The organism is Listeria immobilis (assembly GCF_014322845.1).
Classification (GTDB): domain Bacteria; phylum Bacillota; class Bacilli; order Lactobacillales; family Listeriaceae; genus Listeria; species Listeria immobilis.
On the sequence record NZ_JAASUA010000003.1, the window covers coordinates 1 to 115,343 of the forward strand.

At 37.2% G+C, this 115,343-nt stretch carries 108 protein-coding genes, 1 other RNA gene, 4 pseudogenes and 1 other annotated feature (1 of these 114 running past the window's edge); of the genes and pseudogenes, 33 read left to right on the plus strand and 80 right to left on the minus strand.

The annotated features are described in order from the left end of the window. The first annotated feature begins 37 nt into the window (after positions 1-37). Both HCJ45_RS04800 and HCJ45_RS04805 read left to right on the plus strand, forming a co-directional pair. The gene (locus tag HCJ45_RS04800) at positions 38-2,038 is read left to right on the plus strand and encodes a tyrosine-type recombinase/integrase (RefSeq protein WP_246456476.1); all 2,001 of its coding nucleotides are present in this window, start codon (positions 38-40) and stop codon (positions 2,036-2,038) included. 9 nt (positions 2,039-2,047) lie between these two features. Further along, positions 2,048-2,416 (plus strand): DUF6262 family protein, encoded by a 369-nt coding sequence (locus tag HCJ45_RS04805; protein WP_014601542.1) that lies wholly within the window; start codon positions 2,048-2,050, stop codon positions 2,414-2,416. Positions 2,417-2,460: 44 nt separating this feature from the next. On the opposite strand, the gene HCJ45_RS04810 is transcribed toward HCJ45_RS04805, so the two are convergent. From HCJ45_RS04810 to HCJ45_RS15080, 16 genes are all read right to left on the minus strand, one after another. Then, positions 2,461-2,757: a DUF5960 family protein gene (locus HCJ45_RS04810; protein ID WP_003749797.1), complete on the minus strand. Its 297-nt coding sequence runs from the start codon at positions 2,755-2,757 to the stop codon at positions 2,461-2,463. Further along, positions 2,754-3,158, minus strand: a complete 405-nt coding sequence (locus HCJ45_RS04815) for a hypothetical protein (protein WP_003749799.1) — start codon at positions 3,156-3,158, stop codon at positions 2,754-2,756. Before HCJ45_RS04815 ends, HCJ45_RS04810 begins: the two co-directional genes overlap by 4 nt. Before the next feature lie 16 nt (positions 3,159-3,174). Beyond that, positions 3,175-3,777, minus strand: coding sequence for a hypothetical protein (locus HCJ45_RS04820; RefSeq protein ID WP_003749801.1), 603 nt, complete (start codon positions 3,775-3,777; stop codon positions 3,175-3,177). 33 nt (positions 3,778-3,810) lie between these two features. After that, positions 3,811-5,151, minus strand: a complete 1,341-nt coding sequence (locus tag HCJ45_RS04825) for a Y-family DNA polymerase (RefSeq protein ID WP_120176022.1) — start codon at positions 5,149-5,151, stop codon at positions 3,811-3,813. Positions 5,152-5,314: 163 nt separating this feature from the next. Further along, positions 5,315-5,722 carry an arsenate reductase (thioredoxin) gene (gene arsC / locus HCJ45_RS04830; RefSeq protein WP_187124211.1) on the minus strand — a complete coding sequence of 136 codons (408 nt, stop codon included), beginning with the start codon at positions 5,720-5,722 and terminating at the stop codon, positions 5,315-5,317. Continuing rightward, positions 5,719-6,804: an ACR3 family arsenite efflux transporter gene (gene arsB, locus HCJ45_RS04835; RefSeq protein ID WP_003749809.1), complete on the minus strand. Its 1,086-nt coding sequence runs from the start codon at positions 6,802-6,804 to the stop codon at positions 5,719-5,721. Before arsB ends, arsC begins: the two co-directional genes overlap by 4 nt. A gap of 65 nt (positions 6,805-6,869) precedes the next feature. After that, complete coding sequence (gene arsA / locus HCJ45_RS04840; protein WP_187124212.1) at positions 6,870-8,594, minus strand: arsenical pump-driving ATPase; 1,725 nt, start codon at positions 8,592-8,594, stop codon at positions 6,870-6,872. 45 nt (positions 8,595-8,639) lie between these two features. Next, positions 8,640-9,008 (minus strand): arsenite efflux transporter metallochaperone ArsD, encoded by a 369-nt coding sequence (gene arsD, locus HCJ45_RS04845; RefSeq protein WP_003749813.1) that lies wholly within the window; start codon positions 9,006-9,008, stop codon positions 8,640-8,642. Then, the gene (locus tag HCJ45_RS04850; RefSeq protein ID WP_003749815.1) at positions 8,983-9,330 is read right to left on the minus strand and encodes an ArsR/SmtB family transcription factor; all 348 of its coding nucleotides are present in this window, start codon (positions 9,328-9,330) and stop codon (positions 8,983-8,985) included. Before HCJ45_RS04850 ends, arsD begins: the two co-directional genes overlap by 26 nt. A gap of 187 nt (positions 9,331-9,517) precedes the next feature. Then, the gene (locus tag HCJ45_RS04855) at positions 9,518-10,330 is read right to left on the minus strand and encodes an alpha/beta fold hydrolase (protein WP_185348633.1); all 813 of its coding nucleotides are present in this window, start codon (positions 10,328-10,330) and stop codon (positions 9,518-9,520) included. Between the two features lie 36 nt (positions 10,331-10,366). Then, entirely contained in the window at positions 10,367-11,062 is a 696-nt protein-coding gene (locus HCJ45_RS04860) for a response regulator (protein WP_185348634.1), read from the minus strand. After that, positions 11,059-13,752 (minus strand): sensor histidine kinase, encoded by a 2,694-nt coding sequence (locus tag HCJ45_RS04865; RefSeq protein WP_187124213.1) that lies wholly within the window; start codon positions 13,750-13,752, stop codon positions 11,059-11,061. Before HCJ45_RS04865 ends, HCJ45_RS04860 begins: the two co-directional genes overlap by 4 nt. Positions 13,753-13,771: 19 nt before the next feature. Further along, on the minus strand, positions 13,772-14,344 hold the full coding sequence (locus HCJ45_RS04870) for a potassium-transporting ATPase subunit C (protein WP_187124214.1): 573 nt from the start codon (positions 14,342-14,344) through the stop codon (positions 13,772-13,774). 13 nt (positions 14,345-14,357) lie between these two features. Beyond that, positions 14,358-16,403, minus strand: a complete 2,046-nt coding sequence (kdpB, locus tag HCJ45_RS04875; protein ID WP_187124215.1) for a potassium-transporting ATPase subunit KdpB — start codon at positions 16,401-16,403, stop codon at positions 14,358-14,360. An 11-nt stretch (positions 16,404-16,414) separates the two neighbouring features. Further along, positions 16,415-18,100, minus strand: a complete 1,686-nt coding sequence (kdpA, locus tag HCJ45_RS04880; protein WP_185381348.1) for a potassium-transporting ATPase subunit KdpA — start codon at positions 18,098-18,100, stop codon at positions 16,415-16,417. Further along, positions 18,097-18,237 (minus strand): potassium-transporting ATPase subunit F, encoded by a 141-nt coding sequence (locus HCJ45_RS15080; protein ID WP_311769225.1) that lies wholly within the window; start codon positions 18,235-18,237, stop codon positions 18,097-18,099. The genes kdpA and HCJ45_RS15080 overlap by 4 nt, the downstream gene beginning before the upstream one ends. A 203-nt stretch (positions 18,238-18,440) precedes the next feature. Here HCJ45_RS15080 and HCJ45_RS04890 point away from each other — a divergent pair, with 203 nt between their 5' ends. The 3 genes from HCJ45_RS04890 to HCJ45_RS04900 all read left to right on the plus strand — a co-directional run bounded on the left by HCJ45_RS04890 (position 18,441) and on the right by HCJ45_RS04900 (position 20,528). Then, entirely contained in the window at positions 18,441-18,746 is a 306-nt protein-coding gene (locus tag HCJ45_RS04890; protein WP_011703328.1) for a PTS sugar transporter subunit IIB, read from the plus strand. 135 nt (positions 18,747-18,881) lie between these two features. Further along, positions 18,882-20,189, plus strand: coding sequence for a PTS sugar transporter subunit IIC (locus HCJ45_RS04895; protein WP_185348644.1), 1,308 nt, complete (start codon positions 18,882-18,884; stop codon positions 20,187-20,189). 36 nt (positions 20,190-20,225) lie between these two features. Next, positions 20,226-20,528 (plus strand): PTS sugar transporter subunit IIA, encoded by a 303-nt coding sequence (locus HCJ45_RS04900; RefSeq protein WP_003722042.1) that lies wholly within the window; start codon positions 20,226-20,228, stop codon positions 20,526-20,528. A gap of 327 nt (positions 20,529-20,855) precedes the next feature. On the opposite strand, the pseudogene HCJ45_RS04905 reads toward HCJ45_RS04900, so the two are convergent. After that, positions 20,856-21,041: pseudogene (locus HCJ45_RS04905) on the minus strand (DUF5626 family protein); the annotation flags it as partial. Positions 21,042-21,064: 23 nt separating this feature from the next. Beyond that, positions 21,065-21,631, minus strand: coding sequence for a TetR/AcrR family transcriptional regulator (locus tag HCJ45_RS04910; RefSeq protein ID WP_185381349.1), 567 nt, complete (start codon positions 21,629-21,631; stop codon positions 21,065-21,067). Between the two features lie 166 nt (positions 21,632-21,797). Between HCJ45_RS04910 and HCJ45_RS04915 the strand changes: the two genes are divergently transcribed. After that, complete coding sequence (locus HCJ45_RS04915) at positions 21,798-23,483, plus strand: 1,4-beta-N-acetylmuramoylhydrolase (RefSeq protein ID WP_187124216.1); 1,686 nt, start codon at positions 21,798-21,800, stop codon at positions 23,481-23,483. Positions 23,484-23,560: 77 nt separating this feature from the next. Here the strand turns inward: HCJ45_RS04915 and HCJ45_RS04920 are convergent, their stop codons facing one another. From HCJ45_RS04920 to HCJ45_RS04930, 3 genes are all read right to left on the minus strand, one after another. Next, positions 23,561-23,890, minus strand: a complete 330-nt coding sequence (locus HCJ45_RS04920; protein WP_185347696.1) for a cyclic-di-AMP receptor — start codon at positions 23,888-23,890, stop codon at positions 23,561-23,563. 107 nt (positions 23,891-23,997) lie between these two features. Then, positions 23,998-24,624, minus strand: coding sequence for a dTMP kinase (tmk, locus tag HCJ45_RS04925; protein WP_185347698.1), 627 nt, complete (start codon positions 24,622-24,624; stop codon positions 23,998-24,000). A gap of 53 nt (positions 24,625-24,677) precedes the next feature. Continuing rightward, positions 24,678-26,057, minus strand: coding sequence for an aminotransferase class I/II-fold pyridoxal phosphate-dependent enzyme (locus HCJ45_RS04930; RefSeq protein ID WP_185380363.1), 1,380 nt, complete (start codon positions 26,055-26,057; stop codon positions 24,678-24,680). Between the two features lie 184 nt (positions 26,058-26,241). On the opposite strand from HCJ45_RS04930, the gene dhaK reads away from it, so the two are divergent. The 4 genes from dhaK to HCJ45_RS04950 all read left to right on the plus strand — a co-directional run bounded on the left by dhaK (position 26,242) and on the right by HCJ45_RS04950 (position 29,240). Further along, positions 26,242-27,231 (plus strand): dihydroxyacetone kinase subunit DhaK, encoded by a 990-nt coding sequence (gene dhaK, locus HCJ45_RS04935; protein ID WP_185347702.1) that lies wholly within the window; start codon positions 26,242-26,244, stop codon positions 27,229-27,231. Between the two features lie 20 nt (positions 27,232-27,251). Beyond that, the gene (gene dhaL1 / locus HCJ45_RS04940) at positions 27,252-27,848 is read left to right on the plus strand and encodes a dihydroxyacetone kinase ADP-binding subunit DhaL1 (RefSeq protein ID WP_185347703.1); all 597 of its coding nucleotides are present in this window, start codon (positions 27,252-27,254) and stop codon (positions 27,846-27,848) included. Between the two features lie 3 nt (positions 27,849-27,851). Next, on the plus strand, positions 27,852-28,226 hold the full coding sequence (gene dhaM / locus HCJ45_RS04945) for a dihydroxyacetone kinase phosphoryl donor subunit DhaM (RefSeq protein ID WP_185380364.1): 375 nt from the start codon (positions 27,852-27,854) through the stop codon (positions 28,224-28,226). A 171-nt stretch (positions 28,227-28,397) separates the two neighbouring features. Next, positions 28,398-29,240 (plus strand): Cof-type HAD-IIB family hydrolase, encoded by an 843-nt coding sequence (locus HCJ45_RS04950; RefSeq protein ID WP_185347707.1) that lies wholly within the window; start codon positions 28,398-28,400, stop codon positions 29,238-29,240. Between the two features lie 106 nt (positions 29,241-29,346). Here HCJ45_RS04950 and HCJ45_RS04955 read toward each other — a convergent pair whose 3' ends face one another. Then, positions 29,347-30,135, minus strand: a complete 789-nt coding sequence (locus HCJ45_RS04955; protein ID WP_185347709.1) for a MurR/RpiR family transcriptional regulator — start codon at positions 30,133-30,135, stop codon at positions 29,347-29,349. A gap of 239 nt (positions 30,136-30,374) precedes the next feature. On the opposite strand from HCJ45_RS04955, the gene HCJ45_RS04960 reads away from it, so the two are divergent. The 4 genes from HCJ45_RS04960 (at position 30,375) to HCJ45_RS04975 (ending at position 35,562) form a co-directional block, all read left to right on the plus strand. Beyond that, positions 30,375-31,964 carry an alpha-glucoside-specific PTS transporter subunit IIBC gene (locus HCJ45_RS04960; protein ID WP_185347711.1) on the plus strand — a complete coding sequence of 530 codons (1,590 nt, stop codon included), beginning with the start codon at positions 30,375-30,377 and terminating at the stop codon, positions 31,962-31,964. Beyond that, the gene (locus HCJ45_RS04965) at positions 31,961-33,286 is read left to right on the plus strand and encodes a 6-phospho-alpha-glucosidase (protein WP_185380365.1); all 1,326 of its coding nucleotides are present in this window, start codon (positions 31,961-31,963) and stop codon (positions 33,284-33,286) included. Before HCJ45_RS04960 ends, HCJ45_RS04965 begins: the two co-directional genes overlap by 4 nt. A 587-nt stretch (positions 33,287-33,873) precedes the next feature. Continuing rightward, the gene (locus HCJ45_RS04970) at positions 33,874-34,365 is read left to right on the plus strand and encodes a PTS sugar transporter subunit IIA (protein WP_185347715.1); all 492 of its coding nucleotides are present in this window, start codon (positions 33,874-33,876) and stop codon (positions 34,363-34,365) included. A gap of 15 nt (positions 34,366-34,380) precedes the next feature. Beyond that, positions 34,381-35,562, plus strand: a complete 1,182-nt coding sequence (locus tag HCJ45_RS04975) for an MFS transporter (RefSeq protein WP_185347717.1) — start codon at positions 34,381-34,383, stop codon at positions 35,560-35,562. Between the two features lie 252 nt (positions 35,563-35,814). On the opposite strand, the gene HCJ45_RS04980 is transcribed toward HCJ45_RS04975, so the two are convergent. The 3 genes from HCJ45_RS04980 to HCJ45_RS04990 form a co-directional block, all read right to left on the minus strand. Next, positions 35,815-36,447: a cyclic nucleotide-binding domain-containing protein gene (locus HCJ45_RS04980; protein WP_246456478.1), complete on the minus strand. Its 633-nt coding sequence runs from the start codon at positions 36,445-36,447 to the stop codon at positions 35,815-35,817. A 122-nt stretch (positions 36,448-36,569) separates the two neighbouring features. After that, positions 36,570-42,578 carry a putative cellulose-binding protein LCP gene (lcp, locus tag HCJ45_RS04985; protein WP_187124217.1) on the minus strand — a complete coding sequence of 2,003 codons (6,009 nt, stop codon included), beginning with the start codon at positions 42,576-42,578 and terminating at the stop codon, positions 36,570-36,572. A gap of 589 nt (positions 42,579-43,167) precedes the next feature. Then, entirely contained in the window at positions 43,168-43,608 is a 441-nt protein-coding gene (locus tag HCJ45_RS04990) for an NUDIX hydrolase (protein ID WP_185380488.1), read from the minus strand. Positions 43,609-43,726: 118 nt separating this feature from the next. Here HCJ45_RS04990 and HCJ45_RS04995 point away from each other — a divergent pair, with 118 nt between their 5' ends. After that, positions 43,727-44,569, plus strand: a complete 843-nt coding sequence (locus HCJ45_RS04995; protein WP_185347721.1) for an aldo/keto reductase — start codon at positions 43,727-43,729, stop codon at positions 44,567-44,569. Between the two features lie 61 nt (positions 44,570-44,630). Here the strand turns inward: HCJ45_RS04995 and HCJ45_RS05000 are convergent, their stop codons facing one another. From HCJ45_RS05000 to HCJ45_RS05035, 8 genes are all read right to left on the minus strand, one after another. Continuing rightward, entirely contained in the window at positions 44,631-44,873 is a 243-nt protein-coding gene (locus HCJ45_RS05000) for a YaaL family protein (RefSeq protein ID WP_185347722.1), read from the minus strand. Positions 44,874-44,887: 14 nt separating this feature from the next. Beyond that, positions 44,888-45,484: a recombination mediator RecR gene (recR, locus tag HCJ45_RS05005; RefSeq protein ID WP_185347724.1), complete on the minus strand. Its 597-nt coding sequence runs from the start codon at positions 45,482-45,484 to the stop codon at positions 44,888-44,890. Positions 45,485-45,594: 110 nt separating this feature from the next. Then, complete coding sequence (locus HCJ45_RS05010) at positions 45,595-45,912, minus strand: YbaB/EbfC family nucleoid-associated protein (protein ID WP_185347726.1); 318 nt, start codon at positions 45,910-45,912, stop codon at positions 45,595-45,597. Positions 45,913-45,941: 29 nt separating this feature from the next. Further along, the gene (gene dnaX, locus HCJ45_RS05015) at positions 45,942-47,678 is read right to left on the minus strand and encodes a DNA polymerase III subunit gamma/tau (RefSeq protein WP_185380367.1); all 1,737 of its coding nucleotides are present in this window, start codon (positions 47,676-47,678) and stop codon (positions 45,942-45,944) included. A 280-nt stretch (positions 47,679-47,958) separates the two neighbouring features. Further along, on the minus strand, positions 47,959-48,423 hold the full coding sequence (locus tag HCJ45_RS05020) for a DUF3284 domain-containing protein (protein WP_185347730.1): 465 nt from the start codon (positions 48,421-48,423) through the stop codon (positions 47,959-47,961). Beyond that, entirely contained in the window at positions 48,420-48,623 is a 204-nt protein-coding gene (locus tag HCJ45_RS05025) for a DUF3188 domain-containing protein (protein ID WP_185347732.1), read from the minus strand. The genes HCJ45_RS05020 and HCJ45_RS05025 overlap by 4 nt, the downstream gene beginning before the upstream one ends. Before the next feature lies 1 nt (position 48,624). After that, positions 48,625-48,846: a hypothetical protein gene (locus HCJ45_RS05030; RefSeq protein ID WP_185380368.1), complete on the minus strand. Its 222-nt coding sequence runs from the start codon at positions 48,844-48,846 to the stop codon at positions 48,625-48,627. A 132-nt stretch (positions 48,847-48,978) separates the two neighbouring features. Continuing rightward, on the minus strand, positions 48,979-50,343 hold the full coding sequence (locus tag HCJ45_RS05035; RefSeq protein ID WP_185347736.1) for a PTS sugar transporter subunit IIC: 1,365 nt from the start codon (positions 50,341-50,343) through the stop codon (positions 48,979-48,981). Between the two features lie 444 nt (positions 50,344-50,787). On the opposite strand from HCJ45_RS05035, the gene HCJ45_RS05040 reads away from it, so the two are divergent. Continuing rightward, positions 50,788-50,952 (plus strand): hypothetical protein, encoded by a 165-nt coding sequence (locus HCJ45_RS05040; protein ID WP_185347842.1) that lies wholly within the window; start codon positions 50,788-50,790, stop codon positions 50,950-50,952. Between the two features lie 208 nt (positions 50,953-51,160). Here HCJ45_RS05040 and HCJ45_RS05045 read toward each other — a convergent pair whose 3' ends face one another. From HCJ45_RS05045 to tadA, 10 genes are all read right to left on the minus strand, one after another. Continuing rightward, positions 51,161-51,802, minus strand: coding sequence for a hypothetical protein (locus tag HCJ45_RS05045; protein ID WP_185347738.1), 642 nt, complete (start codon positions 51,800-51,802; stop codon positions 51,161-51,163). 140 nt (positions 51,803-51,942) lie between these two features. Beyond that, positions 51,943-52,209: signal recognition particle sRNA large type (gene ffs, locus HCJ45_RS05050), an RNA gene on the minus strand. 283 nt (positions 52,210-52,492) lie between these two features. Then, positions 52,493-54,007: a gluconokinase gene (locus HCJ45_RS05055; RefSeq protein ID WP_185380369.1), complete on the minus strand. Its 1,515-nt coding sequence runs from the start codon at positions 54,005-54,007 to the stop codon at positions 52,493-52,495. A gap of 231 nt (positions 54,008-54,238) precedes the next feature. Beyond that, complete coding sequence (locus tag HCJ45_RS05060; RefSeq protein WP_038408019.1) at positions 54,239-54,679, minus strand: ester cyclase; 441 nt, start codon at positions 54,677-54,679, stop codon at positions 54,239-54,241. Between the two features lie 263 nt (positions 54,680-54,942). Continuing rightward, positions 54,943-55,878 (minus strand): LPXTG cell wall anchor domain-containing protein, encoded by a 936-nt coding sequence (locus HCJ45_RS05065; RefSeq protein ID WP_185380370.1) that lies wholly within the window; start codon positions 55,876-55,878, stop codon positions 54,943-54,945. A gap of 142 nt (positions 55,879-56,020) precedes the next feature. Beyond that, entirely contained in the window at positions 56,021-57,760 is a 1,740-nt protein-coding gene (cydC, locus tag HCJ45_RS05070) for a thiol reductant ABC exporter subunit CydC (protein WP_185347744.1), read from the minus strand. Beyond that, complete coding sequence (gene cydD / locus HCJ45_RS05075) at positions 57,760-59,484, minus strand: thiol reductant ABC exporter subunit CydD (protein WP_185380371.1); 1,725 nt, start codon at positions 59,482-59,484, stop codon at positions 57,760-57,762. Before cydD ends, cydC begins: the two co-directional genes overlap by 1 nt. Continuing rightward, complete coding sequence (cydB, locus tag HCJ45_RS05080) at positions 59,484-60,497, minus strand: cytochrome d ubiquinol oxidase subunit II (RefSeq protein ID WP_185347748.1); 1,014 nt, start codon at positions 60,495-60,497, stop codon at positions 59,484-59,486. Before cydB ends, cydD begins: the two co-directional genes overlap by 1 nt. Further along, positions 60,484-61,890, minus strand: coding sequence for a cytochrome ubiquinol oxidase subunit I (locus HCJ45_RS05085; protein WP_185347750.1), 1,407 nt, complete (start codon positions 61,888-61,890; stop codon positions 60,484-60,486). Before HCJ45_RS05085 ends, cydB begins: the two co-directional genes overlap by 14 nt. A 379-nt stretch (positions 61,891-62,269) precedes the next feature. Then, positions 62,270-62,740, minus strand: a complete 471-nt coding sequence (gene tadA / locus HCJ45_RS05090; RefSeq protein WP_185347752.1) for a tRNA adenosine(34) deaminase TadA — start codon at positions 62,738-62,740, stop codon at positions 62,270-62,272. A 194-nt stretch (positions 62,741-62,934) separates the two neighbouring features. On the opposite strand from tadA, the gene mbcS reads away from it, so the two are divergent. Beyond that, positions 62,935-64,512, plus strand: coding sequence for an acyl-CoA synthetase MbcS (gene mbcS / locus HCJ45_RS05095; protein ID WP_185380372.1), 1,578 nt, complete (start codon positions 62,935-62,937; stop codon positions 64,510-64,512). 35 nt (positions 64,513-64,547) lie between these two features. On the opposite strand, the gene HCJ45_RS05100 is transcribed toward mbcS, so the two are convergent. The 9 genes from HCJ45_RS05100 to HCJ45_RS05135 all read right to left on the minus strand — a co-directional run bounded on the left by HCJ45_RS05100 (position 64,548) and on the right by HCJ45_RS05135 (position 71,600). After that, on the minus strand, positions 64,548-65,327 hold the full coding sequence (locus HCJ45_RS05100) for a hypothetical protein (RefSeq protein ID WP_185380373.1): 780 nt from the start codon (positions 65,325-65,327) through the stop codon (positions 64,548-64,550). Between the two features lie 129 nt (positions 65,328-65,456). Continuing rightward, complete coding sequence (locus HCJ45_RS05105) at positions 65,457-66,215, minus strand: hypothetical protein (protein ID WP_185380374.1); 759 nt, start codon at positions 66,213-66,215, stop codon at positions 65,457-65,459. Position 66,216: 1 nt separating this feature from the next. Next, positions 66,217-66,669: a hypothetical protein gene (locus tag HCJ45_RS14935; protein ID WP_246456480.1), complete on the minus strand. Its 453-nt coding sequence runs from the start codon at positions 66,667-66,669 to the stop codon at positions 66,217-66,219. A 167-nt stretch (positions 66,670-66,836) separates the two neighbouring features. After that, positions 66,837-67,040, minus strand: coding sequence for a hypothetical protein (locus HCJ45_RS14940; protein WP_246456483.1), 204 nt, complete (start codon positions 67,038-67,040; stop codon positions 66,837-66,839). Next, positions 67,037-67,849, minus strand: a complete 813-nt coding sequence (locus HCJ45_RS05115) for a hypothetical protein (RefSeq protein ID WP_185380375.1) — start codon at positions 67,847-67,849, stop codon at positions 67,037-67,039. Before HCJ45_RS05115 ends, HCJ45_RS14940 begins: the two co-directional genes overlap by 4 nt. A gap of 39 nt (positions 67,850-67,888) precedes the next feature. Beyond that, complete coding sequence (locus tag HCJ45_RS05120; protein WP_185347761.1) at positions 67,889-68,644, minus strand: G protein-coupled receptor family protein; 756 nt, start codon at positions 68,642-68,644, stop codon at positions 67,889-67,891. Positions 68,645-68,649: 5 nt separating this feature from the next. Beyond that, entirely contained in the window at positions 68,650-70,257 is a 1,608-nt protein-coding gene (locus HCJ45_RS05125) for a T7SS effector LXG polymorphic toxin (RefSeq protein ID WP_187124218.1), read from the minus strand. Between the two features lie 161 nt (positions 70,258-70,418). Beyond that, positions 70,419-70,610: a hypothetical protein gene (locus HCJ45_RS14945; RefSeq protein WP_246456485.1), complete on the minus strand. Its 192-nt coding sequence runs from the start codon at positions 70,608-70,610 to the stop codon at positions 70,419-70,421. Between the two features lie 270 nt (positions 70,611-70,880). Next, positions 70,881-71,600 (minus strand): glucosamine-6-phosphate deaminase, encoded by a 720-nt coding sequence (locus tag HCJ45_RS05135; RefSeq protein ID WP_185347767.1) that lies wholly within the window; start codon positions 71,598-71,600, stop codon positions 70,881-70,883. Between the two features lie 79 nt (positions 71,601-71,679). Here HCJ45_RS05135 and HCJ45_RS05140 point away from each other — a divergent pair, with 79 nt between their 5' ends. From HCJ45_RS05140 to HCJ45_RS05150, 3 genes are read left to right on the plus strand one after another with little or no spacing between them, the layout of a single operon-like run. Next, positions 71,680-72,414 (plus strand): MerR family transcriptional regulator, encoded by a 735-nt coding sequence (locus HCJ45_RS05140; protein ID WP_185380376.1) that lies wholly within the window; start codon positions 71,680-71,682, stop codon positions 72,412-72,414. A 52-nt stretch (positions 72,415-72,466) separates the two neighbouring features. Then, positions 72,467-72,913 carry a GNAT family N-acetyltransferase gene (locus tag HCJ45_RS05145; protein ID WP_185380377.1) on the plus strand — a complete coding sequence of 149 codons (447 nt, stop codon included), beginning with the start codon at positions 72,467-72,469 and terminating at the stop codon, positions 72,911-72,913. A gap of 23 nt (positions 72,914-72,936) precedes the next feature. Further along, entirely contained in the window at positions 72,937-73,572 is a 636-nt protein-coding gene (locus tag HCJ45_RS05150) for a hypothetical protein (protein WP_185380378.1), read from the plus strand. A gap of 180 nt (positions 73,573-73,752) precedes the next feature. Here HCJ45_RS05150 and HCJ45_RS05155 read toward each other — a convergent pair whose 3' ends face one another. From HCJ45_RS05155 to HCJ45_RS05165, 3 genes are read right to left on the minus strand one after another with little or no spacing between them, the layout of a single operon-like run. After that, positions 73,753-74,196, minus strand: coding sequence for a VOC family protein (locus tag HCJ45_RS05155; protein WP_185380379.1), 444 nt, complete (start codon positions 74,194-74,196; stop codon positions 73,753-73,755). A 60-nt stretch (positions 74,197-74,256) separates the two neighbouring features. Further along, a complete protein-coding gene (locus HCJ45_RS05160; protein ID WP_187124219.1) occupies positions 74,257-75,609 on the minus strand; it encodes an MATE family efflux transporter in 1,353 nt (450 codons plus the stop codon). Then, positions 75,606-76,055 carry a MarR family winged helix-turn-helix transcriptional regulator gene (locus tag HCJ45_RS05165; RefSeq protein ID WP_185380380.1) on the minus strand — a complete coding sequence of 150 codons (450 nt, stop codon included), beginning with the start codon at positions 76,053-76,055 and terminating at the stop codon, positions 75,606-75,608. Before HCJ45_RS05165 ends, HCJ45_RS05160 begins: the two co-directional genes overlap by 4 nt. Before the next feature lie 170 nt (positions 76,056-76,225). On the opposite strand from HCJ45_RS05165, the gene HCJ45_RS05170 reads away from it, so the two are divergent. The 3 genes from HCJ45_RS05170 to HCJ45_RS05180 all read left to right on the plus strand — a co-directional run bounded on the left by HCJ45_RS05170 (position 76,226) and on the right by HCJ45_RS05180 (position 78,343). Continuing rightward, positions 76,226-77,113, plus strand: a complete 888-nt coding sequence (locus tag HCJ45_RS05170; RefSeq protein ID WP_185347781.1) for a PucR family transcriptional regulator — start codon at positions 76,226-76,228, stop codon at positions 77,111-77,113. A gap of 79 nt (positions 77,114-77,192) precedes the next feature. Beyond that, the gene (locus HCJ45_RS05175; RefSeq protein WP_376698689.1) at positions 77,193-77,939 is read left to right on the plus strand and encodes an SDR family oxidoreductase; all 747 of its coding nucleotides are present in this window, start codon (positions 77,193-77,195) and stop codon (positions 77,937-77,939) included. A 23-nt stretch (positions 77,940-77,962) separates the two neighbouring features. Continuing rightward, complete coding sequence (locus HCJ45_RS05180; RefSeq protein WP_185380381.1) at positions 77,963-78,343, plus strand: MerR family transcriptional regulator; 381 nt, start codon at positions 77,963-77,965, stop codon at positions 78,341-78,343. A 52-nt stretch (positions 78,344-78,395) separates the two neighbouring features. Here HCJ45_RS05180 and HCJ45_RS05185 read toward each other — a convergent pair whose 3' ends face one another. The 10 genes from HCJ45_RS05185 to HCJ45_RS05230 all read right to left on the minus strand — a co-directional run bounded on the left by HCJ45_RS05185 (position 78,396) and on the right by HCJ45_RS05230 (position 86,076). Beyond that, the gene (locus HCJ45_RS05185; RefSeq protein WP_185380382.1) at positions 78,396-79,007 is read right to left on the minus strand and encodes an HAD family hydrolase; all 612 of its coding nucleotides are present in this window, start codon (positions 79,005-79,007) and stop codon (positions 78,396-78,398) included. Positions 79,008-79,023: 16 nt separating this feature from the next. Then, a complete protein-coding gene (locus tag HCJ45_RS05190) occupies positions 79,024-79,389 on the minus strand; it encodes an RpiR family transcriptional regulator (RefSeq protein ID WP_185347789.1) in 366 nt (121 codons plus the stop codon). Positions 79,390-79,473: 84 nt separating this feature from the next. Beyond that, the gene (locus HCJ45_RS05195; protein ID WP_185380383.1) at positions 79,474-80,430 is read right to left on the minus strand and encodes a LacI family DNA-binding transcriptional regulator; all 957 of its coding nucleotides are present in this window, start codon (positions 80,428-80,430) and stop codon (positions 79,474-79,476) included. 67 nt (positions 80,431-80,497) lie between these two features. Next, positions 80,498-81,832 carry a hemolysin family protein gene (locus HCJ45_RS05200; protein WP_185347793.1) on the minus strand — a complete coding sequence of 445 codons (1,335 nt, stop codon included), beginning with the start codon at positions 81,830-81,832 and terminating at the stop codon, positions 80,498-80,500. Positions 81,833-81,949: 117 nt separating this feature from the next. Next, positions 81,950-82,639, minus strand: coding sequence for an NAD-dependent protein deacylase (locus HCJ45_RS05205; protein ID WP_185380384.1), 690 nt, complete (start codon positions 82,637-82,639; stop codon positions 81,950-81,952). Between the two features lie 2 nt (positions 82,640-82,641). Next, positions 82,642-82,923 carry a helix-hairpin-helix domain-containing protein gene (locus tag HCJ45_RS05210; RefSeq protein ID WP_185380385.1) on the minus strand — a complete coding sequence of 94 codons (282 nt, stop codon included), beginning with the start codon at positions 82,921-82,923 and terminating at the stop codon, positions 82,642-82,644. Beyond that, positions 82,913-84,121 carry a multidrug efflux MFS transporter Lde gene (lde, locus tag HCJ45_RS05215; protein ID WP_185380386.1) on the minus strand — a complete coding sequence of 403 codons (1,209 nt, stop codon included), beginning with the start codon at positions 84,119-84,121 and terminating at the stop codon, positions 82,913-82,915. The genes HCJ45_RS05210 and lde overlap by 11 nt, the downstream gene beginning before the upstream one ends. A 115-nt stretch (positions 84,122-84,236) precedes the next feature. Continuing rightward, positions 84,237-84,584: an SH3 domain-containing protein gene (locus tag HCJ45_RS05220; protein WP_185347802.1), complete on the minus strand. Its 348-nt coding sequence runs from the start codon at positions 84,582-84,584 to the stop codon at positions 84,237-84,239. 18 nt (positions 84,585-84,602) lie between these two features. Further along, on the minus strand, positions 84,603-85,247 hold the full coding sequence (fsa, locus tag HCJ45_RS05225) for a fructose-6-phosphate aldolase (RefSeq protein ID WP_185347804.1): 645 nt from the start codon (positions 85,245-85,247) through the stop codon (positions 84,603-84,605). A 139-nt stretch (positions 85,248-85,386) separates the two neighbouring features. Beyond that, a complete protein-coding gene (locus tag HCJ45_RS05230) occupies positions 85,387-86,076 on the minus strand; it encodes a Crp/Fnr family transcriptional regulator (RefSeq protein WP_185380387.1) in 690 nt (229 codons plus the stop codon). A 322-nt stretch (positions 86,077-86,398) separates the two neighbouring features. Here HCJ45_RS05230 and HCJ45_RS05235 point away from each other — a divergent pair, with 322 nt between their 5' ends. After that, on the plus strand, positions 86,399-88,126 hold the full coding sequence (locus tag HCJ45_RS05235; RefSeq protein ID WP_185380388.1) for an ABC transporter ATP-binding protein: 1,728 nt from the start codon (positions 86,399-86,401) through the stop codon (positions 88,124-88,126). A gap of 58 nt (positions 88,127-88,184) precedes the next feature. On the opposite strand, the pseudogene HCJ45_RS05240 reads toward HCJ45_RS05235, so the two are convergent. The 3 genes and pseudogenes from HCJ45_RS05240 to HCJ45_RS05250 form a co-directional block, all read right to left on the minus strand. Beyond that, positions 88,185-88,407: pseudogene (locus tag HCJ45_RS05240) on the minus strand (TfoX/Sxy family DNA transformation protein). 9 nt (positions 88,408-88,416) lie between these two features. Beyond that, positions 88,417-89,703 carry a serine--tRNA ligase gene (serS, locus tag HCJ45_RS05245; RefSeq protein WP_185380389.1) on the minus strand — a complete coding sequence of 429 codons (1,287 nt, stop codon included), beginning with the start codon at positions 89,701-89,703 and terminating at the stop codon, positions 88,417-88,419. A 59-nt stretch (positions 89,704-89,762) separates the two neighbouring features. After that, positions 89,763-89,985 (minus strand) — a binding site (T-box leader). A 52-nt stretch (positions 89,986-90,037) separates the two neighbouring features. Next, positions 90,038-90,457, minus strand: coding sequence for a pyridoxamine 5'-phosphate oxidase family protein (locus tag HCJ45_RS05250; protein ID WP_185380390.1), 420 nt, complete (start codon positions 90,455-90,457; stop codon positions 90,038-90,040). 129 nt (positions 90,458-90,586) lie between these two features. On the opposite strand from HCJ45_RS05250, the gene HCJ45_RS05255 reads away from it, so the two are divergent. The 4 genes from HCJ45_RS05255 (at position 90,587) to HCJ45_RS05270 (ending at position 96,516) form a co-directional block, all read left to right on the plus strand. After that, a complete protein-coding gene (locus HCJ45_RS05255) occupies positions 90,587-91,159 on the plus strand; it encodes an anthranilate synthase component II (RefSeq protein ID WP_185347816.1) in 573 nt (190 codons plus the stop codon). After that, positions 91,156-92,862, plus strand: coding sequence for an aminodeoxychorismate synthase component I (pabB, locus tag HCJ45_RS05260; protein ID WP_185380391.1), 1,707 nt, complete (start codon positions 91,156-91,158; stop codon positions 92,860-92,862). The genes HCJ45_RS05255 and pabB overlap by 4 nt, the downstream gene beginning before the upstream one ends. A 160-nt stretch (positions 92,863-93,022) precedes the next feature. Then, positions 93,023-94,744, plus strand: coding sequence for an ABC transporter ATP-binding protein (locus HCJ45_RS05265; RefSeq protein ID WP_185380392.1), 1,722 nt, complete (start codon positions 93,023-93,025; stop codon positions 94,742-94,744). Continuing rightward, complete coding sequence (locus HCJ45_RS05270; protein WP_185380393.1) at positions 94,744-96,516, plus strand: ABC transporter ATP-binding protein; 1,773 nt, start codon at positions 94,744-94,746, stop codon at positions 96,514-96,516. Before HCJ45_RS05265 ends, HCJ45_RS05270 begins: the two co-directional genes overlap by 1 nt. A 200-nt stretch (positions 96,517-96,716) precedes the next feature. On the opposite strand, the gene pbpD1 is transcribed toward HCJ45_RS05270, so the two are convergent. From pbpD1 to abc-f, 7 genes are all read right to left on the minus strand, one after another. Continuing rightward, positions 96,717-98,054 (minus strand): D-alanyl-D-alanine carboxypeptidase PBPD1, encoded by a 1,338-nt coding sequence (pbpD1, locus tag HCJ45_RS05275; protein WP_185380394.1) that lies wholly within the window; start codon positions 98,052-98,054, stop codon positions 96,717-96,719. Between the two features lie 171 nt (positions 98,055-98,225). Beyond that, on the minus strand, positions 98,226-99,893 hold the full coding sequence (locus HCJ45_RS05280; RefSeq protein WP_185380395.1) for a CocE/NonD family hydrolase: 1,668 nt from the start codon (positions 99,891-99,893) through the stop codon (positions 98,226-98,228). A gap of 106 nt (positions 99,894-99,999) precedes the next feature. After that, positions 100,000-102,153 (minus strand): DNA topoisomerase III, encoded by a 2,154-nt coding sequence (locus HCJ45_RS05285; RefSeq protein WP_185380396.1) that lies wholly within the window; start codon positions 102,151-102,153, stop codon positions 100,000-100,002. A 46-nt stretch (positions 102,154-102,199) separates the two neighbouring features. Further along, entirely contained in the window at positions 102,200-103,975 is a 1,776-nt protein-coding gene (gene recQ, locus HCJ45_RS05290) for a DNA helicase RecQ (protein WP_185347830.1), read from the minus strand. 159 nt (positions 103,976-104,134) lie between these two features. Then, a complete protein-coding gene (guaB, locus tag HCJ45_RS05295) occupies positions 104,135-105,601 on the minus strand; it encodes an IMP dehydrogenase (RefSeq protein ID WP_185347832.1) in 1,467 nt (488 codons plus the stop codon). Positions 105,602-105,884: 283 nt separating this feature from the next. Further along, complete coding sequence (locus HCJ45_RS05300) at positions 105,885-106,415, minus strand: ADP-ribose-binding protein (RefSeq protein WP_185380489.1); 531 nt, start codon at positions 106,413-106,415, stop codon at positions 105,885-105,887. A 57-nt stretch (positions 106,416-106,472) separates the two neighbouring features. Next, entirely contained in the window at positions 106,473-108,083 is a 1,611-nt protein-coding gene (abc-f, locus tag HCJ45_RS05305; RefSeq protein WP_185380397.1) for a ribosomal protection-like ABC-F family protein, read from the minus strand. Positions 108,084-108,259: 176 nt separating this feature from the next. Here abc-f and HCJ45_RS14950 point away from each other — a divergent pair. The 4 genes and pseudogenes from HCJ45_RS14950 (at position 108,260) to HCJ45_RS05320 (ending at position 111,781) form a co-directional block, all read left to right on the plus strand. Next, positions 108,260-108,568, plus strand: a pseudogene (locus HCJ45_RS14950) (hypothetical protein). A gap of 27 nt (positions 108,569-108,595) precedes the next feature. After that, positions 108,596-110,050 (plus strand): glycoside hydrolase family 1 protein, encoded by a 1,455-nt coding sequence (locus tag HCJ45_RS05310; protein WP_185380398.1) that lies wholly within the window; start codon positions 108,596-108,598, stop codon positions 110,048-110,050. 49 nt (positions 110,051-110,099) lie between these two features. Further along, positions 110,100-110,402, plus strand: a complete 303-nt coding sequence (locus tag HCJ45_RS05315) for a PTS sugar transporter subunit IIB (protein WP_185380399.1) — start codon at positions 110,100-110,102, stop codon at positions 110,400-110,402. A gap of 26 nt (positions 110,403-110,428) precedes the next feature. Beyond that, complete coding sequence (locus HCJ45_RS05320) at positions 110,429-111,781, plus strand: PTS sugar transporter subunit IIC (protein ID WP_185380400.1); 1,353 nt, start codon at positions 110,429-110,431, stop codon at positions 111,779-111,781. Positions 111,782-111,949: 168 nt separating this feature from the next. Here the strand turns inward: HCJ45_RS05320 and HCJ45_RS14865 are convergent, their stop codons facing one another. The 5 genes and pseudogenes from HCJ45_RS14865 to HCJ45_RS14955 form a co-directional block, all read right to left on the minus strand. Next, the gene (locus HCJ45_RS14865) at positions 111,950-112,279 is read right to left on the minus strand and encodes a transposase (protein WP_185389847.1); all 330 of its coding nucleotides are present in this window, start codon (positions 112,277-112,279) and stop codon (positions 111,950-111,952) included. Positions 112,280-112,437: 158 nt separating this feature from the next. Further along, positions 112,438-112,722 (minus strand): transposase, encoded by a 285-nt coding sequence (locus HCJ45_RS05335; RefSeq protein ID WP_185380401.1) that lies wholly within the window; start codon positions 112,720-112,722, stop codon positions 112,438-112,440. Between the two features lie 80 nt (positions 112,723-112,802). Further along, positions 112,803-113,153 carry a dihydroorotate dehydrogenase (quinone) gene (locus tag HCJ45_RS05340; protein ID WP_185380402.1) on the minus strand — a complete coding sequence of 117 codons (351 nt, stop codon included), beginning with the start codon at positions 113,151-113,153 and terminating at the stop codon, positions 112,803-112,805. A 14-nt stretch (positions 113,154-113,167) separates the two neighbouring features. Continuing rightward, positions 113,168-114,427 (minus strand): annotated as a pseudogene (locus HCJ45_RS05345) (T7SS effector LXG polymorphic toxin); the annotation flags it as partial. Between the two features lie 12 nt (positions 114,428-114,439). Beyond that, the gene (locus tag HCJ45_RS14955) at positions 114,440-114,586 is read right to left on the minus strand and encodes a hypothetical protein (protein ID WP_246456493.1); all 147 of its coding nucleotides are present in this window, start codon (positions 114,584-114,586) and stop codon (positions 114,440-114,442) included. A gap of 685 nt (positions 114,587-115,271) precedes the next feature. Here HCJ45_RS14955 and HCJ45_RS15120 point away from each other — a divergent pair. Continuing rightward, positions 115,272-115,343, plus strand: partial view of an Ltp family lipoprotein gene (locus HCJ45_RS15120; protein ID WP_376698128.1) — the start only. It continues 732 nt past the right edge of the window; 72 of the gene's 804 nt are visible here — the first part of the coding sequence; it begins with the start codon at positions 115,272-115,274; the stop codon falls past the right edge of the window.

A 115,343-nucleotide genomic window follows, 5' to 3' on the forward strand; every position in this document is an offset into this window, starting at 1 on the left:
TACCAAGAATTGGCTAAAATAATTTTTTGGCCCCTTTTTGAATCATCCGATGGCCCCTTTTTCAGTTGCGTTTAACAAAGATGACTATCTTTTAGTAAATGATATTTGGAAACTTGATTTTTTTGTCAATATTCCGCAATTCCGTGAACGCCTAACGGAGTATAGAGAAAATCCGGTCAATCATATATTCATAATAACATTTAATTCGGTTCACCCTATCATAAATCTAGAGTTGAAATGTCTATACAAGTTGAAAATATTCAATGATGAGTGGACAGCTTACTCCAGCTTTCAAAAGCACACGCATCGTTATCGAGTTATTAATTTTATGCAATTGTTCTATCCTGAATCCAGCTCGTTAAAAGAACTAGATATTGATAAAGCTGAAGAACAATATATTGCCTGGTTACGTGAAACAGGAATTGAAGTAACGGAAGAAAAAAAATTTAGACATGGTCGTCCCGTAGAAATTAGAAAAGTTAGAACAGCAGCCTTCCTCAGATCAGCCTACAATTCAATCATGCACTACTTGGACGATCGTCCATTATGGGTAAGAGATGTATGGCGTTTAAAAGACTTCCAAGATAGCTTTGATTTTGAGTACCATAAATCAAGTCCGCAAGGATTTGTTCGCTTTGATAGCATTGAAAATAACGAGTTAAAACAAATGGCAAAAGATTATATAAAAGATCGGCTTTTAGGTAAACGGCACATGAGCTGGCATAGTGCGCAAGCATACTCTAGAATACTCAGCCGCTTTTTTAACATCATTTCACCGACAGGGACTGAAAAAAAGGCTATTCGTAATCTTGAAAGAAAAGATATACTAGCCTTTATTGAGTGGACGCGTTGTTATTATGCAGAGAATAATCGCAAAGGATTGGAGAATCACCTGAATCGTTGCATGGGAGTACTACAAAAATTCTTGGAAGAATTACAATTACTTGAACATAAAGAAGCACCTAGAAAATCGATCCGGCAACTAATTAATCCTGGTGATTTCCCTAAATATACTCAACACAGACAGGTTAATAGTATCCCTGATAGCGTCTTAGAGCAACTTTTCAGCAATCTAAATTATTTACATCCAGAGGTCATTCCAATTGTCTGGATTACGTTCAAAACAGGTCTGAGGATATCTGACGTTCTTACCTTAACAAATAAGTGTTTGATAACTGTCAACGAGAGTCCCTATCTGCAACTAGACATTTCAAAAACAAAAGTGCATAACCATCGGATACCAATTGATACCCGCATAGCTGACATTATCACCTTTTTAGCGAAGAGATGTGAGCTAGAAACAAATATGGACAATAATCCTAAGAGATACTTATTTCCACGTTTATCTGGAACTAGAAAAGGACGTCCTTTTACGCAAGGCTTTGTAAGAGAAGAATTGAATACTTTGGCAATTAAACAAAATATTGCTGGTGAAGATGGAGAAATTTATCATTTCCGAATGCATGAATTTCGTCATACCTACGCTGTTAAATTACTGAATAATGGAGCGGATATTTTAACAGTCCAAGAACTATTGGCCCACGCATCCCCAGAAATGACGATGGTCTATGCAAGGTATTCTGATGACAATAAAAGAAAAGAATTCGAAAAAGTTCTAGCAAGTGGCACATTCGAGTTTAGTCAAAATGGTTTATTGCAAAAAATAGAACCGGATCAGTTGAATAAAGAGAATCTTGATTCTCTTTGGCAGAATCACAAATTGAACGCTATCGATAATCCCTACGGGACTTGTATGGCTCGTTTAAATGGGAAGTGTCCGTTTATTAATGAACCACCTTGTTTAAGCTGTAATAATGGGAATCCATGTAAGGATTTAGCTATCGGTTTATCTGATTTAGATAATGAAAAATATCAGTTGCACATAAAGACCATGACAAAAACGATCGAACTTTTAAAGAGCAATGGGCGAATGGATCTAGTTGAAAAAAATGAGCATCTTCTAGAAAAATACACTGATATTGAACGCAAAATCACGCAAGGAAGTATTATCTATGGAAGATCAAACCGGACAGATTAGGAGAAAATTATGACCTTTGATCAAAGGAAACATCTGAAGATGTTACACAAGAAAAGACGTGCCGAAACTCTTGAAAAAGTTGAACAAGCTATTTACTATCTTGAAGCAACAAAGCAGCCTATTAATTTCTCGAGGATAGCAAAACAATCTGGTGTTGGGAAATCGACACTGTATTCAATTCCAGAAGTAAAAGATCGAATAATTATTTTCCGTGAGGTGTCTTTAGGAAAGAGTTATACGCAAAAAGTAAAAAAAGAGCAGGATACTAGTGTGATTCAATCCTTAAAGCGAAAGATTCAAACGCTAGAAACAGAGAACAAAGAACTGAAACTTAAAATCAAGCATATATACGGCCAAGTTTTTGAAAATACTGACTAAATCAATTTAAAAGGGTTGAACTCGCAGCATTGAAAAATGTGCTGTTACGAGTTCAACCCTTTCTTTTCCAAGTCCATTCCAAGGTATCGGTATATCCTTAAAAGATCGTTTCCTTCTACTGTTCTAAGTTGAAAGTAAAAAATATGGTCTTTACTGTCTACTGTCATATAGCTAGGTATCCTAAACCGGGTAATATTTCTCTTATTCATCAAATAGAGCAGTTCGTCTTGTAATGCAAAAAAAGGCACATCTATCAGAACGAAGTTCAAAAAGTCTTTTGTCAATTTTTCTGAGTTTTCAGTATGGTAGTCAAATTCAGCACCTTCCACATTCAACGTCATGAAAGATCACTCCACTTATTTGGATTGATCATACGAATATGATTGATTGAATTACTGGGAATAACTTGAATTCCAGTATCTGGATGTGAGACAAAAATACTTGTGTCCCTGAAACCTTCGACAACTCCGATAATATCTGCATAAGCATTTCCTTCAGTATTCAGCTCGCTAAGCTGAATTTCAACAACATCTCTGGTAGTATAAGAGGATTCTAGCATTTCTGAGATTTCCGTTTCGCTCATCTTCGGTTTCCTAGACCAAAATGTATTTCTTCCCTTTTTTTCAATATCCATTTCTGCGGTATGTTCACTTAAATAAAAGCCCATCCACTTTGCCATTCCTCGATCATCGTAGTCGCGAATAAGTGGATCAGGATGATAAGACATAAATGATTCTCCCATGTTTTAAACACCTCCACTAAACCTCTTCAGGAAACGGAGTTTCCAAAAAAGTTTCTACCATTTCCTGAATATCATTTTGTCTAAAAAAAGGAATTTCCAAATAACGAACGTTGTTTTTCCTACACCACTGCCGCTTGATTTCCATGTTTCTTAGGATATTTTGAAATCTCTTTGTACTGCAACCTCGTTTGAAGTAATGGTGTGTACCGTGATACTCAATGATGTGCCACTGATTGGATTTTTGGAAAGCTACATCAACACGTAGTGGTCTATTTTCAATAGTAGTAAGACCCTTGAACATCCTTTCACGGTCGTATTTAATCCCATAGTAATTCATTAGTTGGCAAATGAGTTGAATCTGCCAACTCGGTTGTTGGCTGGGAACCAACGGAAATGGTTTGTACAACATTTTTGCCTTTGGATGATAAGAAAGGTTAGCAATGAAGACTTTCTTTTTCCATCCATTGATAGTGATCGTGGCTTTCGTATGAAGGTGGATTTTTCCTAAGTAATCATAGGGTAAATACCAATCATACAGTTTTTTCTGAATCTCACCATTTCTCATAAATGAAATAGAAACAACATTGAAGTTCTCTTTAATAAAAAGTAGTTCATTCATAGGTTAGGTACTCTTTCTACAGTTTTATAGTGACTACAAGCCATCCAAACCACCGGCACCGCCAGCATGACCTCCCACCAAATTCGCTTGACTCAAGCTCCTAGCGTGTTCTAAAGTAGAACTTGCACGGACAATTGAGACAAAGCCATACTTTTCTCTGATCTGATCCATTATTTGATCCAGCTTCTCATTTTTAATCTGTTCTTCCGGTTCTTCGAACAGGTTTAGTTGGCTTCCTGCATGATAAAGCAGTCCTGAATAAGACACACCGATATTTCTAACTAGACAGCCGGTATAAAATTTATTGAATAAATACAATAGGTGTCCAGCTAACTTGTCAGTGTTATCAGTAGGGGTAATCTTTAGTTGCCGGCTAAATCCTTTCTCTAATTCGTCCTTAGAATAACCAATTGATAAATTGACCGTTGAAGTTTTAGCTTGTCTGCGGCGCAAACGAATAGCAACCTGTTCGGCCATTTCCCGAATCACCAAAGGCATTTCATCACCCTTGTAGTATCGTGGTAAAATTTGACTGTTTCCTAGATTTTCAGACTTGGGGACATAGCGTTCTTGGATTTTTGTCCGATCAATGCCATTGGCATGATGGTACAGCTGCAAACCGATTACCCCAAATTTTTCTTTTAATCGGTAAGGCGTAGCATGAGCCAAATCATAGATTGTGGAGACACCCATATTATACAGGTTTTGCTTCATACGGTGACCAATCCCCCAAAAGTCGCTAATCTCAGGCATAGCCCAAACCTTTGTTTCTACATCGGAATAGTTCCAAGAAGCCCGCATATTTACTGTGCTTTTAGCCTCGTTGTCCAGCGCCAGTTTAGCAAGTAAGGGATTACTGTTTGACATACCAACGGTAGAATAAATCCCAGTTTCTCTCAAGATATCTTTTTGGATCATTTGGCTGACAATATTTAGTTTTTCTTTCCTAGTTAAACTTTTGTCTGGTACAAAGTAGTTTAAACTGTGGGTTAGTTCAACAACCCCTTCATCGATGGAGTACCACATAATGTCTTCATCCGCTGCGTACTTGCGAACGATTTTTTGAATTTTTAGGTTTTCCACTATGTAATAACGCATTCTAGGAGGAGCTACGATAAGTTTTTTCATCATTGGATTTTCCTCTACCGTAGGTAGTTCCCAAGATCTTGTGACATTACTGATTCCAAACGCTTTCTTCGCCATCGGACTGCTGGCCAAAATTAAACCAGAAGTATTATCCGCCTGACTCATTACAACCAAAAGGTCCTTTAAGGGGTGGCGCCCCCGCGCTACCAGCTCACAGCTGGCGTAAAAAGATTTCATATCGATAAAGGCATAGTCACCAGTGGGTTCTAAATCATAGTTAAAGTTCATCATAATCACCTTATCAAACTAAGTATTTTCTCCAAAAAGAACACATGTTCGTTATTATAGTACCTTGATTTACTCCCCTAAGTCAAGAAAATCTCGTTATTCACACCACAAAAAAGATGCCAGCAGCTACGGACTAGTGCTAATGGCATCTTTTAAAGTGAAACTAATTTTTTATGGCTAGAACATTTCTTTTAATTAAGTCTCTAGTTTTTCTAAACTGCGCTAAAATCTCTTCCTCACTACCGGATGCTTTGGCAGGGTCCGATAAGTTCCAATGAAAATGTTCTTTCCCTTTGGGAATTACCGGACATTTATCTTTCGCATCCCCGCAAAGAGTGACGATTAGATCAGCTTTATTAAAATAGCTCATATCAAGCAAATCTGACGTTTGTTCAGAAATATCAATCCCGTCTTCAGCCATCACTTTTACGACTTTTGGATTCAGACCGTGCGTTTCTATTCCGGCACTTCTAATTTCAAATTGACTTTTTGGTAAGAGCTTATGCGCATACCCTTCAGCCATCTGACTTCTACAAGAGTTTCCTGTACAAAGAAAATAGATTTTTTTCATATATTTTCACCTCTAAGACGTGCTGTTTGTTCAGTATCATTAGGAAACCAATGTTTCGTATTATTGGCTATCTTAACCAATAAAAGCATAACTGGTACTTCTACTAGTACACCCACTACTGTGGCTAAAGTCGCTCCTGACTGGAGCCCAAATAATGAAATAGCTACCGCAACTGCTAATTCAAAGAAATTACTCGCACCGATCATTCCGGCAGGTGACGCAATAGAATGGGGGAGTTTCCACAATCTTGCCCAACCATAAGCAATTGAAAAGATAAGTAATGTCTGAATTGTTAAAGGGATCGCAATCAATAAAATGTGTAGCGGATTGGCTAATATTTTCTGCCCTTGAAAAGAAAAGATAATGATTAGTGTCAACAGTAATCCAATGATCGTTACGGAATCAAATTTCTTTAAAAAGACTGTTTCAAAGTAAGCTAAGCCTTTCCTTTTAATAATCAATGAGCGAGTAAGGAAGCCTAAGAATAAGGGAACTACTACGAAAAGAACAGTGGATAATAGCAAAGTTGCCATTGGAACGACTACATTATCAACACCTAGTAAAAAAGCGACAATTGGCGCAAACAAAATTAAGATAATTAGATCATTCACCGCTACTTGAACCAAAGTATAGGCAGCATCACCTTTGGTGAGGTGACTCCAAACAAAGACCATTGCGGTACATGGGGCGGCTCCTAGAATAACCGCTCCGGCAACATATTCTTTTGCCAAGTCTAACGGTATCCAACTTTTAAACACTACATAAAAGAAAAAAGCAGCAATCGCGTACATAGTGAATGGCTTTATCAGCCAATTAGTTACGCAAGTGACAATCAATCCTTTGGGCTTTTTTGACACGTTAACAATACTGCCAAAGTCGATTTTCAACATCATTGGGAAAATCATTAACCAAATTAAGATAGCTGTAGGAATAGAAACGTTGTAATATTCGAACTGGCTAAGTGTTGCGGGAATTACTGGTAAAAACTTTCCGATTGAAATTCCTAGTGCCATACATATGACTACCCACAAGGTTAGATACTTCTCAAAAACACCTAATCCTTGTTTCTCTGTGTTTTCCATTTGAACCCTCCATCATCAATATCAGCCAATACATAGATAGTTTTCTATGTATTGGCCAAAAAATTTTATACCCCAACAGGGCTAAAGTCTGGTTGCCATTCTTCAACAGCAAACTTGCCATTGGAAAGCTCCGCAACTTTTTCAATCCATTCTAATTCATTGAAAGAACGAGCTTTTAATACATCATTTTGTGTATCAGCTGCATACATGCTTTGGTTAACCAGCCACCAGGTATGGGAAATCTTTGCCCGATCCAAATCTTCATCTAAACGCATGGATTCATAAACCGGTGTTGTTTCAGGTAAAGTAACCATCAACACTTCCGTGTCATCAGAATTTTGAAGGCGCGGCAAAAGTTTTTGAATAGAGACTGGAACTTCACCAGAACTTCTTTCCACTTCCCGAGCATAGCTTTGAGTCGAATCCAACAACAGTAAAGTATGACCGGTCGGTGCCGTATCAATCACGACAATTTCATCATCAGACTTGTCAACAATTTCAGCAAAGGCACGGAATACTGCAATTTCCTGGGTACATGGAGAACGCAGATCTTCTTCAACGTAAGCTACATCATCGTCATTCATAGTAGCTCTTGCTTTGGACAAGACCTCTTCTTTATAATCAGCCAATTCTTTTTCTTCATCGATATGGCTAATAGAGATTGGTAAATCATCCGAAATGAACATGTTTAAATGATCCGCCGGATCAGTTGTCGCTAAATGGACTTTTTTGCCTTCCTGGGCCAACTTTTTAGCAATCTTGATCGCTACAGTTGTCTTACCAACGCCGCCTTTACCCATTGTAAAGATAATTTTCTTATTTGAACGGATAAATTCTTTTACAACTGTATCTAAATTCGGAAAATCCGTCACTTCTTTTTCTTGTTCTTCAAGTGCAGGCTGTTGATCACTTAATAGTATTTGAAGCTTATCAATACCAGTCACATTGTAAGGCCGTAGTGGGATATAGAAGGTATCAAAGTCTTTTAGTGGTTCTGGCATATTCTCTAGATCATGCGTCTGTTCTTGATAGATAAGTTGAGAAATTTCGTCATCATGGACTTCCAGCAACCCATTCACAACCAATTTTTGATTTTGAATCCCTAATTTTCTCAGCTCTTCTGAAGCACGCTCAGCTTCAATCAGTGGTGCTTTTTGTGGGCGAGTAACTAGAATTAAGGTTGTTTGTTCAGCGTCTGTTAACGTTTCTACTGCTTTTTCGTACATATCTTTTTTATCGCCTAGTCCTGATAACTGACCTAAGCAAGAAACACCGGTGGTATTTTCATCCAGATAATTATTCCAAGCAGAAGGCAGCTGTAGCATACGCAATGTGTGCCCCGTCGGTGCAGTATCAAAAATGACATAATCAAACTGATCGGCAACTTCAGGATCAGTCAAAAAATTGGCAAACTCATTGAAAGCCGCAATTTCTACTGTACAGGAACCAGATAGCTGCTCTTCCATGTTCGCTAATGCACTGTCTGGAAGTATTCCACGGTAAGGGCCAACGATACTTTCTTTATATTCTGCCGCAGCCGTAATCGGATCAAAGTTAGCTACTTGAAGATTGTCGATTCCTTCAATCGGTGTTGGCTTATTGGTTAAGGGTGTTTGGAAAACATCTTGTAAATTAGAAGCCGGATCGGTGCTTACCAGCATAACTTTTTTATTGTCTTGGGCCAACGAAGTGGCCGTAGCACAAGCAGTTGTTGTTTTACCCACACCGCCTTTTCCAGTAAAGAATAGATATTTGGTTAATCCCATTCGCTCGGGAAGGTATTGAATCATTTTTTGTTTCCTCCTTTTATAAATCATGGCTTAGGAAAAGGCTGTTTAGCAACAGCCTTCGCCTCCGCAGCATCCGCCAGAATTGTTGGCAGCTTGTGTGACAAATTGAACTTCTGCATATTTACCGAATTCTTCTAAGGTAGGATAAGCAGCTTCTTTTACAACTTCACCATCTAATAGAGTAACCGGTAAAATGTCGTTGCCTTTTTCTTGAAGTAATTTCAAGATGGTCGGGTGGTTAACAAAGGCATCTGGGTCACTTGTTAAGTTGTGACGTGATGCTTCAATAGAGTCTAATCCCTCAAACGTCTCGAAGACTGAGGTAACCATCAGTAATTCTTCATCAACAGATGGTCCGCAAACGCCAGTTGAACAACACATCGCCGGTTCAAATAGTTCCAATTTTTTCATCATTCTTTTCTCCTTTACAACTACAGTTTTTATTGTGGCAAACACATTCATCTTCATCAGAAAATAAATGCATCATTGAACCCATAAATTTATCTACAAAGCTTTCGGTTAATTGATAGTGGTGCCATTGACCTTCTTTAGTCACCAAGACAACACCTGCTTTTTCCAAAACCTTCATATGATGGGAAAGCGTTGGTTGAGTAAAGTCAAAGTGAGCTAAGATATCACACGCACATAAACTGCCACAAGACAGCATATCAATAATTTTTAATCGTTTAGGATCTGCCAGGGCTTTCAGCATGACCGACATTTCATCGTAATTCATTTGTTTTCCTCCTTACATAGAAGTTCATCTATGTATACAATATAGACGATCATCTATATACTGTCAATCGTTTCTGTCTTTTTTCATAGAATGGATATGTTCAGCCTACTGCAAAGCCTAGTATTATCGACTTTCTTCAAATTTGGTATTGATAAGTTCTGAAATGGTTGGTGGACATAAAGGATAGCTATTCAGGCTTTACCCGAAATAAAAATTCGCGCACCATCGTTGTAAAAATTTCTGGTTGTTCAATTTGTAAATTATGTCCAGCAAAATCAAGAATTGCGAAAGAAGCATGTGGATATTTTTCAAGCAAAGAAAGCCCATCCGCATATCCAACATGATCATCTTGCCGACCAAAGAAGAATAACGCCGGCACATCAAGGGAAATATTTGCATCTGGATCAAAGCTCAGCGAATAATTTGCTGCCAACTGGTCTAAAAATTCCCCGTCGGCGTTAATCATTCCAGCCATTACTTCTGCTAAAAAACGATTCCAATTTCTAGCAGTTAAAATAACCCCGCTTTTTGAAAAGTATGCCTGATCCTCCTTAGATAGCGACTGAACAAATGGCGTGTCCTGATACATCACTTTTTGTTCTGGAATAGTTCTTTTTTCCTTTTCTGGATAAATAACCGGACAAATAAGCAAGACGCCAAGTATTCTATCCGGCATTTTAGCAGCAATTCCACGGGACAAATAACCACCATAAGATTCTCCTGCAAGTAAAAATGACTCCCCTGGAATCACGGCTTCAATAAACTCCAACAAAAGTGAAAGTACCTCATCTGCGTTTTGAATAGAGTCGTAATTCTCGGTTTTTCCCATTCCTGGTAAGTCTAAGTAAATCCGTGAAAAAGGACTTTTCTCATCAAATACAGGCTCCATGCAACCAATCATCAATTGTGAATCAGGCGAAAAACCATGAATCATAATTATTGGAATACCCTCACCATATTTTTCATAATAAACGTCTACGCTACGGATTGTTTTATGCATATTTCTCCTCCTTGCGTTTTCTTTTATCATACCATATTATTCTTCTGCCATCCGGTAACCAACCCCCACTTCTGTCAAAATATAGGCTGGTTCGGCTGGGTTTTTTTCGATTTTACGACGGATATTACTCATATTCACTCGCAGTGCTTGATTTTCACTTGAATAAGGTCCCCAGATTTCCCGAATTATAAAGTCATGAGTAAGTACTTTTCCTGCATGACGCGCTAAGAGTAGTAGGATTTTATATTCAATCGGCGTAAAATGGATCTCCGTGTCATCCATTTTAACAAGGCGGCGACTATCATCAATAGAAAGGTTTTGAATGCGAATTATATGGTCGTTTAGCGATTCTTTATTACTAGATTGAATATGTCTAAGTGCAGTTCGAATTCGCGCCAATAGTTCAGATGTGCCAAATGGTTTAGTAATATAATCATCCGCGCCAAGGTCTAGCGCCGCCACTTTTTCCCGTTCATGATCACGAGCAGACACTACAATAATCGGAACTCTAGACCAGACACGAATAGCTCGAAGTACATCTAATCCCTCCATATCAGGTAAACCAAGGTCTAATAAAATAACATCTGGTGAATGACTCGCTGTCTGTTCAAGCGCTTCTTTTCCATTGACTGCTTTAATCACCGCATAGTCACTAGCAGTCAATACAGCAGAGATAAAATTGCTAATGCCTTCTTCATCCTCAACAATCAACACAAGTCGCTTACTGTTCATTTTCCCTCTCCTCCATCTAGTGGTAAAGTAAACCAGAATGTCGCTCCACCACCGAGTTCATTATTTTTAGCTTCTAGTGTGCCTTCATGCGCTCGAATAATTGACATACAAATTGATAAGCCAAGTCCAAGCCCGCGTGACATGTCCGAACGTTCACGAGCTTCGACTGCAAATGTATCAAACAATTCCGGCAAACGATTGGCATCTATACCTACACCATTATCTCGCACGCTAAAAATCGCTGTTTCTCTTGTTTTTACTACATCTACCCAAACTTCCGCTTTATCTCCTGCATGTCGTAGGGCATTTTCCATTAAGTTAATTAAAACTTGCTCAATCAGTGTGCCATCCATAGGTACCATTAGCAATTCATTAGGCACTTTTACGTGGATTATCCGATTGGAAAAACGTTTTTTAATTCTCCCAACCGCTTCACCGATAATTTCTTCTACAGCTTCTGGCTCTCGTTTTAAACTCACCAAACCTTCACTAATTCGAGTAACGGAAAGTAAATTTTCAACCATTCTAATTAGCCAACCAGCATCATCTTTAATGCCTCTGATTAAATTTTGTTGGGTTTCCTTGTCTAATTCTGCCTCTTTAGCAAGTAGCGCTGAACTAGCACCTATTATTCCAGTTAATGGTGTTCGTAAGTCGTGAGAAATCGCTCGAAGCAAATTACTTCTCATTTTTTCTTTGGCAGATTCAATAATGATTTGGCGTTGTTCTTCTGATAAATATTGCCGTTCTAGAGCAAGAGCTACTTGAGAACTAATCATCCGTAAGAAAATTCGGTTGTCTTGTGTGGGTGCTCCATCTTCTGCTGAACAAGAAATACCAATCACTCCAAGTACCTTTCCTTGCGACATTACAGGCATATAATAGCCAAATGCTCCCATCAGTGTATCTGTTCCTGCTCCTGCTCTTTTTTTATTTTTAAAAACCCAGTGGGCAACTGCTTCTTCATCTGAATTTAAGAGTTTGCTCGCATCTTCCTTGCCTTCTGCTTGGACAAAAATCCCTTTCTTACTTTTAGCTGGATCTGTTGAATAAAAAATAACTGATCGATTAAATAAATGCAAAATATATTCATTAGTTAAATCAATAATTCCCTTTAGATTTCGTGTTACCAAAAGGCGCTTATTGATTTCATACAGTACTTCCGTTCGACGTTCTCGTTCTGCGGCCAAACTTGCTTGCGTTTTTATTCGCACTGTTAAAGCACTTGTAATTAATGCAACTATCAGCATAATGCCGAATGTTACTGGATAACCAGCTTGAATTGTATTAAAAGTATAAAGTGGTGATGTGAAAAAGAAATTAAATAGCATCACACCAATAATTGAGCCTAGCACACCGTATACATAACCACTTGTCACTCGGGAAATAACTAATACAGATAAAATATATACCATAATAACATTCTGATCCCCGATGCCAAATTCACTTAGTCCAATACATATCGCTGTTGCTAGACTGAGTAGTAAAACCATTTTTGCCATATCATGCCAGGAAAGAAAATTTTTAAAGCGTATTTTCATTCGTCGTTTTTTTGTTTGTGGATTGCTAGAAGGAATAATATGCATATCTACGTTATCGAGATGTGTAATAAGTTGGTCTTCAAAATCATCTTCAAACAAAGAGCGCAGTCCCATACGACGTCGCGATTTACCAACTACAATATTCGTTACACCCGCCAGACGTGCGTATTCAGCCACAGTTTCCGCAATGTCATGACCTGCAAGCGTAACAATCTCAGCCCCAAGTCGTTCAGCCAGTTCCATTGTTTCACGGAGACACTTTTTCTCTTCTTTTGACATATAATCGTTTTCTTCGTTTTCGATATATAACGCTGTCCATGGCGCTCTAAAAGCTTCAGCAGTCCGAGCAGTCCAGCGAATAAGTTTAGCAGAAGAGGGAGACGTTCCAATACAAACTAACCATTTAGTACTTGCTCGTTTTTCTGGATAAATTCCCGTTTGATTATACTCATGGCTAATTCGGTCAGCCGCTTTCCGCATCGCGATTTCACGTAGTAATTTTAAATTTTCTCTTGTGAAAAAATTTTGCATTGCAGTTAAGGCTCGTTCTGGTTGATAAATTTTACCTTGTTCCAACCGTTTTAAAAGTTCATCTGGCTCAATATCAATTAATTTTACACGATCAGACTCATCAAAAACATAATCTGGAATGGTTTCACGGACTGCAACTTTCGTAATGCCTTCCACAATATCATTTAAGCTTTCGATGTGCTGTACGTTCACAGTAGTATATACATCAATACCTGCTTGGAGAAGCTCTTCCACATCCTGAAAACGTTTTTTATTGCGCACTCCTTCTGCATTAGTGTGCGCAAGTTCATCCACCAAAATTAGTTCTGGCTTTCGTTTCAACGCCTCGTCCAAATCAAATTCTTTTAGCGCAATATTTTTATGGTTAACCATTTTTGGCGGAATTACTGGGATTCCTTCTAACATTTTAATTGTTTCTTCTCTCGCATGCGGCTCAATATAACCAGCTACTACATCCACACCCGCAAGAAGCTGATCTTTTGCGTCATTTAGCATCGCATAAGTCTTCCCAACACCTGCCGCAAACCCAAAATATATTTTTAATTTCCCGGTGGAAGAATCTGTTTCTTCTTGTAAATTCACCAGGAGCGCATCCGGACTTGGACGATTCGTCTCCATATTTTTCGCCTCCAACTAATTACATTTTCAAACCGTCTAATGCTAAATTAACTTGTAGTACATTGACAGTTGGCTCACCCCAAAACCCTAATAATCGTTCACTCGTATGTTCCTCAATTATTTCTTTTACTTTTTTAGTTGAAATACCGCGAACTCTGGAAATCCGGTCCACTTGGTAGGCAGCAGCTTCTTTAGAAATATCTGGATCTACACCACTTCCAGAAACTGTTACAAGATCCATTGGAATAACACGATTGTTAGTTGGATCGAGTTTATGCCACCAAGCAATTCGCTGCTCTACTAATTTCTTTTGTTCCTCACCGGTTGGATTTTGATTTGTTGCTACACCATCATTCGGTGCCCGTCCAATCAAGTATTCCGGCTGCGAAAATGTTTGACCAATTTCCTTAGAACCATATTTCGCTGTTTGACCATTCGCTAACTTCTCTTCTATTATACTGCCATTTGCTTTATCATGGAAAGCCGCACCTGCAATAATCGTTACAACACCTGGATAAATGACGCCACACACCAATGTCAAAAGTAAAAAAGCAACAACGGCAGGCTTCCAAATTTGCATAAATATTTTCATACTTTCTCCCCTCCTATACAATTCCTAAAACAGTTAATAACATATCTATTAATTTAATCGCAATAAAAGGTGCAATCAAACCACCCAGCCCATAAATTAACATATTTCGGCTAAGCAATTTCCCAGCAGGCATTTCTCGATATTTTACTCCTTTTAAAGATAATGGAATTAAAACGATAATTATTAGCGCATTATATATAATCGCGGATAAAATCGCACTAGTTGGACTCGTTAAATTCATAAGATTAAGTGCATCAAGTTCTGGAAATATCCCGTAAAAAAGGACTGGTATTATCGCGAAATATTTTGCTAAATCGTTGGCAACACTAAACGTAGTCAGCGCTCCCCTAGTCATTAAAAGTTGTTTACCGATTCGAACGATATCAATTAACTTTGTTGGGCTAGAATCAAGATCCACCATATTTCCAGCTTCTTTTGCTGCTTGCGTTCCTGTATTCATAGCAACCGCCACATCTGCTTGTGCAAGAGCAGGCGCATCATTGGTTCCATCACCCGTCATCGCAACTAAATGACCTTCACGTTGATATTTACGAATTAGCTCTAATTTTGCTTCTGGAGTTGCTTCTGCGAGAAAGTCATCCACCCCTGCTTCGGCTGCAATTGCGGCTGCAGTCATTGGGTTATCTCCTGTAATCATAATTGTTTTAATACCCATTTTCCGCAAATCAAGAAAACGTTCTTTTACACCATTTTTTACAATATCTTTTAAATAAATGACGCCCAGTACTTTATTATTTCGAACAACAACCAGTGGAGTCCCGCCCGCACTAGCTATCTTGCTTACAATTTCATCACATTCTTTTGGATACGTTCCACCATTTGCTGTTACATAGGTACGTACTGCATCCGCCGCACCTTTTCGAATCGTATTTTCTTGGTAATCAATTCCGCTCATTCGTGTAGCAGCAGTAAATGGAACAAATTCTGCATGCATTTCAGCAAAATCTCGTCCGCGAATATCAAATCGTTCCTTCGCTAATACAACAATACTTCGCCCTTCCGCCGTTTCATCTGCAATAGACGAAAGCTGGGCTGCATCTGCTAATTCTTGTTCTGTTACATCTGTGACTGGCAAAAACTCACTGGCTTTTCGATTGCCAAGTGTAATAGTTCCTGTTTTATCTAATAAAAGGACATCTACATCACCTGCTGCTTCAATAGCTCGACCACTCATCGCAAGGACGTTTGCTTGGTTTAAACGACTCATACCAGCAATTCCGATTGATGAAAGTAATGCTCCAATTGTAGTTGGCGCTAAACAAACAAGTAATGCTATCACATTTGTAATTGAAATTGCTGATCCTGAACCTGCCTGCTTACTTGAAAAATCTGTAAAAGGTAATAAAGTGGCAGAAACCGCTAGAAAAATAATGGAAAGTGTCACCAGTAAAATTTGTAAGGCAATCTCATTTGGTGTCTTTTTCCGTGAAGCGCCTTCTACCATTGCAATCATTTTATCTAAGAAACTTTCTCCTGAAACAGCTGTTACTCGAATAACTAACCAATCTGAAACTAGCGTTGTTCCACCAGTAACAGCACTCCGGTCACCACCAGACTCACGAATTACTGGTGCAGATTCTCCAGTTATCGCACTTTCATCCACCGAAGCTGCTCCTTCAATAACTTCTCCATCCATTGGTATTTGCTCATTCGCTAGCACATATACAATATCGCCTTTTTTTAAATCATTTGAAGCTATTTCGATAACATCCGTTTTATCTTCTACTTTCTTTAATTTCCGAGCCAATACGTCTTTCCGCGCCATTTTCAGACTATCCGCTTGTGCCCGACCACGCCCTTCCGCAATCGCTTCTGCAAAATTCGCAAATAAAACTGTAAACCACAAAATTAATGCTATTGCTAATGTATAACCAGATTTTTCATCTGAAATCCCAAAAAAACCAAGGAAATAAAGCGCCGTTGCTAAAATAGCTCCTACATAAACAAGTAACATCACGGGATTTTTCACTTGCAACTTTGGAGATAATTTTTTCGCCGACTGAATTAGTGCGTCTTTCCAAATATCTTTTTCCATCATTTCTATTCACCTCATTTGAAAGTTGTAAAAAAGTCCGCAATTGGTCCAAGTGCAAGTGCCGGCAAGAAACTAAGCGCCCCAACTAACATAACTACACCAATTAAAAGACCAATAAACATCCCATTTTTTGTCGACAATGTCCCACTGCTAGCTGCAACCGGACTTTTCCCTGCCATATTTTGAGCTAAATAAAGCGCCGCAATTAATGGAATAAAACGGCTAAGAAGCATCATTATTGCACCAACTATATTTGTAAATGTCGTGTCTGCTGAAAAACCGCCAAAAGCACTACCATTATTATTTCCCATGGAAGTAAATGCATAGAGGACTTCAGAGAATCCATGCGCCCCACTAGCTGAAACAGAAGCTTGTACACTAGGCATCATCACTGCTACCGCTGTGCCAAATAAAGTTAACAGTGGTGGAACCAAAATAAGCAAACAAACCATTTTCATGTCAGATGGTTCAATTTTCTTTCCTAAATATTCTGGGGTTCGACCAACTAATAATCCAGCTATAAACACTGTCAAAATAATAAAAGCAATCATTCCATACAGCCCACTACCAACACCACCAAAAATGACTTCTCCAAGCTGCATAAAGAACATTGGAACTAAACCACCGAGCGGAGTCAAGCTATCATGCATCGCGTTCACGGAACCATTAGAAGCAGCCGTTGTGGAAGCAGCAAATAATGCAGAACTTCCAACACCAAATCGCACTTCCTTCCCTTCCATGTTTCCAGAAGTGGCAACACCTTGATAACTAGGACCAGCAAATTGTTCTGAAACAGTAATCGCTAGTAAGCCGAGAACAAAAACAATCAGCATGGCCGACATAATGGCTCTACCTTGTTTACTATCTTTTACAGCTCGACCAAACATCACAATTAGCGCCACTGGAATAAGTAATATCGAAAGCATTTCCAATAAATTAGTAAAGCTCGATGGGTTTTCAAATGGAAATGCCGAATTCGCACCAAAAAATCCACCACCGTTTGTTCCAAGCTGTTTAATCGCAATTTGGCTTGCTGCTGGTCCAAGTGGAATTAATTGTTTAGCACCATTTTCAAGCGTTTCTACTACAGAATAACCAGCAAATGATTGAACCACACCTTGTGATACTAAAACAAGCGCTAAAATAAGCGATAGCGGTAATAATATATAAAGCGTTACTCTAAATAAATCTTGCCAAAAATTACCTACCGTTTTCTCTTTCTTCCATATAAAGCCGCGAATAACTGCAAATAAAACGGCAATCCCTGTCGCTGCTGAAACAAAATTTTGTACAGTTAAACCAACAGACTGAGAGAAATAGGATAAAGCCGTTTCACCAGAATAAGCTTGCCAGTTCGTATTAGAAACAAAACTCGCCGCCGTATTAAACGCCAAACTAAAACTAAGCCCATCCATACCTTCAGGATTTAACGGCAAAAATCCTTGCAACATCAAAATGGCCATTATAAATAAAAATCCAATAGCACTAAAAGCAAGAACCGAAAGAGCATAACGTTTTGCAGACATCCCTGCACCATTAACTCCCATCAAGCGATAGCCTAGACGTTCTACTGGTTCAAGTACTTTTGATAAAAACACCTTTTGACCAATCATTACTTTATACATATAAATCCCAAGAGGTACCGCTAAAATTAGCAGTAAAACTAAGAAGAACACATCTTGCATTACTATATACTTCATAGATTTTCACCTCGAAATAACACATAAAATAAATATACCAACAGACCCAAACCAATTATTCCAGCGATAACTAGAACAATACCCATTTTTAGTTCACCCTCTCCAAGTACTCTTTTCAACCTTAATCCTAACAACATTTGTATAAAGACAGTGTTAAGATTCTAACCGCACGCATAAAGATTCCGTTAATAAATTAATGTGTGTAGAAATTACACACATTAAAATTCAATGTGTAAGCAATCTACGAAATGAAAACCCTTTTATAGCCCCATTTAAAGTTGGCACAGTACTTGCATATATACTAAGTGTTAAAAGAATTATTTGAAGGAGGAATTTAATCATGAAAACAATCATGCTAGTATGTTCAGCAGGTATGTCTACCAGCTTATTAGTTACTAAAATGGAAAAAGCAGCAGAAGAGAAAGGTCTAGAAGCAAAAATCTTTGCAGTGGCCGAAGCTGAAGCAGCTAACCATTTAGATGAAATTGATGTTTTATTACTTGGACCTCAAGTACGTTTCTTAGAAGGAAACATGAAGAAAAAATTGGAGCCAAAAGGTATTCCGTTAGCTGTTATTAACAGTGTTGACTATGGAATGATGAAAGGCGACAAAGTTTTAGATCAAGCATTAGATTTAATGAAGTAAAAAGAGGGTAATTACAGCTAACTAGCTGAGAATTATAAAAAAATGAAGAGGAATAGTATTAACGTCAAGATTTAGAATTTATGTGTTCATCTTAACCGACGTTATTACTTTTACCTCAAAAAAGGAGAATAAAAAATGAATGGTTTTATCGCATTTATGGAGAAATACTTCATTCCCTATGCAGCCAAAATTGGTGGGCAACGTCATTTAGTCGCAATTCGTGATGGTTTTATCACAACTATGCCTCTAATGATTCTAGGGTCTTTCGCCGTATTAATTAACAACTTCCCAATTCCAGCATACCAAAAATTCATGAATAACTTATTTGGTGAAGGAACTTGGCAAGCATTCGGTCAAAACGTTTGGAACGGTACTTTTGCTATCTTAGCATTACTCATCGCTTTCACTGTAGCTTACAACTTAGCTAAATCATATGACAAAGATGCTCTATCCTCTGGTGTAGTATCTGTTGCTTCTTTCTTCACTATTGGCGCAATCGCTCCTGGTGCAGACGGCGTACCAAATACTGGTGGCCTTGGATCAACTGGTCTTTTCTTAGCTTTAATTATCGCAATTCTTTCTACAGAAATTTTCACTCGCTTAAGTGGTAGCCCTAAACTAATTATCAATATGCCTGATGGGGTTCCGCCAGCAGTTTCTCGTTCATTTGCAGCTTTATTCCCTGCGATGATAACTGTATCAATCTTTGGTCTTATCACTGCGTTCTTCCAAGCAGCAGGTGTAAGTAACCTAGTTATTTCTTTCTACGAATTAGTACAGGAACCGTTCATGGGTCTTGCGAACTCCTTGCCAGCAGCACTTCTATTGGCATTCATTTCTGCATTCCTTTGGTTCTTCGGTTTGCACGGTGCGAACATTATCGACCCATTCATGCAAACAATTAACATTCCAGCTATCGAAGCTAACGTAAAAGCATTAGAAGCAGGAAAAGAACTACCTTATATCGTTAACAAACCTTTCTTTGACTCTTTCGTTAACTTAGGCGGAACTGGGGCAACTATCGGTTTAATCATTGCTATCTTTATTGTAGCTCGTAAACATAAAGCCTACATGACAGTTTCTAAATTGTCTGCAGCACCAGGACTTTTCAATATTAACGAACCAATGATGTTTGGTCTTCCAATCGTCTTGAATCCAATTATGTTCATTCCGTACATCTTGGCACCACTTGTACTTGTAACTGTAGCTTATATTGCAACAGCTATTGGTTGGGTACCAGCTTGTACTATCGTAACTCCTTGGACTACACCACCAATTATCGGTGGAGCACTTGCAACACAAAGTATCGCTGGTGGCGTACTTGCAGCTGTAAACTTAGGATTATCTATTCTAATCTTCCTTCCATTCGCGAAAATTGCTCAAATCCAAGAGCTACGTCGTGAAAAAGAAGCACTTGCTGCTGAAGGCGTTACTGCAGAATAATTTTTAAAAACCAAATCTTTAAGGACGTGTGTACAGATGGATTTAGAACAAACAATTATGAGCTTGATCGTGTTCGGTGGTAATGCCAAAAGTGACGCTATGTTAGCAATTGATTCCGCTAAAAAAGGCGATTTTGCTCAAGCAGACGAACAAATCGCCCAAGCCGAGCAAGCACTACTTGAAGCGCATCATTCTCAAACAAAACTTATACAAGGTGAAGCACGTGGCGAAAAAACAGAAGTATCCCTTCTACTCGTTCACGCACAAGATCACTTAATGAATGCAATTACTTTCAAAGATTTAGCGAAAGAAATTGTTGATCTGTATAAGAATAAATAAAACCAAAAAGACCAGCCGTCGTTATTCTGACAGCTGGTTTTTTATATTTTTGTGACAATAGCATTTAAGAGCATACTGAAACTACTGCACGAAAAGTTTAGCTCAAACAATGATGTATTTCCCATATTTATACAGTAAAATATCCCTTCAAATTAACTGAAAAGCAAAGCATCCACTCACACAGATGGTGATGGTTATTATATTCATTTTTTCGATAACCGAAATTTTTTATAAAGCTTAAATCCTACAAAAACAATACCAATAATTAAAATAATTTCTAATATAATTGGTATATAAGGCGCTATCCATCCCATAATTTTACCTCCTTTATTTAAAACTTGTTGTTAATTTCTTCCCACTCACTGAAGCTTTTAATGTAACATTCCAGTTAGTGAGCCTATTTTTACAATCAAATACATAACTAGCACTCGAACCAGAGCTGGTTTTTGAAAGTTTCGTTTTTTTCACATCAAGTCCTGGACTATAAAATTGATACCAAGGATTGTAAACACTTCTTTTATTTAACTTTTTGTAATCTATTTCAATAATTTCAATAGCACTTCTGCTAAGGCATCTGCCGTTGTTGTAATCGTTGGTGGGCGTTTGTATATATCATCGCGAACCTTTTCAACCATAATTAATAAAATAACACTATTTAAAATTAGTGAAATTGCATCTGCTTCTTGCGTAGAACTTTGATTTGGTAACATTTCTTTCACTTTTTCATTAACACGCTCATATAAATATTCTACAATCGACGGATCAATAAATTCCATATCTTTACTACCCATTTCACGAACAGAAATCACCATAAAATCACGATACTTTTCATAAATATCCGAGATAAATTGACTTGCTTGACGTAAAAATACTTTTTCACTTTCAAAATCTTTATCAAAAAATTGATTAATTTCTGCTTTCATACTCTCAAATTGGACTTCAAGTGTCATATGGATTAAGTTATCTTTATTCTTAAATTTTTTAAAAATAGTGGCTTCATTTATTCCAGCTGCTTCTGCTAGTTGCCTAGTTGTAGAGCCTTTAATGCCATGTTTGGCCATCATACAAAGCGTTGCATCCATGATGGTTTCATTTGTAATCATTCATATACCTCCGTTCAACTAAGTAAGCACTTGCTTATATTAAGTATAACAAAGACAAACCTTTTTGACAATTTAATTACAATTTGTATTACTATTACATGAAATCAAAGAAGTGTGCCATAATAAGCATAGAATATTCATTTAGAAGAAATGGAAGTGATTTATCATGCATAAAACTAGAAAAGAACGTATTCTTGAAGCCTTAAAAGATGAAAAGAAAAATAAAAAAAGCAAACAACTAAAAACTGGGGCAACAATCGCTGGTGTTACTGCAATCGCAACCTCTATCACTGTCCCTGGAATTGAAGTAATGGTTCATGCTGATGAAACAGCTCCTGCAGATACAGCATCCAATAATGCCAATGATCAAAAAGAAACAGAAACTACAGCAGAGGCAGAAATCCCTAAAATAGAAACAAATACACAGCCTAATTCTGAAACTACAACAGCTGCTAAGAAAGAAGAAACTGCTACTATTAGCAATCCTGATAATGTGACTAGTTCCTCTACCCCAGCAAATTATAGTTCAGTGCAAAAAACAGTTTTACGTTCTGGAGCAAGTGTGCAACAATTCATTCAATCTATTCAAGCGTCTTCTTCACAAATTGCCGCAAGTAACGATTTGTATGCCTCTGTAATGATTGCACAAGCTATTTTAGAAAGCGCCTATGGAACAAGTGAATTAGGTTCGGCGCCAAATTACAATTTATTTGGTATAAAAGGTGCTTATAATGGGCAATCTTATACTAAACAAACGCTAGAAGATGATGGTTCAGGTAATTACTACACGATTACTGCTAAATTCCGAAAATATCCATCCTACCATCAATCCTTAGAAGACTATGCGAGAGTTATTCATAACGGTCCTAGTTGGAACCCAAATTACTATTCTAAAGTATGGAAAAGTAATACAAATTCCTATAAAGATGCAACAAAAGCCTTAACTGGTACTTATGCTACTGATACAGCTTATGCAACTAAACTAAATAACCTTATTAGTACTTATAATCTAACACAATTTGATAAAGGTAGCTCTTCAACAAGCACCTCTAATACATCCAATAGCAACAGCTCAAATAGCGCCACATATACTGTTGTCAAAGGAGACTCACTTTGGAAGATTGCTAGTAAATATAAAGTGACTGTCGCTAATCTTAAATCATGGAATAACCTTAAATCAGACAATATTTATATCGGACAAAAATTAAAAGTTGGAGCTTCTTCCTCTTCAACTAACAAAAATACTTCTAAACCTAGTACCAGCACTAACAAACCTACCACAAGTACAAGTACAAACGCTAAAACTTACACTGTTAGCAAAGGGGATTCACTTTGGAAGATTGCTAGTAAATATAAAGTTTCTGTCGCTAATCTTAAATCATGGAATAACCTTAAATCCGATAATATTAAAATCGGACAAAAATTAAAAGTTGGAGCTTCTTCCTCTTCAACTAACAAAAATACTTCTAAACCTAGTACCAGCACTAACAAACCTACCACAAGTACAAGTACAAACGCTAAAACTTACACTGTTAGCAAAGGGGATTCACTTTGGAAGATTGCTAGTAAATATAAAGTGACTGTCGCTAATCTTAAATCATGGAATAACCTTAAATCCGATAATATTAAAATCGGACAAAAATTAAAAGTAAGCAAATCCAAGACTACTAACACTAGCAAACCTAGTACTAATAAACCAAGTAGTTCCGCAACCAAAACTCACACAGTCAAAAAAGGAGATTCCCTTTGGTCGGTATCAAGACAACATAAAACAACCGTAGATAAAATCAAATCGTGGAATAAATTAACGAGCAATACGATTTATGTTGGGCAGAAGTTAATAATAAAATAAAATTGTTTCACATGAAACAATTTATACCTACAAAAAAAGCCTACTCATTTTAAAATGAGTAGGCTTTTTGTAGGTTTCTAAAAATGATGGAAATTCTCCACAGGCATTACAAACACAGTCGCACCACCAACTTGAACTTCGATTGGATAAGGAACATAGGTATCTACTGTAACTCCGAGAGACGCAGATGGGGTCATCATTTGTTCGCGTGCTTTACAGTTTTCTTTAATAATTGCTAGGGCTTCTTCCACGCGCTCATCTTCTGTGCCGATAATAAATGTTGTATTCCCGGCTTTTAAAAACCCACCAGTAGTAGCTAGTTTTGTCGCACCGAATTTGCCTTTGGTAAGTGCATCAGACAGACGGTTGCTATCTTGGTCTTGAACAATCGCAAATATCAGTTTCATAGAAATCAACCCTTCCTAAAAATCTATCTTTTTTCCATTATATCAAATAAATCACATTTTAAAGAACAATATGCACCAAGGGATACACGTGCACCTCACACCAGATGTTAGTTTAATTTGCTTAAAATATCTGTTAAAATCACATCTGTAATTTCTTCAGGAGACTTTGTTGCATCCACACGCATAAAACGATCTGGAAACATCGCAATAATTTTTTCGTAACCTGCCTGCACTTTTTCATGATAAGTAATATCTTCTTTATCTAACCGATTGATTTCACGACCTTTATTCGCAGCGATTCTTGCTAAACCAACCTCAGCGGGGACATCTAAGTAATACGTGCGGTCAGGTATCGTATCTTCAATCGCATACAAATTCACTTGTAAAACTTGTTCCATATCCATGTCACGTCCAGCACCTTGATATGCAAGTGAACTATCCATAAAACGATCACATAGAACTGTTTTTCCTGCTTCTAAAGCTGGCCGAATTGTTTCAACTACATGTTGACGACGAGCTCCAGCAATAAGAAGCACTTCTGTTTTCGGGTCCATTTCCTCATTACCAATTCCTAAAACAATATTTCTTACTTTTTCTGAAATAGGACTGCCACCTGGTTCACGAGTTTTTATAAAATCAATGCCAGATTCTTCCATTTTTTTAGTAAGTAGTGTGCTTACAGTGGTTTTTCCAGAGCCATCAGGACCCTCAAGTGTAATAAAAATTGCTTTCATTTAGTTATTTCCTTTCCCTTTACGTGTCGCTTTCTGTTTGATTATAGCATAAATTAGCGAAAAACACGGATGTAATTCGTTGCTAATTTTTCGCCACCTTGGTAGTGGTGTTTTTGAAGATTAGTTAGTTCTGGAAGATGTTTTTCAGTTAGCCTTTCCCCGCGGATAATCGTTGGAATTCCAGGTGGATAAAGCGAGATAGTTTCAGCTGATATTAAGCCAATCGCATCATCTAATAATACAAAATCAGTTGGGTGATCATGCATTTTTTCATAGGCCAATGCTAGTTTTGACGTACCAGGCTCCCCTTCTTCATAAGGAAGTGTTGCTACAGCTTTTCTTTCTGGAGAATAAATTCGATTAATTGGTGTGAAATCCATTCCTTTTTTTATTAACGGCAAAATAAGTAATAGTTGTTTTTCGTCTGCAAGTTCTGGAAAATACGAGTTTGCTTCAAAAATTTCTTGAAGTTCATAGCCTGTATAGCCTGGTTTTCGGACGATTATTTTCAGTGGATCATCTGGTAAAATAAGCTCAAATTTATTTTTAGTCAGCCATTTCAACCATTTTGCCCGCATTTTCCAAAACGCCTCTATATCCGCATCTGAATAGGTTGCTACATACTTTCTAGCAGCATCAAGCGAAGCCATAATAAGGTATGACGGGCTACTTGACTGAAATACTTGCAAATAGTAATCTAGTTTGTCAAAAATCGGTAAATCATGCACAATATGCAAATAGGATCCCATCGTTAGTGCTGGCAATGTTTTATGTGCTGATTGAACCACAATATCCGCACCAAGATCTACCGCACTTTTTGGGAATTCAGAACTAGTTAAAAAATGGGCCCCATGCGCTTCGTCAACAAAAACTATCACACCAAATTGATGAGCAATTTGAATACATTTTTGCAAATTAAAAGTTGTTCCATAGTAACTTGGATAGGTGAAAATACATAATTTCACTTCCGGATGATTATGTAAGGCTTCCGTTACTAGCTCTGGTGTCACCCCATTCGAAGTGCCAATTTCCTGATGTAGTTGCGGTGTTAAAAAAATCGGTTCTCCTCCCGCCAGCTCAATTCCATGCAAAATCGACTTATGCGAATCACGCGGTATTAAAACCTTCTCCCCGCGTCGTAAAGTAGTCATAATAACGGCTAAACTTCCTCCGCTCGTACCATTTACAAGAAAACGGCTTTTTTTCACCCCATAACATTCAGCAAGTAACAGTTCTGCTTCTAAAATCACTTCTTCTGCGTGATGCAAATCATCCATTCCAGTGATTTCTGTCACATCCCATTTTAAACATTTCTGCCATACTTCTGGGGAGATAGCTCCTCCTTTGTGACCGGGTACGTGAAGGGATATTGGGCAAGACTGGGCATGCGCATCTAGCTGTTCTACTAAAGGCATTTTAGATTGGTTTTGCATGGCGAACGCTCCTTTTTAAATTCTCTCTATTATTGTACCATTTTGCCCGATTTATAACACTTTCTTGCAATTTTAAAGCGTTTTCATTTTAGAAGCGGTATAATAAAATTAACAACCACGTTTTGACTTTCTAGTAAAGGGAAATTGAGGTAATAAGAATATTTTAAAGGAGGTTTTTTGTCAGATGAAAAAAATTCTTAACGGTACAGATCAAGTAGTGGAGCAAATGGTAGAAGGTTTAGTTAAATCGCATACAGATATTGTTCACCGTGTGGAAGGCACTCGAGTCATCGCAAGAAATGATAAACGTAAAGGAAAAGTCGGCCTTGTAAGTGGTGGTGGCTCTGGACACGAACCGGCTCATGCTGGTTACGTTGGGCGCGGAATGCTATCTGCAGCAGTGTGCGGTGATGTGTTCACTTCTCCAACTCCTGATCAAATTTATGAAGGTATAAAAGCTGCTGATCAAGGTGCTGGTGTGCTTTTAATCGTAAAAAACTATACTGGTGATGTAATGAACTTCGAAATGGCCGCTGATTTAGCAGATGCTGATAATATTAAAGTAGCGCAAATTGTTGTGGATGATGATATTGCCGTGGAAGATAGTACATTTACTACCGGTCGCCGCGGAGTTGCTGGAACCGTTCTAGTGCATAAAATTATTGGTGCCGCAGCAGAAGCAGGTGCCTCTCTTGATGAACTAAAAGCACTCGGCGAAAAAGTGATTTCTTCTATCAAAACGCTTGGTGTTGCTCTATCTCCATGTACAGTTCCTGAAGTTGGACATCCCGGATTTGAGCTTGCTGGTGACGAAATAGAATTAGGAATTGGTATCCACGGAGAACCTGGTTTTACTCGAGAAAAAATTATGCCTTCCGCAAGTCTAGCAAAACAACTTTATGAACGAATTGCACGTGAAGGAAAATTCATCTCAGGTGATAAGGTTGTTGTGCTAGTTAATGGAATGGGCGCAACTCCATTAATGGAACAATATGTCTTCGCAAACGATGTCCATGAACTTTTGAAAAATGCTGGTATTAGTGTTGAAAAAACATTAGTCGGTGATTATATGACTTCCCTAGAAATGGCTGGACTATCTTTAACCATTTTGAAATTAGAAGATGAAAAATGGGTAGATATGCTAAAACTTCCTGTTGAAACTATTGCTTGGTAAAAAGATTTGGAGGAATGAAAATGACTTATGATAAGGATTGGGCGCTTCGTTGGTTAAATGATTTTGGGGAACGTGTGCAAGAAAATAAACAGTTACTAAGCGATCTTGACCAAGCGATTGGCGACGGAGATCATGGCATAAATATGGCACGTGGCCTAAGTGAACTCAAAAAAGCTTTTGCTGATAAAGAACCTAGTGATTTAAAAGATGTTTTTAAAACGGCTGGAATGACAATGGTTAGTAAAGTAGGTGGCGCATCAGGACCGCTTTATGGCACGGCATTTTTGAATATGAGTAAAGTGGTTGATTCCGATACAATTGATTCAGTTGGCTTAACGAAAGTCATTGAAGCTGGGTTAGAAGGTATTGAAAAACGAGGAAAATCGCATGCTGGTGAGAAAACGATGATTGATGTGTGGGAACCAGTTGTTCATGCACTTCATCAAGAAGATTTAACAGATGATGTAGTCGAAGCGGCGTTACAAAAAACCAAAGATTTAAAAGCAACTAAAGGACGAGCTAGCTACCTCGGCGAACGTTCAATTGGTCATTTAGATCCTGGCGCTTACTCTTCAGCTCTACTATTTCACGCAATGCTTCAAACGGAGGTGCACTGACTTATGAGCAAACCTTATGGCGTTGTAATTATTTCTCACTCTAAAGATGTTGCAAAAGGCGTACATGATATTATAAAAGAAATTGCGCCAGATGTTTCAATCACCTATGCTGGCGGAACGGAAGACGGACGAATTGGCACAAGTTTTGATGCGGTGAATGATGCTATCGAACAAAATAAAGCTGATAAAGTCTATACATTCTATGACCTTGGAAGTGCCAAAATGAACATAGAAACCGTTGAAGAGATTAGTGATAAAGAAATTATTCTTTTTAATGCGCCAATTCTTGAAGGTGCCTATGCAACTGCTGCCCAAATTCAAATGGATGAAAAATCAGAAGTAATCGCAGCAAATCTAAAAACGATTGAAGTTAAATAAAGGGATTGTGATTTATTTTTAATCAATAATCTGCATAACAAAGCAGCACCTATCTAGCTAATAAACCTGTTAGATAGATGCTGCTAATTAATGATGAAAATTTTAATATTTCCTAATGTTGAACCACACTCACTTTTAAATGATACAATAAAGAAAAAAAGGAGTTATCATATGACGATTGATGCAATTATTTTAGATATTGATGGTACACTTTTGAGTGATAATAAAGAAATTACTGCAGCTACAAAAAAAGCGCTTATTAGGACACAAGAAAATGGAATTAAGCTAATCCTCGCATCTGGAAGACCTACAACGGCAATGCAACAGTATGCAGAACAGTTAGAAATGGATAAATATCACGGTTTGATTGTTTCATATAACGGTGCCAAAGTAATAGATTGCCAAACCAATGAGGAACTATTCAGCCAAGCATTAACTGTTTCTGAAGGTAAAGCAGTGCTAGAGCATATCAAACAATTCGACGTAAAAGCAATGATTGATAAAGCTGACTATATGTATGTAAATAATGTTTTTAATTGCTTTGTTCCCTATCGTGGTGAAGAAATTAATATTATCGAATATGAATCTCGAAGTGGAAATTTCAAACTGTGTGAGAAAGATGACTTGGCCGCTTTCTTAGATTACCCAATAAGTAAAATATTGACGGCAGGAGATCCAGCATATTTACAAGAAAATTATCAAGCAATGATGGCCCCTTTCAAAGATACTTTAAATTGTGTTTTTACAGCAGATTTTTATTTTGAATTCACTGCACAAGGTATTGACAAGGCAAAGGCACTTCATACAGTTTTAGAACCAATGGGAATTAGTGCAGCGAACTTAATCGCATTTGGGGATGGCCATAACGATATAACAATGGTTCACTATGCTGGGAAAGGCGTTGCCATGCAAAATGCTGTTCCTGAATTGAAAGAAGCAGCAGATATGGTTACTTTGTCCAATAATGAAGATGGAATTGCCGATTTACTTAATAGCTTGGTTTTAAGTGAATAAAACGAAAAAAGAAATTCTTGCTGATGCTAAATCTTCAAGAATTTCTTTTTTATAGTTATTTGACAGTTTGCTTTTCTGTTCAGACTTTTGCAAATCCTTTTCCTATCTATAGAATACTTTGTGTAGTTTCTGTGCTTCCTAGTTGGTTTTTATATAAATTATATTTGACAAATAATAACTCCGCAACTAAATACAAGCTAGCAGTAGACTCAAAGCTATGTGTGCTCTTATTATCAAAATGAATACTAGTGTTTTTTATATAAATATTTTCTTTACTTAAGGTTGCCAACGTACTATTTTTTAATTTAGAAATTGAAATAACTGATACGTTCATCAATTTCAATTGTTTAGCAACTGAGACAACGTTTTTAGATTCCCCGTCAAGTGAAATCAAAATTACCAAGTCATCTGCTTTAACAATATTAAAAAACTCCTTATTCAATGTGATTGCATCAAAATCATAAAAACAATCTCCACTATGCAGGAAAAGGCGTTTCAACTGGCGAGCGACTGCCATTTGATAATCACCTGATCCAAAAATAAATACTCGCTTTGCTTGATAGATAAGACGGCAAATCGGTAAAAAATCTTTTTTGCTGATTTCTTCAATTGTCCTTATGTATCCTTCTGCAATAAGTTCCACGGAGTCATTCTCCATTTTTGTCCCTGTTTCAAGATCAAGTTTGATATGCACTTTTAACTCACTATAGCCATCAAAAGAAATTTTTTTGGCAAAACGAAGGATGGTTGTTCGTGAAACATTGCATTCTGAAGCCAATTCATTAATGCTCATAGAACTACATTTCTCCTTATTATCACGAATATATTGCCAGATATGAAGATCATTGTAGTTAAGTTTATCATAAAATGAGTTGACTAATTCTTCTAGTTTCATTTTTGCAATCCCTCTTCTCAGATAATTGGTAACATTTTCCTTCATTATTGTAGCACTAACAAACAGCTAGCTCAAGGTTCCTTTTTAGCAGGCTGTGAAATATCCCACTTTTTGTGAAATGTCCCAAATTGTGAAATCACGAGATAAATCTCTTCTACGTATTGTAAAGCGCTTTCACTCCATCTATACTTAAGTTTATTAAGACGTCTTATAAAAAAAAAAAGGGAGGTTTTACCTATATGATGAAAAAAGTGCAACGTTTCGGTGGGGCCATGCTCACGCCAGTACTTCTATTTTCCTTTGCCGGAGTTGTTGTTGGGTTCGCTATTTTATTCATGAATCAAGATATCATGGGCGACCTTGCTAGTCCAGATAGTCTATGGTACCAAATTTGGAACGTTATCGCAGAAGGTGCTTGGACTGTATTCCGGCAAATGCCTCTTCTCTTTGTTATCGGTTTGCCAATTGGACTTGCAAAAAAAGAAAGTGGGCGAGCTTGTTTAGAGGCTCTCGTTACCTACATAACCTTCAACTATTTTCTTTCTGCCATCTTAACAACCTGGGGAAGTTTCTTCGGAGTTGATATGACACAAGATATTGGTGGTACGAGTGGGCTTGCACAGATTGCGAGTATTAAAACGATTGATACTGGGATGTTTGGTGCATTAATTATCTCTGGAATAGTTGTCTATCTTCACAATCGCTATTTCGATACAGAACTACCTGAAGTACTAGGTGTTTTCCGAGGAACTTCATTTGTTGTAATCCTTGGTTTTATTGTTATGTTACCTATCGCTTTCTTATTTGCTTTTATTTGGCCACATTTCCAATCATTTATGCTTGGCCTACAAAGTTTCTTCATTTCATCAGGGAATATTGGCGTTTGGATTTACTCTTTCCTACAAGAAATCCTGATTCCAACTGGACTACATCACTTTATTTATGCACCATTTGCTTATGACAATGCAGTAGTTCCTGGGGGAATGGCTGCTTACTGGGCGACTCATCTGGGAGATTTCCAAACTTCTTCTCAATCACTGAAAGAAATGTATCCGGCTGGTGGATTTGCTTTGTCAGGTATGTCAAAAGTGTTTGGTTCAATAGGTATCGTTTTTGCTTTTTACAAAACAGCACGTCCAGAAAAAAGAAAAGCTGTCCTTGGTTTGATGATTCCTGTTGCTGCTACAGCTGTTTTTGCGGGTATTACTGAACCACTAGAATTCACCTTTCTTTTTGTTGCGCCGGTACTGTTTATCGTTCATGCTGTGCTAGCCGCAACTACTGCAACAGTCGCCTATGCATTTGGCGTCGTTGGAGACTTCGGTGGTGGTTTAATTAACTGGTTTGCTGTCAATTGGCTACCGCTTTGGAAATACCACTGGACAACCTATATAACACAAATTATTATCGGATTAATTTTCGCTTTTCTTTGGTACATTATCTTTGTTTTCATTATTAAAAAAATGGATTTAAAAACTCCTGGTCGTGAACCTGAGGATAGCGAAGTAAAATTCTACACCAAAGCAGACTATAAAGAGAAAAAAGAAAAAGGTACTAAAAAGGAAAGTCCTAACTTGAAAAAAGCTGGTCTGTTTTTAGGAGCACTAGGAGGCTCTGAAAATATCACTGATGTTACTAACTGTGCAACACGTCTACGCCTTACGTTGAAAGACCCTAACCTTATGGGACCAGATGCTCAGTTTTTACAAGCTGGTGCTCATGGAGTCGTTCGAAATGGTCAAGCAATTCAAATTATCGTGGGATTATCTGTCCCATCTGTTCGCTCAGAATTTGAAAATTTATTAAAAGAAGAGGATGAAGAATCATGAAAAAAAGTTCTATATTAATAGCTGGTGGAGGAAGTACTTATACAGCCGGAATCGTGGTCATGTTACTAGAAGCAAAAGAAACATTCCCAGTCCGACAAATTAAATTCTATGACAATGACAAAGAAAGACAGAAAAAAGTCGCTGAGGCCTGCGAAATTATTATTCGCGAACGCGCGCCAGAAGTTGCTTTTTCCTACACTACTGATCCAGAAGAAGCTTTTACTGATGTTGATTTTGTAATGGCGCAACTTCGTGTTGGTAAATACGCTTTACGTGAACAAGATGAAAAAATTCCTTTTAAACACGGTGTAGTTGGGCAAGAAACTTGTGGCCCTGGTGGAATTGCTTACGGACTTCGTTCTATCGGACCAATTATTGAACTTATTGATTATATGGAGCGCTATTCGCCAGATGCTTGGTTATTAAATTATTCTAACCCAGCAGCAATTGTTGCTGAAGGTACACGACGACTGCGTCCAAATTCAAAAGTTATCAACATTTGTGACATGCCAATTTGCTTAGAAGATATTATGGCTCGAGCAATTGGACTAAAAAATCGAAAAGAAATGGAAGTTCGCTATTTTGGACTTAATCATTTTGGCTGGTGGACAAGCATTCAAGATCATTCCGGTAATGACTTAATGCCACAAATCAAAGCACATGTAGCAAAACAAGGTTACACAGAAAACACTCCTGCTGGACAGCATAAAGAAGAGAGCTGGCTTGAGGCAATGCGAGCAGGTGAGCAATTACTAGAAATTGAGCCTGCCTTCCTCTCTAACACGTATTTGAAATACTACTTGATGGCAGATGAAACTGTTGCTCATGCAAATAAATCCTACACACGTGCCAATGAGATTATTGATGGTCGTGAAAAAGAAGTCTTTAGTGAATGTGCACGTATTGTAAAACAAAACACCGCTAAAGATACTACATTCCATTCCAATGAGCATGCTAATTTTATTGTTGATTTGGCAAGAGCGCTCACATTTAATACAAAAGAACGGATGCTACTAATTACAGAAAATAACGGCTCAATTGAAAACTTTGCTGCGGATGCAATGGTGGAAGTCCCATGTATTGTAGGAAAAAATGGCTTTGAACCACTCACAATGGGTAAAATCCCTACTTTCCAAAAAGGGCTAATGGAACAGCAAGTTGCTTCTGAAAAATTAGCTGTAGAAGGTTGGATTGAAGGTTCTTACCAAAAAGTTTGGCAATCCATCACGTTAAATAAAACCGTTCCTAGCGCTAAAGTAGCCAAAGAAATTCTCGATGATTTAATTGAAGTAAATAAACCATATTGGCCTGAATTAAAATAAGTTCAAATTTCAGAGCGAGTTGGTTACAAAACCAGCTCGCTTATCCTTGGAGGAAGATAAAAATGAGAAGCGCTTTTTTAACACTGTTTAGCTCTATTAAGAGAAATAACATCTCTGCTAGAGTTTTACAATTTACTGAAATACTTTTTTTTGTAGCTCCGATTCTTTTCTTATCGTATTTGTTACTAATTTCCTGGCAAACACATTTAGATATGCTCGAACCAATTAAACAAAACCCTGTCTATACGCTTTATTTTATTATGTTTCTTAGCTTCTTTTTTTGCGGATTTGTTATCCACTTTATTCGAAAGGATAGCCACATAAATAAAGAAAATCCGCTTTTGAAACTGGAACTTCTCCTATTGACAGGATCACAGTTGCTTGTTCTAAATCTTTTTGGCACAGCGCTCTTGGTCTGGTATATACAACGCGAATACGGGCAAAATATCTTTAAGATAACCTTGAGAAAACAATCAGTAAAATTTAAAAGTTGGTCGTTTATTATCACATGCTACATTCTAGTAGTGTCGCTACTCATTTTTGTTCTTCGTTTAATACTAAAAATAAATTAGAAAGGTCTGTGTGCAATGTTATTTAATTTCAAGAAAAAAAAGAAAACAGTATTATCACTTTCTGCACCTATTGATGGTACCTGTGTCGCTTTATCAGAAGTACCAGATGAAGTATTCTCAAGCAAAATGATGGGAGACGGGGTAGCTATTCAGCCCACTAGCAATAAATTATTTGCTCCAACAGATGGTAAGATAACTTTTATTGCTGAAACAAAACATGCGATTGGCTTCGTAACAACTGATGGCTATGAATTATTGATTCATGTTGGATTAGATACAGTGGAACTAAATGGAGAAGGATTTTCACTGGATGTTATTCCGGAACAAGAAGTCACAGCGGGCACACAATTGCTCTCTTTTGATTCTGCATTTTTAGAAAATTCCCAGTTAAACTTGATGACACCGATTATTCTACTGGAGAATAAAAACCTTGCCCTCACACCACTAGCAATTGGTGCGAAAGTGGTTGCTAATCAAACTGCAATCATCAGCTGTACGCAAATTTAAACAGGAGGTATCCCCGTGGAAGATGCCAAGAAAAGACGCAGATTTACGCTACTTTATTTATGCATGTATATGGCTTTTTCTTTTTCAATGACCCAGTTCACTCCGTTTCTTTCCAAAATTGGCTATGATGAAATGGAACGGGGGATCCTATTATCTTCTTATGCAATCACAACCATTTTGTTACAAATTGCCATTGGTTTTTTTGCTGATAAGTTTCAAACTATCAAGAAATTCATGTTTTTATTCATTATTATTTTTCTAGTTACCACATGCGTTTTTTACCTTACAGATACGCCGCTTTTAGGCATACACTTAACATTAATTGCCTTTAGCGGAGGCTTAATCAATACCTGTACGGGACTTACTGATACATGGGTATTAAAAAGTAGTTATTCTGTTCAGATGAGTTTTCCATATATCAAAGCTTTTGGATCCATTGGATGGGCAATTGGTAGTGTGCTCTTATCATTTTTATTATCCACAAATGGCTATTTTGGTCTTAGTATTGGAATTTTCTTGTTATCACTTTTGACACTTTTCTTTATTTTTCGTTTGAGCGATATCGAAAAAGAACCGTCATTAAATCATAAGAAACTTCAAGCAGCTGACTTCAAAGCACTCATTGCAGATAAAAATTATGATTTACTTATTTTAATATTATTTTTACTTTATAGCGTAATTATTGCCAACAATATCACTGTAATTGATAAAATGTTAACTCTTGGCGCTTCAGATATTCAAATTGGTTATAAGTGGTCAGTCCAATCCATTTTTGAGATTCCAGCTTACTTCTTCGGACAGAAAATCATGAAGCATTTCAGCAACTACACACTATTGCGTATAACCGCAATCACGCTGACTACGCAATTTGTCTTGTTTACTTTAGCGAGTAATGTGTGGGCAATTATCCTTATTAGTTGTCTTCAATTTTTAACGACTCCGATTTTGATGATTGCTTCAAAGCAGTTAATTTTGCAAAATTTTTCTGCAAAACTCCAATCGACTGCCCAATTATTTGCACTCAGTATTTTCACAGGTGTTTCTTCTCTCATCATTCCTGTGATTGCCGGTACACTAACAAAATATACTTCTGTTAATATGAGTTTACTACTCCTTTCAATTCTTCCAGTCATCGCTTTTTTATTATTACGTATTTATGAAAAGAAACAACGTGCAGAAAAGTTAGCCATCTGTTAAAAAGCTAATTCTCACTAGTTATTCCATTAAAAAACTTTTCTTACCAGATTTATTTCTGGAACTGACCTACGAATGTGGGACAAAATAAAAAGCACCTCCTGTTAAATTCATTTTACTCGAATTCAACAGGAGGTGCTTTTTAAATACTTTCCTATAATCTAGATACTAATTTTCTTTAAAATAATAAATTGAATTGGTTTAGTCATTTTATGTAGCTTGACTTAGACACAATCCATTAGTGTTCCCTGAGACTTAATTATATAACGTTTGATAATCCTCTAGTAATAACCAAGGTGTGGATTTTCTGTTAAGCACTCTATTAGAATTTCGCACTTTCAAAATCGAAGACACTGTGGAAACAGAACATTTTGCTAACTTTGCTAGTACATAAATTTTTAACCATCTTGGAAATTCAGGGTTTGTATGATAATTGAGCTGATATTTATCAATAAGCATTTTTAAAACCATATCCACTCGTTCTTTTGCATTACCTGCGCTTAATTGTATTTCCCACTCTAAATCTTTCTCTAAATCCTCTGCTATTTGCAAAAAGAAATTAGACAATAGTTTTTGATCTTCCAATTTAGCAAAAACCTCATGCACCGGAACCAAGCTATAGGTTGTATCTTCCAACCCATATATAGTAAGACTTCCTTGTGTAGTGTAGATAATTTCTTGCTCCCCAACAATTCGACAGCCATTATATTGACTTGTCATTCTTTCTTGTATTACCAAGCCACTCTCGATGATAAGCATTTGGCTTGAGTCCAAGATAAATTGATGCCTTTTCTTTAGTTCTTTTTTTATAGGATGGAAATTTTTTGTAATCCACGAATAAATTAGTAAATCTTGTTTAACAAATTGATGAAATTCCATAAAATCCATCTTAATATCACTTCTTCCTTTTTTCTTTAACAACTTTTAGAAAAGCATTATCTGCACTTAAAAAAAGATAGGGTATGTCGTTGTTACCCATACCCTACCTTTTTCTTCGTTCTACTATTTAATTATTGATGTCTTTTTCTTCTTCTTGTTGTTGCCCATAAAAGCACGCCAAGTCCTAGTAACGCAACACCAGCCCAAACTGTCCATAGGTTTGTTTGGTCACCAGTTTTTGGTAGTGGTTTTGCTTCTAGATATGTTGCTTTGTGGGAGTTTTGATCATTATTATTAATATTAATATTTGGATTGTCTGAACTTGCATCTTTCGCTTCTACACGAATGGTTGCTGTAACAGAAAGTAGTTCTTTACCAGCATCTGCTGTTCCTTCATTTGGATCATAAGTGTAAACAACTTTGTATGTCCCTACTTTATCTGTATTAACTGTACCGCTTGTTGTTACTTTAGAGAATGGAATAGCTTCTCCATCTCTATTTATTGCATTAATGAAGTTGTCTTTCGCACTCCATTTATCACCTTTTTGAATAACGCTGTCTTTAACAGTGATTTGTGCTTTGTTTTCTAGTACAGTCACATGTACAACTGTTTTTACACCGTCATAACTATAGCTGATTTCATAAGTTCCAGCAGTATTTGGATCTACTTTTCCAGTGACAGTTACATCTGCAAAGGCTACTTTATCACCTTTTTTGTTCACTGCACTATCGAAGTTATCTTTCGCACTCCATTTGTCACCTGCATAAATGGTACTATCATGTGCTTTCACGGTAGTTTGTCTTGGTTCTACAGTGACATTGATTGTTGTTGAAACGCCATCATAGCTATAAGTCACTTGATATACACCTGGCGTATTCACATCCACTTTGGAAGCACCTGTTACTTTAATATCTTTGAAATCAACTTTATTGCCAGCTTTATCTGTTGCACTATCAAAGTTGTCTTCTGCACTCCATTTATCACCTGCATAAATGACCGAATCATGAGCTATAACTGCTGTTGATGGGTCTTTTACAGTGACATTGATTGTTGTTGAAACGCCATCATAAGTGTAAGTTACTGGGTAAACGCCTGCTTTATCGGTATCTACAGTGCCACTCACATCTACATCAGCAAATGTTACTGTGTTGCCGTCCTTATCTAGTACGCTATCGAAGTTGTCCTCTGCACTCCAGCTATCATTAATATAAATAGCAGAGTCATGTGCATTAACAGCTGTTTGGATATCTTTTACTGTTACCGTGATCGTTTTAGATACTTTGCCATAAGTGTAAGTTACTTCATAAGCACCGGCTTTATTATTATCTACGGTTGGTTTTTCTGTAACAGTAACGTCATCAAATGTTACTGCATTACCATCTTTATCAAAAGCACTATCGAAATTATCTTTTGCTGTCCATGCATCTCCCACATAAATAGAAGAGTCATGCGCGCTGATACCTTCTTTGTTTTCTTTGACAGTAACGGTAACGACTGTAGATACTCCGTCATGTGTGTAAGTGACGTCGTATGTTCCAGCTTTAGTAGTATCAACTGTTCCTGAAACTGTGATATCTGCAAAGTCTATCGGGTTTCCATCTTTGTCTAAAGCACTATCAAAGTTGTCTTCTGCTGTCCATGTGTCCCCAGTATATATTGTTGAATCATGGGCATTGATGGCACTTTGTTTATCCTTGACTGTTACGTTAATTGTTTTAGAAACGCCATTATAAGAGTAAGTTACTGGGTATGTTCCGGCAACATTTGTGTCAACCGTTCCTGAAACTGTGACATCTGCAAATGTTACTGTTTCACCAGCTTTATTTAGCGCACTGTCAAAGTTGTCTTCTGCTGTCCATGTATCACCTACATAAATAGTAGAATCATGGGCATTAACTGCAGTTAAGTCAGCTGCAACAGTTACTTGAATGGTTACTTCGGTAGTTTTGCCATCTTTAGTTAACGTATATGTTAGTGGATATGTTCCGCCTGTATTTGGACCATTTTTAATAGCATCTAATTGTGTTTGATTTACTTCCACTAAACTTGTACGGTCTTCAGCGCTAGAGTTTACACCACTTTTCACTTCTTCAAACGCTGCAGTCTTACCTAGATCCATCGATTGTGTGTCTGTTAATGCAACGGAATCTTTGTAAGTCATATTGAAATCAGTAGCACCCATTGTATAACCATCTTTTTGTGTAACTGTTCCACCTGGTGCTGTTACATATACTGGTGCTGTGGAACTTTGTGTTGTTCCGAAAATGTCTTGAAGTGCAATTGTTAAATCAGTTGCCGCAATGGTTTTATCGCCAGCAGAAACGCCGACAACCGCTGCAGAACCATCACTTTGTGTTTGTACTGTAGCTACACTTGAATCAGCAACTGTCCATTTATATCCATCTGTGCTTGCTTGGATATTGTTGAAGAATTCTGGTTCGATTGTGTCTTCTGCCGCTTGTCCGCTTGTAGAAGCAACTTTTGGCAAGGTGATTTCTAAACTATTTCCTGCTTGTACTAATTTTTCATTTAAATTCACTTTTAAATCTTGATCTGGTGTGTAGTCATAGTATCCAGCATTGATATATTGGGATTCTGGGATAGTGGAATCAATTCCTTTAACCCAACCTTTATCAGCTCCACTAGCTACTACATCACTATCAATAGAACCATCGTTACCTTTACCATTTGGTGAATATTGATAACCTGCTTTGTCTGGGAATTTCACCGCATAAGTTCCATAACCAACGCCATCATTGTAATCAAATTTATATGAACCATTGGCATCCGTTTTGGTTGTCACATTGGCACCATTATATGTTGCTGGCTCATAACTAGAAGTAGCTTCATTCCATTTGTAAAGCTCTACAGTTTCGCCTGCAAGTGCTGTATCGCCTTGTGCACCTTCATAAATTCCATTAGCATCTTTATCATTAAATAATGTTCCTGATACTTCACCAATAACAAGTTCCGCACCTACTTTTGTTCCTGATAGAGAACCAGAGAAAGTATTGGTAACTACACGGTAGTAAGGGTTATAAACGTCCCGTTCACCGATTTTATTATCAGATGTAGCTGAGTCAAATGTTTCATCTACATTTAGTGGTACTTCGAATGTTTGTGTTTCGCCTGCATTAATTTGCGTTTTCACTTTGATGCGAACCATATTTACTTTACTGAAATCGGACACTGTATCCGTGTAAAGTCCTGCTGATTCATAGTCGTCCGCTGTTGCTGCCGTTGCATAACCAACTTCAAATTGTGCTTGTTGATCTGTAGTTAATGGTAATGCTCCACTCAATTTCATATCCCAATTGAAAGCTGCATCTTGCAATTGTGGTCCAAAATTCTGACCTGTTTTTGGAATTGGAATATAAAGTTCAAAAGTATTAGCTGCACTGCTGGCTGTATTTGTAATTTGAACCGTGTAATCTGCATCCGTTCCAGGAGTGAAGTAAGAAACTGTGCTGTCTTCTCCTTCTACATACGGATCTTTAGCCCCTTCTCCAGCTAGACTTAAGAATGTTTGAACTACTACAGTATCTTGTTTGGAAATATTTAGTGGACTAGCTTGAACAGAAAGTAATTTCTCATCTGTTACACCATTTTGGTTGATGTCTATACCCATATCATCGAAGCTGTTATAAGATACTGCAGAAGCAACATCTGGTCCGCCCCAAGCAATGACATCTTTTGCATCCATACTAATTGTGCTATCTATTGTAAGATCAAAGACTGTATCATAACTTAGATTTAAATATTGTTTTTTCGTTGGGTAGCCAACATATGCACCCACAGTTGCATTGGTTGTTTTCAATACATATACTTTGTTACCATTACTTGCTGTTTCTTGTTTGACAGTGAAATCAACATTATTTCCATCTTGGTCAGTAAGTTTAATCGTGGAAGGTTTAATCGTTGTACCGTCTATTTCTTGTAAATATACATCTGGGTTATTGAGTACAGTTGCTGTTCCAAATGGATAATCATTTAAGGATAATGTTGCTTTAGTACTTACAGTATCCCCAGCTTTTGCTGTTTGGATAGCTGTACCGTCTGTATTATAGAAAGTAGCTGTCCCATCTGCAGCAGAAGTAGTTGTATCAGGAACACTGTACGTGGATACGCCAGTGGATTTCGTTGTATCCTGATGACCAGTAGCCCAAACAGATCCTGTAAATTTAACTGAAGTAATACCTGGTTTAGCCTTACCATAAGAAGTTGTGGAGTTCCAGCGATAAATAGCAGAACCTTCTGAGCTAACATAACCTGGTGAGAAAGCACCTACGTTTGCTCTTACTGCTGTGAAATACTCGCCATCCTTAAGTCCTGCTGCCTGTGCATCTAATCTATAGGATTGGTTGTTGTTTTTAGTAAGTGCTCCTGTGTACGGTCTATAGTCGCTATCTAAATTAGTTTTATACAAGACACCAGTTATTTCATTATCTGGCATGGTGCTATCAAATGGTAGATTTACCATATAAGCTTCCCAATTTGGATCAAATTCAATTTGATACATTTGATCCGTTTTTACACCGGCAATTTGTTTATTATCAATTCTAATACTACCAGCCCATGTTTCATTATCTGGGTTGAGACTTCCGTCATTGGCAACTAAATTCATTTTGTTTTCGCCAGGGTCTACTACTACACAGTTGTCTAAATCTGCTACTGTAGTTAGATCCGATGCATCTCTTGTTAATGCATCTGACTCAAATACTTCCCCATCATAAGTGGTAATTACGGCATGTGGAGCTTTAGCAGCCGTATAAGTTCCAGCTGGCGTTCCTTCTGGTACTTTATATTTCACGGAGTATACTGCATCATTTACCCCATTATAATTCAGTTGATCAAATTCAATCACTACTTTATTTTCTTCAGGATAGTTCGTAATGGTTTTGTTAGCATTGCTTGGGGATAAATTACCATTACTATCAGCAACGCCGACAAATTCCATACCTGCTGGATAATAAAGTGTTGTTGTTACATGTTTTGCCATGAAAACACGCGCACCACGAGCATCTTGTTGGTTCAAGGCATTAACTACAGAATAAGGTTTTGTATAATTATAGGATTCATATGAACCAGAACTTGCGGTTACTTCTTTTAGCCATTTCGAATCATACCAATTACGGAACATCGTTTTTACGTGGTCTTGATTCGCATAACCAACTACTTTATTTCCTTCTGCATGAATCGATTGTTCAGCTGAAGAAACTGGTGTAGTATCTCCGTTTACGAAAGCATCTGCTTTAATTGGTGTTTTCAAATCTGTTGCACCATAGTATTTTGCTGCATCTAAACGAACAGAGAATGTAAAACTTGCTTTTTCTGTTCCTTTATCTAGGTCATAGCTAACTGTACCAAAAGTTGCTTTATTATAAGTTGTTTCAAGGTCAGGTACTGTAGCAGAAGTAATTGCTACACTTAGTGGATCGCTTGCACCTAAATAACTCAAAATGCTTGAATCTACATTAGAAGTAGCTTGATAATTACTTGGTACTGGAACGGTGACAAAACGCATTCCATCAGGTAGAGTGAAATTCACTTTTTTTCCTGTAGAAGTACTATCTCCAAACTCCACTGTTGCTGTTACTTCTTTAATATCACCATTAGCCCAAGCTGTTTGGTCATAATCTGGGATACTTAGACTAACATTTGCCTCACCAGCTGCAAGTTGAGTTGCTGGTTCTGCTTTCACTGTTTCTTTTACAGGAGCAGCTTGTGTTTTTGGTTCTGTTGTTTTACTTGTATCATCAGAAACAATTCCAGTTACATCATATGAAGCTGTATATGTTTTAGTTTCTGCTTTTTCTGTACTTGTATTTTTATAGGTAACTAAAAAGTCTGTGTTACCATTTTTTTCAGCTTTATAGTTTGCTTCTTCACCTTCTGTTTTCTTACCATCTGGTGTTTCGATAGTTAGAATTTCCACCTGTTCATTTGCAGGTGTTACTTTAAGACTCAAATCAGCAGACTTTTTATCGCTTGAGAGTTCAGACTTAACTTCATAAGAAAGTTCTTCGTTACTATTTTCTTTAGCAAACGCGCTAATTGTTGCCAAGTTGAATTGACCTAATACTAGGAAAATTGCCATTAGCGACACTAAATAACGATGTATCGGTTTTTTTCTCTTCATAAATACGCTCCTTCAAAATTATTAGATTTGTTTAGCATGAAATATATATTTAGTTGCATCTGCTTACCAGCCCTTGGTAATCCTCTTCAAATTTAGTTATTCCCCCCACAAAAAAGATTAGCTTGCCCTTGAAAACGCATCTATCGTTTACCAGAAATACCCTAATGTATATCTAGTTCAATGGACAGTATAACACTTACATTTAATAAGCCAGTGTGTGTTTTTTACAAAAAAACGGCTAAATTGTTTCCATATTGTGTCTTGTCCATAAATGCTTCTTATAAAGCGGATTTACCAAGGTCTTCCAACATTTTTTAAGCATAATTCGCTAAATAAATTAAAAAAAGTCCCTCCATTTTGGGCTTTTCAATGAATAGTATAGCACTTACATTTAATAAGTAATTGTGTAATTTTTACAAAAAAAAACCATATTGTTTCCATATTGTGTCTTGTCCATAAATGCTTCTTAATAAAGCAGATTTACCAAAGCCTGCCAACATTTTTAAAGCAAAATTTGCTAAACAAATAAAAAAGCCCTCTATCTTGGGCTTTTCAAAGGAAAAATATAAATACGTTTTTTGAGTGTTCTTTACTGTTGTTGCCTCGCTTCTAGCCGTGCATTCAGTTCATAAAGAGCTGTTTTATTACTATCCCACTCCAATAAATCGAGAGCGTCCTCGTATGAGAGCCATTGGAATTCCATATGCTCTGGAGATATTTTTATATTATGACTAAATTTTGTTAAATTGGTTGCAAAACAATATTCGGGGATGACATAGGGTGTATTAAATCCGCAATAGATACCCGGAATATATGCCAGAGAATCTAGCGGAAGCATCGTAAAATCCAGTTGTAGATTTAATTCTTCTCTACTTTCTCTGATAGCTGTTTCTATAGGAATTTCTTCGTCTTCCCCGCCACCTGCGATAAATTGCCAAACATTCATATCTGTTCTTAAAAAGACACCAAATAAATACTCCTGTTTTCTTTGAACCCATGGAATGACTAACACTTGAAATGGTTGCCTCATAATTCCTCCTATATTTTTCACTAAATTATTAAAACCCACTAAATCTCCCCTTCATTATACAGAAATCTATCATTTTCTGGTATGCTTAAATTAATAAACTAAGTAGGAGGTAATTTAAATGACACTTTCTTTCTCTGATACGTACAGACTGAACAACGGAATTGAAATGCCTAAACACGGTTTTGGAGTTTATAAACTAACCGATGAAAAACGGATGCGCACTGCTCTTGAAACAGCGGCGGAGGTTGGGTATCGTTTATTTGATACCGCATCTTTTTACCACAACGAAAAACAATTGGGGGATTTTTTTCAATCAAGCGGCTTAAACCGAAATGATTTTTTTGTCACTACGAAAATGTGGAACAACGAGCAGGGTTATGATGAGACGCTTCGTGCTTTTGAGCAGTCGCAGAAAAAATTACAATTAGATCAAGTTGATTTATATTTAGTCCACTGGCCAAAACAGGATACTTTTTTCGAGACATGGCGTGCAGTTGAAAAATTATATGATGAAGGGCTTGTTCGCGCAATTGGCGTAAGTAATTTTGAAGCGCATCACTTAGATCGTCTTCGCAAAAACGCAAATGTGCTTCCTGTTATAGACCAAGTTGAAACCCATCCATACTTTCCAAATCACTTGCTACACCGCTATTTAGAGGAACTTCATATTGTGCATCAAGCATGGAGCCCGCTTGGTCGAGGTAGTGTTTTAAAAGAACCTACTTTAATTAATTTAGGACAAAAACATGGAAAAACACCTGCTCAAATCGTGCTTCGTTGGCATTTGCAAAATGATATTTCAATTATTCCTAAATCAGAAACTCCTGCAAGAATAAAAGAAAATGCCGCTATTTATGATTTTGCATTAGATGATAAAGATATGCATCAATTGGATCGTTTAAACACTGGTGAACGCGTAAGCCATGCGCCAGATGTAATGTACATTCGCTCGGAAGTATAGCTACTCTTAACTTCAAATAAAAAAATCTACTATCCCAAATGGTTTAGTAGATTTTTTATATTTATTTCTTCATTTGTCTTTTCCGAGCTTCTTTGAAAAGATAAAAATAGCGAGCTTCCGCCTTTTTTTCCTCATATTCTAAATTTGGGTCGTATTCGAAGCTTTTACGCAATAGCACTTTTTGTTTATGCCAGTTTTCTTGTGTAACTTCAATTAACTCCATTAGATAAGCATCATAGGTTTTGTGTAACTTTCCAATTTTCTTTTCTTTTTTTCGGCCAAACTTATTACTTCTAGACTCCATTTTATCACCTCGGTTTAGACTTCTCTGCGTCCTTCCATTGCTTTGGAAAGCGTTACTTCATCAGCGTATTCAAGATCTCCACCAACTGGAAGACCGTGCGCTATTCTAGTTATTTTTATACCAGATGGTTTTAAGAGTCTGGAAATATACATTGCAGTAGCTTCCCCTTCTACATTGGGGTTTGTCGCTAAAATAACTTCCTCAATCGTATCATCTTGCAAACGTTTAAGTAAATCTGGAATATTAATATCTTCTGGTCCAATCCCATCCATTGGAGAAATTGTCCCATGCAGCACGTGGTATAAACCATGAAAATCGCGCATTTTTTCCATTGCAATTACATCTTTTGATTCTTGAACTACACAAAGAACGCTACGATCCCGTGAAGTATCTGCACAAATATAACATGGATCTTTATCAGTAATATGACCGCAAACAGAACAAAAGCTCAGATTTCTTTTTGCATCAACTAATGCTTTTGCAAAATCTAACACATCATCTTCTTTCATATCAAGCACATAAAAAGCTAATCTCGCTGCCGACTTGGGTCCGATACCCGGTAATTTCATAAAACTGTCCATTAATTTCGTTATCGGCTCAGGATAATGCATAATCTCGTCTTCCTCTCACCTTTGAATTACACAATGTTTCACGTGAAACAATCTTTTAAAAAATAGTTGAGACTCTTGTAATTTATCCAAGAGTCTCAAATCAAACAATATTACATTCCAGGAAGATTTAATCCTTGTGTGAATTTACCCATTGTTTGTGAAGTTGTATCTTCAATTTGTTTTAGTACATCATTTGTAGCAGCAAGTATTAAATCTTGTAGCATTTCAATATCTTCCGGATCTACTACTTCTTCATTTATAATCACATCTGTAATGGCGCGTTTACCAGTAGCTTTTACTGTAACTATTCCGCCCCCAGCTGTTCCAGTAAATTCTTGTACTTCTAAATCCGCTTGCGCTTTCGCCATTTCCTTTTGCATTTTTTGCATTTGTTTCATCATACCTTGCATATTTCCCATTCCACGCATGAATAATCTCCTCTTTCTTCTATTGTTTTTTAATCTTTAATTTCAAGCAAATCTTCACCAACTAGTTTTGTCGCTTCTGAAACAAATGAATCTTCAGCTGGTTTTCTAGCTTCTGAATTTACATCTTCCTCTGAATCCGCAGTTCCGCCGTGACTTTGCAGGAAATTTTCTCTTACTTCAGCCCATTGATCTTCTGGGATTCCAATAAAAGTATAATTTATTTTGGTAAGACGTGCAATACTCGACGTAATAGTTTCTACAAAGTTTGGATTATCCATCGCCATTTGACAGTGAATCTCATGCTTAAATTTTAACACAAAAGTGTCTAGAGATGCAGCCACAGGTTCCGCATCATTTAAAAGTGCGGCTTGAGAGGCCATTAACATAGATAATAACTCGCCCCAACACCCTCTGATCAACTGTAAATTTTCTTTTTTCGCTTCTCCTAAAACATGATTAATTTTACCAATAGGCGCTTTGAATTGTTTGCCATTATTGATTTGTTTTTTTGAGCCGCCTCGGTTTTGTGCCGGTTTTTCGGCAGGTCCCGCGCTTGCTCCGCTTACAATTTGTTTTTTTAATGTTTGAAGTTCTTGTTGCATTTGCTCCAATTGTTTTTTTAAATCTGATACATCCCCAGTTGCTACTGCCTCAACTGACGCCACATTCCCAGCCGCTCCTTGCCCAGCTTGTGTTAGCTGAACGAGTGCTACCTCCACATAAATGCCCGGATGATTTGAAAAACGCATTTGTTGCTGTGCCGTATTTAAAATTTTAACAAACTCATATATTTTTAATGAATCTGCTCGTTTTGCAAGGGTCACAAATTCATCATCAATTAATGCTCGCTCTAGTGTTTCTTCCAAATTAGGTGCTTTTTGATAAAGCAATACATCTCTAAAGAAAACAAGTAAATCTTCTACAAGACGAACTGGATCTTTTCCTTCTGCAAGTAATGCTGTCAATGTGGAAATCGCTTCTGCCGCATCACCATCGAAAGCATCACTAACGAGTTTAGTAAGTAATCCTTGTGCAACTGATCCTGTAATTTCAAGCGCATCTTCCATGGTAACTTCTTCTGACCCATAAGAAATTACTTGATCCAGTAAGCTAAGTGCATCACGCATCCCACCTTCAGCTGCTCGCGCCACAATCATTAATGCTTTTTCATCATAAGGAATTTTTTCTTCTTTTAAAATAAACTCTAAACGCCCTATAATATCTTGTGTTGTGATTCGTTTAAAATCAAATCGTTGAACACGTGAAATAATGGTTAGTGGTAATTTGTGTGGCTCTGTAGTTGCCAAAATAAAAATGACATGCTTCGGCGGTTCTTCTAGCGTTTTTAGTAATGCATTAAATGCTCCCGTCGATAACATATGCACTTCATCAATAATATATACTTTATATTTCGCCACAGTAGGCGCATATTTTACTTTTTCCCGAATGTCTCGAATTTCCTCGACTCCGTTGTTACTAGCGGCATCAATTTCAAGAACATCTGGTATAGAACCATCCGTTGTTCCTTTACAAACCTCACACTCGTTGCAAGGCTCTCCGTCATGACCATGCTCACAGTTAATCGCCTTCGCAAAAATTTTCGCCGCACTTGTCTTCCCGGTTCCCCGAGGCCCTGAAAATAAATAAGCATGCGATGTTTTATTTTGCACAATGGCATTCTTCAACGTTTTCGTCACATGTTCCTGTCCCACAACATCCTGAAACGACTGCGGCCGAAAAACCCGATACAAAGCCTGATACGCCATCTGCCACTCTCCTTTATCTAAAACCATTTAATAGTTTTATTATAACGTAATGTTGAAGAACTTTCAAAACGTACTTTGTTTTGATTTAGTTCTTCAATATAGATCCGAGCAACGCGAGGATTTAATCCTTTGCAGAACTTTCAAAACGTACCTTATCTTGATTTAATCCTCACCAAAGCTTTCAAAACGCACTTTGTTTTATAAACCCACGCCTTACTACACTAAACCCAGCTATCCTCAAAAAAAGAACCCGACTTTCGAAAAAGCCCGATTCTAGATTTTATTGTTCCCTTTTAGCGGCTAACTTCTCTTGCTTCTTCTTACTTTCATTAATAACCGAAAGCTCAATTGATTTTAGCAAATTTTTCACACGTTTCTTACGGAAAAAACCAAACATAAAGCCAACAATAATATTATTCATTTTATTTAATGCTTTTTCTGTTTCGATTGATTCGTTATATGTAACCTCACATGTTGTTTCACTTGTAGATTTAATTGTATAGGTGGTTGTATGTTTATTTACTCGGCTGCTCGTTTCGAATTGGTATAGTTCATATGGCTTTACTTGAACAATTTTTGTTGTAGCAAGAGCCCCGTTGGACATGGTTCTTTGATATTTATATCCTTCTAATTTATGTCTTTGAACTGTTTTTCCCGTAGCATTTTTTACGTCATAAATTGCTGAATTAACTATTGTGTCAAAGCATTCCTTTTGGGATATATATAATTTCTGTGTTACATTCACTTTTTAACCGACTCCTTCTGATTCTTTTCTTTCTTATCTTTACGGATTTTTAGCACGATAAAAAGGCAGCCAATTAGAACAACTACAAGACCAGTAACTAAAAGAGGCACACTAGCCATTCCATCTTTTCCATAGGAAGGACTAAACATAATAATAATAAGACCAATACTAATAATAAATAGTGCATTAACAATCTTCATTTTAGCCCACACTAACTTGGAAATAAAGAACTGAACCTATTTCCGTTGCCTTAATTGTTTCTTTTGCAATTTTTACTGCTTTATCTTCATCCTCAATGTTTGTTTCAAATGTCAATTTCATGCCTTGTTCATCTATTTTTTTAAAAGTCACACCATCTTTATCGTATGTTTCTAGTAATTCAGTAATATAATCTCGTTTCATTGGGCAATTAAGAATAATCATTTAAAAAACCTCCTTATATATAGTTTAACTTTATCTTCTGCTTCTTGCAATGAATAAAAATAGCGCAGGAAATCCTACATGATATACTGGCTAGATACAAAGTGAATGTACCTAGCCAGAAACTTATTATTTCTAAGCTTTCATCTCTTCTTCTGGTACACCAACCCGATTTGCGGTAATAACAAATGGTACCCAAATCAAGAAAGCGACGACCATATTTATGAGTGAAATCACCGGTGCCATCCAATCTCCTCCAGTTGCTAGGAATGAATTCAGCAGTGGTGGCATTACCCAAACTACTGCAATTTTAACTGGTTCAACCAGCCCAAGTGTTGTTGCAAAATAAGCAATCGTAACCATTACCATTGGTGCGATAAGAAACGGTATTAAATAGATAGTATTTAATACAATAGGTAAACCGAACATGATTGGTTCATTGATATTAAATATACCCGGAGCCAGTGATAATTTTGCCACTGTTCGCGCATCCGCTCGTTTTGAGAACATAAGTAAGGCAATAATCAGTACGAGCGTTCCACCTGATCCACCCATCCATACATAAGCATCGAAAGAGCCACGTACCCATTCGAATGGTAATTTAACGCCTTCTTGTGCTGCACTAATGTTTTGCAGTTGTGCCGTACCCCATAGCGATTCTAAAACTGGTGCAAGAACGTTTGGACCATGAATCCCGAAGAACCATAATAGCTGCACTAAGAAAGTAACTAGTAAAACTGCCCCGTAACCTTGCGAAAGTGAAAGCAACGGTTCTTGGATTGTTTTGGAAATCCACGTAATAACATCCATATCCGTAATTTTAAAGAACGCCCAGTCAATAATCCCCACTACATAAAGCGCCACAAGAGCAGGAATAATCGCTGCAAATGCTTTACTTACTGCCGGTGGAACAGTATCTGGCATTTTAATAATAATATTTCTACGCATAAGTTTCGCGTAAATAATAGTTGAAATAAAACCGAAAATCATTGCAGTAAACAAACCTGTACCATTTACCTGGCTAAGATTAAAGAATCCTGGAACTCCAGTAAATTCTTCTGGTAACATATTTACATCAAAATTAGCATTAGCAGCGGCAATTGCACCTTTTACTGCATCTAAGCTAACAGTAACAGTTAAGTTCATAACAAAAGCAGCAAGTGATACTAGCCCCCCAGCTAGACGATCCACCTCATACACTTTCGATAAATTATAACCTAGTGAAAAAGCAAAAATAATTGATACAATCGCTAACGTCCCATTGTATACGTATCCATTAACTTCGATTAGCGGTTGCATTGCTGAAACAAAGCCTGTCCATCCCCAGTCAGTCGGAAAATCTCTGAAAAAGGCATTTAAAAGTACCGCAATTGAGCCAGCCATTGTAATTGGCATTGTTGAAATAAATGCATCACGTAATGCCACTAAATGTTTTTGCGAACCAATTTTCGCAGCTACTGGTACAAAATACTTTTCTAAAAATGCTGTTAATCCATTCATATTATATCCTCCCATTTTTCCTTTTTATTTATCGCTCATCTCTTGAAACCAAATATAATTTCTATGTATATATCCCCTTTAAGCTAGTCAGCTATATCTGTTCACTTTATTTTTCACAATCCCCATTACGAAAAATAAATCAGATGGAACCTTTGCACACCTCGTGAAATATTGGGAGTCCTCCTCTCCGCTTCATGATAAGGCTTACATTTAGATTCACTTTACTTTATTGCAATTTTTGTGCCAACTCATTGAAATGTTCCAAGGATACAAACTTACTTGTATTTACTATCTTTCTTATCCCCAAAAAACGCTTACACACATAGCCTAAAAAACTGTGTAAGTAAGCGCTAACATTACACAGTTCCAATGAATTTATCCTTATTCCGTTTTGTGTTATAATGAGCATGGAGTAAGTAATACAAATAGTTCGAGGTGATAATGATGGCTGTTAAACGTGATATGCCGGAAGAATCTAAAAATAGTAAAGTAGTCAAAAAAGAACATTTTTCGATTATTTTTCCGGATGACATAAAAGTTCCAGAAACCGAGCAGGAATTGCAAAAAGAAGCAGTAAACAATGAAGAAAAGCGGAATGAACGAAGCTAAATTATAAGAATTTAGTTATTCACTCTGTCATTTTAAAACTGCAAAAAAGAAAACGATTTAATAAAAATTTTGAGTCAAGTCCCTTTAAAGAAGGCTTGACTTTTTTATTTCCCCCTTGAATTTATCCTATTTAGCCAATTAAAATACGCCCCTAAAATTAGATTTTTTGGTCTAAATTTAGGGGCGCACTGTATATGGTGGCATTTCTTTATTTAATAGAGAAAATCACCATGTTTTTTGCATCATCTATTCGAACGTTTACATCCATTCCAAGTTTATCCTTAAATAGCGCTGTAATATCTAAGTAGTCGTCATAACTACCAATATCACTTTTTTCGTAGCCTTGTAAAATGGTTGGTTTAATGCGGACGATATAATCATCTGTAGAGGTTTCTTCAGGATTATACGTATAGATTTTCTTACCAGTTTTATCAAAAAAATCATACGTTGCATACGATTCATCCTTCGTCATATAGACATCTTTCTGCGTTACGTAGGCGTTATCGGCAACACTGTAATCAATTAAACCTGAGTAATACTTATTGGTAGATGGCTCATTTATTTCGTATTGTTTATAGGCTAATCTAAATAAATAATCGATATTATAATAACTATTCACTCGGAAATAGAAATGTTTATCCGATGATTTTTTATCTACACCAATATCCGTTGTGCTAATTGGAAATACTTCATATAATTCGCCTTCTATTTCATATGCTACATCATATTTATCATAAACTTCTTGACGCTGGAAGAAACCGAACATAATTGCCAGGATGACTACTATACCTATTAAAATTGCGACAATTAAAGCTGGTAGCCATTTCTTTTTTGTTTTTAGCCGTTGCATTATTTTCATCCTTTGTTATAAATTACATTACTTATCTTATATTGTACCAGTTTATGCTATATAATTACAGGTGTCAATTTAACTAAAAAAGACTACTTCGCGCTGAGCAAAATAGTCTTTTAATATATTTAAAATTAGTGTCGCGCACCTCACATCGACATGCAATCACCTGCGTTACCCTGATAGTTAGCTCGGGCCAGGCAACCTCGCGGCACATGAGAAGCACTGATTAATGCTGCTTCCTTCCGGACCTGACATGGTTCACAGGTTCTCATTGCGCAAGACCCAACCTTCAACACCACTTGTCAAGGGCAGACCAAACAATTACGATGCCTCAAGTGAGGAATTCAACCCCGCTAGAGCGGATTGCGGGTTACAGGGCGCCGCTACCTCCCCGTCTAGCACGACAAATTTGCTACCAATAATTAGTTCGCAAAACAAAAAATATTTAGCCTAAACTCTGAAAAGAGCTCAATTACTAGTGTACCTTTTTCATATGAAAAGTGCAAGTAGAAACTCGGGAAATTTTTTAACGTAAGTAAAAACTCATGATCGCGGCAACTATTGTTCCAACTACACAAATACCTACTAATGTTAAGGCAATCCATACTATTTTCTTATTCACGTTCATCTCCCCCTTACTTCACATTTTCGCTTTTCTTTTAGTGATTATATCATGAAATGGAAAATTTAGCTGTTATTTTCAAACTTCTTCTGCCAACTATTTAATTGGCTATAGCTAGACATTAGCTGGGTTGATACTTGTGTGAAAATCAAACGCAATTCCGCATACTTTTCTACGTTTTCACTAGGATGATAAATAGCTTTGATTGGCAATGTTTTTTGGAGATTTAGATCTTTTAATATTCCAAGTGAACGCATTCCAATAATAGCAGCGCCTAAACTTGATCCTTCAATTGTATGCGGAACCCGAATTTCGCGGTTTAAAATATCAGCAAGCAATCTACACCAAGGCTCGTGTGCGGATATTCCTCCCGTTACATAAATAATATCATCTGGAGCTGAAACTGCCTCATATACTTCTGCAAGATTAAAAGCAATCCCTTCTAAAATTGCTCTTATAAAATGGGCGTTAGTATGATTAATTGTCAGTCCAACAAAGCCACCACGAATATCATTAGTCCAAAAAGGCGCACGCTCTCCTAGTAAGTACGGTTGGAATAAAAGACCTGCTGCTCCTGGATTCACTTCATCAATACGGGCAATAAAACTAGCAAAGTCTCGATTGGCAATTTCACTTTCAGAGCCAAATTGTTCCAGACCCCATTCGACTACTTTACCACCATTGTTCACTGCACCACCAGCGATGAAATACCCATCACCCGCCCCGTAACAAAATGTTCGACCGCGAGAATCCACTTGAAATTCATTTGTTAATTTTCGAACAGCACCACTTGTACCAACAGTAATCGTCACATCATTGCGCCCTGTCGCTTGGATTCCGATATTCGCAAGTGCGCCATCACTACCGCCAACAATAAGTGGAACATCATCTGGAATTCCCATAAATTCAACATATTTCGCCTTCATGCCTGTTAATTGATACGTTTCCGGAACCACTTTTGGAAAGAAATCTGGTGTTAATTTCACAATTTCCATTGCTTCAAATTCCCAGTCATGCTCTAAAATATTGTAAAGCCCCGTTCCAGATGCCAAAGACTCATCCATCACCCACACTCCGAAAAAACGATACAAAATATAAGCTTTAATATCTATAAATTTTTCCGTGCGATTAAATAGCTCGGGTTCTGTTTCTTTTAACCAGCAGATTTTTGCAAATGGGCTCATTGGGTGTATCGGTGTCCCTGTCGCTTCGTAAAGTTGAAAGAGGTAATTATCCCGTTTAACATTTTCGAGCGCCTCACTGCTTCGTCCGTCCGCCCAGGTAATACATTCAGTTAGAAGTTCCCCATTACTTTTGGCTGCAATCAAACTATGCATGGCAGAACTAAACGATATTCCACGCAAATCAGCTTTATTTATCTTACTCATCACGTGACGGATGGAGGTAATTACCGCTTCAAAAATTTCTGTAGGACTTTCTTCCGCCTTGCCAGTTTCATCCGTCACTAAATCATAGTGAATTGCTTCTCGGTGGATAACCTCTCCCTGCTCATTAAAAAGAACTGCTTTTGTGCTAGAGGTTCCAATGTCCACGCCCATTATGTAAGAGCTATTCGTCAAAATATTTCACCTCGTAACTGCTTTTCTTACCATTATACGTTAAATCGAAAAAAATTTGGTGGCTGGGGTACTTCATTTTTGATGAAAAATGCAAAACTATATGGAATAGCCAGATATAACCCAAAATAAACAAGCAGAAATCATTGCATAGCATCATTAAAAAATGTTCTATACAAGATTCCTGCTTGCGTTTTATTATTGAGATGTTTTTATTTTAGCCCCTTTTCAGCTTTATTTAACTTGATTTTCGATTGTTGTTGGTGTTAATCCAGAATCATTGATTTGACGAATTTCATATACTTTTCCTTCATCATTAAATTCAAAAAACTCTACCGCACCATAACTAAATTTTTTCCCCGTTTTACTTGCGCTATCTCCATTCGGGAAAGTAATATCTCCTGTTAAAGTTCCAGATATGCTAAAGCGACTTATTGCTACGTTATCATCCGCATAAATTTCATGGTCTTCTACTTTGGCATCATTTGAAAAGTCAACAATTGCACGAATGGTAGCGATAAAATTATCCGCGCCTTCAATCACTGCACCATTTTTATGGAAAATAATGTCTGGTGTAATTAACTCATACTGCTTATCAAAGTCTCTATTATTAAGATTCGTATGGAAAAGATGTGGAATCATTCTTTTCTCTTCAATTGTCATTGGATTTCCCATTTATATCGCCCCTTGTATTTTTAATATGAAAAGCTTTTTCCTACTTAATTATATCAAAAAAACGTTTTCATAATGTGTAGAACTGATGAACATTAATAAAAAAAGCTTCTATTTTATGTGTATTTACCACAGAAAAGCTTATTTTTGCATAATTAACAAAAAAGCGACAGAGAAATCAAACTAACTGATTTTCTCTGCCGCTTTTTGCCAGAACTTAATTTATCGTGTTAAATTTAGTGTTTTTTGCTATGAAAATTGCTTAGTTATTTTTTGCGTTTTCTTAAAAGTACTATTGCTATAAGAACGACTATTGCGCCAATGACAACAAAAATCCATTCAACGCCTTGGTCACCTGTACTTGGGAGTTCTGATTTAGACGCTGCTTCTTTTTTAGGTTCCTCTGAAGTAGCTGTAGTAACACTTTTTACAGAATTATTGTTTTCGATTTTTTTCACTTTTTCAGGAACTTGAACTGCTTCTTCATTTTCTTTTTTAGCTGGGACAGTGTAAGTTACTTCCTTACTAAAGTTTCCTGCTTCATCAAATGCATAGGTAGTAATTTCCTTTGGTGTGGTTGCCCATGAAGCATAGAAATTCCCATCTTTGTCCGCATCAACACGCCCTTCTCCAAAGTTTTCATCTTCTGGAGAGCTCATATAAACACTGGCAAAAGGTTTGGTTTTTCCTGAGAAAATTTTCGTTTCTAAGTCAAAATTTAAATTAGTAACTGATAAAGTTGCAACAGGTGCTTTTACCAAGTAATTTAACTTAACCGCAGTTGTTTCACCGTCTTTTGTATCACCAAGTAATGTCACATCTTGCAAGCCAGCATCTGCTGTTGTTAGCGACACATCCTCGGCCAAACGATAATTAGATAATTCCGTACCTGTATATTCACTTAAAGTTGCGGTGAAATCAGTTAGTTTGATGTCACTGTTTTGTTCATACGTGTAAACTTCCGTTGAGTCGGTAATATCTATTGTTGTTTGGGGTGTTTCGGGTGTTGCCGTTTCTTTTACAGGTTCCGTTGTTTTCGACTCCACTTCCGGAACTGTATTTTCATTGGAATCCATTGTTTGCTCTTCTGTACTCGGTTGATTATTACCATTTTCATTCGTTTCAGCACTTGCTGCCAATGAAAATGGGGTGATAAGACAAGTTAATAAAGCTAAAACTACTAGTCCGCGGAATTTGTTCATAATAAATTCCCCTTTCTTTTTACTTACCTCAATCATAATCAGAAATGAGCATAAAGTCAATTTTAAATTACATGTTTGTTACAATTATTAAAAATTGACGACAAAAATGGCTTGCTAACGGGAAATTAGCAAACCATTAATTTTATAATTCGATTGGTCGGTCTAGTTGGTAAAGTCGTTTATATCGTGGTTCAGCTGCCATTAATTCAGCATGAGGACCTTCCATCAGCGTTTTTCCATCTTCTAAAAATAAAACTCGATCCATTTTTTCGGCGCCAACTAAGTGATGTGTCACCCAAATTAATGATTTATCTGCTAAAGTTTCAAAAATGGTCGCTAGTAAATCTCGTTCTGTTATTGGATCCAGCCCAACAGTTGGCTCGTCTAAAATAACGATTGGAGTATTTTGAAGTAAAATCCGTGCTAGCGCAATCCGGCCACGTTCTCCGCCTGAAAAACGCTCACCCATTTCATTCATTTGTGTATGATAACCATCTGGCATGCTCATAATAAAATCATGTAGTTGGACTTTCTTTGCTGCCGCATAAACTTCTTCATCACTAGCATCTTGGTTTCCTAGTCGAATATTATTTAATACACTTGTACTAAAAAGATGGGCTTTTTGATTTAGCATGGAGATAAGTTCTGGAATTTGTGGTCGCAATTTTTCCACTTCCATATTATTCAAAGTCACTTTTCCATCAGTTGGGAGCAGTGCCCCTTGAATTAATTTTAGAAAAGTAGATTTCCCAGTTCCACTTCGCCCAATAATCGCCACTTTTTCCCCTTGTTGCAAAGTAAAATCAAAGCCGTTTAGTATATTCGCCGATTTTTCATCATAAGCGAAAGTGACATTTTCCGCCTGTAAAATAACTTGTTTTGTATCAATTCGCTCCGTTTCATTAGCCTCTTCTTCAAAAGTTGGTAAGGTTGGGTCTTCTATTTTGTCTAAACGAGAAAGGGAGTCTTGGTAAAGCGATTTGTCGCTAATAGCACTAGAAACTGGAACGAATGCTTCTGCAAGTGCCATAATAGCTAAAACAAATGCAGCAATCATCGTACCTGAAAATGCGCCATCACGTGACTCAGCTGTACTCCAATAAACCATCGCTATCACCATAAAACCTACCACTAATTGGCTAAAAAAATCACGCCAGTTCACAAAATGGAATTGTTTATTTTCCGTATGCAACATATTCGCTTCGTCTTTTTCGTAATTAGTAATGAAGGTTTTTTCTCGACCGCTAAACTTCCAATCACTAATTCCAAAAACAGCATCCGTGAACTTTTGATAAAGTCCATTTCGCCCTTGTTTTAAATAAGCATTTTTCCCGCGAGCATATAAAAGCGACACCCATGGTAAAACAAGTACCAACATCCCAATTAAAAAGACAAATAGTATCGCAAATGGTACTGAAAACACGCCTAGTGCGATAACTACTCCAGCGTAAAGGACTAAACTAACAATTGCCGGTAGCATCGTTGTAAGATAGAAGTTTTGCAAATGTTCAATATCACCAGCGAGTAGTCCTAAAATGTCGCCAGTTTTATATCGAGATTTAAGTAATAATGCTTGCGGTTCAAGTAAACGGTATAAACGCACCCGCATTTTTTCCAGAATTCGCAGTACTAACGAATGGCTCATAAGTCGTTCTACGTAGCGGGAAACGGAACGCATAATTCCAAATGCCCGTACACCAACAGTCGCAACGTATACAGCCATAATTGATTCAGGCATTAAAGAAGATTTAGAAATTAAGTGCCCTGACGTAAACATTAGCGCCCCGGCGGATGCAAAAGTAAGCGTTCCGAGGAAGATAACAAGCAAGAACAAGCCACGATTTTCTTTTATATATGGGATAATCCAGCTGCTTTTCCGCATTATACTTCCTCCAATTGGGCTTTGACTAAATCGTAATAGAAACCTTTTTTATCGAGTAGTTCGTCATGGGTTCCTGTTTCAACCACAGCCCCGTGGTCGAGTACGATTATCCGGTCCATTTCTAGCATCCAGTGTAAACGGTGTGTTGCAAAAAAGACTAGTCGATTTTCAAATAAATCTAGCATTGGTTTTTTAAGCTCGTATTCTGTTTCAATATCTAAGTGAGCAGTAGGTTCGTCCATCAGTACAACTGGACGATTAGTTAAGAAAGCCCTTGCTAGTGCAACACGTTGTTCCTGTCCGCCGCTTAGCATTCTTCCTGCTTCTCCCACAAGTGTTTCATAACCATTTTCAAGTCCGGCAACTAACTGGTTTAAGCCGGCTGATTCTGCCGCTTTTTTCATCTCTATTTCGGTAGCATTTGGATGATAAAACCGAATATTACCAGCAATCGTATCGTGGAAAAGATATGGATGTTGCGGGATATAGGTTACTTGTGTTTGCCAATCAGGCGACGACAGCGTGGCACCGACTTGATCATTATAGTGAAATTCACCAGACGTTGGGTTTAAGAAGCCACTTAACACATCAATCAGCGTCGATTTCCCAGCACCAGTCGCACCAATAATCCCGATTTTTTCAAAACCATTTACCGTAAAACTAGCTTCGTGCAACGACTCAGCATCCCCATCACCATGTTTAACCGTAATATTTTCAAACGAAAAGTTCGTATTTTCAGCAAATGTTGTTAACGATAGCGCATGTTCATCCTGTTTTTCTTCTTTCGCGCGGTCAATAATACCTTGAATAACTCGTCCAGCCTCTTGTCCGTCAAGGGTAGCATGGTAATCCGAGCCAACTTCCCGCACTGGCAAAAAGTATTCTGGAGCAAGGATGAGCACACTTAACGCAATCGGCAAGTTCATATTGCCATCAATCAAGCCAAGCCCTAGGAATAATGCCACAAGCGCAATCGAAAGCATCGTGAAGAAATCCATCGCAAACGACGACATAAAGGCCACACGCAAGGTTTTCATCGTTGCTTTTCGATAGCGCGAACTAACCGAAGCAATTTTCCCCTCATGCACATGACTTAATCCTAAGTATTTCAACGTTTCCAAACCCTTTAGTGAATCTACGAAATGATTAGATAGGACACGATACGTTTCAAACTGCGAATCTGCTTGTTTTTTTGCAGCAAGTCCTAAAATAATCATAAATACAATTAAAATTGGCAATGTAATCATTAAAATAAAGGCCGATGTCCAGTCTTGAAAAGCAATATAAACCCAAATCATTGCTGGAATAATCGCCATGTTCATCATTTTAGGCAAAAATAGTTCCAAATAATTCCGGAAATCTGCTACACCTTCCATCACCATCGTTACAACTTTCCCAGTTCCTTCCGCACGAGCAAAACGCGGACCAAGTGCAAACAAACTATCCAGCAACTCTTCCCGCATCGTTTTCGCTAAGTTAGAAGCATAACGATAAACGATTTGTTTTTTCCATACATTCAAAAAGTGACGCAAGAAATAGGCCCCCGCGAAGAGACCTATTTGAAGTGTGACTGATTGAAATGGATGCTCATGAAATAAATCTGTAATCGCACGAGCTAAAGTTATTGCCATTACGATAATCGCAGCACCTTGAATAAGCGTGAAAACTGCGAGTATCGCCATTATTTTTTTAATACCTTTGTAATTCCTTAAATCTTTTCCCATTAATACGTCATTTTCTCCTTACTAGAAACGCGTTTCCGGAAAACATAGTAGCTCCAAATTTGGTAACCAAGCACAAACGGTAAGAGTGTAACAGCAACAATGGTCATCACACTTAGCGAATATTGCCCGGAAGCAGCATTTTCTATTGTTAAATCAAACGCACTGTTTATAGAACTGATCATTACACGTGGGAAGAGTGCCACAAAAATAGAACCAATCGTGAACACAATTCCAAGCCCACCAAATGTAAAGGCTAAAATATCGCGGTCCTTCCAGATGAACAAAGCAGATAATAAATACATAACGACTACTATCCCAATCATCAATGGAACAAGAACAGGTCTAACTTGGAACATATCTGTATTAAAGTAAGCTAGCACAACAAAAATTAGTAGTACTGGTATGGTAATGAACCAAACTCGTTTTGCCATACGACGAGCGCGGTCTTGAATATCGTCTTCAGTACGTAGGGTAATAAATAATAGTCCGTGTAGCAGACACATCAATGTAATCGTTAGTCCGCCCCAAACAGAAAATACAGTTATATAATCAAAGAATCCAGCATACATATTCATATTGCTATTAATTGGCATTCCTTGAATCAAACTTGCAAATAATACACCGAATAGGAATGGCGGCAAAATGCTACCGAAGAAAATAACCCAGTCCCATGTTTTTACCCAAAGAGCAGAATCTTTTTGACCACGGAATTCAAACGAAACACCACGGCCGATTAAGGCAAGTAATAAGAACACTAGCGGAATATAATATCCACTAAACATTGTTGCATACCAGTTAGGGAAAGCGGCAAAAATTGCGCCCCCAGCTGTTAATAACCAAACTTCATTTGCATCCCAGAACGGCCCAATCGTATTTACGAGTACGCGGCGTTCTAAAGCATTTCTAGCCATAAAGCGTGTAGACATCCCTACACCGAAGTCAAAACCTTCAAGGAAGAAGAACCCAATGAACAAGATGGCGATTAATAGAAACCATAACTCATTTAGTGACAATGCTTGCATCCCCCTTATCAAACGGATCTATGGAAACTTCTTCTTTTTCTGGTTTGTGTCCGTCTGGTCCTTTTTTAATTTCACGAATGAACAAGTAAACCAAGAGAATTGCTAAAATTGTATAGATTGTAGAGAAGGCAATTATCGAGAATAAAATTTGTCCGGATGATACGTTTGGCGATACCGCATCAGCTGTTTTCATATAACCGAAAACTACCCATGGTTGCCGCCCTATTTCTGTCATAATCCAACCCATTGAGTTCGCAAGGAATGGGAAGCCAATCATTGGAATCATGAAACGTAAATACCATTTTGCATTAACAAGTTTTTTCTTCCAAGCAAGTACAATACCGATTAGCGCGAACATGATCATTAGCATACCAGCGCCAACCATGATGCGGAAACTCCAAAATGCTGTTTTTACTGGTGGAATGTAATCACCCTCACCATATTTTTCTTCGTATTCTTTTTGTAACGTATTCATACCTTCTACGCTACCACTTAATGTTCCGTAAGATAAGAAACTTAGCGCATATGGGACGTTGAGTTCCCAGTCGTTTTCTTTATTCTCAGGATCAATTTTGGCGAGCATTGTCCACGGAGCTGGGTCAGCTGTATCTTCCCAAATCCCTTCTGTTGCTGCCATTTTCATTGGTTGTGTTTTAACTAAGTATTGTGCTTGTGAGTGTCCACTAAACGCAACACCAAAGCCACCAATAACGGCCATTACCATTGCAATTTGGAATGATCGTTTAAAGAAGGCGACATCTTGTTTTTTGAGCATCTTATACGCACTGACACCGGCGATGAAAAAGGCTCCAGTGGCAAAAGCCCCGAATATAACGTGCGGAAACTCCACTAGTAGTTGTCCGTTAGTAATTAGTTGTAAAAAGTCATTCATTTCTGCACGACCGTTTTTAAATTCAAAACCAACCGGATGTTGCATAAATGAGTTTGCTGCTAAAATCCAGAAACTAGACATGATTGTTCCGATTGAAACCAGCCAAATACATGCTAAATGTAATTTTTTTCCTAGTTTATCCCAACCGAAAATCCATAGTCCGATAAAAGTAGACTCCATAAAAAATGCAAGTAGCGCTTCAATAGCAAGTGGCGCTCCGAATACATCTCCAACAAATCTAGAGTAATCCGACCAGTTCATCCCAAACTGGAATTCTTGAATAATCCCGGTTACAACACCGACAGCAAAGTTAATTAGGAATATGTGTCCCCAAAACTTCGACATTTTTTTGTAAATTTCTTTCCCCTTCACGACATACAACGTTTCCATAAGAGCAACCATAAATACAAGTCCAATTGAAAGTGGTACAAATAAGAAATGGAAAATCGTTGTTGATGCGAATTGAAAACGGGCTAAAAATAGTTTATCCACCCTTTTCTCCTCCTTTTTATGCTAAATGTTACTAGTTTTGCTCCTCATTTCGCATCTTTCTTAAAAACCTTGTGAAAAATCGCCCAAAGTGACGTGCTCAGTTGCTCTGTTATTCACAAAACATAGCAATATAATATGTATTCTTGGCTTTCACAGATTTAGGAACTAGTTAAGAAAGATTTTTATTTTATAATAAGTTCTATCTGGAGTATATTTTATCCTATTTTGAGACAAATTTATTTAGTACTTTAGATGTTATTTTCATTTAAATAGATTGTGACAAATTTCTCAAGAGTTATGGCGCTGTAAATGTTGGTAAGACTTATTGCTTTTTATTTCACAAATATATATTTAAAATTGCGTTTTTGCATAATGAGTCTTAAGGCCTATCTATTTTCTTTCTCTTTCGCAATTCTTGAAAGAAATTTTTTAACATCGCACTACTTTCTGCTTCCATTAATCCTGCTTCCACTTCGCAAGTATGATTAAATCTGTCATCTTGCAGTAAATTCATAAGGGAGCCTACCGTTCCTGCTTTTGGATCTTTAGCGCCGTAGTATACCTTATCAATTCTTGAAAGCAAAATCGCTCCACTGCACATTGGACATGGTTCTAAGGTGACATATAGTTCTGCGCCACTTAATCGCCACGAATTTTGGTGTTGACAAGCATCTTGAATTGCAAGTAATTCCGCATGGGTCACTGCATTCTGGCTAGTTTCACGCAAATTATGCGCCCGACCAATAATTTCTCCATCTAAAACAACCACTGCACCAATTGGAACTTCTCCTATTTCTCGGGCTTTCTCTGCTTCTTCAAGCGCTTGTTGCATAAAGAAAGCTTCGTCCATCCACGCACCTCATTTCTAAAAAGTCACTCACTGTCATTTTAGCATAGCTTCTATAATATATAGGAATAATCTGCTCAGGCTTTCACAGGATACTTTTAGTTGCTTTCATAAGTTATTTATATTACCATATATTAATACTAGGTACTAAAACAAAATTATCAAAATATACAATCTACTTATAAAGGAGAATTATTATGAATTCAGAGAACCTACTTGCTCCAGAACTTTATAATATTACCGACGAGATTGCTAAATTTAGTTCTGAAAAAACGGCTTTAATTTGGAAAAATGAACATGATGAAACAAAAACTTGGAGTTACCGTCATTTGCTTGAACAAGCAAGTAAATTCGCAAATGTTGTAAAAAATGCTGGCGTAAAAAAAGGCGATCACGTTATCGTCATGACTCCTCGTCTGCTTGAAACGTATGCAATTTATATGGGCTTATGGAAAGCTGGTGCAATTATCATCCCTGCTTCTGAGTTACTTAAAGCCCATGACTTGGAGTATCGTATTCGCCACGCAAACGTAAAAGCGATTGTTTCCTATAATGGAATGACGGCTGAATTTGATAAAATTAACGACACTCCTTCTGTCTCTAAAAAAATTATTGTTGGTGGAAAATTGCCCGGTTGGGACCACTATGAAACATTGATGGAAACTGCTTCAAGCGATTTCGAACGAGTGGAAACTTCTCGTGATGATGCATGTTTGCTTGCTTTTACTAGCGGAACTACTGGTAATCCTAAAGGCGTTGTGCATATTCATGGTTGGGGTTACGCACATATTCGTATCGCAGCCGATCACTGGTTAGACATTCATGAAGATGATATTGTCTGGGCTACTGCTGGTCCTGGCTGGCAAAAATGGGTTTGGTCTCCTTTCTTATCTGTACTCGGAAAAGGCGCGACTGGCTTCGTTTATAATGGTCGTTTTATCCCTGAAAAACAACTTAACTTGCTTAGCGAAGAGAAAATTAACGTCCTATGCTGTACGCCAACCGAATATCGCTTAATGGCGAAAGTGAATAATTTGCGCGAACATGATTTAAGTTCATTGCGGAGCGCCGTTTCAGCTGGTGAGCCACTAAACCGAGAAGTAATTCAAGTTTTCCAAAATAATTTTGATATTAAAGTTCGGGATGGCTATGGTCAAACTGAGAGCACGCTATTGATTGGAACGCTTGTAGATACGCCAATTCGCCCCGGTTCAATGGGCAAACCAATTATGCCTGAATTTATGGCGATTATTGATGCTGATGGAAATCCGGTCGGTGTTGGTGAGATCGGTGATATTGCAATGCGTAGAGATTTCCCAGCATTGTTTAAAGAATACTATAAAGAACCTGAACGTCTTCAAAAAGCAATTCGTGGTGATTATTTTGTTTCTGGTGACCGTGCGATTCGTGACGAAGATAACTATTACTGGTTCCAAGGTAGAAACGACGATATTATCATTAGCTCTGGTTACACGATTGGACCTTTTGAAGTGGAAGATGCCTTGACTCATCACCCTGCTGTAAAAGAAGTAGCTGTTGTCGCAAGCCCTGACGAAATCCGCGGCACCGTCGTAAAAGCTTTCATCGTCTTAAAAGATGGTTACGAAGACACAGACGACCTAGTTCACGAGCTGCAAACATTTACGAAAGAACAAACTGCACCATATAAATATCCGCGCCGTATCGAGTTTGTAAAGACTCTGCCAAAAACCGATTCTGGAAAAATTCGTCGTGTGGAATTACGTGATGCTGAATTTGCGAGTGTGCATAAATAATGTGATTGAAAAAAGTTCTCAAATGAGAACTTTTTTTATTCACTATGCTTTTTTTCAGTAAAGCCATTTTCTTTATGGAATTCTTCTGCATACATTTTTAACAAAATACCTTCTGAAATTGTTTTTGCATTAAATAATAAAGTTGGCAACAACGAAAAAACAACCACAAATGCTATTAGTAAAACCCCACCAACTAAAACTATTAAAGTTCCCAGCCATTCATTTTGAATAGATACTACTCCCGGCGAGCTGTCATTTCCAATGAACCACCATTTATTTAGCCTGTATATTTGTGTCCCCAAGACAATAGCCACTAATAAACCAATCGAAAGCTTTAAAAAAAATTTACTCCATACCTTAGTTACTGAGGATTCTTTTAATTTTATGCCATTTTTTTTCAAATAATTTAGCATCATCGCTTTACATCGGAAATAGCAAAGCAAAGCAACCACAAACAAATAACACAGCGCCACTAAAATATAATACTCCCCAAAAGGCTTATCACCATCAACTCTTATTCCTAAAAGTATGCTCACGGTAATAGTTTGAATCATTAAATATTTTGCCATCTGCCATCCAAAGTCTTCCAAAAGTTTATCGCTAGATTTCACTGTAAAATAATAAATAAAGCTTATTAAAATCATTAGAATTAAAATGCTTGTTATAATGATAGAATTCTTCAAAGGTAGTACAGCCATAAAACCACAAAACAATCCAAGCATAAATAGTTGTATACCTCTTGAAGTGATGCTTTCTTTTGTATCTACTAATTGTTTAGCTTCTTCAAAAGAGATTTTACTCATTATGGTTTTCATTTGAAAGCTCCATTTCTACAGAAGTAGTGTTCCGATTCTCTTTAAATAGTTACTCAGTATACCACTCTTTTTCCGTCATACCATTTTCTTTGCGGAATTCTTCTGTGTATTTTTGAAGCAAATAGCTTTTCACGAATTCCGGGTAAAAAAACGTACCGGGAGGGCTATCAAAAGAATAAAGATAATCGCTCCCAAAACTGTCTGAGCGATAGGAACTAGCAATGTCGAAACCCACGAAGAGTCATTTAACAACCAAAACTTATTCATTCGATATACTTGCATACCACCTATCACAATAACTATTCCATAAATTACTGATTTATCAACAATTCTTCCCCATAGAGGAACTTTTAGAGTTTTATCAAAATCAGCTAACTCCTTTATTGCTAAATACTGTAAATATTTGTAAATTGCATACCCGACTAAAATTGCAAAAACTACCGTAATAATGGTTTGCAGTAGGATTTGGGCTAAGTATTCTTCCTTTATCCCGCTCGAAAATGCTGCTAGTACAAACCATAATCCAAGCGAGAAGATACATGATACTATGCTAAAAATAATCGAACAACAAGAATAAAATCTGGTCAAATAGTTCTCAGAGAAGCATTTCGAAATTATCTTAAAAAAATAGATAATCGTCAATAAAATAACTAACCATTCCATTAATGCAAAAATAGGACTACTAAATACCCAGCCAGATAAAGTGCTTGCCAGTAATATTTCAATGATGATTATCACTGTGAAAATACTATATCTCGTAAACAATAATTTTTGGTTCATAAGCTTATTTATCTTTGTATAGGTAATTATCTGGCTTGCTTTATTAAAATCAATTTTCTCTACACTTTCTTTTATCTTTTTGTTGAATAAAATATTTGTTAATTTCATTTTATGCCCCATACCATTCTTTTTCAGTAGAATTGGTTGCCTTTCGAAATTCTTCTGCATGTTTCTTAACCACTTCTCCCCGAACAAAAAGATTCGGTTTAAACAGTAAGAAAGTGGGGATTAAGGTGATTATCAATAATAATGGGATACCAAAAACAATACCTATCACATCATCTGTAATATTACTAGAAATCTCTCCACTTACTCCCCTTAAATTTATAATCCAGGATTTATTCAGTCTATAAAATTGCATAACTACTAAAGCAACCACAACAGAGAGCCCAGAAAATCTTAACATAATAGTTAACACTTTCGAAATTTTATAATCTTGATTAAACGTTTTATTAATTTCTTCTAAAATCATATTTTTTTCAACTTTATGATAAAGATATAAAAAGACTAGTATAGCAATTAAAAACACAAAAAAGTTTATGATATAGCTGCCTCTTGTCATTCCAAGCCCCACCGCAAAATAGGATATATATGCTAGTTTAGCTATTGAATAGCAATAAGTTACATATCCATAATTTTTTAAAAAAGGAGGATATGCTCTAAAAAACTGATAACACATCTCAATAATAATAAGTAATTCCGCTACAATCACAATACTATTAGAAATAATTAAACTTTTTTTGTAAGAGCCAAAGCGAAACTAAATACCATTAAAACTGGAAAAGCTAGTCCTAGTATCAGAATAATAATTTTCTTCATTTCAATTGAAAAGTTTTGCTTTTTATCATTTTTCATAACCTGGTAAATGTCTTTCATTTTGAGACTATTATTTGCTTCTTCAAAGGAAATGGATGATAAAAAATCTTTCTTCATTTCCCGTACCATTCCTCTTCCGTAAATTCATATTCCACTCTATAGTTTTCTGCGTATTTTTTATAAATATATCCATCCACCACAACAGATGCATTTAAAAGGAGGGTAGGAAGTAGCGTGATTAGTATTAAAGCTGTAATACCAATAAATATAAAAACAGCTGATAATACTGTTCCTATAAGGGTTCCATTAAAACCCGAAAGAAACTCATAATTTGCCCCATCAATCCACCACTTATTAACCCTATAAACTTGCATTCCCACGATTACAACTACTATAAAACTCACTAACACAGTAGATAATACCTTTACTATCTTTATTGTTCTTTTTTTCTTTATTTGCTTCCCATCATCTGCCAGATACTTTGTCTGGATATTTTCAATAAGTTTGATTTGTATGACATAAAAGGATAGTCCATACATTAACAAAATATAAAGTGAAGTAACTATTCTATTTATAACATTACTATCTGATATTTCCAGAGAAGCTATGTAAAAAATGAGGGCTGTTTGCGTAAATAAATAAACAGCCATTGTATATGCAGCTTTCCTGAAAAAAAGACTGCTTCTAAAGTAACCTACGCCAATAACTACAACTATAATTGATGCCACAATAGGAAACACATACCAGTTACTCGCAGAAAATATATATATCAGCCAAGAAATAGCAGCAAATATAACTATCTTTAGTGACATAGGTAACAACTCTTTGCCAGTACCATTTAAAGTTTCATAGACATGGTGCAAAGAATTGCTTTTTAATGAATCTACAAATGAAACTTGTTCTACTATTTTAGAAAATGTTCTCATTGATCTCCCCCGTGTCTGAATATGTGTATTTAGCGTTGTTTACTTTTCTCCATACCATTCTTTTTCAGTAAATCCATACTCTTTTCGAAATTCTTCAGCGTATTTTTTTATCAATCTTCCTTTAACATACTGTGAAGGTGAAAATAATAAGGTTGGCAACAAAGTAAAGCCGATAAGTAAGACCAATAGCCCGATACCCCAAATAGCATACTGTAAAAAGCCCGATGTTTCCAATGTTGTATTCATATTTATTAGCCACCATTTGTTTCCACGATAAAATAAGATAGAAATAATCACCACAGCGAGAAAAATACTTAAAATCTTAGTTATAGTCTTTGAAAATACTCTTTTTTTCGAGTTATGTATCTCCCCAAATGTCTCTTTCACATAAGTATTTGTACGAGCTCGTATAAATAAAAATGAGAATCCATAGCTTAAAATGATGTACAGTAAAGGAATAAGATGATATGTATCTGCCTTTACTCTTAAAAAAACAATCATAAAAAATATTGCCGCGGTCTGCCATACTAGAAATAGTACCGTGTTATAATTTAATATTTTAAAAATGGGCTTAAAAGTTACATACCTTACAACTAAAATGCTTAAAAAAAATAGAGCTCCAATTAAATATATTGCGTAATAGTTTGTTGATGGAAGGCCTAATAGAAGGGCAAACAATATACTTCCCACTATCTTACCAGTGTAGGAGGATGTATGTTCTATTTTTGAATTAAGTTGCTCTATTTCCTGAGAATTAATTTTTTGCTTTGCGTTCTCATAACTCACATTATTCATTATTTTTACCACCTCGGGATACCATTGTTGAAATCTTCTACGTCAACACGACCATTTTGTTTTCCAAACCAATCTTCCTTTATTTTGCCGATATTTCCGTCATTAAGATTCTTTTCTCTTTGATCATATAATTCATATTGTTCAGCTAACCATTTTTCTGCATCTTTGTCTGTACCAAATCCATTTATTCCATCCCAGCCTATCTTCCCGTTATTACCCAACCATTTAAATGGCGTTTGAAACTCAATCCCTTGAACCACCGTATTGATAGTTCCAGTTATCGCACCTGGTAGTCCTCCGTATTGAGCGCCTTCAAGAGGTCCTGCTTTTAATAAAAATAAATTAAGTCCTCCATACACTGATTTACTTGCATTACCATAAGCTGGACTTTTAGGATTGATATACTCATCATAAGCATAGGATGTTACGCTAAGTCCATCACCAATATAACCAATACCTTCGATAGCCACCTTGTTTGTTTTAACAAACTCAGAAACCGGCTTTAATTTTTTAAACAAATCAAGCCCTACCTTAGAGCTAGCTATGAGTTTAGCCCCTTCACTAGTCTTAGAAAGAATTTTAGTTGTATATCCAATTGGTGCAAGTACGCTCCAACCCTTTTCGCTTAATTTAATTAGTCCGCCATAAACAACAGCTTGCGTCGCCATCGATGCTTCACTAATATAAGAAGCAAATTTCGGACTATTCAGGACTTTTACAGCTGTATCTTTTGGTAACTTATTCCAGCTCTCTTGCGCAATGAAGATGCCAAGTGCCGCATTTTGAATACCTTCTGGAAATTTATCTAAAGCTCCTATTACATATCCAAATAAACGATCATTATTTTTAATTTTCTCAATCGCTGCCATTGGATTTTTCTCATATAAATCATTTATCTCTTTAATTGCTGCTTTCTTTGCCTTCTCTTCCATTTCCTTTTGTTGTTTTTTACTTTTTAATTCTGTAAACCAACTTTTATCCAAACCTACAGGCAATTGATATGTTCCATCGGCGTTTACAGTAGTGCCATTTAAAACTAAAACCCCCTGCATAGCTAACTTCATTTCATCTAAGCTACTAGTAAAAAGTTCTTTGGTTTCTGCATCAAACTCACGTAATTTTTCTATCTTCTTCTGCAACTCATCAATATCTTGTTGAAGATTATCTGACATTTGATCTAATTCTCTCCAATGATCCGATGCTGCATCCGATAGAGCAGCGACTACACTTGTTTTTATCACCTTCATAAACATGGATGTGCGTTCTACTGATTCCTTCATATTCCTTTTCGTCTCGATTTGTTCCTGTAAGTTATCTTCATCTAAATATCCCTCACTTGAAACATCCAAATCAGCCGCCTTATATTTCTGTAATTCTTGATTAAGCGTGTCGCAAGCTGATGTTACCTTTGTAATTGTCGGTAAAATAAGATCCATAAACAAGCCTTTCCCTGCTGTATAAGTAGTTCCTGACAGTGTATGACCATCTATTGCTTGGATAATCTTTTCGCTTCCGATTTTTAATTTATTAAGCGCTTCTTTTCCACTTGTTAAGTTTTTAGATAAAGCTTGTATCAATTTCTCTGAATCTTCACTTGAATAAATCAGTCCCAAGGAATTTCACCTCTTTGCTTGTGTAATATTTCACGTTCATCATCAGCTTGAATTATTTCTTTTTTAAAGACACTGGCAAATTGTTCTTTAGCATCCATTACTCGCTGCCGAAATCTTCTTTCTTGATCATCCGTTCTCTGTTGTATTTGAAAGAAATCTGATTACCTTTCTTTTACATTTTCATCATTTAACATTCTTAACTTCTGATAGCCTCTTTGAAAATCTTCTTCTAATTGATAAAGTAATCTTTCTACTTTTTGTTTTTCTTCTCTCAGCTTATCCAGCTGATTTTCTTTTTGAATAATTTGTTGGGTAAAAGCTGCCCGTTCTTGTTCGTGTGTCTTCTCTCTCATTATTTTCATCCCTTAAAATTTAATCTGACTGTCTTGTAAGTCCATCATTTTGGCGATTTTAGGCAACTTTTCACTTTGTTCCTGAACACAATTTATTAAATCTACTAAATCTGTTAACAATTGATTGTTAAGCTTTTTCCTGGATTTCATGCTAGATATGAAACTATTTTAACATAAAAATAATGCATTATATACTCACTTCTATTCGCTAATTAGCTGCTTGTCATTTTTATAAACTAAAACATGGCTAGCGCTTGCTAGCCATGCATTTTAAATATTCAACTCACTCGCTGCTTCCTCATCCAACACTACTGTAAAATTAGGATGCAATTGGAAAATCGAGCTTGGGACGTTTTCGGTAACTTCACCTTGCAATGCTTTTTTAATAATAGCTGCTTTTTTCTTTCCATTTGCGAACATAATAACTTCTTTCGCATGCATAACACTTTTTGGACCCATTGTTACATAGTTTTTCGGTACGTTCTCTGGATTGCCACCAACCTCATCAAGCAAAACGTCGAACATACTTGGTAAGGAATCAACTGAAACAAGCCTAGTTTCATCGCCAAATTTAGTGACACCTGGAAGATTTCCACAAAAATGACCATCTTCGCCAATACCAATTAAAATCGCATCCAGTCCACCAACATGTTTTAAATGCGCCTCATGCTCGGTATAGTTTTTCGTATCAAGCACATGAATCTGCTCTTCTGGAATTCCCGCTGGATCAAAATACATTTCTTTTAAATTACCAACTGTCACACCAAATTTTTCTTCCCCAATTGGAATTTCATCAAAATTATAATAACAGACATTCGTAAGCGGTGTCTTCTCACGCATTTCATTCACCAGCATTTCGTACATTCGTTTTGGCGTAGAGCCTGCTGTGATGGCCAGATGTACTTCCTTATCTTGATACATCTTCCCTAAAAGCAGCTGCATTGTAGTTTTACTCATATTTTCATAATCTTTTTCGATAATTATTTTCATTTTTTTCACCTCTCGCTTTGAATTACCTTTATGATAAAGTGTATAGTTACTATAGAGTCAAGCTGAAAGGATGATAATAATGAAACCGCTTTTATCCATTGGTGAAATGGCAAAGAAAAGTCAGTTATCCATACAACGACTGCGTTATTATGACAAAATCGGGCTTTTAGTTCCAGCATTTACCGATCCTACTTCTGGATATCGCTATTATGAAGCAATTCAAGAGGAACAATTAAATTTTATTCAAGCGCTACAATATATGGGGTTTTCCCTGCATGCAATTAAACAATACCTTGCTAAAAATGCTCCGGAAATTTTACCAGAGTTACTCGTTACATACCAGCAAAAATTACAAGAAGACGAAGCGCGAATTGCTCGAAAAAAATGGCTAATTAATCGTTATCAAGGATTATTAAGACGTTCGCCTGAGAAAACACAATCCGTAAAAACGGCTAGACTAATACTCACAGAGCCCTTGCAAATACCTATTCATCCCACTATTTTGAATGATTCATTATTTCACCAAGAAGTTCAAGCCTTGATAAGTCGGCTAAACCTATCCAAAAGCTACTCACAGTTTCCAGGCTATCTCATGCTAAATGGGCAAGCATATCTTTTCATTGAGCTAGATCACTCCGTTAAAGCAGCTGGAGAACGCTATTTGCTAGCAAGTGAACGACAACCGTTTTGCATGCCACAAAACTGGGAAACGAAGCCTAACAACGAAAACTATTTGCTACAGGAAACGGTTGCTTTGATTGATAAGAAGCTAGTTAACGGCTACTCCTATGAAACGAATTTATATTTTGAGTGACATTTTCTGAAGAATGGTTATAATAGAAAGAAATAAAGTGGAGGTGAGTGCGGTGGAGATTAAACAAATCAATGCAAAAGATACTCAAGATATTAGACACCGGGTTCTTCGCCCAGAACAGCCTGAAAGTAATGCGATTTATCCGAATGATGATTTAGAAGGCACTTTTCATTTAGGTGCTTTTGAAAATGATGTTTTAATTGGAATTGCCAGTTTTTATCCAGAGAAATCGGCCATTATTATGAATTCTACCCAGTACCGAATCCGCGGGGTGGCGGCAGAACGCGGTATGCGCTTGAAAGGTGTAGGCTCAGCGTTACTTGCAGCAGGTGAAGCAGAAATTTGGCACCATAATGCCGAAATTATTTGGTGTAACGCACGTATTGTCGCAGTTGGTTTTTATGAAAAACATGGTTATCGTAAAGTTGGTAAATCATTTGTCATCCCTGGAATTGGAGAGCATTATTTAATGACGAAAGAAAATTTGACTGAATCATAAGAGATGGTTCAAGGGGGCTAGTTTTGACAGATTTTCCAAAGATTAAGAAAATGTATAAAATCACGGAACCAAATGGATTTACTAGTGAGGAAATTGAATCCATCCGGAATATTTTCGGTGCCTTGCCAAGGATTTTAGAGGATTATTACAAGGAACTTGGTAATGTGGAAAATCTAAACCAAACGCAGGATAGCTTAACAAGAATTAATGACTTTCCGTATTGTAAGCACTCCGATTATCTGATTATTTACGTAGAAAATCAACGTACCTGTGTTTGGGGGATTTTCAAGGATGATTTATCTAAGCCAAACCCACCCGTTTACCATAGCTTCAATGAACAAGAATGGCATCTTGAATGTGAGAAATTGATGGATTTTCTTGAAGCAATGGCTTACCTACAAGCAATATTTGGACTTGATTATTCGCCTAAATTATTTCGTAGCGTGGAAAAAGAAGATGTTGATTGCCTTCATGAAAATTTTGCAAATAAAAATGTTAGCTTTCGAGTGCATTGTGAAGGAGTTGAGTTTTTTGGTAACCATGATGATACGAGTATAATGTTGTTTGAATCTGGGGGGTATTTTACCTATTCTTCTAGTAGCAAGGACCACTTTGATGAGATGGATCGAGTTTTATCTCTGTTGGGCGAAGAAATGTAGAAACAAACATTTTATCATTTGTTCACAAAAAATAAAACCACTCATAAGCTAGTGGTTTATAAAAAATTAAGAGAGCATGCGCTGGGCTGACCCCCAAAAGTTAAACTTTTGGGGGTCACTACACGCCAATATAGCTCTCTTTTTATATTCATATTTTCAAAATGCTAAGCGAATTCATCTTTATAATTTCGAATAAGGTTCAGAATGCAGCATCCAGGAAATTCCGTATGCATCTTCGAAATGTCCCATTTTCCCGCCCCAGAACTGTTCTGCGTAGGGCATGGTAATTTTTACTTTCCCAGATTTGCTTATTCTTTCATAAAAAGCATCCGCCTCAGCTACTGCCACTGGGTCTTCATTATTTAATTCCAACATAATAGAAATCTGATTTGTTGCTGATACTGATTTTCCAAATGAATCTGCACAAAATAGTTTAGCCCCTAATACGGTAAACCCTCCGTGAGCTGTGGTATTTTCAAGGCTGTCCTTTGGAACTCCAAACATTTCACTTTGCTCCTCATTGACAGGTACACGAATAATATCCGTCGCTCCAAACACTTCCTCATAATAACTTAAAGCCTCTTTTGCATTATCAAAAGATAAATATGGATACAAGTCTGCCATCAAAATCACTCCTTCATTTTTTCTGGGCGTAAATAACGAAAACACCTCAGCCCTTTGCGGTTAAACTAGCTCAGGGTTTTTGAAAATTCGACGCCAAGTTTTGCTCATAATTATAACACAAACTATAAATGCCCCCAAGTCTGCAAGTGGGAATGCATACCAAATTCCATTTAAGCCAAAGAACTGCGGTAAAATAATAAGTAGCGGCACTAAGCAAATAATTTGGCGCATTAAGGAAATAATGAACGAAATCCGTGCTCTCCCAAGCGCTTGATACAGCCCACCACAAACTATTTGAAACCCAATTGTTGGTGCAGCTAATAGCATAAATCGAACAGCAGTCGTTCCTTCTGCTATAAGTTCCGGATCATCAGAGAAAATTCGAACTAGCATTCCTGGGAAAATCTCGACTAAACCCCAAGCAATTAACGACATAACTGTAGCAGCAAACATCGAAACTTTTACAGCTTTCATCACCCGCTCAAATTGTCTAGATCCATAGTTAAACCCAACAATTGGCTGCATCCCTTGAGTTACACCATTAATTGGCATAATAACAAAAGAAGCAATCCGGTTAGCAATCCCATAAACAGCAATAGCCATCGTTCCTCCGTAAATATTAAGCATCCAGTTTACTGCCACGGTTACAATACTACCAGCGGACATCATAATAAATGATGTGAACCCAATTGCCATAATCCGACGAATCAGTGGGAAATCCATCCGGAAAGTAAAGCCTTTTAATGATAAAGTACTTTTTCCAGATAAAAAATACACTAGAAGCCAAATCGCTCCAACCGCCTGAGCAATCACCGTTGCAAGCGCTGAGCCTCGAACACCCATGTTAAATCCCATAATAAAAATTGGATTTAAAATCATATTTAAAATAGCTGAAATAATCATTGTTAGCATGGCTGTTTTGGCATTACCTTCCGAACGAACGATATTATTCATTGCCATTCCAAAGGTTTGAAATACCGCGCCAAGCAAAATAAGTGACAAAAAATCACTCGCAATGCCATGAATATCAGCTGGTGCGCCAAAAAGCGTAATAAGTGGATCTAAAAAAATAAATGTAATAATAGCAATAAGAATACTAGATATAACTACCAACCAAATAACTTGATGAAATACTTTATTGGCGTTTTTTTGTTCCCCCGCACCAAGCGAACGAGAAATAATCGAAGCTCCACCAATCCCAAACATTGCCGCCATTGCCATAAGTATCATTTGTACAGGAAAAGCAATCGAAAGCGCTGCAACTCCGGAAGGCCCAACCCCATATGACACAAAAATCGTATCAACAATATTGTACATACCCATTACGAACATACCAATAAATGCCGGAATCGACAATCTAGCCATAAGGGATGAAATACTATCTTCTCCTAATCGTTTACTCTGTTCTTTCATTCAATCGCTCCTCCTTCAACTGCTGTCATCGCATTTTCAGATAGTCGTCCTAACAAATGCACTAACTCGTCTTTTTCTTTTTCACTAAAACCCGCTGTTAATTGCGCTGTCCAGTTGCTTGTCACTTCTTCAATTAACGCACGCATCTGACCACCTTTTTCTGTCACAAATATCCGTTGAATACGTCTATCTTTCTTATCCATTTCGCGACGAATCATTTCTAATTCTTCTAACCGTTTGATATGCCTCGTCACATTCGCCTTGTCCACCATAAAACGTTTCGCCATGGATTCTTGAGAAATGCCATCTTCTCTATAAAGCGTCCATAAGTACCGTAGCTGACCAATATTAAGACCCGTTTCAAGCAACTTTTTATTTTTAAAAGTACTCTCCGAACGATGAATAGTCGCAATGGCTTTTGCTAGTTGCTCTTGTCTTTCCGTCATTTCCTCTACTCCTTTAAAAAAATCCATCCCACCTAATTAGTTGCGGCATCAACCATTATTAGTATAGCAATAATATAGTTGACTGCGCAACCATTTATTTCCCGGGTAATAATTTGACTTCCTACCTTACTTTTGTAAAAATAAAGAGAAGAGAAAGGGTGCTATCTGTCATGCATATGAAACTATTAAAAAATAGATATCCTAATATAATTTTTTCTAAAAACCCGATTAAGGCAAGTCTTGATGTGCTTTCTTTTTTTGAAGAGCCTTATTATTTTACAATTCCTAAAAGTAACCTTTCAGATGAAGAAGCTAGCCTACTAAAAACATTATTTCCCGAACCAGTACCGACTTTTCAAAAAAAAGCAACTCAATTTTGGTTTGATTTATTATTTGGGAGTAGCGAGCTTACCATCCCAACTGAAAAGAATGCCTATCGAATTACTCAATTTCATCTCAAAACAGATGCAACCAAAAGCATGTTACTAGAATGGCAGAAAGCTTTACTAAGTTTCTTTAGCCCGGAAGCTGAATTGATTATGTTTTCTGCTCACTACGGTGTTATCATCGAGAAATCTACTAATTCGCTTATTGGTGAGGAAGAATTGGAAGCAGTTGCTAGTACACTTGAAAGCGATTTTTATATGCAATCCACTTTTTTCATGGGTTTTTTTCATCCGCTGACTATCCGGCTTCGTGATTTGTTTGCAGAGGAGCGAGCGATTTTTAGTTTGGATAATAGGACAATTGTTCAAACAGTCGCTTCGGAAAGTTTGAAAGTAATTGCGCTTCGAATGAAAGAAAGTCTACTTACTAATGAGCTTAAAGATTTTCTCACCCAAGACGATACATGGATTCCGCTAATTCATACGCTATTTAAAAATCAAGGAAACATTAGTCTCACTGCGAAAGAACTCTTTATGCACCGAAATACCATTCAATATCGGTTGGACAAATTTCACGAACAAACAAACCTCTCACTTCGCAAAATGGATGGATTGCTTCTTGCTTATCTGGCAACACTTCCAAACAACATTAACAATAGTGATCAGGACTAACGATTTTTTCTTTCTACTTGACTTAAAGTGCACTTCAAGGACTAGACTTGAATTATCAACGAGTAAAGGAGAAATGGAAATGGTGAAAAATGAAAAAGTAATCGTCATCACTGGCGCATCCAGTGGAATCGGTGAAACTACCGCTAAACTTTTAGCTGAACAAGGTAATAAAGTCGTTTTAGGTGCTCGTAGAAAAGAAAATTTAGAACGAATTACGAGTGAAATTAAGGCAAGTGGTGGCGAGGCTGTTTTCCAAATAACAGATGTAACCAAACACACTGACGTTGAAGCATTGGCACAACTTGCATTAACCGAATTTAAACAAATCGATGTTTGGATCAACAATGCTGGTTTAATGCCGCATTCTACTTTTGATAAATTGAAGGTAAACGAATGGGATCAAATGGTTGATGTTAATATTAAAGGCGTTCTTTATGGAATAGCCGCAGCACTTCCAGACATGCGCCAAAGGAAAACGGGCCACTTTATCAACTTATCATCTGTCGCTGGTCACCAAACACATTCTGGCGGTGGCGTTTATAGTGGAACGAAATATGCCGTTCGTGCAATTAGTGAAGCACTTCGCCAAGAGGAAGCAGCAGCTAAGAGTAACATTCGCGTAACCATTATTTCTCCTGGAGCTGTCGCAACCGAATTGCCGAACACTATCACAGATGAAGATTTAAAAGGTGGCATCGATCAACTTTACGAAGCGGTCGCAATTAGCCCGGATAGAATCGCTGAAACAATTCTATTTGCCGTCAACACACCTGAAGACACTACCATGAATGAAATACTCTTGCGCCCAACTATTCAGCAACCATGATTTCAAGTATAGGAGTGAACATAATGAATATTAAAGAAGCCAGCGAAACAACTGGTGTTTCTGCAGACACCATTCGCTATTATGAACGGATTGGCTTAATCCCCAATATTAGTCGCAACGAAAACGGTGTGCGCAAATTTGATGAGGAAGATTTGCGCTGGATTGATTTCAGTCGTCAAATGCGGCGTGCTGGAATATCCATTGAAGCGCTAATTGATTATTTAGCTCTTTTTCGCGAAGGAGAAAAAACGCTGGAATCACGGATGGAATTATTAAAAGAACAACGCGCAGAACTTCAAGATCGGATTGATATGATGCAAGAAGCACTAGAACGGCTCGACTTTAAAATCGAAAACTATGATACGCATCTTATCCCAGCTCAAAAGAAATTAAAAGAATTTTAAGGCAAAAAATAAACCCGCAAACTTTTTAATGAAGGTTTGTGGGTTTTCCTTGTTATTTTACTACATAAGCTAAAATATCTTCTGGTTTCTCAAAGACATACTCTGCTGCTTCAAATCCCTCAGTAGATTTCGCACCCCAGAGCGCTAAGCCAAAATGAACACCGGCCGCATGGGCACATTTCATATCATAAGAAGAGTCGCCAATATAAATGACTTCATGGGGTTCACGCTCAAGAAGTTCTAGGCTTTTAAGCAATGGATCTGGGTGTGGTTTATGGTTTTCAGTATCACTGGCACAAACAATCGCTTCAAAATGATCATGGATTCCAAATGGATAAAAACCTTTGTCCATTTCTAGTGAGTTTTTAGATGTGACGACACCACTTTCTGGAATCGCATGAAGCACTTTATGAATTCCATCAAAAACTTCTACTTCATCAATAAAAGACGCTTCTCGTTCAATCCAGTTAGCGAGTATCCGCTCCTCATCTAATATATTTAGTTGTTCAAGCGCCGCCGCACCAGTAATTCCTAGCACAAACCGTAACTCAGCTAAATCGTAAGTCAATCCTTCTTCTGCTAAAACGGCCTGAAGTGAATACAAGACTGCTCTTTCTGTATCCAAAATCGTTCCATCTACATCAAAAATAATTGTTTTATACACGAAAACTCCCCCTTCATCATTGAGCAAAATTGTGATAGTGATGAGTTGTATACCTTGTTTTTTCGATACTTTTTTCATTCTTAAAATCAGCACCATCGAGGCCTTTATTCTCAAGTAAATGTCGAAATTCGCGCAAACTTCCTTGCGTACTTTCATTTAATTCAAATTCAATATTATCGCAACTAAAGGTTAAGCAAATTTCGTTTCTATCAGTAGTCAACGCAATATTACGCAATTTTGCAACTGGGAAAGTTTGTCGTTTTTTCATACCTAAGCTGAAATTCTGGTCAAAAACAAGATAATCTCTATCGATGTAAAACTCTCCGAATTGATATTCTAGTCCTAAAGATGAATAAATCTTGCATACACCTTCTAGTTTCATACCATCCGCCTCCTTCATCACCTTATATATTAGTTTTAAATGATGAAATGGGTTTCATGTCAAGCAATTTATCAGAAAAATTTTCTAAACCGTTTTTCTTCTGATTAATTCATGCTTAATTTGAATATTTTGCCGTTTTCCCTGTTCAAAAATAGCAAAAGCATTTTCGCCTAATTTTTTCAAGTGGTGATCAAGCGTTGTAATTTCCATCGCTTTTCCAATTGCCAAGTTTTCTTGCCCCAGAATCGCCACATCTTCTGGTATCCGAAGCCCAAGCTCTTTCGCATGAAACATAATCCCAGCCGCAACTTCATCACCATTTGCATAAAAAGCATCCGGCCAATCTTTCCCTTCACCAAAAAAGTGCTTCCCCGCTTTTAGTCCATCTTCAAAAGTATAGCATTCACTTAAAAAGCGATTTTCCTCTGTAGGACCAAATACTTGTTCATAAGCTTTAATTTTTCCATATGTACTTGTACTTTCAATGGATTCTCGTCCAGCTGTGAAGGCAACTTTTTTATAACCCTCTGCTTGTAAAAAAAGAAAACCATCACGATAAGCATCAATTCTATCAATGAAAGAACAAGATATTTCGGGAGAATCGACATACTCACAAGCAATAATTGGTCCATATGCGAGGTACGGCAAAATCACATCCCAATTATTGGCACGCGAAGTAATAATTAGCCCATCGACTTGTTTAGTTTTCAGACGCATCAAATATTTTTCTTCCTCTTTCGTATCATACCCTGTTGGAAAAAGTGTTACAGAATACCTATTTTTAAAGGCCGCCTCAAGAACTCCATTAACAATTTTGTCAAACCAAGGGTGGTCATTATAAGGCAAAATGATACCAATTGTATTAGTTTTCCCAAGCGCCAAGTCTGTAGCAATACGGTTAGGAGAATAATCAAGTTCATCAATAATTGCTTGAACACGTTCTCGCTTCTCCTCCGCCACATATGGATGATTATTAAGCACACGCGAAACTGTCGTCACGGAAACTCCTGCCAATTTGGCAATTTCTTTAATATTCGGCATCCTAAAAACCTCATTCCTAAGAAAAAAGTGCGGCTAGATTTCTCATACCGCACTCTTCATTTTATCTTTAAGCTAGCTGTTCTAACTCGCTTGTGCGAAAATCTTTTTCCACACGAACAGAGACAAGTCTAGCATCATTCATTTCTTCTACTGTAAATCGAAGGCTATCGTATTCGACAACTACTTTATCATCTTCTTCTGGAATTGTCCCAGTTAATGTAAGTACAAAACCAGCCACAGTATCTATCCCACGTGAAGGAAGTTCCACGTGAAACATTTTATTAAAATCATCAAGCGTCATGCGGCCTTCCACGATAAATGTCGAATCATCAATTTTCTTCACTTCATCTGAAAACACATCATTCTCATCGTCAATATCGCCAACAATCTCTTCTAATAAATCTTCTACAGTAACAATTCCGGCAACTCCACCGTATTCATCCATTAAAATTGCCATCTGATTTCGTGTTCTTTGCATGTTTTTGAGTAAATCATCAATAAACATCGTCTCTTGCGCAAAATATGCTTCTTTAACAAGCGACTTCACATCAATATTTTCAAAACCTGATTTCCTAGCTTCTGCAAAGAAATCTTTCATATGCAGAATACCTAGCACCGAGTCCTGATCGCCTGTAAAGACGGGAACTCTTGAAAAATTCTCATTTAATAATGCATCACAAAGTGCTTCTGATTCTGTTTCAGCGTCTATCATAAATGCATCTGTTCGCGGCACCATCACTTCACGGGCATATTTATTATCCATTTCAAAAACACCACGAAGCATTTGTAATTCTTCTACCTCAATTACGCCATCACGTCGACCAGTTTCAATGAGTAACTGCATTTCTTCACGCGTCATCTTATCATCATCTGCATTCTTTTCCATTCTCGTAATTTTCACTAAAACATCTGTAGAAAAAGATAAAAATTTGACAAACGGACGAAGTAATACACCTACCGCCATAATTGGTCGTACAGAAACTCGAGCAATTTCCTCTGATTTTTGAAGCGCTAAACGTTTGGGATAAAGTTCACCGAAAACAAGCGTGATATAAGATAACACAATTGTTACGACAATAATCGATAACTCTTTCGCAAAACTACTTCCTCCAAAAACAGGTTCCAATCTAGTCGCAATGCTAGTAGCAGCTGACGCACTGGAGAAGAATCCAGCAAGCGTAATACCAACTTGGATAGTAGCAAGAAATTTACTTGGATCATCTACAAGTTTAGCAAGTAAAATCGCTTTTTTATCACCAGTTGCGGCTTGGCTTTTTACTCGATTTTTGTTCAGTGATACAAGGGCCATCTCTGCTGAGGCAAAGAATGCGTTGAGCAGTGTCAACACAACAATAAGAATTAACTGCAAGATAATCTGCTGACTCTCGGGGTCAGGGTTCATATGGAACTCTCCACTCCTTATTTTCATCGAGAAAACGAATGCTCATTTTCTCTAAATATTCCGGACATTTTTCCGGTTAAGAAAATTCTATCATGCTCCCCTCATTACTGCAAGGTTTCAAATCTCAGCAAAAACTTTCATTGCATCACTTTCTATCATTTCAAAAGGATATGGTAAGAATATTTGTTCTTTATTGACAGCAAAAATTTGCGCCTTTTTATTTCGATAGTCCGTTAAATTGCAAAATGGACTCACTCTAAAAGAAGTCCCCACAATGATAATTAAGTCAGCCTGATTGACTGCTGCTAATGATTGATTTATCGCTGTTTCCGGGATAGCTTCCTCGTATAGCACTACATCCGGTCTAATAATCCCAAGACATTTCTCATGGATATTTGACTGTAAATACGTGTCTGCTGGAATGCTTTTTTGACACTTTTGGCAATGACAATGATACAAACTACCATGAAAATTAATAACCTTATTCGCCCCAGCTTTTTCATGTAGCCCGTCAATATTTTGAGTGATGACTGTGACCTCTTTCTGTTGAGCAATTTCTGCTATTTTTCTATGAATCGTATTTGGAACGGCATCTGGATAATACATATTTTCTTTCACAAATTGATAAAATTTATCTGGTTCTTGTACAAGACAAGTATGACTAAGCATATATTCAGGGCTATCCATGCCAGTATATAATCCGTTTTTCGAGCGATAATCGGGTATTCCGGAAGGCACAGAAACCCCCGCACCTGTCAAAAAAACGATGTGCCTAGCTTGTTTAATTGCTTCCGCTAAATTGCTCACTATTATTTCTCCTTTTCGTTAGCATGTGTTTTATCTTTCCAGTTCCACCATTTCCGTAAATCTGCTTGTTGCTCGGACAAATCGGTTTCTGCGACATAGACGGCACAGCGATACGTGTATAAAACACATGGATCCATTCTTTCACCACGTTTTTCGCAAGTCGCCATATATAAATCAAGTGGATTTTTTTCCTTTAAATCTGCTATTTCATTAATTCCAATTTCATTTAACATCTCAACCATTTTCTTTCCAATTCCCGGTAGTTTTATTAAGTCAGTTCGCATGTTTCCCCTTCTCTCTATGCATTTTTTGATTAAAATAAAAACTGATTAGCACATTGATGAAAATAAAACCAGCAACGACTAAAAATACGTCTCCATAGCCAAAGTGAGCAGCAACACTCGATCCAACTAGCGGTCCAATGACATTACCGATATATTGAAAGGATTGATTATATCCAAAAATTCTTCCAGAAACTTCCCGAGGAGTATTTTTGGCAAGTAATGATTGAACTGCTGGTAGCAATGCCCCGTCTGTAAGTCCTAATAAAAAACGTAATATTCCAAGTTGCCATGGATTTTGTGCGAAAGCCATCGGGATTTGCAGTACCATTGAACCTATAAGCGCTCCAAGTAATATTCGCTCCGAGCCAATTCGGTCACCCCACCTCCCTAGTCTTGGTGCTGCTATAAGCGCTGCAACACCAGGAACAGAAGCAATTACCCCACTAATAAAAGCAATATTTTGAGCATTTCCGGCTAAATCACGTACATATAAAGTCAAAATGGGATTTACCGAATTAGACGCAATTTGAATCATCATAGTTGTAATAAATAATGAAATAATTAACCCAGGATTTTTGAGAGATAAGAAAACTTCCTTACCTGAGCGCATTTCTGTTTTTTCTATTGGAACAAATTTCTCTTTTACAAAGAAAAGTGTTAAAAAGAAGCTCCCTAACAATAGTGCACCTGTAATATAAAATACCGGTCTAACTCCAAAAGAATCTGACAAAGCTCCACCAATTAATGGTCCAATCAATACTCCTGATACAGCTGCTGTCGAAAGTGCTCCAAGCGCCCAACCACTGCGATGGCGCGGAACCTGTGTTGCAACAAGCGCATTAGCTGTGGAAATATAACCTGAAAAAATCCCCATTAATAATCGCAACCCTACAAATTGATACACATTACTTACTAATCCCATAAGAATCATCGCTACCGCCATACCAAGAGAAGCACGTAAAAGCATGATTCTGCGCCCTTTCTGATCGGCAAGTTTCCCCCAAACTGGTGACATAATAGCAGACACTAGAAATGTGGAACTGAGCGCAATTCCAGACCATAAACTTACTTGATCGGGATTATGTACACCTAATTCTTCAATATATAATGGCAAAAATGGCATAATTAAATTTAATCCAGTTCCTGTAAGAAAACAGCCAATCCAAACCACATATAGATTTTTCTTCCAACTTTCCATAAATCCACCTAGATTCTTCTATCATTACTCTTAATTATTCCACAAAAAAAGCGAAAGTAAAACTAATCCTTCGCTTTTTTGCTATATTTAGGCAAAATGTTTCACGTGAAACATTTTAACTCTCTAAAATTTCAAGCGGAACCCAGCCAGCTTGATTTTCTTCTGTCACACACCAAACCCAACCATTTAACTCGCGATTGCTTTCTAATTTGTCTCCTGGCTTTACATTTAATTCACGTGCAGAATAATCTTCTGTTACCGTTCCACTTTTCTTATCATTTCCGACTTGAATAATTTGTTTGGGCACCCACCCTTCTTTACCAGACGATTTCACTTTACAAAATATCCAACCTGGGTACTCTGTGTCCTCTTGAAAAACCCAAATAGGTTCATTTTTATTAACAAAAAGTGGATCTGGATAATTACTTTTATGCTCTGTTTTTACAATAAATGTTCGATTCATAATTCTAATCCTCTCTAGCTAGTTTTTTGCCGCTTCCCAGTCTGCAAGAAATTTATCAATTCCGCTATCTGTTAAAGGATGTTTTAGCATTTGTTCAAACACTTTATAAGGAACTGTAGCAATATCTGCTCCTGCTTTAGCACATTCGATTACATGAATTGGGTGGCGAATACTAGCAGAGATAATTTCTGTCGGGATACCATGTATTTCAAAAATCTGTGCAATATCACGGATAAGTACCAGCCCATCATCACCAATATCATCTAATCTTCCTAAAAATGGAGATACATAGGTAGCCCCCGCTCTAGCTGCTAATAATGCTTGACCTGCCGAAAATACTAATGTGACATTTGTTTTAATTCCTTCCTCAGTTAACACTTTGACAGCTGCTAAACCTTCCCCAGTCATCGGGATTTTCACTACCATATTAGGATGGATTTTCGCAATAACTCGACCTTCTTCAATCATTCCATCTGCTTCTAAACTTACTACTTCACCACTAACCGGCCCGTCAACAATAGACGTGATTTCTTGAATGACCTCGTTAAAATCACGACCTTCTTTAGCAACAAGGGATGGGTTTGTCGTCACTCCGGCAATAAATCCCATTCTATTTGCCTTTTTAATTTCCTCTACATTCGCTGTATCGATAAAAAATCTCATTAAAACATCCTCCTTTTTATCAAACGCTTTCATTTACAGAGACATTATAACGCAAAAATAACAATAAAGCTTTTGAAGTGCTTTCCAAAAAAAAGAATGCCATCATAGCATTCTAAAAAAGTTTCATGTGAAACATATTCTACAATCGGTTCTTATCCATCACTAGTAGAGGTTTTGGTCTATTTCTAATTATATCCTCTTTGATTAAATGCATGACTGTTTGAGCCACATATTCTCGTGATGTGTTCGTGTATCTTGCAAGTACTTCTTGTGTTACTTCTTTCGGTAGCAATATCCCGTTATCCGAAAATGTTCCTAAAGTTTGAGCGCATTTTAGAATGGCTTTGCGAATTCGTTCTTCTTTTTTTAAGAAGCTTAGTTTTGCAAATGCATGTGCTTCGCGTAATTCTTCTGACATCACTTTAACCATGAAAAAGTTATTCTCATCTACTTTATCAAAAATAGAAAATAAGAAATTACTATCTACTTCCATAACTTCACCCTGACCTAAGCTTTGCATCGAAATGTGCGGGCTCCATTCATCATAAAAGAGATGGTACAATCCAAAATTATCTCCTTTTTGCAAAAAACGAATAATGCTTTCTTTACAATTTTCTTCTTCCATTTCTGCATCTTTTTCTACAATCATCCCGTATATGCCACTTAGAACAAAATAAACCTTTGTTCCAGTTGGACTTAAACTTTCTAGAACCTCACCCTTCTTCGTGCGGATAACCGAGCAGTAGTCTTTGAAATTTGGATGTTCAAAGCACAACTCCATTAAATTGCTAACCGTTAGATTGGATTCAAGCTCTTTTAAAAATAGCATATTCTCTCCTTTGCTATATTGTATTGAAAAAACACGCTATAATTATATCATAAAAACCTATGTAAAATGTGATATTAGTCACTTGAATCGCAAATAGTTATCTTTAATTCATGATAACCATTTTACAAAAATAATAAAATACTTAAAAAACTTATCATTAAAGTAGCTATATTAGTCGTATTTTTGAACTTTTTGTTACTTTTCAAAAAAATTACTACTTTAAAATTAATTTAATAATTACCACTTTAGGCTGGTTTATTATTTTTAAAAATGATTATACTTAAATAGATAAAGAATTGGAACTTTAGGAAGGATGAAACGAATGAATCAAAAAAAATATAGCTGGCGGAGTTTTTTTCAATTACTCATTAGCGCCAAACCAGCAAATTGGATTATTTTCTTCGCTTTATTTGCTAGCGTAATTACAACTGTCGCAGGTTTGGTTGTTCCGCTCTTTACTAAAAATTTGATCGACGGTTTTTCGATTGCCTCGCTTGATGTAAAAATGATTGCTTTAATTGTTCTTGCCTTTATTTTACAAGCGATAACGAATGGTTTTTCGATTTTCCTGCTAAACTTTATGGGGCAAAAAGTCGTCGCAACCATACGAGAACGTTTATGGAGAAAAATTGTTCACTTACCTGTTTCTTACTTTGATAATACGAAGACTGGCGAAATGGTAAGTCGTATGGTGAATGATACGGTAGTTGTGAAAGAGCTAATTGCTGATCATTTTCCACAATTTGTAACAGGGATTATTTCAGTCATTGGGGCTATTACTATTTTGTTCTTTATGGACTGGAAAATGACACTTATTATTTTGATTGCTGTTCCAATTACTGCCCTTGTTGTAGCCCCGCTTGGTCAAAAAATGTTTAAAATTTCTAAAGGACTGCAAAACGAAACAGCAGACTTCACTGGTACAATTAGCCAAACACTTGCTGAAGCTAGACTTGTAAAGGCGTCTAATGCTGAAATGATTGAAACTACATCTGGTCATCAAGGTATTCATCGCCTATTTGGTTTTGGTATTCGGGAAGCTAAAGTTGTTGCTGTATTAGGACCGCTGATTTTCTTTGTTGTAATGGGTGTTATTGTTGGTATCATTGGCTATGGGGGTATTCGCGTTTCTGCCGGAACAATGACAACTGGTACATTAATCGCCTTCTTGCTTTATTTATTCCAAATTATTGTCCCAGTGACATCTTTCGCTACTTTTTTTGCACAACTTCAAAAAGCCAAAGGAGCCACTGAACGAATTTCGGATATTTTAAATGAAAAAGAAGAAGATTTTGATACAGGTATAGAAGTGGACGTTAGCGGAAAAACGATTCATGCTTCTGATATTTCGTTTGCTTATAATGAAGGAGAGCCAATTTTAAAAAACGTCTCGTTTGATACTAAGCCGGGCGAAGTAATTGCTTTTGCAGGACCTAGTGGCGGAGGAAAATCCACTTTATTTGCAATTCTCGAACGTTTTTATGAACCAAAAGCTGGCAAAATACTAGTTGGGGACATTCCGCTTTCCGAGATTTCAATTAATTCCTGGCGTTCGCAAATTGGCTATGTATCCCAAGAAAGTGCCATGCTTTCGGGAACAATTCGTGACAATTTATGCTATGGATTAGACCGGGAAATTAGTGAAGAGGAGCTTTGGGATGTTGCCAAGCTTGCTTATGCTGATGGATTTATTTCCGACTTACCTGACAAAATGGCAACCGAAGTCGGGGAGCGTGGTGTGAAGCTTTCTGGAGGCCAAAGACAGCGTATCGCAATTGCACGAGCATTTTTACGCAATCCAAACATTCTGATGCTAGATGAAGCGACAGCGAGCTTAGATAGCCAGTCTGAACAAATCGTCCAGCAAGCACTAGCTAACTTAATGGAAGGTCGTACAACTTTTGTTATCGCGCATCGTCTTTCTACCATTGTTAACGCTGACCAAATCCTGTTTATAGAAAACGGAGAAATAACTGGTCATGGAACGCATAGTGAATTAGTTGCAGCACACCCGCTATATGCTTCGTTTGCTGAACAACAATTAAAATAACTATTTCCCGGGAAATAAAAAAATCGACTTATGCAAACGCAAAGTCGATTTTTTCATTTTATAAGGATTGGTGAAATTTTTTTAGCTTACGTTTCTTTGTTTCGTCTAAATTATGCCATCTAACATGCTGAATTACCCCTTCAATTGCCCATAATTTACTTAAACAAGCTGTATGATTATTTTCCCACATTAGTTAGTTCTTCTGGAGTATTAATTCCTGACTCGATTAGTTCTTTCTCAAGAACTTTGCCAATGTTTGGGAGTTCGCTCAGTTCAACCATTTTCACTCCTTATTTTTGGGGAGCTTCTATTTTTTCGACACCGCCCATATATCCTTGAAGTACCTTTGGAATACGAACCGAACCATCCGCATCTTGATAATTTTCCAGAATTGCGGCAACTGTACGACCAAGCGCTAGGCCAGATCCGTTAAGTGTGTGTACATATTCCGGTTTACTTCCTGGTTCACGACGGAAGCGGATGTTAGCACGTCTTGCTTGAAAACTTTCGAAATTGCTGCACGACGAAATTTCACGGTACGAATTATAACTTGGAATCCATACTTCTAAGTCATATTTTTTAGCTGCAGTAAAACCTAAGTCCGCTGTACACATACTTAGAACACGATATGGTAGTTCAAGTCGGCGTAGTACTTCTTCAGCGTTATCCGTTAATTTTTCCAGTGTTTCATACGAATCTTCTGGTTTTACAAATTGAACTAGTTCGACTTTATTAAATTGATGTTGACGGATTAAACCACGAGTATCGCGTCCCGCAGAGCCTGCCTCCGAACGGAAACACGTACTAAAAGCAGTGTATTTTATTGGTAAATTTTCTGCTTTTAGAATATCTTCACGATGGTAATTTGTTACAGGAACTTCAGAGGTTGGAACAAGGAAGTAATCTTCTGCTTCAATAAGAAAAGCATCTTCTTCAAATTTCGGCAATTGACCAGTACCCGTCATACTTGCGCGGTTTACCATGTATGGCGGTAACATTTCTTCGTAGCCGTGTTCATTAGAATGCAAGTCCATCATAAAATTAATTAGCGCACGTTCTAATCTCGCACCCAATTTTTTATAAAAGACAAAACGGCTTCCAGTTACTTTAGCAGCATTTTCAAAATCAAGAATATCTAAATCTGTTCCAAGGTCCCAGTGAGCTTTCGGTTCAAAATCAAATTCCCGCACTTCGCCCCATTTGCGAATTTCAATATTATCATCTTCTGTTTCACCAATCGGCGTCGATTCATGGGGAATATTCGGAATCGACATTAAAATCGTATCTAGCTTATCATCTATTTCTTTTAGTTCAATATCAAGGGTCTTAATTCGATCCCCAACAACACGCATTTCCTCAATTTTTGCATCTGCATCCTGTTTTTCCCGTTTTAGTTTGGCAATCTCTTGGGAAACTTCATTCCGCTGACTTTTAAGTGCTTCCGTTTCAACAATTAAAGTTCGACGACGTTTATCTAACTCGCCAAATTTTTCGAACTCACCAAGGTCTTCTCCGCGATTTTGTAGTTTTTGTTTTACTTCATCAAAATTATTACGTAACAATTTAACATCTAACATGCTAATTCCTCCTTTATTTTTTTCCATATAAAAACTCCCGTACTTTCCCGAATTAACAGGAAAGGGACGAGAGTAAACCGCGTTGCCACCCTTATTGGGACTTATAAAAATCCCCAGCTTCATTTAGGTTTAACGGACCATTCCGGAATGACTTACTCGCAAAAATTGCTTTCCACCACTCACTCCAAGATGGATTCATAAGGAAATTACGCCAGGTTCGCACCAACCACCTGCTCTCTTGAGAAACTTGACCTTATTACTACTTCTTGTCTTCGCTTTTCGTATGAATTTAAAGTTATTCTATCGCATATCTATCTAAATTACAAGCAATTATTTAACCAATTAAATCCAGTGTATCAGGTCCGTCACCATCTGCATTCAATAATCTAATTTGCTCAGGAACAATTTTTATGACTACAAAGGATGGTGATTCTTCGTCTTGGAACCATTCTTTTGAAATATTTTCCCAAATAAGTTCTTTTATTGATTCATCTTCTTCCAGTGAAGCTAACCCATTTACTTCTAAAAAAGGTGAGCTCTTCCCGTCATAGCCAATTAACACACATACATGTGGATTTTTACGAACTTCTTCCAATTTTGGTTGCTCTCTTCCAGAAGGTGTATAGAGAGTTAACCCTTCGTGAAGAAATGTCATATATCTAGCATGTGGAAAATCTCCTTGTACAGAGGCAAGTACACCTACTTGATGTTCGTCCAAAATGGTCAGTATCTTTTTTTCCAGTTCATTTTCCATCTAAAACACCTTCCTTTACTTATTTAGTGTACCTTTCCACTTGTTTTCTTGCCTTAAACATTGGAACTTGTTATCTAAGTAACTATTTGCTATAAAGAAGTATAACCTTTTAAATGGAGGGCTTTTGAAATGATTTTACTAATTGACCATAATGATTCATTTACATATAATTTATATCAATATTTTTTAGAACTTGGAGAAGCTATTCAAGTTATTTCGGCAACCGATTTAACTCTTGAAAAATTTTTTCAACTTAATCCAGAAATGGTTGTACTTTCTCCTGGACCCGGTTCGCCTGCTGATTTTACAACTAGCCTCCAATTAATTAACCACATCCAAGTGCCTATTCTTGGGATTTGTCTTGGTCATCAAATGATAGCAGCTGGTTTTGGTGCCAAAATAGTTCCCGCAAAAGTCCCAGTTCATGGAAAAACAAGTTTAATCTCGCATAATCAAGCCGAACTATTCACTGGTCTTCCCTCCTCGTTTCATGTAACTAGGTATCATTCATTAATCGTTCAAAAAGACTCTCTTCCAGCTGATTTAGAAATAACAGCACTTACAGACGATAATATTATAATGGGGCTAAAACACACGAAAAAGCCAATTTATAGTGTCCAATTTCATCCAGAAGCGATTCTTTCCGAGCATGGACATGCCTTACTTCAAAATTTTATACGAATAGGGAGAAATGCTAAATGAGTTTATTACGATTTGATTTTGAAGGGAATGTAAAAGTTTTTGAAAACCCGTTAGAAGAGCTTATTGCCAAAAATTTAAGTGAAGTTATTCCTGTGATGAAAAAAGCAGAAGAAGCACAAAAAGCCGGAAAATATGTAGCTGGATTTATTAGTTACGAGGCTGCCCCTGCTTTTAGAAGTGATTTGCTAACAAAAACACCTGACTTAAAAATACCCCTTATTTGGTTTGGGGTGTATGATACTTTCACTGATGCCGCTGTTGGAGTTAAGGAAAACTCGCCAATTGCGTTTAATATGGAAGCTAATTATCTTGACTATACAAAGAAAATTGCCGCAATCAAGTCCGAAATAGCTTCCGGGAACACCTATCAATTAAACTACACCATCAGACTTCAAGGAGATTTACCAGATGATTTTTCTGCCCAAGCTACTTATCAAGCTTTACAACAAGCCGGAAAAGCAAACTACACGGCGCTACTTTCTACAACTGATTTCCAAATTATTTCTACCTCACCTGAATTATTTTTCAAATGGGAAGGAAATTTGCTAACAACACGACCAATGAAAGGAACTGTCAGACGTGGGGTTACAAAAGGGGCTGATCAAGCTGCCCATGATTGGCTGCTAAATGATCCAAAAAACCGCGCAGAAAATGTAATGATTGTTGATTTATTACGTAATGATTTAGGAATGATAGCGCAACCTGGCAGTGTTCGGGTTCCAAAACTAATGAATTTAGAGCCTTATCCAACTGTTTGGCAAATGACTTCAACCGTGACTGCCAAGACTTCCCCTGAAACAAGTTTAACTAATGTTTTTAAAGCACTTTTTCCTTGTGGCTCAATAACCGGCGCCCCAAAAGCACGAACAATGGAAATCATTTCGCAATTAGAAGATTCAGCACGCGGAGTATATTGTGGAGCGATTGGATTTCTAGAGCCCAATGGAAATGCTATTTTTAACGTACCCATTCGAACGATTTCTATTACAAACAACAAAGCTACTTATGGTGTTGGTGGCGGTATTGTTTGGGATTCTGATGCAGAAAGTGAGTTCTCCGAGATTCAAGCTAAATCTGCTATTTTGAAAAACCCTACTACATTCTCTTTAATAGAATGTTTACGGATAGAAAATGGAGCCTTATTAAGAATAGAGTTTCATTTAGCACGTCTTGAGCAAAGTGCAGATTATTTTGGTTTTCATTTTAATAGAACAGAAACGGAACAACTATGGTACAAAACTGCCAAAAATTATGCAGATGGTACATATAAATATCGTTTTCTGCTTAACTCCGATGGCACAACGCATACGGAAATCACTAAAATTAGTACAAATAACAATTCAATCACTGCTGCTTTAGCTCGTAAGCCCGTTTCCACCGATGATTTATTTCTTTACCATAAAACAACTAATCGAGCTATTTATAACCATCTAAAAAACACCTTTACTGACGAAACAATACTTTGGAATGAAAATGAAGAATTAACCGAATTTATAAATGGAAATATCGTCTTAAATATAAATGGGCATCTTTTAACTCCCCCCGTATCCTCAGGTCTACTACCAGGCACGATGAGAGTCAGTTTATTAGCTGAAAAGCGGGTATCAGAACAAATACTAACGAAAAAAGACCTCTATAATGCTGACTATGTGTGGTTAATTAATAGTGTCCGAGGATTTGTAGAGGTAGAAGTTCAACGTTAGAATTTCCGTTTTTCACAAATCAAAAATGAATTTTCGGACTATTTTTGCCATAATTTCGCCATATTTAAATTCTTTTAAAATATAGCTTGCAAATTTTCACAATCTATATTAGAATATGTGTTCGTACGTTTTTATATCCATTTTCTAAGGGAGGAAAGACATGAAAGTATTGTTTCACCATCTTAAAAATTACAAGCTGCAAGCAACGCTATCTACCTTGTTTGTAGTAGTCATGGTTATCTCACAACTTTGGCAACCAAAATTACTTCAACAAGTACTGGACGCCATTCTCAAAGATGATATGGACAAAATCTCTTCCATTGGCGTACTTCTAATCGGTATTGCCGCTGTTGGCCTTATCGCCGGAATTCTAAACACGATTCTTTCTGCTAAAGTCGCTCAAGGCATAGGTGCAGATATTCGTGAGTCTAGTTTCCGTAAAATTCAAACATTCTCATTCAGTAATATTGAAAAACTTTCCACTGGTAATCTAGTAGTTAGACAAACAAATGATATTACCCAAGTACAAAACCTAGTAATGCTTTCCCTACAGTCGCTAACTAGAATCCCCATCATGTTTATTGGTGCTTTTATTTTAGCGATGTTTACTCTTCCAGAACTTTGGTGGATTATTATTGTGTTAGTTGTTTTGGTAGTACTTATCGTCGTTTTCACATTTGGCTCAATGGGTAAACATTTCGCGATTATTCAAACTTTAATTGATCGTGTTAACTCTATTGCCAAAGAAAATCTGGCTGGAATGCGTGTTGTTAAATCCTTTGTTCAAGAAGAAAACGAAATCAACCGTTTTACAACTGTCAGTGACAAATTAACTCGTCATACTATCATTGTTGGAACACTTTTCTCAGTAATGATTCCTGCATTTATGCTCGTTTCAAACTTAGCAATCGTCGTTTCGATTTACTTTGTTGGTGATATGGCAGCAGAAAATCCTGAAGTTATCGGGGCAATTGCATCGTTTATGAACTATCTTATGCAAATTATGATGGCGATTATTATCGGTGGAATGCTAATGATGATGGCTTCTCGTGCACTTATTTCCTTAAAACGTATTACCGAAGTGCTTGAAACAGAGCCAGATATTACGTATAACGAAAATGCACCCGAGCAAGACTTAGCTGGTACGGTAGAATTCCGTCATGTTAGCTTTAAATATGATGGCGATGATACTAACGCTTTACAGGACATTTCTTTTAAAGCTGATGCTGGAGAAATGGTCGGTATCGTCGGCGCAACCGGTTCTGGTAAGTCCACTCTTGCCCAGCTGATCCCTCGTCTTTATGATCCAACTGAAGGCGATGTTATTATTGGCGGCACAAATTTAAAAGATATTAACAAAAAAACACTTCGTAGTACAGTTGCTTTCGTCCTACAACGGGCAATCCTTTTCTCCGGAACCATTGCAGATAATTTACGTCATGGTAAAAAAGATGCGACAGCCGAAGAAATGGAAAAAGCGAGTAAAATCGCCCAAGCAAAAGAGTTCATTGATAAACAAGTAAAACTTTATGATGCACCTGTTTCTGAGCGTGGAACTAACTTCTCTGGCGGTCAAAAACAGCGCTTATCCATCACTCGTGGCGTTATTGGTTCTCCTAAAGTATTAATTCTCGATGATAGTACTAGTGCGCTAGATGCAAAGTCTGAGAAATTAGTTAAAGAAGCACTAAACAAAGAGCTCGACAACACCACCACCTTTATCATTGCCCAAAAAATTTCCTCTGTTATTCAGGCAGATAAAATTCTTGTTCTTGATCAAGGCAAGCTAGTTGGAGTCGGTTCTCACAAAGAACTTATTAAAGAAAATGCGATTTACCGTGAAATCTATGACACTCAAAAAGGCAAGGAGGTAACTGCATAATGAAAGAGTTTAAACAAATTAGCCGCTTTTTCTGGCACTATCTCAAAGGTTATAAACCGCAACTTGCTGTCATTTTTGTTGCTGTCATTTTCGCAACATATCTGCAAGTAAAAGCACCACAATATATTGGTAATGCAGTTCAAGAGTTAGGCGATTATGTCGTTCGATTAATGCAAACAGGTGTCGACGATAAGAGTGACTTCATTCATATTATTTGGATGCTTATCCTCTGCTACGTACTGCTCGCTGCTGCTACTTTTATCCAAAGTATCATTATGACTGGAGTAGCTGGTAAATCGACGAATAGAATGCGTATAGGGCTTTTCCGTAAGATGGAAAAATTATCGATTCGTTTCTTCGATAGCCGCAATGATGGTGAAATGCTTAGTCGCTTTACTAGTGATTTAGATAACATTTCCAATACACTTAACCAGGCGCTCATTCAAGTTCTTTCTAATATAGCGCTAATGATTGGTGTTATCATTATGATGTTCCAACAAAACGTAGAACTTGCTTTAGTTACACTTATCTCTGCACCATTCGCAGTAGTTATTGCCACTATTATCATCCGAAAAGCCCGCAAATATGTGGATGCCCAACAAGATGAATTAGGTGTATTAAACGGCTATATCGATGAAAAAATTTCCGGTCAAAAAATTATTATCACTAATGGCTTGGAAGAAGAAACCATTGAAGGCTTTGTAAAACAAAACAATATCGTAAAAGACGCAACATACAAAGGTCAAGTTTACTCCGGTTTACTTTTCCCAATGATGCAAGGTATCTCACTACTTAATACAGCTGTTGTTATCTTCTTTGGTGGATGGTTAGCGTTAAATGGTGACTTAGAACGTACTGCTGCTCTTGGTTTGATTGTTATGTTCGTTCAGTATTCACAACAGTTTTATATGCCACTAACGCAAATTTCGTCCCAGTACAGCTTACTACAACTTGCAATCACTGGTGCGCGCCGCGTTAGCGAAGTGTTTGCCGAAGAAGAAGAAGTTGAACGTGCTAACCTTCAAACAATTGATGGGATTAAAAAAGGCGTTAAGCTAGATCATGTTGATTTTGCATATGATCCTGAAAAACCAGTTCTAAAAGACGTTTCGATTGATGTAAGTAAAGGAAAAATGGTTGCCCTTGTAGGTCCGACTGGTTCCGGTAAGACAACTGTTATGAATTTGCTAAATCGTTTCTATAACGTTGATGGCGGTTCGATTTTGTTTGATGGTATTGATATTCGAGATATTAAACTTGATTCCTTACGTAAGCAAGTTGGTATCGTACTTCAAGATTCTGTGTTATTCACAGGCACAATTCGTGATAATATTGTTTTCGGTAAACCCGAAGCAACAGACGAAGAAGTTCTCAACGCCGCTAAACAAGCCAATATTCATGACTTCATTATGAGTCAAGAAAATGGTTATGATACTGAAATTAGCGATGAAAACAATATTTTCAGTGTTGGTCAAAAGCAGCTAATGAGTATTGCTAGAACCATCATTACGAATCCGTCTCTACTAATTTTAGATGAAGCAACCAGTAATGTAGACACTGTAACAGAAAGCAGAATCCAAAAAGCCATGGATAACGTTATCTCTGGTAGAACAAGTTTCGTTATTGCCCACCGTTTAAAAACAATCCTCGACGCAGACCATATTGTGGTGCTACACCAAGGAGAAGTTATTGAGCAAGGTAATCACGATGAACTGATGAAAGCAAAAGGATTTTATTCGGAACTTTATCATAATCAGTTTGTGATTGAGTGAAAATAATTAAGAATCTATATATAGAAAACTAGAAAGATCAAAAAAGTCCCGTTAAGATTCATATAGAACGAATCTTAACGGGACTTTTTTTGGTAGAAATCTTCAAATCATAGTGTAGAAAAAAACACCTATTGTTAAATTCATTTTACTCGAATTCAACAATAGGTGCTTTTTTATTTTATCCCCATTCGTGGGTTAGTTTAATTAAACCAACCTTGTACACCATCAGCTACATAATCGCCAACGCCTGTAAAGAATGATCCAACTGCTTGTGCGGAAAGAGCAAACCAGTTTGCTTTTTCGACGTCGCTAGCAGTTACAACTTTAACATTTTCTGTTTGCGCCCCGTCAAGATAACCTAATTTGTCGCCATCTTTCAAAGAGACCGCCATTTCACCAACTTCGGTATTTTTCTTAACTGGTGCTTCTAGCGTTTTATCTTTTAATGTTACTTTTGTAGTTAATTTTGGTTCATTGCCAGTTTTTGGCACAACTAGTTTTACCGCATCTTTTGTAACAAGTCCAACTGTGTCTTCTTTACCTTTATCTACTGCGATAGTGGCAGGGTCTTTCACTTTTGAACCAGCTTTTTGTACTTCTTTTACTTGAAAATTATTAAAGGAATAATCTAGCATTTTGTTTGTTTCATCAAAACGAGCGCTAGTGTGTTCTCCTTCTCCTCCACCATTAGCATGTAATACAACGGTGATAACGCGCATACCGTCTTGCACAGCTGTAGCAGTTAAGCACATTCCAGCATAATCAGTAGTTCCGGTTTTTAATCCGTCTACACCTTCACGACCGTAAATCAGACCTGGCAATAGCCAATTCCAGTTTGTCATATCTATTTGGTCAGATGTTCCTTTACGAAATTCTTTTTTTGTTGTGCTTGCTGTTTTAAGTACTTCCGGATAGTCATTAATTAAGTGATTTGCTAACTTCGCCATACCGCGAGCTGTCATTTTGTTTTCATCTTTTGGACCACCAACTTGTTGCCCACCTTTTAAATCTTCATTATTAAGCCCAGTTGAGTTAACAAATTGATGCTCACCAAGTTTTAGTTCCTCTGCTTTTTTATTCATCATTGCTACGAATTCTTTTTCAGAACCTGCAATTTTTTCAGAAATAGCTATTGCTGCACCATTTGCTGAATAAATCGCCATTGCTTCATATAATTCTTGTACTGTATACTGTTCGCCTAGTCTAAGCGGTACATTGGACAATGAGGTATCTTGAGAAACTTTATAAGCATATTCCGAAATGGTTACTTTATCGTCCCATTTTAACTTTCCATCATTAATTGCTTCTAATAACAAATATTCATCCATCATTTTCGTCATAGATGCGATGCCCATTAGCTTATCTGCGTCTTTGGAATATAAAATTTTCCCTGTGCTTTCTTCTATTGCGATGGCTGCATTTGCGTTAACATTTGGTGCTTCTGCAGCTTGAGCCAAGTTCGGGCTTACTAAAAAGCCACTTATCGCTAGGGAGGCTGCCATAATTGCAATCCCAGCTTTTTTTATTATATTTTTCACTATAACTTCTCCTTCATTTGAGCAAAAATATCACTCATTTTATCTATATTTTCATCAAGAACTCTATTTTAAATTCCCTTTTTCTAATAGAGTTCATTTTTCAGACGGATACTTTCATATTTTACCATGATTTAATTGCCTCGTATATAAAACTTTTCGCCCAAAGAGAAACTACCTGACAATTGGCAATAGGATATGTGACGGGTATTCTGGGCTATGATAAATTGTTTGATTCGCAATTTGGCTGTCGGTTGAATTGATGAAGCTCTCTCCTGTGTTTGGGTTTGGGTCGAATCTTGGGAAGTTACTAGAAGAAATTTCAATGCGAATTTGATGCCCTTTTTGGAACATGTTGCTTGTTGCCCATAGATCTATGGTGTATTCATTGATATTGTTTTGTACATTATCGCCATGTTGTTTGGCTGCGCGAATAATCCCATCAGCGAGATTAAATGCTTTACCATCCGGGAAAACATCCACTAACTTAGCGGTGAAATCTGTATTTGGCGCATCTGTTTTGGCCCATAATTTTACTTGAACGGGTCCTGTTACTTCTAATGCTTTATCTAATGGAGCTGTGGTGTAGCAAAGTATATCCTCGCGAAGTTCTAAAGTTTGTTGATCTCGCGGCCCGTCAGCATGTAGTTCTTTATGCAGTGTTCCTCCACCATTAGATGGAACGGGGTTTTCTGGATTATAGCTAAATCTCGACTCAGTAAAAGTTGTTGGTGCTGAAAACTCGGCGCCTACTTCTCCTTTTTGGAAATAAAGAGGGGTCTCAGCTACATTTTTAGGTGGCCATTCTTCCGCAGTTTTCCACTCATTTAGCCCCATAACAAAGTAATTAATTGGCGCCATTTCTGGGAGCGGTTTTTGTTTTAACTGGTGATTAAACCATTCGATATGCCGTTTATGCATACTTGCTTCCCCCCATGCATTAGCTGCCATACCAAAGTCCCGATCACCAATCATTTGACCAAAATTAGCATGTGTCCATGGTCCAATCACAAGCTTATCTCCAAAGCCTCGACTATATCCATTTTGGAAATTAGCAATTGTTTTATCTAAAAAGCAATCATACCAACCGGCAACATGAAGACCAGGAACTTTAATTTTATCATAGTTACTTTTAGCATCAATCTTCTCCCAGTGGCTGTTCGTTGGTTCATAGTCTAATAATTTTGCAAAATATGGCATTTCTTCACGACCAATTGCTGGCCAATCTTTATATGGTTTAAATTTATAAAGCATATCCAGGTTATCCAAGTTTTCCGTCAGAGTATCCGCTGCCTGTTTCAGTGCTTCTCGTGTCCTGTATTTCCGCGACAGCATATCCGGTAGCATGGATTCTAAGTTCCACGTTTCCCACATACCTAATTCAAGTGCTCCATCATGATCATTAAAAACATCTGTCATGCTGTTTTGCGCCATAATTGGTGCAATTGCCTTTAAATGAGTATTTCCACTAATTGCCGCTAATATTTGTGTGTAGCCATAATAAGATAAACCAAACATCCCTACATCTCCATTTGCGTAAGGAAGATTTGCGGCCCATTCAATTGTGTCATAACCATCATCAACTTCTGCTATGTAAGGTACAAATTCCCCTTCTGATGCGTATCTTCCGCGAACATCTTGAACAATAACAATATAACCTTGTTGTGCCAAAATATTCGGTCTGATAAAATGAAGCCCATAAGATTTGCTATAAGGTAATCGCGTTAGTAACACTGGGTACTTCCCTTCGTCTGCTGGGCGATATATATCCGCATAAAGTGTTACTCCATCCCGCATTTTAGCCGGAATACCTGATTCTATAATTAAACGATTATGTTTCACGTGAAACATCTCCTTTTTAATATAATTCTTATTTTATTGTTCCGTATACTACCTTTTATGTCAAACAAAGCGATCCACTCGATTTGAGTGGGTCGCTTTGTTGATTTTATTTATCTAATTTTAACTTGGCAAGTGCTTCTGCCATTGGATTGTTGAACGGTTCATCATCTTGCTTGTTTTGTTTCTTCATAAACTTCGCAACATCTGTTTTAGAGACGTTTTTATTTTTTTGTTTGTCACGACGTTCCTGGAAAGCAGAGAGTTTCTCACGATAACCACAAACACACACAAACAGTTGTTTCTCTCCTTCACCACGCATTTCCATCCGCTTATGGCAATTAGGGCAACGTGCATTAGTTGTTCTTGAAAGTGATTCGCGATGGCCGCACTCACGATCTTGGCATACGAGCATCGTTCCTCGTTTTCCTTTAACTTTTAGCATTGGTTTTCCGCAATCAGGACATTTCTGAGAAGTGATATTATCATGACGGAATTTCTTATCATTTTGTTTAATTTCCGTCACTGCTTTTTTCGCATAATCACGCATCTCCGCAGTGAACTTACGGTAATCTAATTCGCCTTTTGCAATTTTGGATAGCTTTTGTTCCCAACGAGCAGTTAATTCTGGAGACTTTAAATCCTCTGGAACTAATTCAAGCAATTGGCGACCTTTGGAAGTTATTTGGATTTCTTTACCTTGTTTTTCCAATGAGAAACTGTTGAAAAGTTTTTCGATAATATCCGCTCGAGTTGCAACTGTTCCGAGCCCACCTGTATCACCAAGTGTTTTCGCCAGTGCTTTATTCGAGGTTTCCATGTATTTCGACGGATTTTCCATTGCTGATAATAGGGTTGCTTCATTAAATCTAGCTGGTGGTTTTGTTTTTCCAGTTTCCAAGTTTACTCGTCTAACTGGAATTTTATCCCCTTTTTTCATTTTTGTTAGCTGATCTGGTTCACGTGCTTCTCCATAAATACTTTTCCAACCGAGTGATTTAACTACTTTTCCTTTTAACGTGAAATCTTCTTGACCAATTTTGGCTTTAACGGCAGTCTCTTCATAAACATATGGCTCTGAAAGTACTGCTAAAAAACGTTTAACAACTAAATCATATATTTTTCGTTCTTTATCGCTTAAATCTCCTAGTGAAACGACTTGCTCTGTTGGAATAATCGCATGATGGTCACTAACTTTGCTATTATCTACAAACGATTTATTAGTTTTGATTGGTTTATTGCTAATTTGACGAGTAGCTTTTGCATTTTCACCAACGCCACAAGCATGTAAACGTTCTTTTAATGTTGGGACAATGTCCGTAGAAATAAAGCGCGAGTCTGTCCGTGGATAAGTTAAAATTTTGTGTCGTTCATATAAAGTTTGCATAATATTAAGCGTTTCTTTTGCGGAAAAGTCATAACGGTTACTGGCATCACGTTGCAGCTCTGTTAAATCATATAATCCTGGAGAAAATGATTTCTTTTCTTTCATAGAAACATCGGTGATAACTGCTGTTTCACCTTGCAAAGATTTGACTATTTTTTCCGCTAAAGCTTTATCAAAAGTTTGCCCATTGTTCCACGTGAAACATTCTTGCTCAGTTAGAGCTGTAATTCCGTAGTATTCCCTTGGTTTAAAGTTGCGAATTTCTTCTTCACGATACTGAATCATAGCAAGCGTTGGTGTCTGAACACGACCACACGAAAGTTGAGCATTATATTTAGTAGTAAGTGCTCGTGTTGCGTTAATGCCAACTACCCAATCTGCTTCCGAACGTGCAACAGCCGAATAATACAGATTTTCGTATGTTTTTCCAGGTTTTAAATGTTCAAATCCCTCACGTATTGCTTTGTCAGTTACAGAAGAAATCCATAGTCGTTTAAGCGGCTTTTTGATTTTTGCATAATCAATAATCCAACGTGCAACTAATTCTCCTTCACGTCCTGCATCAGTCGCAATAACAATTGTTGTAATATCCGTGCGGTTCATGAGTTTTTTCACTGTTTCATACTGTTTTCTAGTTTGTTTAATAGGTTCTAATTTCATTTTTTCCGGAAGCATTGGTAAATCTTCCATGTTCCAATTTTTATATTTAGGGTCGTATCGTTCTGGGTCTGCTAGTGTAACAAGATGCCCAAGCGCCCACGTAACCACATACTTTCCACCTTCTAAATAGCCATTCTTTCCTTGTTTGGCCCCAAGTACACGACCAATATCTTTACCGACAGATGGTTTCTCTGCCAGTACTAGTGTTTTTGTCATCTGTCAAAATCCTCTCTTCTATCCTATTTATCGTAACATAATTCGTCTATTCTTTCACTGCTTCTTGTTGCAAAACTGCCAAAAATGCCGCTCCGTATTTGTCCCGTTTCATTGCACCAATTCCTTTAACTTCTAAAAGCGCCTCTTCATCTTGCGGTAAGTAAGCACACATTTCTCGCAAGGTCTCATCAGAAAAAATGATATATGGTGGAACTTTATGCTTGGAAGCTAACTCTCTTCGTACTTCCCGAAGTTGTTCAAATAAACTACTATTTACTGCTAGCTTCACTTTTTCTGCTCGTTTCGCTTGTTTTCGTGCTACTTTTAATTCGCCTCGCAGTACGGAAACAGCACGATCAGTTAATTTTAATGATGGAAACTGGCTGTCAGTTGGTTGTAAATATTTTTCAGCTATGAGGTAGTCGATAAGCTGCAATACGTCTTTTTGAGAGTCCTCTTTCATTAAGCCATATGTGCTGAGTTCATCAAATCGCCAGTCCTTTACTTTTTGATCAGCCGAACCAGTTAATACTTTGGCAATTAACACCTTTCCAAAGCGTTCTCCCATTCTTTTAATGCAGGAGAAAACTTGTTGAGCCTGAATCGTCACATCTGTTGCCTCTCTAATGTCTAAACAATTACTACATTTACCACAATTTTCCTCATCATCGCCAAAATATTGGACGATATATTTTTGTAAGCAAATTTCTGTATAACCATACCCCGTCATTTGGCGTAGTTTGGCAAATTCATTCTGCTTACGTTCTTCATCCAGTTCAGATTGCTCAATTAAAAACTGCTGTATCCGACTATCTTGTGGTGAAAAAAGTAAAATACAATCACTTGGAACGCCATCACGACCGGCTCGTCCAGCTTCTTGGTAGTATGCTTCAATATTTCGAGGAATGTTATAGTGAATAACAAAGCGCACATTGGATTTATTAATTCCCATTCCAAATGCATTTGTAGCAACGATTACACGAATATCATCGTATAGAAATTTTTCTTGCCACTCTTGTCTTGCTAAATCAGTCATGCCACCGTGGTACATTCCAGATTCAACGCCTTTTTTAAGCAGAAACGCATGGAGCCGCTCAACCTCTTTGCGAGTCGAAGCATAAATAATGCCAGATTCTGTTTTATTCTTTGATAAGTAATCTATCAAATATTTATCTTTGTCTTGTCCTTTAACTACTTGAAAAGCTAAATTATCTCTAGAAAATCCTGTTTTCACGACGGAATTTTGCCCTATTTTTAACAAACGGCAAATATCATCTGAAACAGCTTGAGTTGCAGTTGCTGTTAGCGCGATAACAAGTGGTCTTTTTTTCATTCTATCTAAACTATCACATAACGTTAAATAACTTGGTCTAAAATCGTGTCCCCACTGCGAAATACAGTGAGCTTCATCAATTGCGAATAAGGAAATCGGTACTTGTTCGATTAGTCGCTGAAAGCCTGGCGTTTCGATTCGTTCTGGTGCAATATAGAGCATCTTAACTTCTCCTGAAAAAGCAGCGTCTAAACGAAGGTTGATTTCGTGAGTCGTCAATGTACTATTGATAAAAGTGGCGGCAATTCCTTCAGAAACCAGCGCATCCACTTGATCTTTCATCAGTGAAATAAGTGGAGAAACAACAATAGTTAATCCATCAAATAACAGTGCAGGAATTTGATAACAAAGTGACTTCCCACCACCTGTTGGCATGATTGCGAGGGCATCTTCTCCTGCGCAAAGTTTGGAAATGACATCTACTTGACCATCCCGAAAATCTTGATAACCAAAATTTTGTTGTAAAATTACTTTTGCTTGCTCTATCATTATCTTTTTTCACGCCCCCTCTATAGGAATAGTATAGCTGTTTTCCGATAGTAATTGAAGCTTTTTGAAGAAATTCGTTTTTTAGCGTTGATTTGTATTTTTTAGAATAGAAAATAAAAAAAGAAACCCCTTTTTAAAGAGATTTCTGTTTTTTTACACTTAAGAAATACTATAATTTGGTGCTTCTTTCGTAATTTGGATATCATGTGGATGACTTTCACGTAGCCCAGCACCAGTCATACGAACAAATGCAGCTTCCTCACGAAGATGTTTCAAGTCTGCTGAGCCAGTATAACCCATTCCCGAACGAATTCCTCCAACCAATTGGAAGATAATATCTGCAACAGAACCTTTATAAGGAACACGACCTTCAATACCTTCTGGAACTAACTTTTTAGCATCCGCTTGGAAATAACGATCTTTAGAACCATGCTCCATAGCGGCCAGACTTCCCATGCCACGGTAAGTTTTAAATTGACGACCTTGGAAAATTTCTGTTTCACCAGGGCTTTCATCTGTACCAGCGAGCATACTTCCGAGCATAACGGCATTACCACCAGCAGCCAATGCTTTCACGATGTCCCCAGAATATTTAATGCCACCATCTGCAATAATGGTTTTACCAAATTCGCGCGCAACGGTTGCACAGTCATAAATAGCAGTAATTTGCGGAACTCCCACGCCTGCAACTACTCGAGTCGTACAAATCGAACCTGGTCCAATTCCCACTTTCACAATATCAACGCCAACTTCGAAAAGAGCACGTGCTCCCTCGGCTGTAGCAACATTTCCTGCAACAATAACAATATCTTTAAAAGCTTTACGAATCTCAGAAATTTTGTTGATAACACCTGCTGAATGTCCGTGCGCAGTATCAATAACAATGGCATCTACGCCAGCTTCTACTAACTTTTCAACACGTACAAATGTATCGTTCGTAATTCCTACTGCTGCCGCTGCAAGAAGTCGGCCGTGCATATCTTTTGCAGAATTTGGAAACTCTATTACTTTCTCAATATCTTTAATAGTGATTAATCCTTTTAAGATTCCAGCTTCATCAACAAGTGGCAATTTCTCAATACGATGCTTTTGTAAAATTTTCTCTGCTTGTTTTAGCGTTGTCCCAACTGGTGCAGTCACTAGGTTTTCTTTTGTCATAACATCTTTAATCACTGTCGAATAATCAGAAATAAAGCGTAAGTCTCGGTTAGTTAAAATCCCAACTAACTTGCGCTCATTCTCATTGTTTACGATTGGAACACCTGAAATCCGGTATTTCCCCATTAAATGCTCCGCTGCAAAAACTTGATGATCTGGAGTAAGGTAGAAAGGATCAATAATAACACCACTTTCAGATCGCTTAACCTTTTCAATCTCTTCTGCTTGTTGCTCAATGCTCATATTCTTATGAACGACACCAATTCCGCCTTGGCGAGCAATTGCAATCGCCATTTTAGCCTCCGTAATTGTATCCATTCCCGCACTCCAAATTGGTACGTTTAATTTAAGTGATGGCGCCATTTCTACACTTAAATCTACATCATTTGGTAATACGTCCGATTTTGCTGGAACGAGTAAAACATCATCAAATGTTAAGCCTTCTTTTGCAAATTTTGATTCCCACATGGGTCGCAAACACTCCTTTTTATGGCGCTAGCTTTTTATATAGAAAAAACGCATCATCTTTTCTCTATTTTCATAAAGAAAAAATGGTGGAGAATATCCACATCATGCGACTTGTACTTCTATAATCATGCTGAAATAGCCAATGTATTTTTTAGTTATTGAATATGATGTTACAAGAAGCTTGGAGCTATGTCAAGAAGGTTTTCTTTTATTGTTTTATTCAGAAAATATAGTAAAAAATGTTTCACGTGAAACATTTTAAAACCGCTTAAGATAATTATCCTTAAACGGTTTCACTTTTACTTAATTTATTGTACAAAGCAAAATTTTCATCATCAAAGCATACAAATCGAATTTCTTTAATACTTGATTCGTACTCTTCTTCTATCCATTTTCGTATTGTATATAGCACCACTTCCGCAGCTATTTCTTTAGGAAAGCCATATACACCTGTCGAGATATTCGGAAATGCAATAGATGTTAAGTCTTTACCAGCAGCCAAATCTAAAGCCTTCCAATAGCAAGATGCCAACTTATTTGCTTCCTGATGCTCGCCGCCCTTCCAGACTGGCCCTACCGCATGTATTATATAGTTGGCTTTTAAATCGCCTGCTGAAGTGATAACTGCTTCCCCAGCTGGACATGAACCAATTCGATTAATGACTTCTTGGCATTCTTTTAATAAAGCTGGACCTGCTGCCTGATGAATCGCTCCATCCACTCCAGCTCCACCTAAAAGTCCTGAATTAGCTGCACTCACAATAACATCGACATCTTGTTCAGTAATATCACCTTTTACAATTGTTAGCTTCACTTCATCACCTCTTTTCTTCATTTTAATTTATTTTAATGCGAATTTCCAGCTAAGCGACTAATTTCGTTTAGTTATCGCATAACTATAATTCCCTTCATAAACTGTTAGCTGCTGATTTTCAAGCCAAATTACTTTAGAACAAAGCTGATCCATAAAATAGCGATCATGCGAAACTGTTATAACTGTTCCTGAAAATAATTTAATTGCTTCTTCTAAAACCTCCCGAGAAACAATATCTAAATGATTGGTCGGCTCATCCAAAATCAGTGTATTGATAGGCATATGGATAAAACTAGCTAATCTAAGTCTCATTCGTTCCCCACCGCTAATATTTCCAACTTTTCGAAATACCATTTCACCATAAAACAAAAATCCCGCTAACATTTTTCTCGCTTCTCCTTCAGTTACAGCCACTTTATCTCGAAAAGCTTCAAGGACAGTTATTTCTGGATTTAGTTCTTCCATTTGCTGAGAAAGATATGCAACTTTAACGCTTGGACCAACTTTAATGAAACCGGCATCTGGAACAACTAACCCCTCAATCATTTTTAGAAGCGTCGTTTTACCTGTACCATTTTCGCCAATAAGCGCTATTCGTTCCCCTTGCATAATTTGTACTGACACGTCTTTTACAATTGTTTTATCTGCAAAAGCCTTGCTTACACCTTTCATTACTACTACTTCTTGTCCACTACGCCTCGCCTCATCAAATTGTAACTGCATTTGTTTCTGTGTCAAAGTTGGTTTTTTTACTGTCACTATTCGGTCCAAGGCTTTTTCCATATTTTTTGCTCGCCGAAACATCGCATCACTAGGCGGATTTGATGCCATTGCCCATATTCTAAGTTGCTTAATTGCCTTTTCCATTTTTTTGATTTTCTTTTGTTGATCTTTATAATCTTGGAATTCTCGTAACAAACGTGCTTCTCGTTCTTTTAAATAGCCGGAAAAATTGGTATTGTAAATAATTAGCTCCTTATTTTCTAATTCCACCATTTTTTGAACTGCTTCATCTAAAAAGTATCTGTCATGAGATACCACAAACACTGTACCTGCATAATGTTGCAAAAATTCCGTTAGCCACTCTACTGCCAAAAAATCCAAATGATTAGTTGGCTCATCTAGTAATAATAAATCTGTCTTCTGGAGTAATAAATGCGCTAATGCTGCTTTTGTTTTCTCTCCACCACTTAGCTCCCCCCATCGCCTTGTTATAAGTTGCTTGATACCTAAACCATTCACTACTTTATTTAAATTAGCGTCCATTTCATAGCCACCAAGTTCTCCAAATAGTGTCACTTTGTCACCATAACGATTCATTAATTTATCATTTGAATTTGTCGCCATCTCTAGTTCTAATCCTCGAAGTTCTTGTTCTAATGAATGCAGTTCCCCAAAACTTGTTCGCAAATACTCCTCAACAATCAGTTCCGAATCCACTGTAGACAATTGCTCTAAAAGTCCAATTTTCGCACCCTTTTTATGTGTAACAATACCACTATCAACTTCTTCTAGCCCTTTTAAAATTTTTAAAATGGTACTTTTCCCTTCACCATTTCGACCGATTAACCCAACACGTTCCCCTTCTTCTAATTGAAGTGATACTTTATCTAAAATTAAATCCCCTGCAAAACTCTTTACTACATTATTCATTGCTATAATTGTCATCTTATCCTCCATTTATCCAAGGAAGCACAGAAATGTTTCACGTGAAACATTTTTAGACAACAAAAAAGCGCCAGACAAGCGCCTGCCGCCAATTATAAGTACAATACTAACTTAGCACTATACAAACCGATTGTGTGACTCCATGCTTCTCTCATTTTTTCTAGTTATACAGTTTTTTGGGCAGACTTCACCAATGTAACTGCAATAACGGAAAAAATTGCACGGACAATATACAAATATTTAGCTATACTAGTTCGTGCTTTTAAAAGAAACATGTCATCTCACCTCTTTTCATTAATATTTCTAGAATAAGGGATGCAATGCTAAATGTCAATTGTTCTTTTTATCACATGCGTGAAACACAGCGTTTCATATTAGAAATTTATACCATTAATATGAAACACGAACCCAAAATGCCAAAATCTATTTACCAAGCGACCGAAACCGTTTACATTAGTAAGGCAAGCATAACTAAAACATACTAATCATATATATTTTTTGGAGGTGCCACAATGGAACATAATAAGCTAAAACCTTTCCCTAAAGACTTTTTATGGGGATCAGCTTCTGCAGCGTACCAAGTCGAAGGTGCCTGGAATGAGGATGGCAAAGGACCATCTGTATGGGATGAATTTGTTCGTATTCCTGGAACAACATTCAAAGAAACAAATGGAGATGTGGCGGTGGACAATTACCATCGTTATAAAGAAGATGTAGCGTTAATGGCGGAACAAGGCTTAAAAGCATATCGTTTTTCTGTTGCTTGGAGCAGGGTTATCCCGCACGGAAATGGAAAGATTAATGAAGCTGGGCTGGCATTTTATGATAGTTTGATTGACGAGCTGCTTTCTTATGGGATTGAACCTATTGTGACACTTTATCATTGGGATATTCCACAAGGGCTTCAAGATGAGTATGGCGGATGGGAATCGCGCAAAGTAGTAGAAGATTTTACTACCTATGCTGCCCTACTTTTCAAACGCTTTAATGGTCGAGTAAAATACTGGGTGACACTAAACGAGCAAAACGTCTTTATCTCGCATGGCTACAAATTGGCCTATCATCCACCCGGTATTTCTGACGATAAGCGCATGTTTGCAGCAAATCATCACGCAAACTTGGCAAACGCTTCTGCTATTGCTAAATTTCGCGAACTAGGTACATCTGGAAAAATCGGCCCGAGTTTTGCTTACGGACCAAGCTACGCGATTGATGCCAACCCTGCTAACGTCTTAGCTGCTGAAAACTCCGAAGAATTTAATGCCCATTTCTGGATGGATGTTTATACCTGGGGGGAATATCCTCGAGCTACTTGGAACTGGCTAGAGGAGCATGGTCTAGCACCGGAGATTTTACCAAGTGATACAGAACTTCTAAAACAAGGGAAACCCGACTTTATGGGCGTGAACTATTATCGTTCGATGACACACGCTTTTAATGGCAAAAATGGTGTTGGTTCTGGAAAAATGAACACTACTGGCGAAAAAGGCACTTCCGAAGAGACTGGAATCCCAGGGTTATACAAAAACACCAATAATCCTTATCTTGAAAAAACTAATTGGGACTGGGATATTGATCCAACTGGACTTCGCATTGGTTTACGTAGAATTACCAACCGTTATAAATTACCCATTATGATTACAGAAAATGGTCTTGGAGAATATGATAACTTAACAGAAGATTATCAAGTGCATGATAAATACCGAATTGGCTATATTCGCGCCCACGCTATAGCAATTCAAGAAGCAATTACAGATGGAGTAGAAATGCTTGGTTACTGCACTTGGAGCTTCACTGACTTACTTAGTTGGTTAAATGGCTATCAAAAACGCTATGGTTTTGTTTATGTTGACCGCGATGAAAATGATGAAAAAGAACTAAAACGCTATAAAAAAGACAGTTTTTACTGGTATAAAAAAACAATAGAAACAAACGGAGCTAATTTAGTAGAAGAACAGGACAAATAAGTCTTGTTCTCTCTTCGCTCCACTAATTTTTCTTGGGAGGGAATTATTTATGAAAAAAATATTGCTTGTTTGTGCAGCAGGAATGTCCACCAGTTTACTTGTGACTAAAATGAAAGCGCACGCAAATTCTATCGGGGAAGAAATTGAAATTGATGCATTGCCTGTTTCTGAAGCTAGTAGCGTGATTGATACAATGGATATTGTTATGCTTGGACCTCAAGTTCGCTACCAAAAACCACAAGTAAATGAGCTTGTACAAGGACGTATCCCTGTTGTTGTTATTGATATGAAAGATTATGGCATGTTAAACGGGAAAGCAGTTCTAGAAAAAGCCTTTGCAGAGATTAAATAATTTTAGATAAATAGGGAGGTTTTAAAATGAGTATAATGACAAAATTTGAACATGGAATGGAACGTGTTCTAGTACCGGTTGCGAATAAATTGAATTCTCAGCGCCATATTGCCGCTATTCGTGATGCATTTATTTTGGTTTTTCCATTAATTATGGCTGGTTCCATTATTACGTTGATTAACTTCGCAGTATTATCACCAGATGGCTTTATTGCGAAAATCTTATTTCTTGGGAAAATTTTCCCTAATTTAGCCGATGCACAGGCTATTTTCTCCCCTGTATTGCAAGGATCTACAAATATTATGGCAATTCTAATTGTATTTTTAGTCGCTCGAAATCTTGCCATTTTCTTTAAACAAGATGATTTGCTTTGCGGACTCACTGCAATTGGCGCTTTCTTCATTGTTTATACACCTTATACCGTTGTTGACGATGTTACTTATATGACCATCAAATTTCTTGGTGCTCAAGGGCTTTTCGTAGCAATTATTGTTGCTATTATCACTGGGGAAGTATTTAGTCGCCTTGCAAGATCCCCTCGTTTAATGATTAAAATGCCTGCTCAAGTACCTCCAGCTGTTGCTCGTTCATTCAAAGTACTAATTCCTGTTATTATCATTACAATTCTGTTTTCTGTCATTAACTATCTTATTACTCTTGTAGCCCCAGAAGGATTAAATGATCTTGTTTACACAGTTATTCAAGCACCTCTTAAAGATATGGGGACAAACGTGTTCTCTGTTATTATCATTGGTCTAGTATCTAACTTACTATGGGTTCTTGGGATTCACGGGCCAAACACAGTTGCAGCCATTCGTGACACTATTTTCACCGAACCAAACTTAGATAACTTATCTTATGTCGCCGAGCATGGTTCCGCTTGGGGCGCGCCTTATCCGGCAACTTGGGCAGGTTTAAATGACGGATTTGCAAACTACGGCGGATCTGGTATGACACTTGGGCTATTAATTGCCATCTTTATTGCTTCTCGTCGTGCAGACTACCGTGATATTGCAAAACTTTCTCTAGCACCAGGAATTTTTAATATCAACGAACCTGTTATTTTCGGTTTGCCAATCGTATTAAACCCGATTATGGTTATTCCGTTTATTATTACACCAGCTATCAACACATTAATTGGTTATTTCTTTATCACAACAAAATTAATCCCCCCTGTCGCCTATCAAGTGCCTTGGACGACACCAGGACCACTGATTCCATTCCTAGGTACAGGAGGAAATTGGCTCGCGCTTCTGGTCGGACTGCTATGTCTCGCCGTCGCGACAGTCATTTATCTACCATTCGTCATTGTCTCAAATAAAATTGCCGCGAGTGATGCCGCAATGGACGCAAACGCAACAGCTTCAACTGAAAAATAGACAGGGTGATTTTTGCATGATTAGCTAAGTAGGCTTTACTTGACTAATCGTAGGAATGAGGCTGGGACATAACTAAAACTCAGCAATAAAAATTGGAAAATAGAAAAGCAGAAATCATCGTATAGAGCCATTTCGAAAAATGGAATAGACATGATTTCTGCTTGTTTTTCATTGTAGAGCCTCTTTTGTCCCAGTCTCTCCTTTGTAAATTTGTAACGGTTGGACGACAATGTCTTTTTTCATATGTGAATCAACCATATAGCAACGCGGAATACGAATGGCTAAGTCAATATAGGTGGACAAATAAAGGCGGCCATGACTACTCAAGGAATGAAAGTAATATCCGTCACCCAAACAGCATCGATGAACTTCTTTGGCGCATAAATTCATTCCACGCATTAGGACAGCCACAACACGTTTATTGGTCTCGATTCCTTCATCGTAAGGCTGTTGAGCGATTCTTGGGGATCCATATCGATCTTTGTTTTCATAGAACACTCGTTTACTATTTTCTCTTAAAAAATTAGGGCGGAGTTGGGTCTTACTTGGGAAACGATTCCGCCATAAATAATATCCTTGCCTACTTACATTTAAAATCCTGCACAAAGCTTGAACTGAATACTGTTGATGATGTTTGTGAACAAACTCAAAACGAACTACTTTTTTTGCTTCACAGACGTTTTGAACTTTTTTAAAATTTCATTTTCCTCTTTTAGCCGTTTATTTTCCTGTTCAAGAATGTAGAAATCTGCTTTATCAGGTAATCTTTTTCCTTGTCCGGCAAAAGCCTTTTTTTCGTATCGATGATATTCTGAAAACCACCGAGAAATTGTTGGACGAGAGATATTATATTCTTCAGAAATTCTCTTGATAGTTACTTTCTTCTCAAGAATATCTTGAGAAATCTTCCGTTTAAATTCACGATCATACGTTTTTCTCAATAGAGGTCATTCCTGCCGGTAATGTAACTGATAGTCAAGAAAAATGTGCCATAGCCCGAGTTATTTTTTATACACAATAATTAATCATATTCAATGTAAATAGTATTATTTATGTTTTCTTTTAATAGCTTTATTAATTTTAGTAGGATTTCTTGTGGGATGACATCTAACTGAGATGTTTCAACCGTTTCTAGTAATTCTAATGCTTCTTTATTATTTGGTATTTCCCACGGACTTTCATCATACCACCCTTCATATAAATGGTAATAGTATGCTAACGACCTCCATTTTCCGTTAACAGGTTTAATTTCTTGCATAATTTCATTAAAATATCCTTCCCATATTTCTAACCCTATTTTTTCGCCATTATCTTTATAAGTATAAAAATCTATTTCGGGATTCCCTTCAAACCCCTTATAATAGTCATCCATAATTTAGCTCCTTTCTATTCATCCCAATGTCCATTAGATAACATTTTATCTTGCTCCAGCGTACTTACACCTTTTTTTCTGGCAGTCATGGCTTTTTCCCATTCGATTCTACTAATCCATTTGTCTGGTCCGACCAATATTTGTTGAACCCTCAGTTTTCCATTCGCATTGCCTGGAATAGTCTTTTCAACTACAAAAGTATTTCCTTGCTCCTCTGGTGCTCCCGGCGTTCTAGTGTGCCATCTAACTTCATAAGTGATACCATTTTCTTTCCACTTATAAGATATTTGTTCATAACCCGCCTTTTTCGTCTGTGCTTTTATTTTAGCATCATCTGGAATTGAAATAGGGGCTTTTTTCTTGTATTTATTTGCGAGTTTTAATTGTTGTTTCTCCGATAAAGAAGATAGGTTTGGAACCTTTGCCCCACTAGCCTTCTTATCCTTAAACACTTTTCCCCTCTCCAAGTTCTCAAGTGCGCTTTTAGGGATTTTTATTTTTCTTCCTTTGTATCTGCCTCCTGCGTACATATAGACTAAGCCTACGATAATGCCGAAACTCTGTGCTTTGCTTATTTGCTGTCCGGTGATGGGGTCTCGGCCTTTTTGGAGAGCTGCAACGACGGCCTTGATTGCTTCGGCGCTTTCGGTTGCTTGATTGGATACTTTAGGCAGTTCGCCGTTTTTCATGGCTTCATTGTAGGCATTCGTGGCTTCTACATCGACTATTCCGTTCTTCAATAAAATATGGATAGCACCGTTATACCTAATTTCGTACTCATTAAAGTTGTATTTTTTCTTTTTAGGCAACAATTCTTGTAATGCTTCAAATCGAGTAGTGTCTAGCTTCTCTAACCCATATGTACCTGTTTGGCTGTTAAAGGTAACATGATCAGTTAATTCTTGTATGGCTTTCTTCGCTTGATAGATAAGTTCACTTAACGAGTCGAAAAAGTTCGCATGGCTTTGTTCAAACGTAATATAACGTTCTAAGATATTCTCTTGTTCTATGGCATCTGTGAATTGCGTTCGAAGGCTTTGTTGCTGACCTTCATATAATGTGCCTGTACCAGCAGACATTCTTAGTAGTAAGTCTTCCTGTTTTCGCTTGATGACTGCCACTTTATCCATTAATTCTTGTAGCAACTGGGCATCCACTCTGGAATTAGGCGACGGATCCACCTGTTCTCCAAACTCTCGGATGTATCGCTCCAGTCTGTCCTCACTTTCATTCAATGCTTCGATAAGTATTTTACAAATCACTGGATAGGTTTCCTGAAAATAAGTTTATGAGGTGGTTATAGCTTTTCCTTTTAAACTAGTATCGGTGGCGGCGGCAGTTTGGATATTTTTCAGCATCGTTCTTGCTTCCTCGTTACTTTTCTTCAAGTTATGTAGAAATTCGGTTAATTCGGCAATGTCAATTCGACTCAATGAGTGTCAGCTCCCTGTGTCTTGACATAAGTTGTTGCTCCCGTTCCATGTATCCGCATCCTCTCTGTTAGTGTTATAGGAGTCCATTCTCCTGTTCTTATTATATCATTCACAAAGAGAATTGCTAGAAAAGCCATATTCAGCTAATCAAGAGTGCTAAAAAAGACCTCCAAACTTAATTTAAGATCTTTAGCCTTCCATCATCTTCTAACAGAATGAAAAAATGGTACTTCTTATACTCCGATGTTGTCAGCTCCGAATCAATACTCTGTCTGCACAATCTTAATGAGGTTATATTCATGATAATCAGCATTAGCGCTCAGTTTTTTTAGCATTTTGATATCTCAAAAATTGAGTTCTCCTTCCTAATAAGGATATAAATACAAGCCATAACTAAAATAGCATAAAGGTCAATGAACTATTTTTGAATTCTTTATTTTTTCCCTTTTAAAAATAATTCCCGCACTTTCTATTGGTAAGTTTATTAATAACAAGCAAAATAATACTTACTAATATAAAAAATTCCCCATTAAAGAAAATCAATGAATGATCACTCCATACCGTTAAAAAAGATATTATTTTCTGTCCTTTTTTAATAGAATGAAGGTGCTTTTACAGAAGAAAACTACGATGATATAATGAACTATATTGAATTCATAAAAATAAAAAGGGATGAGGGATTTATTTGAAAAAGGGATTGATGGCTTTACTTCTGCTTATCAGCGTTATGTTGCTTACCGCATGTAGCGCTCAATCT

Excerpts from the sequence above, each read along its gene's own strand:
- HCJ45_RS04805 (WP_014601542.1), top strand. The coding sequence starts at position 2,048 with ATGACCTTTGATCAAAGGAAACATCTGAAGATGTTACACAAGAAAAGA.
- HCJ45_RS04810 (WP_003749797.1), bottom strand. The coding sequence starts at position 2,757 with ATGACGTTGAATGTGGAAGGTGCTGAATTTGACTACCATACTGAAAAC.
- HCJ45_RS04815 (WP_003749799.1), bottom strand. The coding sequence starts at position 3,158 with ATGGGAGAATCATTTATGTCTTATCATCCTGATCCACTTATTCGCGAC.
- HCJ45_RS04820 (WP_003749801.1), bottom strand. The coding sequence starts at position 3,777 with ATGAATGAACTACTTTTTATTAAAGAGAACTTCAATGTTGTTTCTATT.
- HCJ45_RS04825 (WP_120176022.1), bottom strand. The coding sequence starts at position 5,151 with ATGAACTTTAACTATGATTTAGAACCCACTGGTGACTATGCCTTTATC.
- arsC (WP_187124211.1), bottom strand. The coding sequence starts at position 5,722 with ATGAAAAAAATCTATTTTCTTTGTACAGGAAACTCTTGTAGAAGTCAG.
- arsB (WP_003749809.1), bottom strand. The coding sequence starts at position 6,804 with ATGGAAAACACAGAGAAACAAGGATTAGGTGTTTTTGAGAAGTATCTA.
- arsA (WP_187124212.1), bottom strand. The coding sequence starts at position 8,594 with ATGATTCAATACCTTCCCGAGCGAATGGGATTAACCAAATATCTATTC.
- arsD (WP_003749813.1), bottom strand. The coding sequence starts at position 9,008 with ATGATGAAAAAATTGGAACTATTTGAACCGGCGATGTGTTGTTCAACT.
- HCJ45_RS04850 (WP_003749815.1), bottom strand. The coding sequence starts at position 9,330 with ATGAATTACGATGAAATGTCGGTCATGCTGAAAGCCCTGGCAGATCCT.
- HCJ45_RS04855 (WP_185348633.1), bottom strand. The coding sequence starts at position 10,330 with ATGCATAAAACAATCCGTAGCGTAGACGTTTATTATGAAAAATATGGT.
- HCJ45_RS04860 (WP_185348634.1), bottom strand. The coding sequence starts at position 11,062 with ATGAACAGTAAGCGACTTGTGTTGATTGTTGAGGATGAAGAAGGCATT.
- HCJ45_RS04865 (WP_187124213.1), bottom strand. The coding sequence starts at position 13,752 with ATGGAGACGAATCGTCCAAGTCCGGATGCGCTCCTGGTGAATTTACAA.
- HCJ45_RS04870 (WP_187124214.1), bottom strand. The coding sequence starts at position 14,344 with ATGAAAATATTTATGCAAATTTGGAAGCCTGCCGTTGTTGCTTTTTTA.
- kdpB (WP_187124215.1), bottom strand. The coding sequence starts at position 16,403 with ATGATGGAAAAAGATATTTGGAAAGACGCACTAATTCAGTCGGCGAAA.
- kdpA (WP_185381348.1), bottom strand. The coding sequence starts at position 18,100 with ATGAAGTATATAGTAATGCAAGATGTGTTCTTCTTAGTTTTACTGCTA.
- HCJ45_RS15080 (WP_311769225.1), bottom strand. The coding sequence starts at position 18,237 with ATGTTGTTAGGATTAAGGTTGAAAAGAGTACTTGGAGAGGGTGAACTA.
- HCJ45_RS04890 (WP_011703328.1), top strand. The coding sequence starts at position 18,441 with ATGAAAACAATCATGCTAGTATGTTCAGCAGGTATGTCTACCAGCTTA.
- HCJ45_RS04895 (WP_185348644.1), top strand. The coding sequence starts at position 18,882 with ATGAATGGTTTTATCGCATTTATGGAGAAATACTTCATTCCCTATGCA.
- HCJ45_RS04900 (WP_003722042.1), top strand. The coding sequence starts at position 20,226 with ATGGATTTAGAACAAACAATTATGAGCTTGATCGTGTTCGGTGGTAAT.
- HCJ45_RS04910 (WP_185381349.1), bottom strand. The coding sequence starts at position 21,631 with ATGATTACAAATGAAACCATCATGGATGCAACGCTTTGTATGATGGCC.
- HCJ45_RS04915 (WP_187124216.1), top strand. The coding sequence starts at position 21,798 with ATGCATAAAACTAGAAAAGAACGTATTCTTGAAGCCTTAAAAGATGAA.
- HCJ45_RS04920 (WP_185347696.1), bottom strand. The coding sequence starts at position 23,890 with ATGAAACTGATATTTGCGATTGTTCAAGACCAAGATAGCAACCGTCTG.
- tmk (WP_185347698.1), bottom strand. The coding sequence starts at position 24,624 with ATGAAAGCAATTTTTATTACACTTGAGGGTCCTGATGGCTCTGGAAAA.
- HCJ45_RS04930 (WP_185380363.1), bottom strand. The coding sequence starts at position 26,057 with ATGCAAAACCAATCTAAAATGCCTTTAGTAGAACAGCTAGATGCGCAT.
- dhaK (WP_185347702.1), top strand. The coding sequence starts at position 26,242 with ATGAAAAAAATTCTTAACGGTACAGATCAAGTAGTGGAGCAAATGGTA.
- dhaL1 (WP_185347703.1), top strand. The coding sequence starts at position 27,252 with ATGACTTATGATAAGGATTGGGCGCTTCGTTGGTTAAATGATTTTGGG.
- dhaM (WP_185380364.1), top strand. The coding sequence starts at position 27,852 with ATGAGCAAACCTTATGGCGTTGTAATTATTTCTCACTCTAAAGATGTT.
- HCJ45_RS04950 (WP_185347707.1), top strand. The coding sequence starts at position 28,398 with ATGACGATTGATGCAATTATTTTAGATATTGATGGTACACTTTTGAGT.
- HCJ45_RS04955 (WP_185347709.1), bottom strand. The coding sequence starts at position 30,135 with ATGAAACTAGAAGAATTAGTCAACTCATTTTATGATAAACTTAACTAC.
- HCJ45_RS04960 (WP_185347711.1), top strand. The coding sequence starts at position 30,375 with ATGATGAAAAAAGTGCAACGTTTCGGTGGGGCCATGCTCACGCCAGTA.
- HCJ45_RS04965 (WP_185380365.1), top strand. The coding sequence starts at position 31,961 with ATGAAAAAAAGTTCTATATTAATAGCTGGTGGAGGAAGTACTTATACA.
- HCJ45_RS04970 (WP_185347715.1), top strand. The coding sequence starts at position 33,874 with ATGTTATTTAATTTCAAGAAAAAAAAGAAAACAGTATTATCACTTTCT.
- HCJ45_RS04980 (WP_246456478.1), bottom strand. The coding sequence starts at position 36,447 with ATGGATTTTATGGAATTTCATCAATTTGTTAAACAAGATTTACTAATT.
- lcp (WP_187124217.1), bottom strand. The coding sequence starts at position 42,578 with ATGAAGAGAAAAAAACCGATACATCGTTATTTAGTGTCGCTAATGGCA.
- HCJ45_RS04990 (WP_185380488.1), bottom strand. The coding sequence starts at position 43,608 with ATGAGGCAACCATTTCAAGTGTTAGTCATTCCATGGGTTCAAAGAAAA.
- HCJ45_RS04995 (WP_185347721.1), top strand. The coding sequence starts at position 43,727 with ATGACACTTTCTTTCTCTGATACGTACAGACTGAACAACGGAATTGAA.
- HCJ45_RS05000 (WP_185347722.1), bottom strand. The coding sequence starts at position 44,873 with ATGGAGTCTAGAAGTAATAAGTTTGGCCGAAAAAAAGAAAAGAAAATT.
- recR (WP_185347724.1), bottom strand. The coding sequence starts at position 45,484 with ATGCATTATCCTGAGCCGATAACGAAATTAATGGACAGTTTTATGAAA.
- HCJ45_RS05010 (WP_185347726.1), bottom strand. The coding sequence starts at position 45,912 with ATGCGTGGAATGGGAAATATGCAAGGTATGATGAAACAAATGCAAAAA.
- dnaX (WP_185380367.1), bottom strand. The coding sequence starts at position 47,678 with ATGGCGTATCAGGCTTTGTATCGGGTTTTTCGGCCGCAGTCGTTTCAG.
- HCJ45_RS05025 (WP_185347732.1), bottom strand. The coding sequence starts at position 48,623 with ATGAAGATTGTTAATGCACTATTTATTATTAGTATTGGTCTTATTATT.
- HCJ45_RS05030 (WP_185380368.1), bottom strand. The coding sequence starts at position 48,846 with ATGATTATTCTTAATTGCCCAATGAAACGAGATTATATTACTGAATTA.
- HCJ45_RS05035 (WP_185347736.1), bottom strand. The coding sequence starts at position 50,343 with ATGAATGGATTAACAGCATTTTTAGAAAAGTATTTTGTACCAGTAGCT.
- HCJ45_RS05040 (WP_185347842.1), top strand. The coding sequence starts at position 50,788 with ATGGCTGTTAAACGTGATATGCCGGAAGAATCTAAAAATAGTAAAGTA.
- HCJ45_RS05045 (WP_185347738.1), bottom strand. The coding sequence starts at position 51,802 with ATGCAACGGCTAAAAACAAAAAAGAAATGGCTACCAGCTTTAATTGTC.
- HCJ45_RS05060 (WP_038408019.1), bottom strand. The coding sequence starts at position 54,679 with ATGGGAAATCCAATGACAATTGAAGAGAAAAGAATGATTCCACATCTT.
- HCJ45_RS05065 (WP_185380370.1), bottom strand. The coding sequence starts at position 55,878 with ATGAACAAATTCCGCGGACTAGTAGTTTTAGCTTTATTAACTTGTCTT.
- cydC (WP_185347744.1), bottom strand. The coding sequence starts at position 57,760 with ATGCGGAAAAGCAGCTGGATTATCCCATATATAAAAGAAAATCGTGGC.
- cydD (WP_185380371.1), bottom strand. The coding sequence starts at position 59,484 with ATGGGAAAAGATTTAAGGAATTACAAAGGTATTAAAAAAATAATGGCG.
- tadA (WP_185347752.1), bottom strand. The coding sequence starts at position 62,740 with ATGGACGAAGCTTTCTTTATGCAACAAGCGCTTGAAGAAGCAGAGAAA.
- mbcS (WP_185380372.1), top strand. The coding sequence starts at position 62,935 with ATGAATTCAGAGAACCTACTTGCTCCAGAACTTTATAATATTACCGAC.
- HCJ45_RS05100 (WP_185380373.1), bottom strand. The coding sequence starts at position 65,327 with ATGAAAACCATAATGAGTAAAATCTCTTTTGAAGAAGCTAAACAATTA.
- HCJ45_RS05105 (WP_185380374.1), bottom strand. The coding sequence starts at position 66,215 with ATGAAATTAACAAATATTTTATTCAACAAAAAGATAAAAGAAAGTGTA.
- HCJ45_RS14935 (WP_246456480.1), bottom strand. The coding sequence starts at position 66,669 with ATGACAAGAGGCAGCTATATCATAAACTTTTTTGTGTTTTTAATTGCT.
- HCJ45_RS14940 (WP_246456483.1), bottom strand. The coding sequence starts at position 67,040 with ATGAAGAAAGATTTTTTATCATCCATTTCCTTTGAAGAAGCAAATAAT.
- HCJ45_RS05115 (WP_185380375.1), bottom strand. The coding sequence starts at position 67,849 with ATGAGAACATTTTCTAAAATAGTAGAACAAGTTTCATTTGTAGATTCA.
- HCJ45_RS05120 (WP_185347761.1), bottom strand. The coding sequence starts at position 68,644 with ATGAATAATGTGAGTTATGAGAACGCAAAGCAAAAAATTAATTCTCAG.
- HCJ45_RS14945 (WP_246456485.1), bottom strand. The coding sequence starts at position 70,610 with ATGAGAGAGAAGACACACGAACAAGAACGGGCAGCTTTTACCCAACAA.
- HCJ45_RS05135 (WP_185347767.1), bottom strand. The coding sequence starts at position 71,600 with ATGAAAATAATTATCGAAAAAGATTATGAAAATATGAGTAAAACTACA.
- HCJ45_RS05140 (WP_185380376.1), top strand. The coding sequence starts at position 71,680 with ATGAAACCGCTTTTATCCATTGGTGAAATGGCAAAGAAAAGTCAGTTA.
- HCJ45_RS05155 (WP_185380379.1), bottom strand. The coding sequence starts at position 74,196 with ATGGCAGACTTGTATCCATATTTATCTTTTGATAATGCAAAAGAGGCT.
- HCJ45_RS05160 (WP_187124219.1), bottom strand. The coding sequence starts at position 75,609 with ATGAAAGAACAGAGTAAACGATTAGGAGAAGATAGTATTTCATCCCTT.
- HCJ45_RS05165 (WP_185380380.1), bottom strand. The coding sequence starts at position 76,055 with ATGACGGAAAGACAAGAGCAACTAGCAAAAGCCATTGCGACTATTCAT.
- HCJ45_RS05170 (WP_185347781.1), top strand. The coding sequence starts at position 76,226 with ATGCATATGAAACTATTAAAAAATAGATATCCTAATATAATTTTTTCT.
- HCJ45_RS05175 (WP_376698689.1), top strand. The coding sequence starts at position 77,193 with ATGGTGAAAAATGAAAAAGTAATCGTCATCACTGGCGCATCCAGTGGA.
- HCJ45_RS05180 (WP_185380381.1), top strand. The coding sequence starts at position 77,963 with ATGAATATTAAAGAAGCCAGCGAAACAACTGGTGTTTCTGCAGACACC.
- HCJ45_RS05190 (WP_185347789.1), bottom strand. The coding sequence starts at position 79,389 with ATGAAACTAGAAGGTGTATGCAAGATTTATTCATCTTTAGGACTAGAA.
- HCJ45_RS05195 (WP_185380383.1), bottom strand. The coding sequence starts at position 80,430 with ATGCCGAATATTAAAGAAATTGCCAAATTGGCAGGAGTTTCCGTGACG.
- HCJ45_RS05200 (WP_185347793.1), bottom strand. The coding sequence starts at position 81,832 with ATGAACCCTGACCCCGAGAGTCAGCAGATTATCTTGCAGTTAATTCTT.
- HCJ45_RS05210 (WP_185380385.1), bottom strand. The coding sequence starts at position 82,923 with ATGCGAACTGACTTAATAAAACTACCGGGAATTGGAAAGAAAATGGTT.
- lde (WP_185380386.1), bottom strand. The coding sequence starts at position 84,121 with ATGGAAAGTTGGAAGAAAAATCTATATGTGGTTTGGATTGGCTGTTTT.
- HCJ45_RS05220 (WP_185347802.1), bottom strand. The coding sequence starts at position 84,584 with ATGAATCGAACATTTATTGTAAAAACAGAGCATAAAAGTAATTATCCA.
- fsa (WP_185347804.1), bottom strand. The coding sequence starts at position 85,247 with ATGAGATTTTTTATCGATACAGCGAATGTAGAGGAAATTAAAAAGGCA.
- HCJ45_RS05230 (WP_185380387.1), bottom strand. The coding sequence starts at position 86,076 with ATGCTATTTTTAAAAGAGCTTGAATCCAATCTAACGGTTAGCAATTTA.
- HCJ45_RS05235 (WP_185380388.1), top strand. The coding sequence starts at position 86,399 with ATGAATCAAAAAAAATATAGCTGGCGGAGTTTTTTTCAATTACTCATT.
- serS (WP_185380389.1), bottom strand. The coding sequence starts at position 89,703 with ATGTTAGATGTTAAATTGTTACGTAATAATTTTGATGAAGTAAAACAA.
- HCJ45_RS05250 (WP_185380390.1), bottom strand. The coding sequence starts at position 90,457 with ATGGAAAATGAACTGGAAAAAAAGATACTGACCATTTTGGACGAACAT.
- HCJ45_RS05255 (WP_185347816.1), top strand. The coding sequence starts at position 90,587 with ATGATTTTACTAATTGACCATAATGATTCATTTACATATAATTTATAT.
- pabB (WP_185380391.1), top strand. The coding sequence starts at position 91,156 with ATGAGTTTATTACGATTTGATTTTGAAGGGAATGTAAAAGTTTTTGAA.
- HCJ45_RS05265 (WP_185380392.1), top strand. The coding sequence starts at position 93,023 with ATGAAAGTATTGTTTCACCATCTTAAAAATTACAAGCTGCAAGCAACG.
- HCJ45_RS05270 (WP_185380393.1), top strand. The coding sequence starts at position 94,744 with ATGAAAGAGTTTAAACAAATTAGCCGCTTTTTCTGGCACTATCTCAAA.
- HCJ45_RS05285 (WP_185380396.1), bottom strand. The coding sequence starts at position 102,153 with ATGACAAAAACACTAGTACTGGCAGAGAAACCATCTGTCGGTAAAGAT.
- recQ (WP_185347830.1), bottom strand. The coding sequence starts at position 103,975 with ATGATAGAGCAAGCAAAAGTAATTTTACAACAAAATTTTGGTTATCAA.
- guaB (WP_185347832.1), bottom strand. The coding sequence starts at position 105,601 with ATGTGGGAATCAAAATTTGCAAAAGAAGGCTTAACATTTGATGATGTT.
- abc-f (WP_185380397.1), bottom strand. The coding sequence starts at position 108,083 with ATGACAATTATAGCAATGAATAATGTAGTAAAGAGTTTTGCAGGGGAT.
- HCJ45_RS05310 (WP_185380398.1), top strand. The coding sequence starts at position 108,596 with ATGGAACATAATAAGCTAAAACCTTTCCCTAAAGACTTTTTATGGGGA.
- HCJ45_RS05315 (WP_185380399.1), top strand. The coding sequence starts at position 110,100 with ATGAAAAAAATATTGCTTGTTTGTGCAGCAGGAATGTCCACCAGTTTA.
- HCJ45_RS05320 (WP_185380400.1), top strand. The coding sequence starts at position 110,429 with ATGAGTATAATGACAAAATTTGAACATGGAATGGAACGTGTTCTAGTA.
- HCJ45_RS05340 (WP_185380402.1), bottom strand. The coding sequence starts at position 113,153 with ATGGATGACTATTATAAGGGGTTTGAAGGGAATCCCGAAATAGATTTT.